90 protein-coding genes, 4 pseudogenes and 1 riboswitch (1 of these 95 running past the window's edge) are annotated in these 115,343 nt (G+C 46.1%); of the genes and pseudogenes, 54 read left to right on the forward strand and 40 right to left on the reverse strand.

Annotated features, from left to right (window positions below; all coding sequences use genetic code 11):
* Positions 1–447: 447 nt before the first annotated feature.
* Positions 448–681, reverse strand: a complete 234-nt coding sequence (locus ACX5J7_RS03870; RefSeq protein ID WP_498706174.1) for a hypothetical protein — start codon at positions 679–681, stop codon at positions 448–450.
* A 1,065-nt stretch (positions 682–1,746) separates the two neighbouring features.
* Between ACX5J7_RS03870 and ACX5J7_RS03875 the strand changes: the two genes are divergently transcribed.
* Positions 1,747–2,715, forward strand: a complete 969-nt coding sequence (locus ACX5J7_RS03875) for an integron integrase (protein ID WP_024015657.1) — start codon at positions 1,747–1,749, stop codon at positions 2,713–2,715.
* Positions 2,716–2,791: 76 nt separating this feature from the next.
* Here the strand turns inward: ACX5J7_RS03875 and fadA are convergent, their stop codons facing one another.
* Both fadA and fadB read right to left on the reverse strand, forming a co-directional pair.
* Complete coding sequence (gene fadA / locus ACX5J7_RS03880; RefSeq protein WP_015066159.1) at positions 2,792–3,955, reverse strand: acetyl-CoA C-acyltransferase FadA; 1,164 nt, start codon at positions 3,953–3,955, stop codon at positions 2,792–2,794.
* An 18-nt stretch (positions 3,956–3,973) separates the two neighbouring features.
* Positions 3,974–6,124 (reverse strand): fatty acid oxidation complex subunit alpha FadB, encoded by a 2,151-nt coding sequence (gene fadB, locus ACX5J7_RS03885; RefSeq protein WP_020744651.1) that lies wholly within the window; start codon positions 6,122–6,124, stop codon positions 3,974–3,976.
* A 496-nt stretch (positions 6,125–6,620) separates the two neighbouring features.
* Between fadB and ACX5J7_RS03890 the strand changes: the two genes are divergently transcribed.
* The 3 genes from ACX5J7_RS03890 (at position 6,621) to ACX5J7_RS03900 (ending at position 11,155) form a co-directional block, all read left to right on the forward strand.
* Entirely contained in the window at positions 6,621–8,675 is a 2,055-nt protein-coding gene (locus tag ACX5J7_RS03890) for a transglycosylase SLT domain-containing protein (RefSeq protein ID WP_278384574.1), read from the forward strand.
* A gap of 131 nt (positions 8,676–8,806) precedes the next feature.
* Positions 8,807–10,138 carry a Xaa-Pro dipeptidase gene (gene pepQ / locus ACX5J7_RS03895; protein ID WP_462835086.1) on the forward strand — a complete coding sequence of 444 codons (1,332 nt, stop codon included), beginning with the start codon at positions 8,807–8,809 and terminating at the stop codon, positions 10,136–10,138.
* 300 nt (positions 10,139–10,438) lie between these two features.
* Positions 10,439–11,155 carry a ZIP family metal transporter gene (locus ACX5J7_RS03900; RefSeq protein ID WP_015066161.1) on the forward strand — a complete coding sequence of 239 codons (717 nt, stop codon included), beginning with the start codon at positions 10,439–10,441 and terminating at the stop codon, positions 11,153–11,155.
* A gap of 204 nt (positions 11,156–11,359) precedes the next feature.
* Here the strand turns inward: ACX5J7_RS03900 and ispB are convergent, their stop codons facing one another.
* Positions 11,360–12,334 carry an octaprenyl diphosphate synthase gene (gene ispB, locus ACX5J7_RS03905; RefSeq protein ID WP_015066162.1) on the reverse strand — a complete coding sequence of 325 codons (975 nt, stop codon included), beginning with the start codon at positions 12,332–12,334 and terminating at the stop codon, positions 11,360–11,362.
* Positions 12,335–13,038: 704 nt separating this feature from the next.
* Between ispB and rplU the strand changes: the two genes are divergently transcribed.
* The 4 genes from rplU (at position 13,039) to folA (ending at position 15,761) form a co-directional block, all read left to right on the forward strand.
* Positions 13,039–13,350 (forward strand): 50S ribosomal protein L21, encoded by a 312-nt coding sequence (gene rplU / locus ACX5J7_RS03910; RefSeq protein ID WP_012517169.1) that lies wholly within the window; start codon positions 13,039–13,041, stop codon positions 13,348–13,350.
* Between the two features lie 15 nt (positions 13,351–13,365).
* Positions 13,366–13,623, forward strand: coding sequence for a 50S ribosomal protein L27 (gene rpmA / locus ACX5J7_RS03915; RefSeq protein WP_012517170.1), 258 nt, complete (start codon positions 13,366–13,368; stop codon positions 13,621–13,623).
* 259 nt (positions 13,624–13,882) lie between these two features.
* Positions 13,883–15,061 carry an Obg family GTPase CgtA gene (gene cgtA / locus ACX5J7_RS03920; RefSeq protein ID WP_015066163.1) on the forward strand — a complete coding sequence of 393 codons (1,179 nt, stop codon included), beginning with the start codon at positions 13,883–13,885 and terminating at the stop codon, positions 15,059–15,061.
* 196 nt (positions 15,062–15,257) lie between these two features.
* On the forward strand, positions 15,258–15,761 hold the full coding sequence (gene folA, locus ACX5J7_RS03925; RefSeq protein ID WP_498706183.1) for a type 3 dihydrofolate reductase: 504 nt from the start codon (positions 15,258–15,260) through the stop codon (positions 15,759–15,761).
* A gap of 178 nt (positions 15,762–15,939) precedes the next feature.
* Here folA and rpoS read toward each other — a convergent pair whose 3' ends face one another.
* The 10 genes and pseudogenes from rpoS to ACX5J7_RS03975 form a co-directional block, all read right to left on the reverse strand.
* Positions 15,940–16,932, reverse strand: a complete 993-nt coding sequence (gene rpoS / locus ACX5J7_RS03930; RefSeq protein WP_012517173.1) for an RNA polymerase sigma factor RpoS — start codon at positions 16,930–16,932, stop codon at positions 15,940–15,942.
* Between the two features lie 72 nt (positions 16,933–17,004).
* Positions 17,005–17,874 (reverse strand): peptidoglycan DD-metalloendopeptidase family protein, encoded by an 870-nt coding sequence (locus ACX5J7_RS03935; protein WP_278383324.1) that lies wholly within the window; start codon positions 17,872–17,874, stop codon positions 17,005–17,007.
* 1 nt (position 17,875) lies between these two features.
* The gene (locus ACX5J7_RS03940; protein WP_012517175.1) at positions 17,876–18,454 is read right to left on the reverse strand and encodes a YqaA family protein; all 579 of its coding nucleotides are present in this window, start codon (positions 18,452–18,454) and stop codon (positions 17,876–17,878) included.
* Complete coding sequence (locus ACX5J7_RS03945; RefSeq protein WP_012517176.1) at positions 18,451–19,086, reverse strand: protein-L-isoaspartate(D-aspartate) O-methyltransferase; 636 nt, start codon at positions 19,084–19,086, stop codon at positions 18,451–18,453. The genes ACX5J7_RS03940 and ACX5J7_RS03945 overlap by 4 nt, the downstream gene beginning before the upstream one ends.
* Before the next feature lie 78 nt (positions 19,087–19,164).
* Positions 19,165–20,249: pseudogene (truD, locus tag ACX5J7_RS03950) on the reverse strand (tRNA pseudouridine(13) synthase TruD).
* Positions 20,246–20,719 (reverse strand): 2-C-methyl-D-erythritol 2,4-cyclodiphosphate synthase, encoded by a 474-nt coding sequence (ispF, locus tag ACX5J7_RS03955; RefSeq protein WP_012517178.1) that lies wholly within the window; start codon positions 20,717–20,719, stop codon positions 20,246–20,248. The pseudogene truD and the gene ispF overlap by 4 nt, the downstream one beginning before the upstream one ends.
* Positions 20,720–20,733: 14 nt before the next feature.
* Positions 20,734–21,450, reverse strand: a complete 717-nt coding sequence (gene ispD / locus ACX5J7_RS03960; protein ID WP_278383325.1) for a 2-C-methyl-D-erythritol 4-phosphate cytidylyltransferase — start codon at positions 21,448–21,450, stop codon at positions 20,734–20,736.
* A 5-nt stretch (positions 21,451–21,455) separates the two neighbouring features.
* The gene (gene ftsB, locus ACX5J7_RS03965; protein WP_012519942.1) at positions 21,456–21,746 is read right to left on the reverse strand and encodes a cell division protein FtsB; all 291 of its coding nucleotides are present in this window, start codon (positions 21,744–21,746) and stop codon (positions 21,456–21,458) included.
* A gap of 99 nt (positions 21,747–21,845) precedes the next feature.
* A complete protein-coding gene (locus tag ACX5J7_RS03970) occupies positions 21,846–23,561 on the reverse strand; it encodes a TIGR03545 family protein (protein ID WP_278383326.1) in 1,716 nt (571 codons plus the stop codon).
* 414 nt (positions 23,562–23,975) lie between these two features.
* The gene (locus ACX5J7_RS03975) at positions 23,976–25,598 is read right to left on the reverse strand and encodes a methyl-accepting chemotaxis protein (protein ID WP_278383327.1); all 1,623 of its coding nucleotides are present in this window, start codon (positions 25,596–25,598) and stop codon (positions 23,976–23,978) included.
* 490 nt (positions 25,599–26,088) lie between these two features.
* Here ACX5J7_RS03975 and putA point away from each other — a divergent pair, with 490 nt between their 5' ends.
* Positions 26,089–29,886 carry a bifunctional proline dehydrogenase/L-glutamate gamma-semialdehyde dehydrogenase PutA gene (putA, locus tag ACX5J7_RS03980; RefSeq protein ID WP_485165493.1) on the forward strand — a complete coding sequence of 1,266 codons (3,798 nt, stop codon included), beginning with the start codon at positions 26,089–26,091 and terminating at the stop codon, positions 29,884–29,886.
* A gap of 559 nt (positions 29,887–30,445) precedes the next feature.
* Here putA and ACX5J7_RS03985 read toward each other — a convergent pair.
* Complete coding sequence (locus tag ACX5J7_RS03985) at positions 30,446–31,048, reverse strand: TIGR04211 family SH3 domain-containing protein (protein ID WP_231125126.1); 603 nt, start codon at positions 31,046–31,048, stop codon at positions 30,446–30,448.
* Between the two features lie 172 nt (positions 31,049–31,220).
* Between ACX5J7_RS03985 and ACX5J7_RS03990 the strand changes: the two genes are divergently transcribed.
* Positions 31,221–32,726 (forward strand): CYTH domain-containing protein, encoded by a 1,506-nt coding sequence (locus tag ACX5J7_RS03990; RefSeq protein WP_020744882.1) that lies wholly within the window; start codon positions 31,221–31,223, stop codon positions 32,724–32,726.
* 60 nt (positions 32,727–32,786) lie between these two features.
* Positions 32,787–33,869: a helix-turn-helix domain-containing protein gene (locus ACX5J7_RS03995; protein ID WP_278383330.1), complete on the forward strand. Its 1,083-nt coding sequence runs from the start codon at positions 32,787–32,789 to the stop codon at positions 33,867–33,869.
* 92 nt (positions 33,870–33,961) lie between these two features.
* Here ACX5J7_RS03995 and mutH read toward each other — a convergent pair whose 3' ends face one another.
* Positions 33,962–34,639, reverse strand: coding sequence for a DNA mismatch repair endonuclease MutH (gene mutH / locus ACX5J7_RS04000; RefSeq protein WP_012517189.1), 678 nt, complete (start codon positions 34,637–34,639; stop codon positions 33,962–33,964).
* Positions 34,640–34,752: 113 nt separating this feature from the next.
* On the opposite strand from mutH, the gene rppH reads away from it, so the two are divergent.
* From rppH to ACX5J7_RS04035, 7 genes are all read left to right on the forward strand, one after another.
* Positions 34,753–35,295, forward strand: coding sequence for an RNA pyrophosphohydrolase (gene rppH, locus ACX5J7_RS04005; RefSeq protein WP_024015674.1), 543 nt, complete (start codon positions 34,753–34,755; stop codon positions 35,293–35,295).
* Positions 35,296–35,547: 252 nt separating this feature from the next.
* Complete coding sequence (gene ptsP, locus ACX5J7_RS04010) at positions 35,548–37,839, forward strand: phosphoenolpyruvate--protein phosphotransferase (protein ID WP_041702999.1); 2,292 nt, start codon at positions 35,548–35,550, stop codon at positions 37,837–37,839.
* 5 nt (positions 37,840–37,844) lie between these two features.
* Complete coding sequence (locus ACX5J7_RS04015; protein ID WP_012517192.1) at positions 37,845–38,651, forward strand: sulfite exporter TauE/SafE family protein; 807 nt, start codon at positions 37,845–37,847, stop codon at positions 38,649–38,651.
* A 4-nt stretch (positions 38,652–38,655) separates the two neighbouring features.
* On the forward strand, positions 38,656–39,459 hold the full coding sequence (gene lgt, locus ACX5J7_RS04020; protein WP_012517193.1) for a prolipoprotein diacylglyceryl transferase: 804 nt from the start codon (positions 38,656–38,658) through the stop codon (positions 39,457–39,459).
* 18 nt (positions 39,460–39,477) lie between these two features.
* Positions 39,478–40,311: a thymidylate synthase gene (locus tag ACX5J7_RS04025; protein WP_015066174.1), complete on the forward strand. Its 834-nt coding sequence runs from the start codon at positions 39,478–39,480 to the stop codon at positions 40,309–40,311.
* A 9-nt stretch (positions 40,312–40,320) separates the two neighbouring features.
* Positions 40,321–41,391, forward strand: coding sequence for a response regulator (locus ACX5J7_RS04030; RefSeq protein WP_498706189.1), 1,071 nt, complete (start codon positions 40,321–40,323; stop codon positions 41,389–41,391).
* Entirely contained in the window at positions 41,388–42,365 is a 978-nt protein-coding gene (locus ACX5J7_RS04035; RefSeq protein ID WP_024015675.1) for a sensor domain-containing diguanylate cyclase, read from the forward strand. The genes ACX5J7_RS04030 and ACX5J7_RS04035 overlap by 4 nt, the downstream gene beginning before the upstream one ends.
* A gap of 28 nt (positions 42,366–42,393) precedes the next feature.
* Here the strand turns inward: ACX5J7_RS04035 and ACX5J7_RS04040 are convergent, their stop codons facing one another.
* The 6 genes and pseudogenes from ACX5J7_RS04040 to ACX5J7_RS04065 all read right to left on the reverse strand — a co-directional run bounded on the left by ACX5J7_RS04040 (position 42,394) and on the right by ACX5J7_RS04065 (position 49,259).
* Positions 42,394–43,740, reverse strand: coding sequence for an AmpG family muropeptide MFS transporter (locus tag ACX5J7_RS04040; protein ID WP_278383333.1), 1,347 nt, complete (start codon positions 43,738–43,740; stop codon positions 42,394–42,396).
* A gap of 97 nt (positions 43,741–43,837) precedes the next feature.
* On the reverse strand, positions 43,838–44,161 hold the full coding sequence (locus tag ACX5J7_RS04045) for a hypothetical protein (protein ID WP_012517198.1): 324 nt from the start codon (positions 44,159–44,161) through the stop codon (positions 43,838–43,840).
* Positions 44,162–44,452: 291 nt separating this feature from the next.
* Entirely contained in the window at positions 44,453–45,190 is a 738-nt protein-coding gene (locus tag ACX5J7_RS04050) for a DUF3530 family protein (RefSeq protein WP_498706192.1), read from the reverse strand.
* A 162-nt stretch (positions 45,191–45,352) separates the two neighbouring features.
* Positions 45,353–46,069 (reverse strand): bifunctional tRNA pseudouridine(32) synthase/23S rRNA pseudouridine(746) synthase RluA, encoded by a 717-nt coding sequence (rluA, locus tag ACX5J7_RS04055; protein ID WP_015066177.1) that lies wholly within the window; start codon positions 46,067–46,069, stop codon positions 45,353–45,355.
* A 39-nt stretch (positions 46,070–46,108) separates the two neighbouring features.
* Positions 46,109–48,953: pseudogene (gene rapA, locus ACX5J7_RS04060) on the reverse strand (RNA polymerase-associated protein RapA).
* Between the two features lie 159 nt (positions 48,954–49,112).
* Entirely contained in the window at positions 49,113–49,259 is a 147-nt protein-coding gene (locus ACX5J7_RS04065; RefSeq protein WP_015066179.1) for a hypothetical protein, read from the reverse strand.
* A 139-nt stretch (positions 49,260–49,398) separates the two neighbouring features.
* Between ACX5J7_RS04065 and ACX5J7_RS04070 the strand changes: the two genes are divergently transcribed.
* The 3 genes from ACX5J7_RS04070 (at position 49,399) to ACX5J7_RS04080 (ending at position 53,175) form a co-directional block, all read left to right on the forward strand.
* Positions 49,399–51,474, forward strand: coding sequence for an extracellular solute-binding protein (locus ACX5J7_RS04070; RefSeq protein WP_015066180.1), 2,076 nt, complete (start codon positions 49,399–49,401; stop codon positions 51,472–51,474).
* Between the two features lie 154 nt (positions 51,475–51,628).
* Positions 51,629–51,751 (forward strand): hypothetical protein, encoded by a 123-nt coding sequence (locus tag ACX5J7_RS04075; RefSeq protein WP_257787471.1) that lies wholly within the window; start codon positions 51,629–51,631, stop codon positions 51,749–51,751.
* Positions 51,752–51,777: 26 nt separating this feature from the next.
* Positions 51,778–53,175, forward strand: coding sequence for a PhoH family protein (locus ACX5J7_RS04080; protein ID WP_015066181.1), 1,398 nt, complete (start codon positions 51,778–51,780; stop codon positions 53,173–53,175).
* Positions 53,176–53,308: 133 nt separating this feature from the next.
* Here the strand turns inward: ACX5J7_RS04080 and ACX5J7_RS04085 are convergent, their stop codons facing one another.
* From ACX5J7_RS04085 to ACX5J7_RS04095, 3 genes are all read right to left on the reverse strand, one after another.
* Positions 53,309–54,304, reverse strand: a complete 996-nt coding sequence (locus ACX5J7_RS04085) for a hypothetical protein (RefSeq protein ID WP_498706199.1) — start codon at positions 54,302–54,304, stop codon at positions 53,309–53,311.
* 97 nt (positions 54,305–54,401) lie between these two features.
* On the reverse strand, positions 54,402–55,787 hold the full coding sequence (cysG, locus tag ACX5J7_RS04090; protein ID WP_012517206.1) for a siroheme synthase CysG: 1,386 nt from the start codon (positions 55,785–55,787) through the stop codon (positions 54,402–54,404).
* Positions 55,788–55,916: 129 nt separating this feature from the next.
* The gene (locus ACX5J7_RS04095; protein ID WP_015066184.1) at positions 55,917–57,677 is read right to left on the reverse strand and encodes a DEAD/DEAH box helicase; all 1,761 of its coding nucleotides are present in this window, start codon (positions 57,675–57,677) and stop codon (positions 55,917–55,919) included.
* A 306-nt stretch (positions 57,678–57,983) separates the two neighbouring features.
* Between ACX5J7_RS04095 and prsT the strand changes: the two genes are divergently transcribed.
* Entirely contained in the window at positions 57,984–60,758 is a 2,775-nt protein-coding gene (gene prsT / locus ACX5J7_RS04100) for an XrtA/PEP-CTERM system TPR-repeat protein PrsT (protein WP_498706202.1), read from the forward strand.
* A 190-nt stretch (positions 60,759–60,948) separates the two neighbouring features.
* Here prsT and ACX5J7_RS04105 read toward each other — a convergent pair whose 3' ends face one another.
* Both ACX5J7_RS04105 and tolC read right to left on the reverse strand, forming a co-directional pair.
* A complete protein-coding gene (locus tag ACX5J7_RS04105; protein WP_278385347.1) occupies positions 60,949–61,803 on the reverse strand; it encodes an ion transporter in 855 nt (284 codons plus the stop codon).
* Between the two features lie 463 nt (positions 61,804–62,266).
* On the reverse strand, positions 62,267–63,664 hold the full coding sequence (gene tolC / locus ACX5J7_RS04110) for an outer membrane channel protein TolC (RefSeq protein ID WP_071950740.1): 1,398 nt from the start codon (positions 63,662–63,664) through the stop codon (positions 62,267–62,269).
* 297 nt (positions 63,665–63,961) lie between these two features.
* On the opposite strand from tolC, the gene nudF reads away from it, so the two are divergent.
* From nudF to parE, 5 genes are all read left to right on the forward strand, one after another.
* Positions 63,962–64,588, forward strand: a complete 627-nt coding sequence (gene nudF / locus ACX5J7_RS04115) for an ADP-ribose diphosphatase (protein ID WP_012517212.1) — start codon at positions 63,962–63,964, stop codon at positions 64,586–64,588.
* Positions 64,585–65,025 (forward strand): DUF1249 domain-containing protein, encoded by a 441-nt coding sequence (locus ACX5J7_RS04120; RefSeq protein WP_023559508.1) that lies wholly within the window; start codon positions 64,585–64,587, stop codon positions 65,023–65,025. Before nudF ends, ACX5J7_RS04120 begins: the two co-directional genes overlap by 4 nt.
* 114 nt (positions 65,026–65,139) lie before the next feature.
* Positions 65,140–65,826: a metallophosphoesterase family protein gene (locus tag ACX5J7_RS04125; RefSeq protein ID WP_498706205.1), complete on the forward strand. Its 687-nt coding sequence runs from the start codon at positions 65,140–65,142 to the stop codon at positions 65,824–65,826.
* Between the two features lie 28 nt (positions 65,827–65,854).
* Entirely contained in the window at positions 65,855–66,436 is a 582-nt protein-coding gene (locus tag ACX5J7_RS04130) for a YqiA/YcfP family alpha/beta fold hydrolase (RefSeq protein WP_015066189.1), read from the forward strand.
* Between the two features lie 118 nt (positions 66,437–66,554).
* A complete protein-coding gene (gene parE / locus ACX5J7_RS04135; protein WP_012517216.1) occupies positions 66,555–68,450 on the forward strand; it encodes a DNA topoisomerase IV subunit B in 1,896 nt (631 codons plus the stop codon).
* 31 nt (positions 68,451–68,481) lie between these two features.
* On the opposite strand, the gene ACX5J7_RS04140 is transcribed toward parE, so the two are convergent.
* Positions 68,482–69,159, reverse strand: coding sequence for a hypothetical protein (locus ACX5J7_RS04140; RefSeq protein ID WP_071968221.1), 678 nt, complete (start codon positions 69,157–69,159; stop codon positions 68,482–68,484).
* Between the two features lie 236 nt (positions 69,160–69,395).
* Between ACX5J7_RS04140 and ACX5J7_RS04145 the strand changes: the two genes are divergently transcribed.
* On the forward strand, positions 69,396–70,100 hold the full coding sequence (locus tag ACX5J7_RS04145; protein WP_278385160.1) for an HAD family hydrolase: 705 nt from the start codon (positions 69,396–69,398) through the stop codon (positions 70,098–70,100).
* 209 nt (positions 70,101–70,309) lie between these two features.
* On the forward strand, positions 70,310–71,518 hold the full coding sequence (locus ACX5J7_RS04150; RefSeq protein ID WP_232363015.1) for a YfiM family lipoprotein: 1,209 nt from the start codon (positions 70,310–70,312) through the stop codon (positions 71,516–71,518).
* Between the two features lie 129 nt (positions 71,519–71,647).
* On the opposite strand, the gene ACX5J7_RS04155 is transcribed toward ACX5J7_RS04150, so the two are convergent.
* Complete coding sequence (locus ACX5J7_RS04155) at positions 71,648–71,980, reverse strand: hypothetical protein (protein ID WP_012517220.1); 333 nt, start codon at positions 71,978–71,980, stop codon at positions 71,648–71,650.
* Between the two features lie 254 nt (positions 71,981–72,234).
* Here ACX5J7_RS04155 and ACX5J7_RS04160 point away from each other — a divergent pair, with 254 nt between their 5' ends.
* A complete protein-coding gene (locus ACX5J7_RS04160) occupies positions 72,235–72,426 on the forward strand; it encodes a hypothetical protein (RefSeq protein WP_012517222.1) in 192 nt (63 codons plus the stop codon).
* 1 nt (position 72,427) lies between these two features.
* Here ACX5J7_RS04160 and epmB read toward each other — a convergent pair whose 3' ends face one another.
* Positions 72,428–73,453: an EF-P beta-lysylation protein EpmB gene (epmB, locus tag ACX5J7_RS04165; protein ID WP_012517223.1), complete on the reverse strand. Its 1,026-nt coding sequence runs from the start codon at positions 73,451–73,453 to the stop codon at positions 72,428–72,430.
* Between the two features lie 36 nt (positions 73,454–73,489).
* On the opposite strand from epmB, the gene efp reads away from it, so the two are divergent.
* From efp to ACX5J7_RS04200, 7 genes are all read left to right on the forward strand, one after another.
* A complete protein-coding gene (efp, locus tag ACX5J7_RS04170) occupies positions 73,490–74,059 on the forward strand; it encodes an elongation factor P (RefSeq protein WP_012517224.1) in 570 nt (189 codons plus the stop codon).
* A gap of 102 nt (positions 74,060–74,161) precedes the next feature.
* Positions 74,162–75,130, forward strand: a complete 969-nt coding sequence (gene epmA / locus ACX5J7_RS04175; protein ID WP_020742860.1) for an elongation factor P--(R)-beta-lysine ligase — start codon at positions 74,162–74,164, stop codon at positions 75,128–75,130.
* 164 nt (positions 75,131–75,294) lie between these two features.
* On the forward strand, positions 75,295–77,754 hold the full coding sequence (locus ACX5J7_RS04180; RefSeq protein ID WP_498706210.1) for a TonB-dependent receptor: 2,460 nt from the start codon (positions 75,295–75,297) through the stop codon (positions 77,752–77,754).
* Between the two features lie 106 nt (positions 77,755–77,860).
* On the forward strand, positions 77,861–78,484 hold the full coding sequence (locus ACX5J7_RS04185; RefSeq protein ID WP_015066192.1) for a hypothetical protein: 624 nt from the start codon (positions 77,861–77,863) through the stop codon (positions 78,482–78,484).
* A gap of 70 nt (positions 78,485–78,554) precedes the next feature.
* Positions 78,555–79,079 carry a GNAT family N-acetyltransferase gene (locus ACX5J7_RS04190; protein WP_012517228.1) on the forward strand — a complete coding sequence of 175 codons (525 nt, stop codon included), beginning with the start codon at positions 78,555–78,557 and terminating at the stop codon, positions 79,077–79,079.
* 429 nt (positions 79,080–79,508) lie between these two features.
* Positions 79,509–81,854 (forward strand): TonB-dependent receptor, encoded by a 2,346-nt coding sequence (locus ACX5J7_RS04195; RefSeq protein ID WP_278385167.1) that lies wholly within the window; start codon positions 79,509–79,511, stop codon positions 81,852–81,854.
* Positions 81,855–83,084, forward strand: coding sequence for a dipeptidase (locus tag ACX5J7_RS04200; RefSeq protein WP_012517230.1), 1,230 nt, complete (start codon positions 81,855–81,857; stop codon positions 83,082–83,084).
* A 98-nt stretch (positions 83,085–83,182) separates the two neighbouring features.
* Here ACX5J7_RS04200 and ACX5J7_RS04205 read toward each other — a convergent pair whose 3' ends face one another.
* Both ACX5J7_RS04205 and ACX5J7_RS04210 read right to left on the reverse strand, forming a co-directional pair.
* Positions 83,183–83,728, reverse strand: a complete 546-nt coding sequence (locus tag ACX5J7_RS04205; protein WP_498706213.1) for a peptidylprolyl isomerase — start codon at positions 83,726–83,728, stop codon at positions 83,183–83,185.
* A gap of 109 nt (positions 83,729–83,837) precedes the next feature.
* Positions 83,838–85,070 carry a methyltransferase gene (locus ACX5J7_RS04210; RefSeq protein ID WP_498706216.1) on the reverse strand — a complete coding sequence of 411 codons (1,233 nt, stop codon included), beginning with the start codon at positions 85,068–85,070 and terminating at the stop codon, positions 83,838–83,840.
* Between the two features lie 334 nt (positions 85,071–85,404).
* On the opposite strand from ACX5J7_RS04210, the gene ACX5J7_RS04215 reads away from it, so the two are divergent.
* The 4 genes from ACX5J7_RS04215 to ACX5J7_RS04230 are packed head-to-tail and all read left to right on the forward strand — an operon-like array spanning position 85,405 to position 87,731.
* Positions 85,405–86,046, forward strand: coding sequence for an alpha-ketoglutarate-dependent dioxygenase AlkB family protein (locus tag ACX5J7_RS04215; RefSeq protein ID WP_012517233.1), 642 nt, complete (start codon positions 85,405–85,407; stop codon positions 86,044–86,046).
* Positions 86,047–86,053: 7 nt separating this feature from the next.
* Complete coding sequence (locus ACX5J7_RS04220) at positions 86,054–86,374, forward strand: BolA/IbaG family iron-sulfur metabolism protein (RefSeq protein WP_012517234.1); 321 nt, start codon at positions 86,054–86,056, stop codon at positions 86,372–86,374.
* Positions 86,375–86,406: 32 nt separating this feature from the next.
* Positions 86,407–87,099, forward strand: coding sequence for a phosphatase PAP2 family protein (locus ACX5J7_RS04225; RefSeq protein WP_012517235.1), 693 nt, complete (start codon positions 86,407–86,409; stop codon positions 87,097–87,099).
* 2 nt (positions 87,100–87,101) lie between these two features.
* Entirely contained in the window at positions 87,102–87,731 is a 630-nt protein-coding gene (locus tag ACX5J7_RS04230) for a nucleotidyltransferase family protein (protein WP_024015696.1), read from the forward strand.
* Between the two features lie 72 nt (positions 87,732–87,803).
* Here the strand turns inward: ACX5J7_RS04230 and ACX5J7_RS04235 are convergent, their stop codons facing one another.
* Both ACX5J7_RS04235 and ACX5J7_RS04240 read right to left on the reverse strand, forming a co-directional pair.
* Complete coding sequence (locus tag ACX5J7_RS04235; RefSeq protein WP_498706220.1) at positions 87,804–89,144, reverse strand: nitrate- and nitrite sensing domain-containing protein; 1,341 nt, start codon at positions 89,142–89,144, stop codon at positions 87,804–87,806.
* Positions 89,145–89,469: 325 nt separating this feature from the next.
* On the reverse strand, positions 89,470–89,757 hold the full coding sequence (locus tag ACX5J7_RS04240) for a hypothetical protein (RefSeq protein ID WP_012517238.1): 288 nt from the start codon (positions 89,755–89,757) through the stop codon (positions 89,470–89,472).
* Between the two features lie 405 nt (positions 89,758–90,162).
* Between ACX5J7_RS04240 and ACX5J7_RS04245 the strand changes: the two genes are divergently transcribed.
* From ACX5J7_RS04245 to ACX5J7_RS04295, 11 genes and pseudogenes are all read left to right on the forward strand, one after another.
* Positions 90,163–91,728, forward strand: a complete 1,566-nt coding sequence (locus tag ACX5J7_RS04245) for a SulP family inorganic anion transporter (RefSeq protein WP_015066196.1) — start codon at positions 90,163–90,165, stop codon at positions 91,726–91,728.
* A 327-nt stretch (positions 91,729–92,055) separates the two neighbouring features.
* Positions 92,056–94,605, forward strand: coding sequence for a nitrite reductase large subunit NirB (gene nirB / locus ACX5J7_RS04250; RefSeq protein ID WP_498706223.1), 2,550 nt, complete (start codon positions 92,056–92,058; stop codon positions 94,603–94,605).
* A gap of 36 nt (positions 94,606–94,641) precedes the next feature.
* Positions 94,642–95,013, forward strand: a complete 372-nt coding sequence (nirD, locus tag ACX5J7_RS04255; RefSeq protein WP_498706224.1) for a nitrite reductase small subunit NirD — start codon at positions 94,642–94,644, stop codon at positions 95,011–95,013.
* Positions 95,014–95,071: 58 nt separating this feature from the next.
* Positions 95,072–97,900, forward strand: a complete 2,829-nt coding sequence (locus ACX5J7_RS04260; protein ID WP_287148823.1) for a nitrate reductase — start codon at positions 95,072–95,074, stop codon at positions 97,898–97,900.
* Positions 97,901–97,936: 36 nt separating this feature from the next.
* Positions 97,937–98,878, forward strand: a complete 942-nt coding sequence (cobA, locus tag ACX5J7_RS04265; protein WP_287148822.1) for a uroporphyrinogen-III C-methyltransferase — start codon at positions 97,937–97,939, stop codon at positions 98,876–98,878.
* Positions 98,862–99,857 carry a glycosyl transferase family protein gene (locus ACX5J7_RS04270; protein ID WP_015066201.1) on the forward strand — a complete coding sequence of 332 codons (996 nt, stop codon included), beginning with the start codon at positions 98,862–98,864 and terminating at the stop codon, positions 99,855–99,857. The genes cobA and ACX5J7_RS04270 overlap by 17 nt, the downstream gene beginning before the upstream one ends.
* 185 nt (positions 99,858–100,042) lie before the next feature.
* On the forward strand, positions 100,043–101,359 hold the full coding sequence (locus ACX5J7_RS04275; protein WP_287148820.1) for a methyl-accepting chemotaxis protein: 1,317 nt from the start codon (positions 100,043–100,045) through the stop codon (positions 101,357–101,359).
* 556 nt (positions 101,360–101,915) lie between these two features.
* On the forward strand, positions 101,916–103,325 hold the full coding sequence (locus ACX5J7_RS04280; protein ID WP_498706226.1) for a CmpA/NrtA family ABC transporter substrate-binding protein: 1,410 nt from the start codon (positions 101,916–101,918) through the stop codon (positions 103,323–103,325).
* An 89-nt stretch (positions 103,326–103,414) separates the two neighbouring features.
* Positions 103,415–104,411: pseudogene (locus ACX5J7_RS04285) on the forward strand (ABC transporter permease).
* Positions 104,412–104,427: 16 nt separating this feature from the next.
* On the forward strand, positions 104,428–105,315 hold the full coding sequence (locus ACX5J7_RS04290) for an ABC transporter ATP-binding protein (protein ID WP_287148818.1): 888 nt from the start codon (positions 104,428–104,430) through the stop codon (positions 105,313–105,315).
* Between the two features lie 130 nt (positions 105,316–105,445).
* On the forward strand, positions 105,446–106,666 hold the full coding sequence (locus tag ACX5J7_RS04295) for an alginate export family protein (RefSeq protein ID WP_287148817.1): 1,221 nt from the start codon (positions 105,446–105,448) through the stop codon (positions 106,664–106,666).
* 89 nt (positions 106,667–106,755) lie between these two features.
* Here the strand turns inward: ACX5J7_RS04295 and ACX5J7_RS04300 are convergent, their stop codons facing one another.
* From ACX5J7_RS04300 to ccoG, 5 genes are all read right to left on the reverse strand, one after another.
* Positions 106,756–107,346: an HD domain-containing protein gene (locus ACX5J7_RS04300; RefSeq protein ID WP_015066206.1), complete on the reverse strand. Its 591-nt coding sequence runs from the start codon at positions 107,344–107,346 to the stop codon at positions 106,756–106,758.
* 76 nt (positions 107,347–107,422) lie between these two features.
* Entirely contained in the window at positions 107,423–108,055 is a 633-nt protein-coding gene (locus ACX5J7_RS04305; RefSeq protein ID WP_012517252.1) for a thiol:disulfide interchange protein DsbA/DsbL, read from the reverse strand.
* 434 nt (positions 108,056–108,489) lie between these two features.
* Positions 108,490–110,412, reverse strand: a complete 1,923-nt coding sequence (locus ACX5J7_RS04310; RefSeq protein ID WP_474375786.1) for a TonB-dependent receptor plug domain-containing protein — start codon at positions 110,410–110,412, stop codon at positions 108,490–108,492.
* Between the two features lie 87 nt (positions 110,413–110,499).
* A riboswitch (cobalamin riboswitch) is annotated at positions 110,500–110,762 on the reverse strand.
* 106 nt (positions 110,763–110,868) lie between these two features.
* Positions 110,869–111,852, reverse strand: coding sequence for a serine/threonine protein kinase (locus ACX5J7_RS04315; protein WP_498706228.1), 984 nt, complete (start codon positions 111,850–111,852; stop codon positions 110,869–110,871).
* Positions 111,849–113,279, reverse strand: coding sequence for a cytochrome c oxidase accessory protein CcoG (gene ccoG, locus ACX5J7_RS04320; protein ID WP_474375784.1), 1,431 nt, complete (start codon positions 113,277–113,279; stop codon positions 111,849–111,851). Before ccoG ends, ACX5J7_RS04315 begins: the two co-directional genes overlap by 4 nt.
* Before the next feature lie 536 nt (positions 113,280–113,815).
* On the opposite strand from ccoG, the gene ACX5J7_RS04325 reads away from it, so the two are divergent.
* Together ACX5J7_RS04325 and ACX5J7_RS04330 are read left to right on the forward strand one after the other, a co-directional pair.
* Positions 113,816–114,088, forward strand: coding sequence for a hypothetical protein (locus ACX5J7_RS04325; protein WP_012518238.1), 273 nt, complete (start codon positions 113,816–113,818; stop codon positions 114,086–114,088).
* 111 nt (positions 114,089–114,199) lie between these two features.
* Positions 114,200–114,746: pseudogene (locus tag ACX5J7_RS04330) on the forward strand (DUF3016 domain-containing protein).
* 123 nt (positions 114,747–114,869) lie between these two features.
* On the opposite strand, the gene ACX5J7_RS04335 reads toward ACX5J7_RS04330, so the two are convergent.
* On the reverse strand, positions 114,870–115,343 hold the 3' end of the coding sequence (locus ACX5J7_RS04335; RefSeq protein ID WP_012518236.1) for an acyl-CoA dehydrogenase family protein. Its footprint extends 1,287 nt past the window's final position; only the last 474 of its 1,761 coding nucleotides appear in the window; the start codon falls outside the window, past its right edge; the stop codon is at positions 114,870–114,872.

Here is a 115,343-nt window from a genome sequence, read left to right on the forward strand (position 1 = left end):
GTGCCAACAGCGTTTTGTTAGGCGTACAAAGGAACGTACGCAGCTTTGCTGCCACCACTAGCCAAAAAGACCGCGTGTTTAAATTATTGAATTTAAGATAAAACAACCCTGTGCGAAAAGCCAGATGTTAAGGATATTGCTGGATAAAAGAGCGGGTTTAGAAGACTGGTGATGCAGAATGTTGGTGTTGCGATGTTTATGAAAAACGCGTTGCTAAAGTTGTTTAAACAACTGGGAAAGCTAGCTGTGAAGACAACCTAGCGAAAAAACCTTGATGCTGGAATGTCACGTCTGAACCTACACTTTAATGCTGTAAGTAAATGACGCCTAACTTTTAAATAAGGGGCGATAACGCGTAGGGCATAATAGCGAAGCGGCCCTGCGTGTTAGCGTCCCAACGAGCGCCAGCGAGTGACTTAATTTTTTTTGTTATGTGACTTTGCTAATTTAATCTTCGAACTCTTCGGGTATTTCTTGCTTGAATATTTGGATAGCTTTCTCAACAAGATCAATCGGTAACTCTTTTTTGTATAAAGTTACTTCTCTTGTTCTTTTGGTATCATCTCTAAAGATTTCCATGATCATTTTTCCATGGCAATAAAACTCTACTCCTATACCATCTCTGTCGCCTACGTCACTTGCGATAGTATAAGATTCAATTTCCAAAAATTCAGTTTCCATATGGTCAACAACCAGTCACATAACATTAAGCTAAGCGGCGCAGTTGCGTGGGGCATAATGGCGAAGCCGCCCCGCGTAAATGCGTCCGAGCGACCGAAGGGAGTGGTCTTAAGCGCCTTGTTATAAGCAAAGCCAGTTCCTTTGGTCTGTTTAAAAACTGTTAAAGCCAGCATACGATTGATTGTTAACCCAGACAAGCAAAACGACTGTGCACTAGTGTTTTTAATTTAGCTTAAGCTAGCCGCCATTTGAACTGTCGAACGCATTGGCGCTTATTGACGTTGAACAATAACTTGGCGATAAAGCGCCTAATGCGCAACCTTTGAATTGAAAGCGGCGGGTTTAAACCTACCACAAGCCAGAGCGATGCTAATGAAAACAGGAGAGGGTAGTTCCACTGGGATTTTCATAAAGCCAAATGCAGTTTAGGCTGACGCCTTATAACTTTCCAATAACGGGCGCAGACATGTGGGGCATAATGGCGAAGCCGCCCCGCGTGTATGCGTCCCAGCGAACGTAGTGAGTGTGTTGATTGGCTTGTTATATGACAATGCTAAAATAACCTAAGACCAATAACCGCGGCACTTTAATTGAGGACTTTTTTTCTGAAAAAAAAGAGTATAGCTAACCGTTAGCCAGTCATAGTTTACAGAAACAAGTTCCCAGCCTTTATTACCCATATTACCGCAGAGTTCTTCTAATTCTTTGAGCTTTGTGGAGCGCAGCTTGAATACCCCACCTACAGTTTTTACTTCGTATTTAAACCTATCCATATTTGAAAGCGAATCTTGTCATATAACAATTTAATCGTTCCCTAAACGGGGCGATTTAACGAACCAGAACGGGGTTTTTGTCCGTTTGGTTATAAATATGATTAAACCATAACCTATCGATAGGATTAGTAAAATACGTTTTTGGTGTATTTTACTCAAAAGCTAAAAACACCAAATCGGGTTGCAGGTGAATTTGGGATATTTCGTGAGTGCCTTTGCAACAAAACAGGCACTAAAGTCAGTTATCTCGTTGCGATTTATCAAATAGACTTCTTTTATTTTGGAGTCGAATATGAAGTCTCAGTTTATTAAATCCCTGTACGAGCACATGATGCTCAAGCGCTATGCAAAGCGTACTATACAAACCTACATAAACTGGATTTCAGATTACATTCGTTTTCACAAATTTCAGCACCCGAAAGATCTCGACGTGTTGCATGTTGAAGCATACCTTACTCATCTATCTACCAAGCGAAAAAATGCGCGGTCTACACAAGCCACAGCACTTAATGCATTGGTCTTCCTGTACAACAAGTATTTAGAACAGCCACTCCCTTCTGACATGAATTTTGTAGGAAGCGGAAGGGAAAGAAAGCTGCCAGTTGTGCTAACCCAGTTAGAAGTAAAAGCATTGCTTGGTAGGGTGCCTACCCATCATTACTTAGCAGTAGCACTTCTTTATGGCAGTGGCCTTCGATTAATGGAGTGCGTGCGTCTTAGAACGGGAGATATAGACTTCGACTACAAGTGTGTGAGAATTTGGTTTGGGAAAGGGGGCAAGCATCGAGTGGTAACGCTGTCAGAATCACTTATCCCACTTTTAAAAAATCATATCAGTGAAAGTGAAAAACTTTTGCAACGAGATTTGATGGTGCCAGACTTTGCTGGTGCTTGGATTCCACATGGGTTGAGGAAAAAGTATCAACAGCGCAATAAAACGCTGGAATGGCAGTATTTGTTCCCTGCATCAAAGTTAAGTATCGATCCAGAAAGCAAGCTATTACGGCGTCATCATATAGATGAAAAACAGATACAGCGTGCGGTAAGTCGTGCTTCAGGTGATGCGGGAATAATCAAGCATGTTACGCCTCACACGCTTCGTCATTCATTTGCTACTCATTTACTGCAATCTGGCGCAGACATCAGAACGGTGCAAGACCAACTAGGTCATGCCGATGTTAGAACCACTCAAATTTATACCCATATACTTCAACAAGGAGCGAATGGTGTCGTCAGCCCACTTTCTAATTTAGCGTTTTAGTTTCTTGTTCACGGAAACAAAAAAGGGCCCGAAGGCCCTTTTCAAAATTTAGCTTTAAAAGCGCTTATTTAAACGCTTATACACGCTCAAATACGGTAGCAATACCTTGGCCTAAACCAATACACATAGTCGCTAAGCCTAGGCTTACGTCTTGTGATTCCATTAGGTTGATAAGCGTACCTGAGATACGTGAACCAGAACAACCTAGTGGGTGACCAAGTGCAATCGCACCACCGTTAAGGTTAATCTTAGTATCTAGGTGGTCCATCCAACCTAGTTGCTTAATGCACGATAGTGCCTGTGCAGCGAACGCTTCGTTAAACTCAGCAAGTTCAATATCGTCCATAGTAAGACCAGCGCGCTTAAGGGCTTTTTGTGTTGCTGGCACTGGGCCATAACCCATAATTGCCGCATCACAACCCGCCACAGCCATCGAGCGAATTTTCGCACGTGGCGTTAGGCCAAGCTCTTTCGCACGGTCTGCTGACATAAGCAGCATGCCTGATGCACCGTCAGACAGCGCAGAAGATGTACCCGCAGTAACAGTACCGTTTACTGGGTCGAACACTGGGCGAAGTGCCGCCATGCTCTCAGCAGTGCTCTCTGGGCGAACTACTTCATCGTAGTCAATTAGCTTTAATACGCCATTTGCATCGTGACCTTCAACAGGCACAATCTCGTTAGCCCAGCGGCCTTCAAGGTGTGCTTTGTGCGCTAGCTGATGCGAACGTGCGCCAAAAGCGTCTTGTTGCTCACGAGTAATACCATTTTGACGGCCAAGTAGCTCGGCTGTCATACCCATCATACCCGACGCTTTCGCTGTGTACTTGGCAAGACCTGGGTGGAAGTCGATGTTGTAGTTCATCGGTACGTGACCCATGTGCTCAACACCACCAATCATGTAAATGTCACCACGACCGCTCATGATGCCGCTTGTTGCATCGTGAAGGGCTTGCATTGATGAACCACATAAACGGTTAACCGTTACCGCGCCCGTTGTGCGTGGAATTTTTGTGAGTAGTTGCGCGTTACGTGCAACGTTGAAGCCTTGTTCTTTAGTTTGCTGAACACAGCCCCAAATGATGTCTTCAATTTCCGCTGGATTTACGCCAGGGTTACGCTCTAGTAGCGCGGTCATTAGTGCTGCAGATAGGTCTTCTGCACGCACATTTCTGAAAACACCGTTTTTTGAACGACCCATTGGGGTACGTACGCAATCGATTACGACCACTTCTTTCATTAGTTTTTCCTCCGGGTCTTATGCGAAATAGGATTTACCAGAAGCGGCCATTTCACGAACGCCATCTGAAATCTGATAAATTGGACCAAGTTCAGCGTACTTGTCTGCCATAGCAACAAAGTTCGCCAAGCCAATGGTTTCAATCCAACGGAAAATACCACCGCGGAATGGAGGGAAACCTAAGCCGTAAAGTAGCGCCATGTCTGCTTCAGCTGCGCTATCTACAATGCCTTCTTCTAGGCAGCGAATTGCTTCGTTTGCCATAGGGATCATAAGGCGTGCAATAATGTCGTCAGCTTCAAAGTCTGTCTTCTCAGCTACGTGGGGCGCCATTAGTGCATATGCTTCTTCAGCAGGTGTTTTCTTAGGCTTACCGCGCTTATCAACACCGTAGTTGTAGAAACCTTTACCGTTTTTCTGACCTAAACGCTCTTCTTTGTAGAACAGGGTTACTGGGTCGTTGTCTAGGCGAGCCATACGCTCTGGAATACCTGCTGCCATTACGTCTGCTGCATGATCGCCTGTGTCGATACCTACAACGTCCATTAGGTAAGCCGGGCCCATTGGCCAGCCGAAGATTTTTTCCATTACTTTATCAACAGCAACAAAGTCAGCGCCGTCGATAAGTAGCTTACTGAAGCCCGCAAAGTATGGGAACAATACGCGGTTTACCAAGAACCCTGGGCAGTCATTAACCACAATAGGGGTTTTGCCCATTTTAAGGGTAGCGGCTACTACTGCATTGATGGTTTCTTCTGACGTTTTTTCGCCACGAATAATTTCAACAAGCGGCATGCGGTGCACTGGGTTGAAGAAGTGCATACCACAGAAGCGCTCTGGCTTGTCTAAGCTTTTAGCTAGCTGATTGATAGAGATAGTAGAAGTGTTTGAAGTGATGATAGCGTCGTCCGCTACATTGTCTTCTACTTCTTTAAGTACAATACCTTTTACTTTCGGGTTTTCTACAACCGCTTCAATAACAAGGTCTGCATCTTTAAGCGTGCTGTACTCAAGGGTAGGTGTAATTGCGTTAAGCGTTTGCGCCATTTTAGTCGCATCAACTTTACCGCGCTTCATACCTTTACCAAGAATTTTGGCCGCTTCTGAAAGACCAAGGTCTAGTGCACCTTGATTAATGTCTTTCATAATTACCGGTGTGCCTTTCACTGCGCTTTGGTATGCAATACCGCCGCCCATGATGCCTGCACCTAGAACAGCGTTAAGCTTAGACTGCTTAGTGGCTGCTTTTGCTTGCTTCTTGCCTTTGCTCTTAACTAGCTGGTCGGCAAGGAAAATGCCGATTTGTGCTTTCGCTGCGTCGGTTTTCGCAAGGGCCACAAAGCCTTCGTTTTCAAGCTTAAGTGCACCGTCACGGTCTAGGCCCGCTGCTTTTTGTACCGTCTCAACCATTTTGTGCGGAGCTGGGTAATGCTTACCAGCTTGCGCGAATACCATGGCTTGAGCAGTACTGAAGCTCATCATAGCTTCGTTTTTGTTTAGCTGTAGTGGGGCTTTCTTAACCGCACGACGAGCTTGCCAGTCAAACTTGCCCTCTGCAGCGTCTTTCACCATTGAAAGTGCGCCTTCAACAAGTGCTTCTGGAGCAACAACGGCATCAACCGCGCCTTCAGCAAGGGCTTTCGCGCCTTTTCTGTCACGGCCAGTAGTCATCCACTCAAGGGCGTTATCTGCACCTATTAAGCGAGGAAGGCGAACCGTGCCACCAAAACCAGGCATAAGGCCTAGCTTAACTTCTGGTAAACCGATTGAAGCTGTTGTGTCTGCAATACGCATGTCACACGCCAATGCCATCTCACAACCACCACCTAGCGCAAAGCCATTAACAGCAGCAATGGTAGGGAAAGGTAGGTCTTCGAAGCGGTCGAATACTTGTGACGTATTGGCAACCCACTGTAGTACTTCAGCATCGTCCATAGTGAAAAGACCAGTGAACTCGGTGATATCTGCACCTACGATAAATGCAGGTTTTGCACTGCGTACTACTAAGCCTTTTACATCGCCTTTAGCAAGTAGGGCTTGGGTTGCTTCGTCAAGTTCGCTCACTGTTTGGCGGTCGAACTTGTTTACTGAACCTTCGGCGTCGAATACCAGCTCAGCAAAGCCGTCATCTAACAGGCTGACGGAAAGACTTTTGCCTGTGTATATCATTATCATCTCCTTCGGCATTGGCCAGGATGTTAGTGAAGTAATCCAACTAATTTGTAGGGTCGTATGCATTCACTAACGCGTTAGGGTGGCTAGATTCTTTACAAAGCCACACAAAATTTCAACAAAAAATCAAACAAGCGTTTCAATTTGTCTAAGGTAGTGGTCCGATGACTTAAATTCAAGTGCAAATATCGAATTCAAGCTTCATTTCGGCATTGGTGGTTGTATAATGAGCGTTATTGGCGCAAAGCGCCAATCCAGCAAAAGAATAATCTACAATCATGTCAACTATGTTTGTAAAGCATAGCTAACGACAGCTGGCACAACATCTTCTTTGGCAAGGAGCCAAGGCTGAAAATTTCCCTTTGTTTGTCAAACAAACCTAGTGGGTCAGTCGCAATGCTGCTTTTTCAGCAACATTTTACAATCAGCTCGATTAGGCAAAGTCGCCAGCGCTCATAAGCGTTCGAGTGTAGAGCAGGGTAGGAATTCTATTGTGTCTGGTTTTTATTTTAGTGCTAAGTTGCGTCAGCGAGCGTTGACAGTCAACGTCAAATTTATCGCCACTGTGGTGGGCGCGATAGTATGTTCGGTGTTGTCTATAGCCGCCAACGCATCACAATCTTTATCCTTGCCCGAAGATATTTACAAGGAAGAAAGAGCGCGATATCTCGAAGTCGAAAAAAAGCTGTTAACTTATTCTAAGCGCAGGGTCCGAAATCTCGACAACGACATATATGAGCTGGCCGAATACCCCCTATACCCCTATTTATTGAGGCTTAAGCTAGACCGCACCATGTCCATTAGGACGAAGCGTGAAGTGAAGCAATTTTTAGCCGATTTTAATGGTCAACCCGTAAGTTATGGCCTGCGTTATAAATGGCTTAACTACTTAGCTAAAAATAACTACCGCAGTACATTTTTAGATAATTACCGCCCGGGCATGGGGGCAAGGCTTACCTGTATTGCGCTGAACTACCGGTTAAAAGAAGGGGAGAGCGAGCAGGTTCTGTTACAAGAAGTCAATGCACTGTGGCTTCATGGTCAGTCTCAGCCTGATGAATGCGACCCGCTTTTTGCAAAGTGGAAGAAAGCGGGCATGATGACGCCAGAAATGGTCATCAAGCGAATTGAAATTGCCGCAAAAGAGGGGAATAGAAGTATTATTTCCTACCTTAAGCGGCAACTTCCGAGCAATAAGCAGTATTTAGCTGATGCGTGGTTGTCAGTAACCCGCGATACCAGCCGAGTAAGTAAAACCGCTTTGTTTCCGCTGAAACATGCTTCGCATGAAGCCAACATTATTGTATGGGCGGTAGAAAAACTTGCGTGGAGAAATCCGGATTTAGCGAGTCAGGTTTATTCGCGCTACAACAATAAGAAGGTCTTTTCACAAGCGCAACAGCATATGATGCGACGAGCTATTGCGCTTAGCTATACATTAGACCGCTTACCTCAAGCCCATCATTGGCTTGAACTCGCTGACGTAAATGGCGCTAGCGATGACGTTAAGTTATGGCACATTTCTCACTTATTGCGCACGAATAAATGGCAGGAAGTGGTAGATGTTATTAACAGCGCACCGGCAAGTTTGCAGCAAGAAGAAAACTACCGTTATTGGAAGGCGAGAGCGTTAGAAGCGCTAGGTCAAAGTATGCAGGCAACGGTGCTATACAAAGAATTAGCTCAAGAGCGTCATTATTATGGTTTTATGGCCAGTGCGCATATAGGTGAAATTCCTTCTCTTGCTCATACGCCAGCACCTAGAGATACCGCTGCCATCGCCAGTGTAGCTAAAACCCCAGCCACCATGCGTGCAGTTGAGTTCTTTAGACTAGACCGAACCACAGAGGCCCGCAGAGAGTGGTATTACTTGCTTTCTCATTTACCTGAAGCGAAAGTGACCGATGCAGGGATTTTAGCCTATGAGTGGGGACTTTACGATCAGGCCATTACCAGTTTTGCACGCAGTGGCTATTGGGATGACGTGGAGCGTCGCTTTCCGTTAGCGTTTAGCGATGTATTTAGCAAAAAATCTCAGGCTTACAGCATTTCAAAATCCTTTGCTATGGCTATTGCTCGTCGAGAAAGTTCGTTTAGAAGTGACGCTATTTCACCTGTAGGTGCAGCAGGGCTTATGCAGCTTATGCCGGGCACAGCGCGCTATGTAGCAAAAGAAAAAGTAAGCCGAAGTGAATTGTTCAAAGTAAACGACAATGTTGAATACGGCGTACAGTACCTGCGTTACTTGATGGATAAGCTTAACAATAACCCCGTATTGGTTTCGGCATCTTATAATGCGGGGTGGCGCAAAGTGTTGGAATGGTTACCCGCTAATGAAGCCTTACCCGTGGACATTTGGATTGAGAACATTCCCTACAAAGAAACCCGAGCCTATGTGAAAGCGGTAATGGCCTATCAGCATATTTATGACCAGCAGTTAGGTGGAAACGAGAATATTTTCCCTCAACTTACCCGCGATATGATCCCTTCTGCAGAAGCGGTAAGTACACATCCGGTAACGGGCACTTTGCAGCTAGCGCCGCGATAGCAACATGCCGTTAGGGCGTGCTTAGGCGCGCCTTAGCGTAAATGAAAGCGTATCGGTCTGAGCCAGTATGCATGTCATGCTGGCCTCGTGTTACACTAGTGGATCTAACGACTAAAAAGATAAGAGGGGCTATGTCGCAACATCAAGCAACCTACCAACAGCATATAGAAGAGCTACAATCGCGTACCCGAGAGGCACTACAGCGAGAAGGGCTAGACGGATTAGTAATTCACTCGGGGCAGGGCAAGCGCCTTTTCTTAGATGACAACCATTATCCGTTTAAGGTAAACCCGCAGTTTAAAGCGTGGCTTCCGGTTATTGATAACCCTAACTGCTGGCTGGTGGTTAACGGTGTAGATAAGCCTACGCTTATTTTCTATCGCCCTGAAGACTTCTGGCACAAAGTGCCACCTGAACCAAACGACTTCTGGACAGACAGTTTCGATATTAAGTTGCTTCAGCAAGCCGATGCGGTGGAAAAGTTTTTACCCTACGACAAGCGTCGCTTTGCTTATGTGGGCGAATATATTGAAGTAGCGAAAGCGTTGGGCTTTGAGAATGTAAACCCAGATCGCGTATTGCACTATTTGCATTATCAACGCGCCTACAAAACCGACTACGAGCTAGATTGCATGCGCGAGGCCAATAAGCTTGCTGTAGCTGGCCACAAAGCTGCTGAACAAGCTTTCCGTGAAGGTAAAAGCGAATTCGATATCAACCTTGCCTATGCAATGGCGAGCCGGCAGGGCGATAACGATGTGCCATATACCAGCATTGTAGCGCTAAATGAACATGCCTCGATTTTGCATTACATGCAGTGTGATACGGTGGCACCAAAAGAGTCTCGTTCATTTTTGATTGATGCGGGAGCTAACTATAACGGCTATGCGGCTGATATTACCCGTACCTACAGTCAAAACGACGTTCAAAATTCAGCGATGTTCCGCGACCTTATACAGGCGGTAGATAAAGTTACGTTAACTTTAGTCGACTCGTTAAAGCCTGGTGTCGCCTACACCGACATTCATCTACTGGCGCATGATGGTATTGCGCAAATTCTTCACGACACAGGCATGGTAAATTTAACGCCGCCTGAAATAGTGGAAATGGGTATAACGCGCACCTTCTTCCCTCATGGCATCGGTCACTTCTTAGGGCTACAAGTGCACGATGTAGGCGGGCTGGTAAATGACGACCGCGGTACGCCTAAGCCTGCGCCTGATGATCATCCGTTCTTGCGCTGCACGCGCATGGTAGAAGCCCGACAGGTGTTCACCATCGAGCCTGGCTTGTATTTCATCGAGAGCTTATTGCGCGACCTAAAAGCAACGCCTGCGTCTAAGTTTATCAACTGGGATACCATTGATGCTTACAAACCATTTGGCGGTATTCGTATTGAAGACAATATTATTGTGCACCGCGATAAAAACGAGGATATGACCCGAGATTTAGATTTAAACTAATAGGTTAATCTGTATCTCGTTGTTAGCGAGTAAAAATAGTCATAGTGTTATTAAAGAGCAGCTTAAAGCTGTTCTTTTTCGTTAAGCTCGTCAGCTTTTAAGTAATAAGAACGAAGTCATCAGGTGATAACCGTTAGCTTGTGACGGCAGTCACTATTTGAATGAAAAGCTGAGATGTGGCGTATTTGTATTAAGCGCATTGGGTTAGCAATTGGTCGTTACCTTTGTTTTTTATGTAAACCATTGATGCTGCAATAAGTAAACAATGTTAGAAAGTTTAAATAGTTGAAAGGAGTCTCTATGCCACAAGGCGACATTGTAGGTTTACTCATCATGGCAACGGTAGCTGGGCTTGCGATGCCCGCTGGCGCCATTTTAGCCACTTATCAAGGTATTCAGCCCAAGTGGCTAGAGAAAGAATTACGCCACGGCATTTTGGCGTTAGGAGCCGGCGCGCTTATCTCAGCGGTAGGGCTGGTGCTTGTGCCCGAGGGCATCAAAGATGTGTCTGTCTTTGCCGCTATCGCGTGTTTTGTTGGCGGTGCGCTCGCATTCATGGCACTAGATATTTATTTGGCCAAGAAGCAAACGGCGGGCAGCCAGCTAGCCGCCATGCTTAGCGATTTTGTGCCCGAATCTATCGCTCTTGGCACCACCGCAGCTTTAGGTGGCGGCACTATGTTGCTAGGGCTTTTGATAGCCGTTCAAAATTTACCCGAAGGCTTTAATGCCTACAGAGAAATGCTGCCTAAAAATAAACAGCGCAGTACAAAGCTTATTTTGCTGTTCATAGGTATGGCCTTACTAGGCCCTCTGTTTAGTCTTGTGGGCTTTTATTACTTGGCGCAGTTTCCTGTGATTATGAGTGGCATTATGCTCTTTGCCGCAGGGGGAATTCTATATTCGGTATTTCAGGATATTGCCCCGCAAATCCGCATGGAAAATCATTGGCTTCCACCCCTTGGCGGTATTCTTGGTTTCTTAGTGGGGATGATAGGTTTTATGCTTGAAGGCTAACTTGTTAAAAGTAGGTTTAGCCTAAACATCGCTGTAATGCTTAGTTAATGCAGAAAAAATGTTTACTGAAACGGCTTGCCAGAGCACAAGAAACATTCTGTGTGCCAATAAGTCTACAAGCCCATGTTTTATATTTTGTTTAGGTCTCCCCAACAAAAAAGGCGTGTTGATTACAACACGCCTTCGTACCTTACTTATCGATAACTAGCTTGTACGCTCAATTGAAATATGCGCCAGCGCAATCAGCGCTTCTTTGTATTTAGAGTCTTCAATAGCGCTTAAGCTATCAATGGCCATCTGCACTTCCTTTTGCGCACATTGGCGTGTGTAGTCTAATGCGCCGGTTTCTTCCATGATGCCTTGAATTCGCGTCAAATGTGGTAGGCCATTGCTTTGCTCAATCGCTTCTTGAATAAGTGCTTTGTCGCCATCATTCGTAGCGTGCCACATGGCGTAAAGCAGCGGAAGGGTAGGTTTACCCTCTGCTAAGTCGTCGCCAGCATTTTTACCCATTTCTTCACTATCAGCCATGTAGTCAAGAATATCATCGGCTAATTGAAAGGCTGTACCTAAATGCTTGCCGTACTCTTGCATCGCACGCTCAATGTGCTCGTTTTGCTCGGTAAGTACTGCGGCTAATTGTGTTGCGGCCTCAAATAATCGAGCAGTTTTTCCGTAAATAACATCAAAATAACGGGCTTCGGTAGTGCCGGCATCGTTACAGTTCATCAACTGTAATACTTCACCTTCAGCAATTTGATTTGTGGCTTCCGATAATATTTCCATAACGCGCATGCGTTTAAGACTTACCATCATTTGGAAAGAACGAGTATATAAAAAGTCGCCTACCAGTACCGATGCTTGATTACCAAAAATCGCGTTAGCGGTTTCACGGCCGCGGCGCATGGTTGACTCGTCCACTACGTCATCGTGAAGTAGCGTGGCAGTGTGAATAAACTCTACTATCGCCGCTAAGGTGTGATGTTCGTTGTTATCAATGCCCATGGCTCGCGCGCTTAATACGGTAAGAAGTGGGCGTAAGCGTTTGCCGCCGCTGTTTACGATGTAAAAACCAAGCTGATTAATAAGGGCGACTTCAGAGTCGACTTGTTGTTGAATCAGCTGATTAACCGCCTGCATATCATCATTAGACAGGGCGCGGATTTGGTCTATATCCATAGGCATGGCAATAAATACTTACTCTTACGTCTTGGGCAATTATTGGAGGCGATTGTACCTTAATCACCCGTACTATCCACCAAATTGTCTTAAAAAATGACGGCTTAACGCATTTACGTGTAATTCCTGAAATACGCTCAATAGATTTATACAATTTCTAGGGTTTTATCTAATAGGCTAATCCGCACCACTTCGATGTGTTCATGCCACATTACCCTCTCATATTTAGAATTATAGGTACTCTCATCAATTTTTCCTGCCAAAGGGTTATTTCAGAACATTTTGGGGTGACGATGTAATGAATAGGCGCCAACTTTTATTATCAAAAACGCAATTGTCAGAAGAACACAAGCGCGGATCGCTTTTGGGATCGTTTTATTTTTCGACCCGATCATAATCCGATCTGTCTCTCAGATCAGGCTTATTTATGGTCTAAAACGTGGGTAAAATGCTGCGCTCAACGTCTTATTCCAACGCATAAGTCGCGTGGTAACATTGTCGTTTATTCAAATTTTTTTCTATTTTTTGCTGGTTTAGGTGCATTTCAAGCTGCATCAAATAGGCAATTGGGGCATAATTCTGCCCATGTTGGAAAAATAATCTATTTTTCTGCGAATCGGGGTTGTGATTTACGGATGTTTCACGTACAATTCGCGCCCTGTTTTTTGAATTGAAGCGTCAGTGGACGCAGAGCGGAGTTAACTATGTACGCGGTTTTCCAAAGTGGCGGTAAACAACACCGTGTGGCCGAAGGCCAAACCGTTCGTCTTGAAAAAATCGAAGTAGCCCCAGGCGAAACGGTTGAATTTGACAAAGTTTTAATGGTAAGCAACGGTGACGACGTAAAAATCGGCACACCAATCGTTGCTGGTGGTAAGGTGACTGCTGAGGTTGTTACACACGGTCGTGGCGATAAAGTAAAAATCGTTAAGTTCCGTCGTCGTAAGCACTCTCGTAAGCAAGCGGGTCACCGTCAGTGGTTCACAGAAGTGAAAATCACTGGTATCAACGCATAATAGGAGCACGAACACATGGCACACAAAAAAGCTGGTGGTAGTACCAAAAACGGTCGTGATTCAGAGAGTAAACGCCTAGGTGTTAAACGCTTTGGTGGCGAATCTGTTCTTGCTGGTAACATCATTGTTCGTCAACGTGGTACTCGTTTCCACGCTGGTGACAACATGGGTATCGGCAAAGACCACACGTTGTTTGCACTAAAAGACGGTAAAGTTCAGTTCGACGTTAAAGGACCGAAAAACCGTAAATTTGTAAGCATCGTAGCTGAGTAAGCGCGAAAGCTTCTCGCCGAACAGGCTTAGAAAAACCCCGCGCAAGCGGGGTTTTTTGTTTTGTGAAACCTTTCTTTCTTTTTCTGTTCATAATTAAGTAGCACTGAAATCTAGTGTATCGTTGATACTGCGTAAGGTTTTACATTTCAATTTTTAGAATTCTGGTTACACATAAAAGCGCCGACGCGCGATTTGGTGTAAACTTAGTATTCGCAGTAAACAAGTTAATAACCCACGGCTTTGAAGCCCGGAGTGATAAATGAAATTTGTAGATGAAGCTGAAATTCGCGTTGAAGCCGGAGATGGCGGCAACGGTGTAATTGGCTTTAGAAGGGAAAAATACGTACCTAAAGGCGGCCCGGATGGAGGCGACGGTGGTGACGGCGGCAGTGTATTTTTACAGGCCGATGAAAACCTAAATACATTGATCGATTATCGCTTTGAGCGCTTTCACCGCGCTGAACGTGGCCAAAATGGTCAAGGTAGCAACTGTATCGGTAAAAAAGGTCAAGACCTTACGGTTATGGTTCCGGTAGGTACACGCGCCACCGACAGCGATACGGGTGAGGTGTTGGGCGACCTTACACGCCACGGTCAGAAGCTTAAAGTAGCCCAAGGTGGTTTCCACGGTTTGGGTAATGCGCGATTTAAAAGCAGTACTAACCGCGCACCTCGTCAAAAGACCAATGGCACACCAGGTGAAATTCGCAACCTTAAGCTAGAGCTTATGCTTCTTGCAGATGTTGGCTTACTGGGCATGCCAAATGCGGGTAAATCTACATTCATTCGCTCTGTCTCTGCCGCTAAGCCCAAAGTGGCTGATTACCCATTCACGACGCTTGTGCCTAACTTAGGTGTGGTACGTCAAGACGCGCAACGAAGCTTTGTTGTCGCTGACATTCCAGGCTTGATAGAAGGCGCAGCAGACGGCGCTGGCTTAGGTATCCGCTTCTTAAAGCACTTAGAACGCTGTCGCATATTACTTCACGTTGTCGATATTTTCCCCGTCGATGAAACAGATCCAGCGGACAATGCCAAGGCGATTATTGAAGAGCTCGAAAAATATAGCCCTAAATTGGCCCAAAAGCCTCGCTGGTTAGTGTTTAACAAAGTTGACTTACTGCTTGAAGAAGAAGTAGAAGAACGCTGTCAGCACGTTATTGATGCGCTAGGTTGGGAAGGGCCGGTGTACCAAATCTCAGCGTTCCAAAAGATGAACCTAGACCCGCTTTGTAACGATGTTATGGACTTCATCGAAACCCTTCCCGCTGAAACTGAGCAGGAAGAAGAGAAGAAAGAAGTCGAATTCAAGTGGGATACGTACCATAAGAATACCCTTGAAGCTCACGATGAGTTTGAAGACGACTTAGGTGATGATCTCGATGATGATGATTGGGATGAAGACGACTACGACGTAGAAGTTGAGTATCGTCGCTAAGCGATCAGCAGAGTCGTTACCTCTTATGTTGCTTAATAGCGCGTAACAATTCGCTTTGAAAATATAAAAGCTCGCACTTTATAGTTGCGAGCTTTTTTTTTGTGTGGAAGCGAAACAATCTACCTTTACACATTTTTTTGCTGAACTTGATATACTGCAGCCGCTTTAAAATAACCGCAGCTTTGAAGGTATAAAAATGAAAATAGCAATGATTGCAGCGATGGCCCAAAATCGAATTATTGGTGCTGATAATGACATGCCGTGGCATTTGCCAGCTGACCTTAAACATTTTAAAGCAATTACTTTGGGCAAAGCAGTAATTATGGGGCGTAAGACGTACCAGTCGATAGGGCGCGCTTTGCCTGGCAGGCCAAATATCGTTATCACTAACAATGCAGACTACAGCTTATCTGATGCGACCGTGGTTGATTCGCCAGAGTCAGCACTAGAAGTGGCGAAAGCACTAAGTGTTGATAGCGACGAAATAATGATCATTGGCGGAGGGACTATCTATCAGGCTTTCCTAGATAAAGCTGATACCCTGTATTTGACCTACATCGACCTTTCGGTAGACGGAGACACTCAGTTTCCAGATTATGAAGCCGTAGGAACATGGCGCGAAGTATCTCGTGAGGAAAACGACCCCGATGAAAAAAAAAAACATGCTTATACGTTTGTCACGCTTAGTCGAGATAAATAGTAGGGCTATAAGCCTATTGTTGTTGGCTTCGTTAAATTAGCAAGCGCACTAAATGCACTCGAGTCGTTAGCTTAACTTTTTTCAGCACAAAATAAAAAATGCCAGCGTTGCGATACCTTAGACTATCGGGTATTGCAACGCTGGCATTTTAGTTTCATTTTTATGAAGCGTTCAGTCGCTACTTCATTTGGTCGAACAGATTCTCTAATGAAAGCCCCTGATGGCCCAGCATATCGCGAAGACGGCGTAGTGCTTCTACTTGAATCTGACGAACACGCTCACGTGTTAGGCCAATTTCTGCACCAACATCTTCCAACGTCGATGGCTCGTATCCCATAAGCCCAAAACGGCGTGCGAGTACTTCGCGTTGTTTAGGGTTAAGTTCTTCAAGCCAGGTAATAATATTACTTTTGATGTCTGAGTCTTGAAGGCTCTCTTCAGGGCTGAACTCTTTTTCATCAGCAATAATGTCGAGCAAAGCTTTGTCATTTTCTCCGCCAATAGGCGTATCAACAGAGGTAATGCGTTCGTTTAGTCGAAGCATCTTTGTGACATCTTCTACAGGCTTGTCTAGTGCCGCTGCAATTTCTTCTGCAGTAGGCTCATGATCTAACTTTTGAGAAAGTTCACGTGAAGCGCGTAAATAAACATTGAGTTCTTTAACCACATGAATGGGCAAACGGATAGTACGCGTTTGATTCATGATGGCGCGTTCGATGGTTTGTCGAATCCACCACGTGGCGTATGTGGAAAAGCGGAACCCGCGTTCAGGGTCGAACTTTTCGACAGCGCGAATAAGCCCTAAATTACCTTCTTCAATTAAATCAAGAAGTGCCAACCCACGATTATTGTAACGGCGTGCAATCTTAACGACTAGGCGCAGGTTACTAACAATCATACGTTTACGAGAGGCCTCGCAGCCTTTCAGTGAGCGGCGCGCAAAATAAACTTCTTCTTCTGCGGTTAGCAGTGGTGAAAATCCAATCTCGCCTAGATAAAGCTGTGTTGCATCTAGGTTTTTAGGTTGGTCGTCCTGACTGAAAATGGCGTCGTCATTTTCTAGTTCAGCGTCGTTGGTCAAGGCTTCGTCAGCTTTCATATCAGCTGGCATGTCGATGACTTCTAAGTCATCTTGAGATTTTGATTCTAAGGCTTTATTTGACTTACCCATTGTGAATCTCCTGCTACAAGGTTTACCCTATGACGTTTCTCCTTTTTCCTTTCTTATTGTTATTTATTTTTATTATTTTAATACTGGCAGGTATTTCATCGGGTCTAAAGATTTCCCTCGATACCTAACTTCAAAGTGAAGTTTGACCGAATTTGTGCCGCTATCACCCATGGTCGCTATTTGCTGCCCCGCTGACACCCACTCTCGTTCTTTAACTAAAATAGTATCGTTGTAGGCATAAGCACTTAGGAAGGTATCTGTGTGTTTAATAATAACCAGATTACCGTAACCTCTAAGTGCGCTCCCTGAATAAACAACTTTTCCATCTGCTGCTGCTACAACTTTACTGCCTTTAGCACCAGCGATATCAATTCCTTTGTTGCCTGACTCTGACTTACTGAAAGTACCGACTAACTTACCTTCTGCAGGCCATATCCACCTTTGAACCTTGTCTGGAAAACTATTTAACACCCGTTTTTTGACGTTTGTCGACGGTTTCTTGACACTGCTAACGTTTTGTGGCTTAACAACTTTTTCACTTTTACGATACGCTTGTGGCGTGGGGCGGTCAACCAAACTTTTATCTACATTCGGTGAGGTCGGACCTGCTGACCTTTTGGTCTGTGGCTTAGATATAATGCGGTCTGTAGCTAAGTTTGCGGGCGGGGTAACCTTTAATATTTGCCCGGGGAAAATAGTATAAGGCGCTGATAATTGGTTGTATTTTGCCAAGTCGCGGTAGTCGTTTCCCGTATACCAAGCCACAGCGTAAAGGGTATCACCGCGCTGCACTTTATAGGTTTTCTTTGTATATTCTTCGCTGCCGTCTGAAACCTGGCTATTTAATAAAATAACAGGGGCCGGTGCAGTTCGCCCTGCACAGCCTCCCAGAAGTACACTTACATATAAGAATAATGTTAAATAAAACCGATGCCTATGCATGTCATCGCAAGATTAAATAGGCAATTACAGCGAGGATAACTACGGCCCAACCGAGAACTTCTACATACTGCCTAAGCTTTTGTTCCATGGCTGTGCCGCCCCATCTCATTAGCGCTGCAACTAAGAAGAAGCGAGCGCCTCGACCTATTGCTGATGCTAAAACAAACGGTAAAAACGCCATTTGCAAAAAGCCTGCACTTACGGTGAATATCTTATAGGGAATAGGCGAGAACCCCGCAAGGAAAACCACCCACACGCCATAATCTTTAAACCATTGCATAGCGGTTTCAATTTTATGGGAGTAGCCCCACTGTTCAATTAAAGGCGCAAGCCACGCATCGAAAGCAAAATAGCCCAACCAGTATCCCGCGATACCGCCGAATATCGACGCAATCGTTGTGATAAATGCAAAGCGCCATGCTTTTTCTGGCTGCGAAAGCGCCATTGGCGCTAGCATTACGTCAGGAGGAATGGGGAAGAATACTGATTCAGAGAAGCTTAACCCACCTAAATATTTAGTTGCGTGGCGATGCCTCGCCCAGCGTAATGCCATGTCATAACATGGCTCAAAAAGCTTCACATTAGCTCTCCTGCTACAAGGGGAACAAATCGTACCGATTCAATGGTAGATGTTTTTAGTTCACCTTCAATCCTGTCTATACACAATAACGATTGTTGCTCGTTACCTACGGGAATAATGAGCCGCCCGCCTTCTTTGAGCTGATCGCACAAATCTTGCGGTAAACTTGCCGCTGCGGCGGTTACGATAATGGCATCGTAGGGGCCTTTCGACGCCCAGCCTTTCCAACCATCGCCGTGTTTCATTGCAATATTGTGAAGGTCAAGTTGATTCATACGACGCTTAGCCTGAAACTGCAATGTTTTAATTCGCTCGACGCTGAACACCTTGGCAAAAAGCTGCGCAAGAATAGCCGTTTGATAGCCAGAACCCGTACCTATTTCCAGTACTTTTTCCGGCTTATTGGGGCTATCTAGCAGCAACTCAGTCATTTTAGCAACAATGTAAGGTTGCGATATCGTTTGACCTTGACCTATCGGTAACGCTGTATTTTGATAAGCTTTGTGCTTCAGCGCATCGGGTAGAAAACTTTCCCGGGGCGTACCAGCAATGGCGTTTAATACTGCTTGTGAACGTATTCCCTCGTTATAAAGCAGTTGTGCTAACGCGTCTCCTTTTCTAGAAGCTCTCATGATGTTGCGTACTTTCCTTTATTCTTATTCACAGCTACGCGAGATATGGATTGTTGCGTGCCACGCTCTCTATAGTTTTTAAACCCTGTTAATGGGAGACAAGGTCTCTACACACTCCCTAAGGACCGAAGTAGCAAAGCAGCCACTAGGAAGTGCAAATGAGATAGTAAATGTATCACCCTTACTCTGCCATTCAAGCTGTGATGGCCAAATTTTTATCGCTCGGCGCTCTTGATCGAAACCGCACTGGCTTAAAAAGTCGATCACTTCACTGTTTGTTCTGCTACCGCTTGTTCTAGCGCTAGTGCGTTGGCTTGGGTCACAAGTGCACCTTTACCCCAAAGCGGTGCTGATGGGCATACGTCTTTAGCGTCAAATCGACGCTGGGCGTCTTGCTGTTCGTCTGTGTTGGTGGCGCCGCCATTAATGAAAAAACTGTTTGATCCAGTCAGTACTAGCGCGTCACCTTCAATAACAGTATCGAACTTGTTTTGCTCAAGGCGAGTGGAGAGCATTTCATTAAACAGCCAGCTGCGCAAAGCCGATAACGCCATAGAGCGCTTGTTTCTGTGCCTAATGGACTCACCGTTCACCATACGCTCAGCCATAACTAAATTACCGCCGCGCTGCACTTCGCCCATGTCGTTTAATCGCATAACGCCAAAGCGTTGTTCGCCGTAATAATTTGGAACTCCATGCTTTTCAATTTCCTGAAGACGCGCTTCAATAGCTTCAGGGTGAAGTACTTGCCTAAGCGTAATTGTGAAGTGGTTACCTTTGAGCTGGCCTGTTCGTAGCTTTTTGTTATGGCGTACTTGCTTGAGTACTTTAACACCTTCAAGTTCAAAGTTGCTGAAGTCGAAATCTGGCTTTCCCGGGGCGTGAATGCCGAACCACTGTTGGGTTACGGCGTATTTATCCTTACGCCCTGCATAGGTAATTTGTCGAAGGGGGAGGTTAACAAAGCGCGCAAGCTGCTCTGCGACAAACGCGGTATTTGTATTCGTTTTTTCAACAAATACAAATTGGTGCTCTCCCTCGCCACATGGTGAATAACCTAAGTCTTCGACTACTTGAAAGTCGTCGGCTTGGAATTTAAAGATGCCGGTCGATACGGGCTTTGCGTAATAGTACTGCCAATGGTCGGTATTTAACGGCTTCATAGTTTTTCCAATAGTACGACGGCGTGAGAGGCAATGCCTTCTTTGCGCCCTGTGTATCCTAGCTTTTCGGTGGTTGTGGCTTTCACGTTTATTGCATCAAGGTTCACGTTACAGTCTTTAGCGATAACCTCACGCATAGCGGTTATGTGCGGTGCCATCTTAGGTGCTTGCGCTACAATAGTCATGTCAGCGTTGCCAAGTTTATAGCCTTTTTCTTCTACCACGCTCACTACGTGGCGCAACAATACGCGACTATCGGCGCCTGCATAGGCATCGTCAGTATCGGGGAAGTGTTTACCAATATCGCCTAGCGCAGCAGCGCCTAACATTGCATCGCATAGTGCGTGAAGCAATACGTCGCCATCTGAATGGGCAACTAAACCTTGCTCGTAATCAATGCTCACGCCACCTATGGTGATGGGGCCTTCGCCGCCAAATTTGTGTACATCAAAACCGTGTCCAATTCGCATTATAATTGTGCCTTTTAATTTTTTGCGCTATCGCCTAGCGCGCTAAATTTTTGCTTAAGATAAAATTCTGCCAAAGGAAGGTCGGCCGGGTGTGTTATTTTTATATTCGCCGGGCTTCCGCTCACCATGGCTACACTGTGACCAGCAAACTCCATGGCCGACGCTTCATCAGTAATGCTAACACCTTGGGCCAACCCCTCTTGAAGCGCCCGTTTGAGCAACATGGCTGGAAACAGCTGGGGCGTAAGGGCATGCCATAGCCCATCCCTGTCTTCGGTATGAGAGATTATATTTGACGAAGGCTTTACCCGCTTCATCGTATCTCTCACCGGCGTCGCTAGTATGCCACCCGTAACGTCTTCGCTGCCTATAAGTGACAGCAGGTTGGAAATGTCGGCATCATCTACACACGGGCGCGCTGCGTCGTGAACCAGTGCCCAGTCATTATCGTCCAACGATAAGATGCCGTTCAATACGCTATCTGCACGTTCTTTGCCACCATCAACCACACGAATAGGCTTCTGCCTAAGCCCTAACTGGTCAAAGTACTCGTCACCTTGGCTTATCGCAACGATCACATCATCAATATGTGGGTGATTGAGTAGCGCATCAATCGTGTGTTCAAGAATGGTTTTACCATTTAGAGAGAGGTATTGCTTCGGGCGGTCGGCCTGCATACGGCTACCAACTCCGGCTGCGGGGATAACTGCAACCACGCGGGGTGATGTCATTTTCTTCACTTAGAGTCTGCGGGCAAAATACGATAGAAAGTTTCCCCTTTTTTAATCAGGCCGAGTTCGTTCCTCGCTCTTTCCTCAATAGCCTCTAAACCAATTTTTAAATCGTTAATATCGGCTTTGAGAAGCGCATTGCGCTGGGCAAGGTTAGCGTTTTGCAGCGCTTGTGTCTGCACTTCCTGCTTTCGGCTAAAGTAGTCGGGGATGCTATTTTTTCCGAACCATAGTCTGTATTGCAGTAGTCCTAATAGTACTAACAACACAATAGGAAGCCATTTACCTTGCAACACAGATTCACCTGACAATGTGGTTAAGCGGAAAAAAGCAGAGGCAATAGGCCTCTGCGTGTAGGCTATTATGCCGCGAAGCGGCGTCGAGTCAAAGGCGCTTTACTCACCTTGACCCAATTTACCTTTCAATTTGTCGAATAGCTTATTTTTTTGCTGTTCAACAACGTTATTTAGCTGGGCTTGAAGAAGCTCTTGCAGCGCGGCACTGTCGCCTTGCGCAGCGCTAAGCATGCTGTTTACATCAACTAATTCGCCTGACAATAGCGACTGCTCGCTACTTATCATGCTATTTAGCTTTGTATTAAGCTCATCAAGTTTATCTTGCTGACTTGCGGTAAGCTGAGATAGTGCAGCCTTTGCCAACTTATTATCAAGATCAGATTTGATATTGAAGTCTGGGTTAGAAAGTGTGCCATCTAGCAGCATGGTCATATTTAAACTCGTCAACGTTTGTAGCGCTTGAGCAATTGCGCTAGTGATATCGCTGGTGCCAGTCGCTTCCATAACAAGCTGCTGTAAATCTACTTCACCGGTACCAGTGAGTAGATTATCAGTGACCTTCATTGAACCGTTGGTTTTCATTAAGGCCGACTTAAGCACTGCGTTTAACGTGTCGTTGCCGCTAAAGGAAACATCAGACATATTTACACCGGCCAGTTCCCATACTTGGCTAGCATCAACACCATCACCATCAATCCAGAATTCGCCACTTGACGTGAACGATTTTAATACATCGCCTGCGGCTTCAATGGTAAATGTAGTAGGGTTACCAAAGACTTCGTGAACATTGGTGATATTGTTCCATTTACTGGTAATCGATTCGTTTTGCCATAGCACAGAAACGTTCGCCTCTCTCACTAAGATAGACGGTACTTCAGCTGGGGCTTCACTTTTTTCTTCCCCTTGAATTAAGGGCATCACAATCTGCATCGCAGACATTAGGTACTCTGTATACTCAGCTGCTTTGTCACCAAAAACAAAATAGGTTACTTGTGAAAGAGCGGCTTGATCGCCAGCTATCACGCCTTTAAGTAACGCATAATCTTCTTGAGGTGCCTGTTTAAGGGCTTCAACGCTATTACTCAGCGCTTCTTTCGCATCGCTTGCTTTGGCTGTAAAATCAGTGATAAGAGCGCGATCAGCCTGCATTTCTTCTTTTAATTTATCAAATGCTGACTTTGCCTGTACCAAGGCTTGAGGGTCTTTGTAATTGGTGTCTTTAAGTTCTGCGACTTGTGTTTTGTAATACGCAATGCGCTCTTTGTTAGGCAATGATTGATAATCTTCTTTCAGACCTTTGCCATAAGTTTCGTATGCAGATTTAGCATTTTCTATAGCAGCCGTCGTTTTCAACGGGTTACGAGCAAGCAATTCGTCAACGGTTGGAACCGCTTCTTGAGCTTTAGCTTTAATTTCGTTAAATGATAGCGAGCGTTCAGGTACACGATACACTTCACCTTCAGAAGGGCGCTCAGTATCGAACTGAACTTCTAATAAATTAAGATTATTTACAATAACTTGGTCGTCAAGAAGAGGCTTCAATGCCACATCTGCGTTGGCTTCACCCACAAAGACTTGGTTGTGAGAAGGTTTAGTGGGGTTGGTTAGCGCTATACCTTTAAGCGTCACCGTCGTTGGGTAAAGGGAATGATCGAAGTCATCTATATTAACTTCAGCGCCATACGATTCGCCAAGTTTTGACTCTAAGATTGACTTGATAATGGTATTGGCGAACAGCACGTACACCAAAAACAGCAATACAAAAAAACCGACAACCCACAATAAAATAGGCTTACCCTTTGAACCACTACTCATTTTCAACTCCTTGATTTTAAACGCATCTAACGGTTATTGCGCTTCATTCTTCTCTACGTGTGATTGTGGTAAAAAATTACACGTAAGCATGCGAAAGACAGCCACTGTTGGTATTAGTTCAGTGTAATGCAGTCCGCTGTAATCTTCCATACGAAGAAAGTATACAGGGCGATTAGCGGGCCGTCTTTGGCTTATTTCATTGATCACCATACTGCGTTTACTTTTCAAACAAACGGTGAGTGCCGGCGTTGGCTAGTGTTAAATAAAAACGCCTACAACGTAGGCGTTCGGTATAGGGAGGGAGGCGAAAGGCTCTGGACATTGCCAGAGCTTATTCGCCGGTATCATCGCTAATGGATAAGCGGTGTGTAACGAAAGCGCCAGGCTTAATTTGACCGACGCCTCGCAATGAATTTACAGTTTAAATCGATTAGCTATTTCCATAATGGCTAAACAGCTACTGCGCAACGCTTGGCTAGCCGCTGCTAGCTCATCAGCCGTACGAAGGCTGCTATCCGCTGCACCTGACAGCGCATTAATTCTCATGTTGGCTTCGGTCGCCGCTTCCGCTTGCTGCTCAGTCGCTCTTGCTATTTCACTGCTTTTGTCTGCGATTTCTGTCATTAGACGGTCGGCTTCTTGTAGGTTTTGGTTTGCTTGTATGGCGTTATCTACGGTTTTAGACGACGCAGCTTGACTCACTTTTACTGCATCCACGGCATTTTTCGCATTGCTCTGCAGTTTCTCAATCATGGCCTGTATTTCATCGGTACTTTGTCCCGTTCTGCTTGCTAGCGTTCGCACTTCATCGGCAACGACTGCGAAACCTCGGCCTTGCTCCCCGGCCCGCGCAGCTTCAATGGCGGCATTAAGTGCAAGCAAGTTGGTTTGTTCTGCAATACCGCGGATAACGTCAAGTACAGCGCCAATACTGTCTGTCTGTGCGGCAAGCTCGGTCACCACGTTACTCACACTTTCAATATCAGATGTTAATGAGCGAATATCTTGAACTGTACTGTCTACCACAGACGTACCGTGCTGCACGTTACTTCTTGCACTACTGGTGCCTTTTTCAGCAGAGTCAGCGTTATTGCTTACCTCGTTAATTTGCGTGGTCATTTCTTCCATCGCTGCGGCAACTTGAAGCATGTTCTCATTTTGCGTTTGCGCTTGCGCGTTACTGTTTTTACTGGAAGTTTCTACCAGCTCAGCCTGTTGGGTAAGGGAATTAATATTTTCCCGAATACCCAATAAAGATTGACGCATCTTCTCGGTGTACTCGTTGAAATAGCGCGCCAAGCGCGTCACTTCATCTTGCCCTGTTTCCGGTAATGAGCGGGTAAGATCGCCCTCACCTTGGGAAATATCTTTCATGCGCTCACTGACTTCCTGAACCGGCTTAACGATACTGCCGCCAATTACGTAGATAAGCAGAATGACTAAAACTACGCTTACCACGCAAAACACCACGATAACATTGCGCAGGTGGGCATATTCTTCTTCAAGATTGGTAAGGTAAATACCTGAGCCTACTGTCCACCCCCATGGTTTAAATGCTTTTACATAAGAAATCTTATCGGTTGGGGCTTCTTCGCCAGGAAGAGGCCAAACATAGTCGACAAAGCCTTCTCCTTTAGCTTTTACTTTTTGCGCCATTTCAATAAAAAACGCTTTGCCATTACCATCTTTAAAGGTTCTAAGGTCTTTGCCATCAAGAGCAGGCTTCATCGGATGCATTACCATGGAAGGGGTTTCATCCTGAATCCAAAAATAGTTGTTGCCGTCGTATCTAAGCGCTTTAACCGCCTCAAGTGCTAACTGTTTGGCCGTAGCTTCGTCTACATCCTCGCGCTTAGCAAAACTCCCTAATAAGGTATGCACAACTTCAACAAGGTGCTGATTTTCATCGTAAGACTTTTGTTTTAATGCCTCGTAGTGCCTGTTCAAAACAAGTGCAGTAAGCAAGACAAATAGCAGGGTAATAAGAGCAGCTATAATGCCCAAACGTTGAATCAAACTAAATTTTCTTAACCACATAAGACAAACCTATTTTTGGATTTTTTGTTTTTTGTAAGTGTAGACGTTATTCTCACTTCTACTCATTGTATTGATTTAAAATTGAGCAAAAAAGAATCATTGTTGGCATGGCCGCTTATAGCGCCAAGCAGCTTGTCACTTAAACTTTATCGGCAATCTTGTTGTTGACTTAATGTCTTTAAAATTAAGTTCAAAAATGAAGGGGATATACAGCGTGATAAATGTCATCTAACGCAGTGAATATGTAGCTTGACACGGTATCTGAAAAACTTTTTGTGTGGGGGCTTGGCAGGGCTTTTTTGTGTGCTAACATCCGCGCAAATTTGGCGCTGTCGTGATCTTCATTCAAAAGTATAAAGTTTAAAGAAAAACGACACGTTAAAGCACGGTTTCGACTTTGCTTGTTTTTTTGGCCGCTTCCATGTAACCGTGAGCAGAAGTACACGGCGGGAACGCTTTTTGTTACAGCTATTTCTATGAAAGGGTTGCAATGCTCATAAACGATACACTTCATACTACTTCACCGCTACGCCAGCGTATAAGAGACTACTATCGCATTAGCGAGTCTGTGGCTGTAGACCAAATTCTTCCCATTGCCGAGGTAAACCCTCGAGCACGAAGCCGTGCGTGGGAACGTGCACGTAAGATGGTGCTTCAAATTCGCCGTGAACAAGAAGGCCACGGTGGCGTAGATGCGTTATTAAACGAATACTCGCTATCTACTGCAGAAGGCGTAGTGTTGATGTGTTTGGCTGAAGCCTTACTGCGTGTACCAGATCGCGCGACACAAGATGAACTCATCCGAGACAAACTTTCAAAAGGGCAGTGGACACCACATTTGGGGAATTCTGACTCTCTGTTTGTGAACGCGTCAGCATGGGGCCTGTTGTTCACTGGCAACATGGTCAATTATGCCGACAAGCGTAAAAAAGAGCAGTTTGGCTTATTGAAGCAAACGATTGGCCGTTTAGGTGAGCCTGTTATTCGCCGAGCAATGAATATTGCAATGCGCGTTATGGGCCGTCAATTCGTCATGGGTGAAACTATCGAGGATGCGGTAGACCGCGCCAAAGAGAAAGAAACGAAAGGTTATGTGTACTCTTACGATATGCTAGGTGAAGGCGCGCGTACCATGCGTGATGCTGACCGCTATTATGACGCATACGTAAAGGCTATCAAGGTTATCGGTAAAGCGGCAAATGGCCGTGGTCCGAAACGCTCTCCGGGTATTTCCGTTAAGCTTTCTGCTATTCATCCGCGCTTTGAATTCTCTCATCGCGAGCGTGCCATGGTCGACATTCCACCGCGCTTAAAAGCCCTTTGTATGATGGCAAAAGAGTATGATATCGGCCTAACAGTAGATGCTGAAGAAGCCGACCGCTTAGAGCTTTCTTTAGACATTATTGAAGCGGTGTTCCGCGATGACGATCTCAACGGCTGGACTGGCTTTGGTTTGGCGGTGCAAGCTTATCAAAAGCGCGCAATTCACGTTATCGAACATTTACGTGACCTAACGTTAGAAGTGGGCCGACCATTGATGGTGCGCTTAGTTAAGGGTGCATATTGGGATACCGAAATTAAGCTTACCCAGCAGGCGGGTCTTGAAGAGTTTCCTGTATTTACCCGTAAGTCGTCAACAGATGTGTCGTATCACGCCTGTGCGAATCGCTTGCTTGAGTACCGCGATACTATCTATCCGCAGTTTGCTACGCACAACGCCTACACCGCTTCTGTTATCGTAGAGCTTGCTGGCGACGATAAAGAGGGGTTTGAATTTCAATGCCTGCACGGCATGGGCGATACCCTCTACGATCAAGTCGTGACAGAAGATAAGATTCAGTGCCGTGTTTATGCGCCGGTGGGAGAGCATGAAGACTTATTGGCTTATCTTGTTCGTCGTCTTCTTGAAAATGGAGCGAACTCGTCGTTTGTAAACGCTATTGTTGATGATGAAAAGCCTGTTGAGTCACTACTTGAAGACCCAGTAGAGAAAACGCAGCGCCTCAAAGTTCGCTACAATAAGCTTATTAAAACTCCTCGTGGTTTATACGCGCCAGAGCGTGATAACTCACGTGGTTTAGACCTTACTGACACCAACGCGGTTACTGCACTTAAGCATGAACTAGAGCGTTGGCAGGATTACTACAAAGTCACCGATGAGGTGCCGGAAGGGGCAACACCTGTACTTAGCCCAACCGACCATACTGACATTGTTGGCTATCATTACTACGCTACGCCAGACGATATGCGTAAGGCGCTAGACGACACAGATGCAGGTTTTGAAGCATGGTCGAAGCGAGACGTCAGCGAAAGGGCAGAAATTCTTAATCGTACGGCAGATGCGCTCGAGCGTCACATGGCCGAGCTTATTGCTATTTGTATGCGTGAAGCGGGTAAAGTAGCGCAAGATAGCATCGACGAAGTCCGTGAAGCGGTAGATTTTTGTCGTTATTATGCAGTACGCGCCGAAGAGCTTGCTGAAGATCAGCGTTTACTTCCCCGTGGTGTGGTGCTGTGTATTAGCCCTTGGAACTTCCCACTGGCAATTTTCCTGGGACAAGTTGCCGCCGCGCTTGTTACGGGTAACACGGTAGTGGCTAAGCCAGCGGAACAAACCAGTATCGTTGCGCAGCGCGCAGTCGATATTATGCACTCGGTAGGTTTACCCGAAGATGCATTGAAGCTGATTGTATCGCCAGGTAAAGAAGTCGGTGAAACGTTGCTGCCTGATGAGCGTATTAAAGCCGTCATGTTCACGGGCTCAACGCAAACCGGTACGCTAATTTCGCAAGTATTGGCAGAGCGAGGTGGTGAGCAGGTACCGCTTATTGCAGAAACCGGCGGTCAAAACTGTATGATTGTAGACTCAACGGCCTTGCCAGAGCAGGTGGTTGACGATGTAATCCATTCTGGGTTCCAAAGTGCGGGCCAGCGATGTTCAGCACTGCGCGTGTTGTTTGTTCAAGACGACATTGCCGATGAACTAACCGAAATGTTAATCGGCGCACTTAAAGAGCTAACGGTGGGAGACCCCACGCAGCTAGCTACCGACGTCGGCCCGGTTATTGACGAAAAAGCACTGAAAAGCCTGACAGACCACCAAGACTATATGGAAGGTAAAGGTAAGTTGCTCTATCGCAGTGAAATGCCAAAAGGGTTTGAAAACGGTACGTTCTTCGCGCCTACGCTTTATGAAATTGAAAATATCGATGTTCTTGAGCGAGAAGTATTTGGACCGGTTGTTCATATTGTTCGCTTTAAGGCAAAAGAGCTCGATAACGTGCTTGAGCAAATCAATGGTACAGGTTACGGCCTAACGATGGGGATTCACTCGCGCATTGAAGAGCGTGCTAACGAGTTAGCAGCGAAGAGTCGTGCGGGCAACGTTTATATCAACCGCAACATGATTGGGGCAATTGTTGGCGTTCAGCCCTTTGGTGGGCGTGGTCTTTCTGGTACTGGTCCTAAAGCCGGTGGTCCAAATTACCTGCCTCGTCTAATGATGGAACGCGCCACACCCAAGCCGTCTCATATCGATGATGTAGATAGTACCGATGCAGCGCTTATCGGGGATGAGAAAATTGCCGAGCGTGCCCACGTAATGATGGACAAGGCTAAAGCCGTTGAAATCCAATGGCGTCACACGCCTATCAACGATCGCATCTCAATGGTACGCCAGCTACTAGCAAAAATTGCCAAGGTAGATATTGTCGATGACTTGGCCGACGACTTGAACCGCACGTTGGCAACGGCCCGTCAGCAATTAACCAGTGTAGAGCGTAAATTGGCCAAGCCTCAGACTTTGCCTGGCCCAACGGGTGAATCCAACAAGCTTTACTTAGAGCCGCGCGGTATCCTGGTATGTTTCGCCGATAAAGAAGTAACGTTTGAATACTGGTTGCTGTCTATTGTCACTGCGCTTTCTACCGGTAACCCCGTAGTGTCAGTCGTCTCTGAAATCTTCTATGAAGAAGCTGTAGAAATTCAGAACAAGTTTGAGTCAACGGGTGCCCCGAAGGGATTATTCCAAGTCGCTCGTCTTGCGCATTTAGATACGCTATTAATGGATGAAGACTTATCAGGTGTGGTTGTTGACTCAAGTACTGAGCGTACGGCGCGTATCACGGCAATGCTGTCATCGCGCGAAGGGGCTATCTTGCCGGTTATTACCGCCGAGTATAACGATAACCTTATTCAACGCTTGATGACTGAGAAAACCATCAGTATCGATACTACGGCATCCGGTGGCAACACCTCATTGATGACCTTAGTAGAAGATGATGAATAAGCGATAATCCTTATCATGTAAATTCATAAGTAAGGGCCGGCGATTATGCTGGCCCTTTTCTTTAGCGCACTTTACGTATTCTTTACGCCTACTTTTCCCACCTTAACCCCGTCTTAACCCTGCTTTTGGGACACTAGCTGCCAATAGTTAACTGAAATCACACGTTCGGTGCATCATTCGCTCTTTTCATGTTTTAGTAAACAGAAGGTAGGGATGCGCCGTGCGTCAAGTTATAGGCACACCTAATGCGCAATTCGCTTAACCGAGAGCGAAATTTTGTTAACCATGCTCGTCATGAATTAAGAACGCCTATTGCCGTCACTCGAAGCAGTTCAGCTTTGCTTCATCGGGTTATAGATAGTGAAAATAAAAAAGTGAATAACCTTGTCTCGCGTAGACCATGGCCGCTCTAACAGAGACCCTTTTGTGGCTGGGGCGCGATGAAAATGCCTCGTTGCCCGAATCGAGAGTGGATGTGACAGCAATTACTCACACCCTAAACAACAACGCCGATGATTGTCATCGGCGTTGTTGTGTTGTTTCTTAAAAGCATTAACGCTTACATCCATTCACTGCTTCGGCGCTTGCGCTTTGGCAGATAGGTTAGCATTACGCCTAGCAAAATACCGATGCCAGCCACTAGTCCGCCGCGGGTAAACCACATTACTAGCTCATCTTTATTCGCGCTTTCAACCTTCGCCGTTAAACGAATAATTTGCGAGGCTTGCTCGTCATTCGTTGTGGTAAGTTTCGATACTTGCTGACGAGCATCGTTTAACTGCTGACGGAGCTTTGCGTTGTCAGACTGTAAGGTCTGCAGACTGTTCTGGCTCTCTGCCAGTTTCTCGCTGATGATAGGAAGCTGCTCTGCCTGTGACATAGTATTCGACACAAATTTACTTTCTACCCAGCCTTTACGACCTTCCGGATCGGTAATCTGTGTGAACTCGGCATCGTTATCTCTGGCAAGTACCGTAATGGGGGTACCCGCTTCAATTGACCCTAAAATACGGTAATTACGGCCAGGCCCAGTATGCACGAAGATAAATAAGTCATCTCGAATGTAATGTGAAGAAGACGCTTCTAAATCAGCGATATCTTGTAGCGAAAATGCTTGAAAAGAGCACGCAATAAGGGCTGCTGCTAACCACTTTCGAATCATATGAAGTCCAATTTTAGAATTTAAAACGTGAAGATGGTATTGGTTGACCGCGATAAAGGCAAGTTTGTTCCACTTTTGTCTAAATTTAGCACCTAAGAAAGGTGTTGTAGCATTGCGAAAACTAAGTGACAAAGGTAAGGTGTCAGCATCATCAGCTGTGCTTAGCGCAACCATGTCAGAAATAGAATTAAAATTTGTTACAGGTGACGACGCGCACCAAGCGTTTACGCAACGGGTCCTTCCTCTTTTTGAAAAACACCGTATCCAAGTTAACTCGCATCGCGAAATGCGCTTGGAAAACGACTATTACGATACCGAAAAGCTCGATTTTCAAAATCAAAAAATGGGCTTTAGAGTGCGTGGGAATAATGGTGAGTACGAACAAACCCTAAAAACGAACGGCGTGGTTAGCGGCGGCCTGCACAAACGTATGGAATATAATGTCAGCCTTGAAAAATCACAGCCCGACCTTGCCCTGTTTGATGAAAGCGTATGGCCACAAGGCTGGGATGTATCGGCTAAAAACGCAAGTCTCTCAAAGCAGTTTAGCACCCACTTTACGCGCAATGCTTATGTAGTTGCACTTGATGACAGCGAGGTTGAAATCGTGCTGGATTGCGGCAAAGCCAGCACTGAAAAAGCCAGCTCACCTATCAATGAAATTGAACTAGAGCTAATGTCGGGTGATATTAATACCCTGTTTACTCTAGCGGTATTGATAAATGACAACATGCCGGTAAGGCTGAGCGATGTGTCGAAAGCGGCCCAGGGTTATCAACTGCTGCATGGCTTTAATGCGAAAATTCGCCACTTCCCTGATTTTCTCGCGCTAGAAGATACCACCACGACAGAAGAAGCATTTAGCCGAGCGGTGCAAACTGCGCTTGCACATTGGCAGCACCACGAGCACGTATTCTGTGAAAGCGGGTCGATAAAAATGCTCGCGGAAGTCGCCAAAAGTGTACGTCTGTTGCTGCAAAGCGTTTCACTGTATCTTCCTGTCCTTCAATGCCCCGAATTATTGGCACTGCACAAAAAACTCGTCGCTCATGCGCAGAAATGGGGATGGCAGGACGACCTTCAAAGCCTGCGTTACTTGCTGTCTAAAAAGAGCATGTTTAGTAAAACACTAAGTAAGCACCCCGCGGTGGTAAGTTATTTACAAGGCAGACAAACGGGGCTTATGCAGGCCCACGAACCTGAAAAGCTGTTTTTCGATAACGACGCTACCGACATTAAGCTGCATGCAATTAGCCTTATTCAAAACAAACCTTGGCAGAAAGAAGCGACAGGCTATGACCACCCCGTGCTCGACCACGCTAAAGGTTGGCTTTCACAAGGTTGGCAGACGGTACAGCAGAGCATGCCGTTAAGTAAAACCATGGGGCCAGTGAATTATAGTGCGGTGGAAATCATGTTGCGCCAAACCTTGTGGAGCGGCTTCTTACTTGGTGACTTGTTTGTTGAAGAACGCGGCAATTTCCGCGCGCCCTGGCTCGATTTGCTAACCGGCATTGATGAGCTTAACGCACTTTTGATGCTTAAGCAGTCGATAGATGATGCCGAGGTAGACTCGCATGACGAGGTTCGTAAATGGACCGCAGAAAAGCTCAGTACGCTAATACGTATTATGGAACGTACACGCACCGTCGCTATGCAACGTGATGTTTACTGGTAGTCAATTTTTACCAGGCGAGGGCTGTGTTAGTACGTTGTTTCTCAAGGATGGAGGGCGCTGATGACCTCAGCTATCTTTAGTTATTGCCTTTACGCACTATTGGGTGTGTATGCCGTAGGGTTTGTGCGTCTGTTCGTGCAAAAAGTTAATTTAAGCAGTACGTGTTGGCTTATTGGCGCTTTTGTGTGCTGGCCACTTTTCATGTTAGACGAATGGCTCCGTCTCGCTCATGCTACTGATCTAGCGGTTATTTACGGGCTGTCAGACGTTTTTGCTGTTTTAGCCATTACCTGCTGTTACCGTGCGATAAAGCCAATGTTACTGGCCTACCCAACGGCAAGAAAACGTCTGTGGTGGCCTGTTGTGGTCACTGCACTTTTTCAATGCACCGTATTGCTGATCCCCGTAGAGGATAAACAGCAGTGGCTGTTGTCGTCACCTCACGGCGAGCCCTTTGTTTTGTGGCCAGCGTATATCGCCTCACTGCTTACAGGGTTTAGCGTACTGTTAATTGGTATTCTTATTACCGAACATATTCAAATGTATCACAGGCACCTTCCTGAGCAGGCAGTAGATATTAAAAATTTAAAAATGCCAAAGCTAGCTGGGGTGATGGGCAGCTTGGTCGGTGTCGCGTTTATGAGTATTTTACTAGTAACGGCGGCGACCTTTGGTTTTTTTCCCGTTCCGTTTTGGGAAAGCTTTCATCACCTAATGTTAGGTACTGCAATATTAATCGTGTTGTTTTCATTAACCTTTATTCGCCGTACGTCGCCATCCCCCCTTGATTACGAGCGCCTAGATGAAGGTAAAGCGACGCCCTATGAAATTAGCAGTATTATTTCAAAAGCCGAGCGCTATACGTTGGAATCGAAAGCGTATAAAACCCGCTTTCTTACGCTGAGCGCGTTTTGCAAAGGGGCTGATATCGACCCTACGTCGTTAGCCCTGGCTCTACAGCTTTCAGAGAGAAAGAACTTTAGGCGGTTTATTTTTCATTATCGTCTTGAGTATGCGAAAAATGTGCTGCTGCGCAGTGATGCTAAACTTGAAGCGGTGGCAAAACGTATAGGAGTGAATTCAGAAAAGTTCTTAAGCGAGTATCTGGTCAAGCACTTACACACTCGCTCTCAAAAGAAGTAGAGCGACAACCGTGTTGAGTGCACCAACAGGTTTATCCTCCAATAGATGGCATTAGTTGCTGCATGCTTTGCTTAGTCGCTACGCGGGCTTTTTTATCCGCCAAAGGCATTCATTAAAATCTGTTGCGTAAAGGTTTTACGCAAATAGAACCCTCGCGGGCGGGTTTTAATGCGCTGCCCTTCTGGCCCTAATGCATCGGTCAGCACTTTTCCGTTAGCCGCTTTTGGACGTATGTGAAGGGCTTCACCTTGCCGGGAAGTGATTGACTCGACTTGCCCGGTTGCAATGTACTCAACCAGTTCCTCCCAGTCATGCCTGAGTAGGGCGTCTTCGTGTTCATTAGGGCGCCAATAAAAACCCGTCGCCACACGCCGCTCGGCAAGAGGGATAGCTCTGTCACCTTCAATGGGCAACCACAGCACCTGCTGAAGCTTATTGCGAACGTTTGAGGTTTCCCATGTGATACCTGGCGACATCAACAGTGGCGCAAAGCATACATAGGTGGTTTCTAAGGGCGAGAAGTTAGCGTCGATAGGAATAGTTTTAAGCTCGATACCGAGCTCTGGAAAATCCTGCTGTGGCTTTGAACCTGCGCTAGCCCCTAACCACTTCTCAATTAGCATGCCTGGCCACCCTTTGTGGCGCTGCAGGTTTGCCGGTATAGCAACATGGGCCATTTCAGCTAATTCTCCAAGCGTCAGCCCGGCAATCGCGTGACAACGCTTTAAAAGACTATCTGGCGAAGAGGGGGGAGAGGCTGGTGGTTGCATAAATGACGTTAATTTCCTGTTTGAAAAGCAAGAGCGAACATTAAGACTATGATTGGAGCATAGTTTGTGGAAGAATGAAAACATATAACAGTATAGTGTGCCCGGGAGTCTATGTGATAGATGCCGATGGATTCCGTGCGAATGTGGGCATAGTGATTTGCAACAAAATGGGTCAAGTATTTTGGGCAAGACGTTATGGTCAACATTCATGGCAGTTCCCTCAAGGCGGAATTGATGAAGGGGAATCTGCTGAACAAGCTATGTACCGGGAGCTTCACGAAGAAGTAGGGCTGACACCGAAAGATGTCACCATTTTAAGTGTTACCCGTAACTGGCTTAGATATAAGCTGCCAAAGCGATTAATTCGACAAGGTAGTAACCCTGTTTGTATAGGGCAAAAACAAAAATGGTTCTTGTTGCAGCTAGATTGCAACGAGCGCGATGTTAATGTGCTTAAGACAGGTCATCCTGAATTTGATGACTGGAGGTGGGTAAGTTACTGGTATCCTATTAGGAACGTTGTATCGTTTAAGCGGGATGTTTACAGGCGGGTAATGAAGGAGTTTTCACCTGTTGTTATGTCTGCCCAGCAGCGCCCTTTGCAGCGTCAAAGCGCAGCGCCACACAAGCGTGGAAAAAAGCGAAGGCGTGGCTAACGGTACAACGCCAGGGCTGAAGATGCATCGCGTGAAACAGCCCTGAGCGAGTATGCAGCCCTGAGCGAGTCGCGAGCAAAAAGCCCTGAGCGAGTATTCAGCCCGGAGCGAAAAAAAGGCGATGAGCGAAAAAAAAGGCGATGAGCGAAAGAGTAGGCCATGAGCGAAAAGCGATGTATGAAAAAGTAAGCGGCGAGCGAACTTCGAGTAGATAAGGAAGAATCGGTGAGTCCTCAAAGTCAACAAGGCGCAATGTTAACAACGTTAAAACGTATCGTGCAGGAAATGAATCAAATTCCTGCTCTCGATACCGCATTGTTTAGGCTGGCCTCTCGTGTAAAGCACACCCTTAACGTAGACTCTTGTTCCATATATCTTGCCGATTATGAAGCGCAAGAATTCATACTTAAAGCCACTGACGGCCTTCATCCAGATGCCGTTGAGCAAGTACGCATAGGTTTTTCAGAGGGGCTTATTGGTCTTGTAGGGCAAAGAGAAGAGCCGCTTAACATCGTTAATGCCCATAGCCACCCTCGATTCAAGCATTACCCCGAAGTAAAAGAAGAAAAATACAACGCCTTTTTAGGTACACCGATTATCAATCAAAGGCGAGTGTTGGGGGTGATCACACTTCAGCAAGCAGAAATGCGACGCTTCAGTGAAGATGAAGAGGCGTTTCTCGTTACCCTTGCAGCGCAATTAGCCTTAGAAATCACCAATGCCGATATTCGCGGTGCGTTAACGCTCTCAAACTCCCCAGATAACATTGCGCAACAGAAGCACGTGCACGGTATCGCGGGCTCACCGGGGTTAGCAATTGGTAAAGGGGTGTCGCCCGATAAGTCCATTAACCTCAAAAACTGGGTCGTAAAGCGCTCCAAATCCCCGCAAGATCAGATCAAGCTTTACCGCAAAGGGGTCGAAGTGACGCGGGGCCATGTCGATACATTGTCCAACCGCCTTGATGACGCTATTCCCGATGACGTAAAGTCTATCTTCCAGCTTTATCATCACTTACTTGATGCAAATAGCTTAGGCCGGGAAGTTGAAGAAAAGATTCGACAGGGGTGGGATGCGGCGTCGTCACTGAAAATGGTGGTAGAAAGTTACGCTGCCCGCTTTCGGGCCATGGACGACCCTTACATGCAGGAGCGTGCCATTGATATCGTTGACCTGTCAGACCGCATTCTTGCAAATATTTTATACGAGGCTAACGGCCAGAAAGTTACCGAAAAGGTAATTACAGAAGCCAGCATTTTAGTGGCTGACGAAGTTTCGGCGCCCATGCTTGCTGAGTTTCCGAAAGATAAGCTCAAGGGTATTATTTCCATTCGCGGTTCGAACAACTCCCACGCTGCCATTTTAGCAAGAGCGATGGGCGTGCCTGCCGTTATGGGCTGTCAGAACGTCACCCCAGCATTGCTTGAAGATAAAGAGATATTGCTTGATGGCTATTCCGGTGAAGTTATCGTTTCGCCCGAGCGCAACATTAAGTCTGAGTTTATTCAGCTGATTGAAGAAGAATCGGCCATTGCAGAGAAGATTGATGCAGAAGCCGATAAACCTTGCGAGAGCGTGGACGGCTGCAGAATGTCGCTTTACATCAATGCGGGCCTTTCTGCTGAAGTTGAACTAAATGCAGAGCAAATCGGCGCAGGGGTCGGCCTGTATCGTACCGAAATACCCTTTATGCTTCGCGAGCGTTTTCCTTCAGAGCAAGAGCAGGTGAAACTCTACCGCCAAGTACTTGAGGCCGCGCCTGAGTTACCTATCACTATGCGTACTCTCGATGTGGGAGGGGATAAACCTTTACCGTACTTCCCGATTAATGAAGAGAACCCGTTTTTGGGATGGCGAGGTATTCGTCTTACACTCGATCATCCTGAAATCTTCTTAGTTCAAGTGCGCGCTATGCTGCGCGCAAGTGTAGGGCTTAGCAACTTGCAAATCATGCTACCCATGATTTCTACGGTGTCTGAGGTACAAGAATCAAAGCGATTAATTAATCAGGCGTTTTACGAAATTTCTGATGAGATTGCGGAGTCGGGGCAAACGCTAAATAAGCCTAAACTCGGTATTATGCTTGAAGTGCCTTCAGTGCTTTATCAATTGCCACAATTGGCAAAACACGTCGACTTTTTCTCAGTGGGTAGCAACGATTTAACGCAGTACTTATTAGCGGTAGATAGAAACAATACACGGGTTGCCGATCTGTACAACAGCTATCATCCTGCGGTATTGGGGGCGCTATACGATGTGGTGCAAAAAGCCAATCAAAATCAGGTCCCTGTTACTATCTGTGGTGAGATTGCCGGTGAACCTGCTGGCGCATTGCTACTAATGGGGATGGGCTATCGTCGCCTTAGTATGAACGGGTTTAACTTAAGAAAAATAAACTGGCTTATCAGAAAAGTAACGCTGGATGAATGTAAGCAGCTACTTTCGCTGGCACTGACGTCTGTCAGCCATGAAGAAGTCTTTGTGCACTTGAACCAGTATCTTGAAACCAAGGGCCTAGGAGGCCTTATCCGAGCAGGTGCTTAGGACATATGGACCCATTTGTTGTTATTATCGTCAGCTGTCTGATTTTAGGCTCTGTCGTTGGAATTCTTGCGGGTATGCTGGGCATTGGCGGAGGGCTTATTATTGTCCCTGCACTTAGCTATTTACTTGTTCACTTTATGGGCATGACCACTGAAACCGTTATGCCGGTTGCTATCGCAACGTCTTTATCAACCATTATCTTTACCGGCACGTCGTCGGCATTAGCGCACTATAAACTCGGTAATATTCAGCGCTATATCGTGCTTTATACTGGTTTGGGAATTGCGTTTGGTGCTATCGCCGGCGCCCAGGTGGCCAGCCACATGTCTGGGGAGCTGCTCAAAGATGTGTTTGCGGTGTTGGTAATATTAATTGCGCTGCAAATGATTTTTGGTAAGCAAAAAGCATCAGATAATGAAGCCTCCAAAGGTACATTAGCAGCCGTTGGCGGCACAGCAGGTATACTAAGCGCGCTAATGGGCATTGGCGGTGGTGCGTTACTGGTTCCTGCGCTAGTGTGGTTTCGTGTGAATATTAGGGCGGCTATTGGCTGCGCCGCTTTTTGCGGGCTCGTTATTGCTGTTTTTGGTACTACGAGTTTCGTGATTGCTGGGTGGAATGCGATAGATGTACCAGAACATAGTTTAGGTTATGTGTATTTGCCCGCCACAGCTGGTATTGTTGCCACCTCTATGTTTACCGCAAACATAGGGGCGAAGCTCGGACAGCGAGTAAATGTGCGGGTGTTAAAAGCAATGTTGGCGTGCTTACTCGTGTTGGTAAGCATTAGAATGATTTTAGGAATTGAATAAAGTAATGGAACAGAGCAGTTATCTGGTATTTCCCAGTATCGACCCCGTTATCTTCAGTATGGGCCCGCTAAGCGTACGTTGGTATGGTTTAATGTATCTCGTTGGCTTTATTGCCGCGTATTTATTAGCACAAAAGCGCCTGTCGCAAACCAGCTGGAGCCGTGAGCAGTTAAGCGATTTGCTTTTCTGGAGCTTTGTGGGAGTGATATTAGGCGGCCGTATTGGCTATGTATTTTTCTATCAGTTTGGCATGTTCCTCGACGACCCCTTGTATTTATTTAAAATTTGGGCCGGCGGTATGTCCTTCCACGGCGGGCTGCTGGGGGTTTTAGCTGCGCTATTTTGGCGCGCTAAGTGTATGAATACAACGTTCTTACGATTAGGCGATTTTGTAGCGCCTCTTGTCCCAATTGGTTTAGGCGCGGGGCGAATAGGTAACTTTCTTAATGCGGAATTGTGGGGGCGAAGTACGGATGTACCATGGGCAGTGATCTTCCCTAATGCGGGCAATATTCCTCGCCACCCGTCGCAGCTTTATGAATTTGCCCTTGAAGGTGTTCTGCTCTTTATTATTCTATGGCTATATTCAGCTAAAAAGCGTCCGGTAGGGGCGGTAAGTGGTTTGTTCTTGCTTGGGTATGGTAGCTTTAGATTTATCGTTGAGTATTTCAGAGAGCCCGATGCTCATATTGGCCTATACCAAATGGGCCTCAGTCAGGGGCAACTTCTTTGTTTACCTATGATAGCTTTAGGAATAGGATTAATAGTCCGTGCGTATACGCGCGGCAAAGACCGTGTTGAACAGTAAAAAAATATAAGAATAACGATGAAAGAATATCTCGCTCTAATGCGCCATGTACGTGATACAGGTGTGAAAAAGGAAGATCGAACTGGTACAGGTACGTTAAGTGTGTTCGGGTATCAGATGCGCTTTAATCTGCAGGAAGGGTTCCCCTTGGTGACAACGAAAAAGTGTCACCTTAAATCAATCATTCATGAACTTCTTTGGTTCCTTAAAGGCGAAACCAATATTGCCTATTTGAAGGAGCATGGCGTGAAGATTTGGGATGAGTGGGCCACAGATGAAGGCGAACTTGGCCCTGTTTACGGTCATCAGTGGCGTAGCTGGGATCGCGGTGACGGTACGTCAGTCGACCAAATTGCCGAGGTTGTAGAGCAAATTAAAAACAACCCTGATTCACGTCGCCTTATTGTGAGTGGCTGGAATCCAGCGGTATTGCCAGATACTAACTATTCGCCAAAAGAAAATGCCGCCATGGGTAAACAGGCGTTGCCACCTTGTCATACGCTTTTTCAATTCTATGTTCTAGATGGAAAGCTAAGCTGCCAACTTTATCAGCGAAGCGGTGATATCTTCCTAGGTATTCCGTTCAATATTGCAAGCTATGCGCTACTTACTATGATGATTGCACAGGTGTGCGATTTAGAGCCTGGTGACTTTATCCATACGTTGGGCGATGCTCACTTGTATTCAAACCATCTTGAGCAGGTAGAGCTACAGCTCAGTCGCGAACCGTTCGAACGTCCAACAATGGAAATTAACCCAGAAGTAAAAGATATTTTTGGGTTTACATTCGACGACTTTACGCTCAAAAATTATCAATCTCACCCACATATTAAAGCCCCTGTTGCCATATAAGGAGTATCCATGAGTACTCCAATATTGATTTGCGACGATTCAGGTTTCGCTAGGCGTCAAATGGCGCGTAGCTTGCCCGATAGATGGGATGTGGATATTTCTTTTGCTGAAAATGGCGAGCAAGCTTTGACGCTTATTCGAGAAGGCAAAGGCGATGTAGTTTTTCTAGACCTTAACATGCCGGTAATGGACGGCTACCAAACGATGGAAGAAATTCGCAAGCACGACCTTCCGTGTTTAGTGATTGTGGTTTCTGGTGACGTTCAGGCGCAAGCGAGAGAAAAGATGCTCGCCTTGGGTGCGTTGGACTTTATTCGAAAGCCTATCGACAACGATAAGCTCAGCCATATTTTATCGTCTTATGGTATTTACAGTGGAGAAACGCACTCTTCTGGTGCCAAATTACAAAAAGTAGAAGAAGCTAGCCAAACTAAGGCTACCGCAAGTCAACGTGTTACAAGCACCGAAGAAAAGTTAGACGCCTGTCGCGAAATGGTGAACATTGCCATGGGGCGGGCAGGCGAGAGCTTAGCAGAGCTACTTGGTGAGTTTATTGACCTGCCCATTCCCAATGTTAATCTGATTGAAAGCAACGAACTTTCCATGGCGGTAGCCGAGATTAACCGCAACGAGAGTGTGTCTGCGGTTTCAAAAGGGTTCATTAGTGAGGGGGTTAGTGGGGAAGCACTGGTAATCTTTAACGATACGAACTCTCAAAACATTGTTGAGCTGCTTAAGTACCCGCCGTCGGCGTCATCTGACAAACTAGCGCTAGAAGCCCTTATGGACGTGTCTAATATTCTAATAGGGGCGTGTTTAAACGGGTTATCAGAACAGCTAAAGGTGGCGTTTAGTCACACACACCCTGTGTTATTGGGGCAGCATCAAGGCCTATCAGCGCTGCTAAGCGATAACGTACAACGTTGGGGGAAACTTATGGCTATTGAAATAGGCTATGCAATCAAAGCGCGAGATATTTCCTTTGATTTACTGCTGCTATTTCCCGGCGATGCCATGAGTCAGGTCTATTCGCGCCTACTTGACGATAGCTACGATACAGATGACAAGGAAGGTCTATGAATGCATCCATTGATACTTTGAATCGCAGTGCGGTATCTCAAGTTCCCTTGGAATTATTAGATTCTATTGAGGTTGGTATTGCCGTGCTCGATAGAAACTTCACCGTACAAGTATGGAACAAATTTTTAGAAAACCACAGTGCTAAAAAAGTCGATTTTATAATCGGGCATAGCCTGTTTGACCACTTTCCTGAAATAGAAGAAAAGTGGCTTAGAACCAAGGTCGACCCGGTTTTTAATTTGAAAAGCCCCGTGTTTATTATTTGGGAGCAGCGCCCTTACCTATTCAAATTTGCCTGTAATCGCCCCGTTACCTGTGCTGCTGAGTATATGTATCAGAACGTGACCATGTTTCCCATCGTTGATAAAGATGGCAATGTGGAGCGTTTTTGTATGCTTGTATACGATGTGACAGAGCAAGCGCTAGGTAAGCTAGGTATGGAGCACCTCAATCAAGAGCTTAAAACAGCGAGCCGTGTAGATGGCCTAACCGGGCTATTCAACCGTCGCTACTGGCAAGAACGTTTTGACGAAATGTATAAGCTTTGCGTTAGAAGAGACAAGCCTAGCACGGCAGTTATGCTAGATATTGACCACTTTAAACGCATTAATGACACCTACGGTCATCAGGCGGGCGACAAGGTCATAAAAATGCTAGCGGCTTTGATAAAACGCTGTGTGCGCGAAACCGATTTAGCCGGGCGCTATGGTGGAGAAGAGTTCGCGATTATCCTCAATGACTCTACCGTTGAAGATGCGCGTATTGTCGCTGAGCGAATTCGTCAGCTCGCACAGCGTTTGGTGGTCGAGCACGAAGGCGAGTCGATAAATTTCACCGTCAGCCTTGGTCTTGCCCAATTTTGTTCAGCGTTTAAAGGCCCTCTGGCATGGTTAGAATGCGCAGATAAGGCGCTTTATGACGCAAAAGAAAGCGGTCGAAATCAATATCGCATTTATGATACAAGCCAACGCTAGCTTGCTAACAGGCAAGCTAGTTAGAGTGTTAAGCCGTTTCCACGCGCTTTATATGGTGACGAATTGAATACAAAAAGCAAAGGCTTGGAATAACCATTACGGCAGTAATGATGAAAAATAAACTCCAGTTGCCGTTTAAGCTATCAACAACAATACCGCTGCTAGAGGCAACCAATGTCCTGCCGGCTACACTTAATGACGCCATCAGCGCATACTGAGTGGCGCTAAAGGCTCTGTTGCACAGCAGCGAGATAAAAGCGACCATCGCTACCGTACTCCATGCGCCGGTAAACCCATCAACGATCACCGTGACGGCGAGTAACGAGGTGGATGGGCCCGTTTGCGCAATCAGCGCAAAAAGAAGATTCGACGCCGCCATGGCGACGCCCGCAATCATCAGCCCTCGATATATGCCGTAGCGAATATTAACTAAGCCTCCTAACAAAGAAAAAACAATGGTCACCCACCAGTTGAGTAATTTCGAATAGGTGGCAATGTCACTGTTGGAGAACCCTACCTCTTTATAAAAAACGATACTCATGCGCCCTAAAAATGCTTCGCCAATTTTAAATAGAAAGATGAAAAGCAGAAACGACGCTGCTAGTTTCACACCATTGCGGTTAAAAAACTCGGCAAAAGGCGTGATAAGCGTGGTTCTAATCCAATAGACAAGTGGCGAGCTCGTAGCGTTGGCGTCTGTTATCTTTTCAAGCAAAGCCTCTCTATCAATCTGAGGTTCATCTGCTATGCACGTAGCGTACATTAAAAGTACCATTATTACGCTTAGCAAAAGATAAATGTTGGGCCATGACCACGTCGTTAAGTCGGCCAAGAAAAACGGTATGGCACCAAGCCCACCATACCCTGTCCACCAGCCAGCCGTCGCCACAGAGGACGCTGCTGACATACCGTCTTTATCCTCTTTTTCCACACAATCGATGCGAAAGCCATCAATGGCGATGTCCTGTGTAGCTGACGCTACAGCAATGAGCAGACCAATTAACGCTACGTAATACAAGTCGTAAGTTGCACTTAGCTGCGACATACCAAGACAGAGTAAAACGATGCAGCCTTGCATAGCGAAAATCCACCCTTTACGCTGACCTAATAGTGGTGGCTTGAGCTTATCTACAAGGGGCGACCATAAAAAGTTGAATGAGTAAGTGGCAAAGATAATTCCGAAAAGGCCGATTGCAGAGCGGGACAAGCCTTCGTCTTTTAGCCACGCTGATAGCACTGAGCCAATCATTATCCAAGGGAAACCGCTGGAAATACCAAACAGAAAAATACTTAAATAGCGTTTGTCGTTGAACGTTTTTAAAGCGGTAAGCAAAACTTCAGCCTTTGGCAATAACTCAAAAGCATATTGAGCCACGAAGTACGAGGTTTAGCAATAACCCATTGAGCGGCAATAGGTAAGTATCGACATCCTGTGACGTTGTTGGTCACTTATTTTTGCCGTAGACGGGAGCCTAAGGGCGTATCCCCACGCAGTCCAAAGGGCAATGACCTAATCCTTCGAGAAAATTGACGCAGTTATTAAGTTCATCAATGAGAAACTGATCTTTTGTCAGTTTCTCTTCGTTCCAGTAATGCACTTGATGAAGTACATGCCAAAACACCCGTTCTTTTTGTGTATAGGGCTGGGTTAACGTGTATTCAATTTGGCCCCACTCTTCCATACTATCCCAGAAAAATAGCTCGATCTCCTCGATAGGAAGCTCTCCTTGCCAAAATGCTCTCAAATAGAAACACAGCTGCTTTGCTTTGTTGTCTACAAAATCTTGAACATTCACAAGTAATTCAACCGTCTCTGTTTGCTATGAAATATTATAGTCTATAACGCAGTTACCACGTGCCAGGGCAGGGTATTATTTTGTCTGAAATACTTAGGTAACTGTTTTGGGTGCTAATTTAGCCTAATCGGTAGGTGAATAAATTACCAGCCCAAGTGGCGAGTCCAGCCTATGGCGCTATTTGCAACCATCTGAATTTGTGGGGGTTTGTGAATATCTCTTATACTAAAGGTTAAAGAATTATTTGGAATATTTATTTGCCGGTAGTGCAACTTTAGTGCGTTTTTTGCTCTAATTTTCCTTTTTTAATGTGGTATTGCTCTCCCAATCATTAAAGTTGTTAAGAGAAACATCTAGGACAGGGTAGTTGGCCTGAGCCATGGTTTCTATTACTAAGTTATTGGTTGACTCTTCGGGCCAAAAGGGCGATATGGCAATGAATGTATCTGGGTCTAAGGCGGGCTGTTGTTCTGTGGCAGACAAAAATGTGGTGGCAAGCATGCCTTGGGCTATTACCATGCGATAGCCGCCTCGGTCCTGTAAATAATTATTCAACGCGCTGAGTTGAAGCGTGAGCGAAGTAACGGTCATTTCGAAGCTAAGGTATTGTGTGAGTTGATTGCTACGAGGGTGTATCTCATTGGGTTGTGATGAAGGCGCGCTATCACCCTCATTCGAAGAACCAGGAATCGTATCTTCGTTTATTGGCTCACTGGGTGTTACGGGTAAATGAAAAGGGCTAATGACTACGTTCCAGCCTTTTTCTGCGAGCAAATCGGCAAGGCTATTGCCTTGTGAAAGTGTGAGGCTAGATGGGAAAGGTTCGGTAAGAACTATGGCTGTACCAAGAGGCAGTGGTGTTTTGGCCCCTATTTCAATGATCGGTGCTTCGCCTTCACCCACCATGATTGTTCTTACTTCACCAGGTAAGTAAGCATTACTCACGTCTTTCAGAAAGTTGCTGTGCGCCGTCATAGGTAAGAGGGATACGATGACAGCAAATAACAGAAGGATAGTTTGCCTTTTCATAGAAGAGAGATTTACCTTTTAGTTCTACCCATTAACTGGTGCTTTACCCGTTGCTTCGTTTGTACCAATAACTGAAACAGTTATCGGCACTCTAAGTAAAAACTATAGCAATGGTTAAAAAGAATAACGGGGGGGCACGTCATAGTAAAAGGCAAATTAACGCTAGTCTCTATCAATAGAAAGGGCGCTCGGGCGATAATGGCTAAACGGGATAGGGGTTTTAAAATGTAACCACTTTTCCAATGTTGGGTGAGTCAAGCTTAAACTTTCAGCGTGAAGTTGAAGGCGAGGGGCCATACTAAGCGCCTCGTCATGAGCATACAACCGGTCACCTAAGATTGGGTGGCCCAAGGCTAGCATGTGTACCCGTAGTTGGTGTGAGCGCCCTGTAATGGGATATAACGCCACTAAGGTATAGCGGCGCGCTGCATCGTCAGTGGCACGCTCAATGACTTCAAACCGCGTAATGGCTTTTTTGCCCCGTTCGAAGTCCACCATTTGTTTTGGTCTATTAGGCCAGTCGCAGATAAGGGGTAAGTCTACTTCGCCCGAATCTTCCTCTATATGGCCGTGAACCCGCGCGAAATAGCGTTTTTGGGTTAGCCGAAGCTCGAACTGCTTAGAGATATGGCGATGACTGTCTTTGTTAAGTGCCAGTACTAAAATACCCGAAGTGGCCATATCTAACCGGTGTACCACGGTAGCAGTGGGGTACACAGTGTTAACACGGCTAATCAGAGAGTCGCGGTGTTCTAGTGCTTTACCGGGAACACTCAATAGCCCGCTGGGTTTGTGTGCTACCACCATATCCTCATCCTGATACAAAATATCAAGATAAGGCGTCATTGGTGGGTTATAAACAAAGCTCGGGTTAGCCATTGCGTTGTGTCACTTATAAGTAGCCGTTAAGGAGGAGCGTTACGGATTGTTTACCACAATTCGCAACGCATCTAGCTGAACATCAGCTTCCTGAATTACCTTATCAAGGGCATTCATTTGAGTTTCAATGAACTCAATTTCACTGTCTCGCACCGCTGGATTGCGCTTTTGTAAGTCGCGTAAACGTTGAATTTCTTCGCCCAAGGTCAAGTGCATGGTATTCAACGCGTCGTGCTGCTTTTGATTGGCCTGCTGGTGGGCAAGCTTACGCGCCTTCTCAATAGCCAACTCAAGTGGCTGTTGCAGGGCTTTCAATAGCTGCGCTGAAATTTTACGTCCAATCTTACGTTTCACATCGAAGCTTAGGTCAGACGCATTTCCTTGGGCATCTAAGCATACGCGTACCGGCGTCTGCGGTAAGAAACGGCTAAGCTGCAGCGCTTTTGGCGCTTGAGCATGAAGAACAAATAACGCCTCTATCCAGTATGCGCCTTTTGGCAGCGACGGCTCAGCAATAAAGCCCATGCTACTCTTGCCGTGAACATCCGTAAGGATAACGTCAATGGCGGTATGAACAAGAGGGTGGTCCCAGCTAAGAAACTGCACGTTCTCTAAGGTTGTTGCCACACGGCGCTTGTAGGTGACTGTCATTCCCTCAGGGTTAAGGCCAGGAAGCTGACTCACCATAGACTCGGTAGGCATAAGAATAAAGCAGTCGTTGCCTTTCTCTTCTTGCTGTACACCGATAGCGTCGAACACGCGGCCCATGAAGCGCGATAGATCTTGTTCGCTATCAAGGGTAACAATGTCTTCGAGTAACTGCTCTACGCGCCCTTCACCAGAGGCATTTAACTCTAGTAAGCGATCTCGTCCGGCCTCCAACTGCGCTACAAGCTGGCTGTTCAGCGTTACGCTCATATTGATAAGTTCATCACAAGCGCTTATATCATCGGGATGTAAGCATGCACCAACAAGCAACGGTTTAACGTCATCGAACACGCCAGAGCCTGTCGGGCAGGTTTTCTCAAATGCGTTTAGTCCTTCATGGTACCAATCTAACAACACATGCTGCGCGGTCTTAGCAAGATACGGTACGTGAATTTGTACTGTTTGCGTTTGGCCAATTCGATCGAGTCGACCAATGCGCTGTTCCAGTAAATCAGGTGTAATGGGTAAATCGAACAACACCAAATGGTGGGCAAACTGGAAGTTACGGCCTTCACTGCCAATTTCGCTACACAGTAGAATTTGTGCACCTTCTTCCTCGTCGGCAAAGTAGTGAGCAGCCTTGTCGCGCTCTACAATGCTCATACCTTCGTGGAATACGCTGTGTCGAATGCCTGATTGAGTGCGAATGACTTCACCTAGCTCTTGCGCAGTACGAGCACTGGCGCAAATAAGCAGTATTTTTTTCAGGCTTAACGCTCTGCATGAAGTCAAGCAGCCATTCAACACGAGGGTCGTGTTTAGTCCAGCTATTTACCACGCTGGCCATTCGCTCGGGGTAAAGCGAGTAAGTCAGGTCGCCGCCGCTTACCGCATCTGCGTAGACTTCAGGCAGCGCTAGTTCATAAGCACTCAGTTTACGTTCAGGAAAGCCTTCAATATTAGCGCGACGGTTTCTAAACAGCATGCGGCCAGTGCCGTGACAGTCAATTAACTGGTGTAACAGCGCATGGCGGTTTTCTGGTGTGCCCAAATCGCCAGCGTGCTCCATGACATCAGGGGCGAACTCTGCCAATTTGGTACGTTGTTTGTCGTTAGGCTCTGCATCTGAAAGCAGTGGCGCGACGGCGTCGGCCAGCTGGCTATATTTCGACTCTTCTTCTAAAAAAGCGTTGTAACTATGAAAACGAGCAGGGTCAAGAAGACGCAGGCGAGCAAAGTGACTTTCGTGACCAAGCTGATCTGGGGTTGCAGTAAGCAGCAACACACCAGGCGTTAGGTTAGCTAAAGCTTCAACGCACTTATACTCAGCTGATGGCGCCTCGCTTGACCACGCCAGGTGATGAGCTTCATCCACAACCATCAAATCCCAGCTTGCGGCTTGAACTTGCTTTTGGCGCTTTTCACTTTGGCTTAAAAAGTCGATGCTACAAAGTACTAGCTGATCGTTTTCAAACGGATTCACTTCGCCAGCATCAGACGCTTCGCTTTCTTCTATCGCGTCGCAACGACTTTCATCGTAAATGGCAAAGGGTAGGTTTACTCTACGAAGCATCTCAACCAGCCATTGGTGTACTAATGAGTCAGGCACCAAAATAAGCACGCGGTCAGCGCGGCCCGTTTTAAGCTGCTGATGGATAATTAGCGCAGCTTCAATGGTTTTACCTAACCCTACTTCATCGGCAAGGAGTACGCGCGGCGCGTGTCTACCGCCGACTTCTGAAGCAATGTGAAGCTGATGAGGAATAAGAGAAATACGCGCGCCAGCCAGGCCGATAGTGCTAGAGCGAAGGTAGTCGTATTGATAGTCTAAAGCACGCTCTCGTAAATCGAACCACTTTGGGTTGTCGAGCTGCTGGCTGAACAAACGTCTTTCAGGTTGGTTTAGTTGAATATGGCTGTCTAGCATCGTCTCGGGCAAACGCACTTGCGCTTTGGTGTCTTCACGAAGCCCGTGATAAATACACACCCCTTGGCTTTCTTCTTTTTCTGTAATGGTCATTTCCCAACCATCTTGGCTTTTTACTGTTTCGCCAATTTCAAAGATGAGTCGCGTTAGTGGAGCGTCTTGTTTGGTATATTTACGTGCTTCGCCAGTTGCGGGGTACAATACTTCAACTGAACGGAAATCGGTGCCCATAATCACACCTAAACCTAGCTCTGTTTCCGTGTTGCTTAACCAACGTTGACCAACTGAAAATTGACTATCTGAACTCATAAATCACCAACCTGTTTTTCGGGGGGCGGTATTGTACGCATTGCGCTGTGATAAGTCATTAATACTAGACTATTGGTTGTCGTTTTTACTACATAGGCGTAGAGGGGGCGAATTTGCAACACGCATAAACACATCCATGTGGTTCTCAAATGGTCGTGTCTACTGCCAATGCATTTTATACAGGGCTTGTATGCCTTGTATCGCCTTTTTATCATCGTTGCTGGTTGCATTCTTTATGGCGTTAATAAGTTCGGGGGCGTTGTAAGGCTCAAGTAATGTTAAGAAAGTCGCTGTGCCAGGCGGCATGCCTATACTCGATAAGTAGAGTTGAGGTGATGTTAACAAGTGTCGGTTGATTGAATGGTAAATTATTTGACGATAGTAACGCACTTTTTGTTTTTATCTGCTATTTATCTAACACTTACTCCACAAAAGGAATTGCATAGTGTCGCAGACAAGACGTTTTGTCTCTAGCTTTCGAGTCCCGCCGTTAATGCTACATTTAGCGACTGCCGCTCGCTGCCTATTTGTCACTGCCCTCATTATTAGCGAGCTGGCCTATGCTCGTCCTATCGTGCTTGCAACCTCGGAAGTTAGCCCCTTTAGTGACAGCAAAGACGTGTCGAAAGGATACGTAAATGAAGTGGTGGTAAAAGCTTTTGAAGAACTAGATGAGCAGCTTATCGTTGAGCGTTATCCTCATGCTAGGGCTGTGATGTTGGCAAAGAAGGGAGCACTCGATGGCGTATTTCCTGTTCACCATCATGAGCGCTTCACAGACGCATTCCTTTTATCTGATGCGATCCCTGCAGGAGCAAGTGGGTTCCTAATTAGGACGAAAGATTTCAAGGATAACAGTAGCCCCGACAACCTTGTTGAATGGCTTAAACGACAAAATTTACGAGGAATCGGGTATCTGAGGGGGACGACAGCCCCCAAATTCTTATCAAATGAAACGTTTTTCAACCTGTATCCGGGAGCATCTACCGTTAACCTATTGGATTTACTTGGTAAAGGACGAATTGATGTACTGTTTATTGATAAATACAGCGCAAAGGAGGCGTTAGTAAATGAACGGCCCAATTTAATTGGGAAGTTTAATTTTATCCCTGGAGCGGAGGTAGCTAGCACTTATCATCTCGCACTGTCTAAGCAGACACCTGGAGCCTCTCAGTTAATTGAGAAATTTAACTTAGCGTTACAGAAACAAAAACAAAGCGGATTATTAACGCTCACACTCGAGAAATATGGCGTCTATGACGCTTCACAGGGGGAAGAGGCATTAGTTGTCGGGGCGCCAGATATTAATGCCGTTTTTCAAGCTAAAGCATACTTAGATAAACACGATTCGCCTTTGCTGCACTCCAATATTCAATGGCGAATAATGGATGAAACCGTTTTGCGCCGTAGACTGCTAGGTGACTTTTCTGTTAACGAAAACAGCTTCGACTTGGTGTTAATCGGCAGCTATGGTCTTCCCATATGGGCTAAACGAGGCGTTCTACTTCCTTTCAAATCGCATCCCGCCGATTACGATATCGACGATATTATTCCTGCCGCTCTGCATGCAAACATTGTCGATGGCCAGCTTTATGGATTGCCTTTTGTCGCTGAAACTACGCTTACTTTTTACCGAAAAGACCTGCTAGAAAAGTTTAGATTAAGTCTACCCACTGTACTCACCTATAACGATATTAAGTCTCTTGCTAAACAAGTGCATATACCTGAAAAAGAAGTCTATGGTATAGGGCTTAGAACGCGAGTGGGCTGGGGGCAGAATATGGCATTAGTGAGCACCATGGCCAACACCTATGGCGGTGCGTGGTTAGACAACAACATGCAGCCCACACTGGATAGTAAGGCATGGTTTGATGCAGTCGGTATGTATGCTGAGCTTGTTAGGCAATATGGGCCGCCTGATAATCATGATATGGGTTGGCAAGAGAATCAAGAGCTCTTTGCCCAAGGGAAATTAGCCTTTTTCGTTGACGCTTCTTCATTAGGCGGGGCTTTATTTGATGATCGCTTTTCTAAAGTGACTCAATTTACCGGAGTAACCTATGCGCCGCTGGGTAAGCAACAGAAAGGGGCGCAATGGTTTTGGTCATGGAATTTTGCAATACCGAAAAAATCTCGCTATGTAGAAGAGGCGCAGTTACTTGCGCATTTTTTAACGTCTAAAACCTTTATTAATTTACTTAAGAAAGCCCACGGAGAATACGCGGCCCCTTCTGGTACTCGACACTCAACATATTCTAGCGATTATCTGCAAGCCGTACCTTATGCGGCTTTTGAACATCAAGCATTGAAGTTACTTTCAAGCGATAAACCAGGTAATGCCATGGTAGGCAAACAGTTTATCCCTATCCCAGAATTTACCGCTATCGGTTACGCCGTAGGGGCACAAATTAATGATGTGGTTACTGGGGAAAAAAGCGTAAAAGCGGCGCTAGAAGGAGCGCAAAGCCAGACTCAGATTATTTTGGAACGGGCAGGGTACTTCGCTGATAAAGAAGAATAGCGTGTTAGCAAAGTAGTTAGTATTACGAATGTGCGAGAAGTGCAAAGGCGAGTCACTCCACAAAATAAATATCAAAAAACAGTGCTAATTCTCAAAAACTGGATTATGGTGGAATTAAGGGTTCGCTATTTTACTAACGAACTCGCGAGGCAGAATGAGTAGTACTGCTTCTCAGTCGACGCGAGTAGGGGAAGAGGTCCTGTTTCGAGCGGCATTCTCCTACAACCGTAACTGCAGCTTGTTAGCGCGTGCGTTCATTAAAGAGCATAACGGCTAACCTGGCTTTATTTACCGGAGTGAAGGATGCCAAGAAAAAATTCTACCGAAACTAAGATTTACGTCCTCGATACTAATATTCTGCTTCACGAACCCCACGCTTTTCTCTCCTTTAAAGAACACGACGTTGTAATTCCAATGACTGTATTGGAAGAGCTCGACTACATCAAAGACAGCAAAAAAGACGTGGCGCGTGACGCACGGGTATCCATTCGCGCAATGGAGGACTTACTCCACGATGCAACGCCAGAAGATATGCTGGCTGGCGTATCTATAGATGGGTTAGGCGCGGGACAAACGGCACCCTCAGGCAGTTTATCTATTTTCGCCGACCTTAACATGGTTGAGTCTCAGCAGGTCTTTACCAGCAATGAGAATGACAATCGCATTATTAACGTAGCGCTGCATTTACAAAAGACGTTTGCGCCGCAAAAAGTGGTATTGGTGACCAAAGACTTAAACATGCGGCTTAAGGCGAAAGGGGCAGGCCTTGCTCATGTTGAAGATTATCGCACCGACCAACTCATTACCGACATCAAGTATCTATCCCGAGGCTTCCATACATTTGAAGGCAACTTTTGGGAAAGCGTAAAAAGTGTGGATAGTCGCACCGAAGGGCGAGACACCATTCATACTATTCCCAAATCTATGCTGCCAGAAGCGTATGTAAATGAGTTCTTGTTAGATGAAACCAAACAGTTCGCAGGCTTGGTGGAAGAAATTACCGACGATCATTTAGAGGTACTGGATTTAGGTTACGAACGCTTAATGGGCCGTCATGCGTGGGGAATTACGCCTAAAAATATCGGCCAGGCTATGGCGCTTCATGCGCTACTCGACCCGCACATTGATATGGTTATCCTTACCGGGCCTGCCGGTAGTGGTAAAACTCTCCTTGCGCTAGCTGCTGCCCTTGAAATGGTGGTAGAGCGAAACATGTACGATAAGATCATCGTAACGCGAAGCACGCCTGAAATTGCCGAATCTATTGGCTTTTTACCGGGAACCGAAGAGGAAAAAATGTTGCCCTGGTTGGCGGCTATTACTGACTCGCTTGAAGTGCTTCACAAACACGATGAGAATACCAAAGGCTCTATGAATTACATCATGGAAAAAGCCAACATTCAGTACAAGTCGGTGAACTTTATGCGAGGGCGAAGCATTCAAAACGCTATCGTGATTTTGGATGAGTCGCAAAACTTAACGGCGTCACAGCTTAAAACCATTATCACGCGCTGTGGTGAAGGCACTAAGCTCATTGTTGGGGGCAACCTAGCGCAGATAGACAGCAATTACCTAAGTGCTGTGACCTCGGGTTTGACCTATCTAGTTGAGAAGTTTAAAGACTTCTCTGGCAGTGCCACCATTAACTTAGATGGGGTGGTAAGAAGCCGCTTGGCGAGTTTTGCCGAAGAAAACCTATAGCTTAAACGCGTACCAACAATTCATAGGTTTATACCAAAAGCGCCTTGACTCATTTGAAGGCGCTTTTTCCCACTAAATTTCAATTAAAGGTATGACTTGCCCGCCTTTTGTGTAGGGCGTGAGTAAGCCGCTTTTAGTCCACCGCTTCTACTTGATAGCGACCTGTCACTATATAACGCTCAGTGTCTTCAGAGACTTGTCCAAATGGAATAAGGGCTGGGCCAGTGGGGTCGTAGAGGACGTAAGTCTCGCCGTCGTGGACTATGGTTCTATCATCTACCATAGGGGTGAGCGCTATGCCTAACAACGCGTGATTGGGCAGAAATACCATTATCATTTTCGTGGACGGTAAAAATGCGCGAACCATCGACGATGCCAGTACAGCCTTACTGTCACAGTCTCCGACATTTTGCATAAGTACGTTAATGGGTGGAGCATAGCCTGAACCATTACTTACCACTCTGTCTTCAAGTGTGTCATACGGAATACTTTGCAGCCAGCTTAGAATCAGCGAAAAGTACGCCCGTGAATCAGACTGTGCGTTGACCTTTTCGTAAAACGCTTGCGAGGCGGCGACCAGCGGTTTCACCGACTCGGCGGCATAGCGGGTATGGTCGGGTTTTATCGCCTTTTGATTGAACAACGTGGTGAAGCGCGTAAAGTAATGCTCATCTAAGTACGCGTTATACGCCTCTCGCTGGACGGCTTTAAGGTTGCTGAGTATGGCCTCGACCTTATCTTCATTCGCCCCTTTAACCTGTATATCAATAGAGTCGCGCTTTGGTATTATCTTAACGCGGGCCTCTTTGGGGTTAACTTTTTTGGCCGCTTCCATCAGCGCAACCGTTACGTAACGCTGGGCTATTTTGGGCCGATAGTTGGCTTGTTGAGTTGGTGCTGCTTTAATTGCGGTGTGAGGTAATTCGAAGGAAATAGATTGTCGAGTGCTATCCATATCTAGCCATTCATAGCTAAATAGTACGCCCGATTCACTCTGCGCCTTTTTGAATTTGAGTTGCTCGGCCCCTGCGGTGGTTGAGAAGAAAAGCCCAACCGATAGCCAATACAAGCCCACTAATAACACCCTATTGATGGCGCTTAATGGTGGGGAAGTAATTTTTCTAAACACTGTGCAGTACGCCTACTCATAACCAACGTCGTGTTACTGAGTATGCGTACCTTAGTAGAAAATACAAGGCTATCTGAAAAGCGGCTATCTCATTGGCCTACTCTTGAAACCAGTTTAGCTCATCGTGAAGGCCAACTACGCTACCTACAATTATAAGGGTAGGAGGCTGAAGCTGGGCTTTTTCTTGCTTAGCGACAATGTCTTCAAGCGTACCCGTTAACACCTGCTGCTTTTCAGTGGTGGCAGATTGCACAAGTGCGATTGGGGTAGAGGCATCTAGCCCTTGCTCTATCATCTTTTCGCAGATGATAGGCAAACCTGTTAAACCCATGTAAAACACTGCGGTTTGGTTTTTCTGTGCAAGAGCAGGCCAATTAAGGTCAATAGTGCCATTTCTTAAGTGGCCGGTGGCAAATACCACAGACTGTGCGTGATCTCTATGGGTAAGGGGAATGCCCGCATAGCTTGATGCACCGCTTGCTGCGGTAATTCCGGGTACAACTTGAAACTCAATGCCGTGCTGAATAAGGGTTTGAATTTCTTCACCACCGCGGCCGAAAATGAACGGATCGCCGCCTTTTAAACGCACCACGCGGTTACCTTTTTTCGCTTCGTCAACCATAAGTTGGTTAATATCATCTTGTGGGAGCGTGTGATTGCTTTTGGCTTTACCCACGTAAATTTTCTCGGCATCACGGCGCACCAGCTCAAGGATTTGTGGTGAAACCAGACGGTCGTAAACTACCACGTCGGCTTTCTGCATTAAGCGTAAGGCACGAAAGGTAAGCAAGTCTGGGTCGCCAGGGCCTGCACCCACAAGATAAACCTGACCTTCCACCTTTTTATCTTCGGCGGCCGCTTGCAGTGCCACATCAAACGCCTCATCGGCTTTCTTGTCTTGGCCCTTTTCAACCATTTCAGCAATGTCGCCGTCAAGCACGTCTTCCCAGAAGTAGCGTCTTGCGGTTACCCCGTTAAGGGTTTGCTTTACTTTTTCGCGAAATTTCTCAGAAAACGCACCTAGTCGACTTAAATTAGCGGGAAGTACCGTCTCTAACTTTTGACGTAAATAACGCAGTAAAACAGGCGCAACGCCACCACTGCTCATGGCTATAATAATGGGCGAGCGGTCGACAATAGAGGGGGTGATAAACTGGCAAAGTGGCGTATTATCTACCACGTTCACCAGCACTTTGTTAGCGCGTGCAAGGTCGTGGATATACTGATTCACATCGCCTTTATCGGTGGCAATGAAGACCATGTCCTTGTCTGACAGGTCAGTGTCTTGAAACTCACGTTCAATGAGCGTTACTTTCTCGTTGTTAGCAAGCAGCTTAACCGTATCGCAAACCCAAGGTGCCACCACGGTAACGGTGGCTGGGGTCTTCATAATAAGCTCTAGCTTACGGGCTGCAACTTCACCCGCCCCTACAATAAGGACGTTGAGTTTTCTGGCATCAAGGAATAACGGAAAGTAATCCATAGCGGTTTTCTTAGCTTCAAATACAAAAAAAGAACTGACACTATTTTGCGCCAATTCTTTTTAATTAGAAAACAACGAAAACAGCCTTCATATTGCAATTAGTTATATAAAGGCTGGAAGTGTTGCTATTTAGTTCTTACGTTTACGGTTTTCACGGTTGCCTCTAGGTGCACGATCACCTTTGTCACCGCGGCTTCCACGACCGTCGCGCTTAGGTGGCGTGTCTGACCATTCACGAATGTTCAATCGCTGACCTGCTACGCGTGTGCCCGAAAGGGTGTCACGGGTTTCTTTTGGCATACCGTCAGGTAAATCAACAGTACTGAAGTTATCATAAATCTCGATAGCACCAATGTGCTTAGAGTTGATATTCGCTTCATTCGCAATCGCGCCGACGATATTACCAGGCTTAGCACCGTGAACATGGCCCACTTCGATGCGGAAGCGCTGCATGCCTTCTTCAGGCTTGCGGTTTCCACGTGGTACCTTCGGCTTTCTCTCACGACCATCACGACTGTTTCTTTCGCGGCTATCGCGCGGAGGCTTGCTGTTAATGTCTGGTCGGTCGGTTTCTTTAAGAATTAAAGGTTCGTCGCCTTGCGCAATTTTAAGCAATGCCGCCATTAACACTTCAGGTGATGCTTCGTTTTCTTCTTTAATCATCTCAACAATAGGCATTAAAGATTCAATGCTATCGTGTTGCGTTGCTTCAGCAACCGATTGCTTAAAGCGGCTTAAACGCGTTTCGTTAATTTCACTAATTGAAGGAATTGGCATGGCTTCAATTGGCTGCTTAGTTGTCTTCTCGATAGAGAACAACAAGCGCTTTTCGCGATGTGAAATAAATAGAATCGCATCACCTTGACGTCCAGCACGACCGGTACGGCCAATACGGTGTACGTAAGACTCGCTGTCGTAAGGGATATCATAGTTGATTACGTGGCTAACACGCTCTACGTCGAGACCACGTGCTACAACGTCTGTAGCAACAAGTATGTCAATTTGACCTTGCTTAAGCTTCTCAACGGTACGCTCTCGCGCAGATTGAGGAATGTCACCGTTTAGCGGTTCTACATCGTAACCACGGGCAGATAGCTTATCGGCAAGTTCCACGGTAGCGGTTTTCGTGCGTACGAAAATAATCATACCGTCAAACGCTTCCACTTCCATGATGCGGGTTAACGCTTCAAGTTTGTGATGCGGCGCAATTTGACAGTAGCGCTGGCGAATGGTGCTGGCAGTGCTTACCTTAGACGCAATTTTGACGTGCTTAGGGTCTTTCAAATAGCGCTGGGTAATCTTCTTGATTGGGCCAGGCATGGTTGCCGAGAACAGCGCAGTTTGGCGCTCTTCTGGCGCGTGGCTAAGAATTAGCTCAACGTCATCGATAAAGCCCATGCGAAGCATTTCATCTGCTTCATCTAGCACTAAATACTTAAGTTCGCTTAAGTCTAGTGTTTTGCGCTTGATATGGTCGATGATACGCCCTGGTGTACCAACAACCACTTGCACGCCGCGCTTAAGCTGGCGAATTTGGTTGTCGTACGACTGGCCGCCGTATACGGGAAGTACTTTAATTTTTTGACTAAAGCTCGCATAAACCTGAAACGCCTCTGCAACCTGAATTGCTAATTCACGGGTTGGGGCCAATACCAGTAATTGCGGCTTACGTTGCTCAGGATCGATATTTGCCAACATGGGCAGGGCAAACGCAGCGGTTTTTCCTGTCCCTGTCTGTGCCTGACCGAGTAAATCGTGTCCTTCAAGTAAAAGAGGAATACTCTCAGCTTGAATAGGAGACGGTTTCTCGTAGCCAACTTTTTCAAGGGCTTGTAAGATTGGTTCTGGTAAATTGAGGTCTTTAAATGTCATGTCGACAGTTGTTGTCATTAAGGGTCCTGGTGCATTAAGTAAGGAGGGTGCGGCATACGACTAAACCGTACTTTTTCGGTTTATTATCGCAAGACGCTATACAGCGTTGAACTGGCCTGTCCGGCGAGTTAATGAAGCGTATTCTTAGCGTATTTCGCGATATGCTTGCCAGCAGTGTTGCAAAAAACAGTATTATATTCGAATAATGGACAGGTTGCCACGAAATTGCACAAATTTGACGAAATAATAAGCAGTGCGGTGAGCGTTTTTTTACAATGTGCAGCAATGTGACAATAAAAATTTGAGGAAGGGCAAGGAATTACGATGACAAAGCATAAAACAAATAAATTAATTAAACGTACAACGTTAGCGGTTATGTTGACCAGTGCGCTTTTGTCAGGGTGTAGCGAAAAGTCGATGGAAAGCCACTTGGCAGATGCGAGAAACTATGTTTCTCAGCAGCAAATTGATGCAGCCATTGTTGAGTACAAAAATGCAATTCAAAAAGGGCCTAATGCTGCTGAGCCACGCTTCGAGTTAGGCAAGCTTTATTTACAAAAGAACAACTTTGCCGCGGCAGAAAAAGAATTAAACAAAGCCATGGAGCTTGGTTATCCCGTAAGTCAGGTTATCCCTCTTTTATCTGTCGCTTATCAGCAATCAGGAGCAGAAAATGCTCTTGCTGAAGTGGATTACCGCGCAGAAGGTATGACTGCGGTAGAGTCAGCGGAAGTCGGGTTTTACAAGCTTCAGGCGCTTATGCAATTAGGTAAGACCGAAGAGGCAAAAACGTTAATAGCCGATCTTTCTACGCTAGATACAAGCTCGGTATACAAGGGGCTAATCGATAGCTATACGTTTGTTTTAGACAATGACATGGAAGGCGCGTTAGCAGCAACTGAAGCGCTGCGCGAACAAGCACCAACTAATAAAGACGTACTTCAGCAGTTAGCAAAAATCTATCTGCAAAGTGGTGAGCCGGCAAAAGCCGCTGAAGTCTATGGCGTTTACGTGAGTCATTACCCTGATGATGTTACCAGTAAGTTTGCCTATGCTTCGCTGCTCATTGAAATAAGAGAACTCGATAAAGCAGAGCCCATTGTAGATGATTTGCTAACGCTTAATGAGAATCATCCTTTACTCAATACGTTTAAAGGCATTATTGCGTCGGCCAATGAAAACTATGCCAATGCTTTAGAGTACTTGGAAATTGCGGTGCAAAACGGCAGAAGCGACCAAGTTGTTAGATTGGTCGCTGGGTTTAGTGCATATCAAATTCAAGATTTTGAGGCAGCTCAGCGTCACTTAACCATGGTGGCATCTAGCTTACCTGATAATCATCCCGGCCTGCGTATGTTAGCAGACAGCATGCTTCAGCTTGGTGAAAATGATGAAGCGCTAGAAGTATTGGCGCGGGTGGAAGGGGAGCAAGGCGTAGACGCGGCACTTTTCTCAAAGGCGAGCTATCAGTTACTTAAAGATGGTAACGTGGTAGGTGCTAAGCAAATGGTAGCAAAGTCTGAGGCGGTAAGTACTACGGCTGATGATTTATCTCGTTTAGGTGTGCTTCAGCTTTCACTTAACGACATTGATGGTCTGGTTAATTTGGAAGAAGCGGTAGAAAAAGCGCCTGAGTCAGTGACATCTCAAGCGACCTTGCTACGCGCTTACATTGCCACCAATCAACTTGATAAAGCCAAGACTGCGGCAAAAGACTGGCACGAACAATCGCCAGAAACTGCTGCGCCACTTATCTACCTAGGTAATATTGCTACTGCTGAAGGTGCGTATCAAGATGCCGCCCAATACCTCGACAAAGCAAGTGAACTTAGTGATGCGGGCAATGAAGTAACGTATTCACGGGCTAAGCTATTGGTAGCAGAAGGCAAAAAAGATAATGCCATGGCGTTCATTCGCGCATTTGTTGATAAGAACCCTGCCGACGTACAAGCGCTAGCGCTGTGGTTTGCATTAGCCGTTGAAAAAGGCAATGGCGATGAGGTTATCGCGCATGCCCAAACGCAGTTTAATAGCAACAAAGATCAGCTTAATTTACGGCTTTTACTCGCAAGGATGTATTCCCTTAACAATCAGCTTGATAAAACAGTCTCGCTTTTAGCCGACGTAAAAGGCGACGAGTCATCACCGCAGGCGCTTTGGAATTTAAAAGGGCAGTCGCTTATTGCGACTAATAATGTAAAAGAAGCGACCGCATTTTTCGATCATTGGTTATCCCTTTACCCTCAGGATAAAAACGCGGTACTGGGCAAACTGCTTATCGTTGATTCACAAAAGCAGTTTAAGCAAGGGCTAGCGTTAACCAACAAGGTGCTAGCAAAACGCCCAGACGCACAATTAACGCTTTTAAAAGCGTATTTCCATAGCCGTTTGGGTCAGGCAAAGCCTGCGTGGGAGATCATTAACAACACAGCGGATGATGTTAAAACGCTGCCGTTTGTTAGAGGGGTTATTGCTCGTTTACACCTTATCGAGAAAGCGCCAGAGCAGGCGGTAGACCATGCTAAAGCGGCTTATGATGCCACGCCTAATTCAGACAATGCCTTACTTCTTGTGGCTGCACTAGAAATGTCTGGGGAAAAAGAGCAGGCCTTTAGTTTTCTACAAAAGCATGTAAAGGCGCATAATAACGATGTTCAAAGCGCTATGCTGTTAGCTGAGCGACAAATTCGCAACGACAGAGACAGCGCAATTGAAACCTATGAGCAGGTGTTAACACAAACGCCAGACAACTTTGTTGTGCTCAATAACTTAGCTTATTTGGCGTTTGAAGATAACGACTTAGCCCGTGCGGAAACACTTGCCAAAAAAGCGGTATCACTACAGCGCGAGAATGCCGATGCGGTCGATACACTGGCCCAAATACATATTGCGAAAGGTGAAAAAGAGGCAGCACTGGCACTCTATGAGCAAATTTCTGCGGGGCCGATTGCAAACGATGAAGTCTATCTTAATCACGTAGCCTTGCTGCTTGAATTAGACAAAGACGCTTTGGCTAAACGCAGGCTAGCAAGTAGAGAGTTTACAACTGAGGCTGCAAAACAAAGGGTGGAAGCGCTTAAAACGCAGTACGGCTTGTAAGGCGTACCTGCCAGCACCGGGTGCTAAACAGGTTTAGCCGAGGTTAAGTGAATTAGCAGAGCAATGCTGCTTTGCCGCTTACTCCAAACTTTATAAAACAAAGGCCACTCACAGTGGCCTTTGTTATTTTTGGGGCGTTTCTAGAAGCGCGCGAGAGTGCCGTTTGAGTTATCAAAAACGGTGTAGAGGTTTAATCAGAGGTGTTTGTTTCACCTTTTACCGCTTGCGCTGACACCTGGGCCTTAAGCTCGCGTAATTCCTTCATAACGTCGTGCAACGTTGGCTCAACATGCCCTTGTGCTATTTGCTCCTCTAGCAGCGCTGCTTCTTTCTCTGCGCGGGCTTTTTCGTTTTCCCTTTCCATTACGTTTACTACAATGCCAATCACCATATTTAAGAACGCAAACGCCGTGAAAAAGATAAAGGTGAGGTAGAAGATCCAGCTTAGTGAATACACTTCCTGGGTTTCATACATCACGTCTGTCCAATCCTCGAATGTCATTATTCTAAAGAGCGTTAACATTGAGATGGTAATGTCGCCCCACAGCACGGGATTAATGTTTTCAAATAACGTACTGCCTACCGCTGCGTATATGTAAAAAATGATAAACATCAGCAGCATGACATAAGCCAACTGAGGCAAAGCTTTTACCAAAGAAACAAGCAATATTCTAAGCTCTGGAATAATTGAAATCATACGAAGTACGCGGAATACACGTACCAAACGGGCTATCAATGCCAATTCCGTATCGTCAGCTGGAATAAGACTTATAACCACAATAAGCGTATCGAACCAGTTCCAAAAGCTTCTGAAAAAAAAGCGTTTTTGCTTTTCAGCTAAAAAACGAATAGTGAGTTCAGTTAAAAAGAACGCGCTAATGAACCAGTCTAAGAACAACGTGACTGAAGCCATCCCTGAAGGCAGTTCGTAAGTTTTAGCCCCCACCAGCAGTGCCGAAATAACGATGACACTGATGACAAAGGCTTCAAACCATTTATTGGCGCGGATTCGTTCAAATTTATTTTGAAGTTCAGAGGCTTGCATTTTTAATTATCACTCAAGGAAAAATCAATAAACCAATTGGCTTGTGGTAAACCTTATTGGCGTTATACTAAAGTTGCTATGCGCACATTTATTGCGACATAAATGTAGGGGCAGTCAGCGCGATTTAAAACCTGTATCCCTACATAAAAAGTAAAACTGTAACGTAAAAAGCAAGGTCATTTACTATATAGGTAAGAAACAAAGGGCATAATCATGGATGATGAGTTAAGACTGTTGCAAGCAAAATTACACGTCGTGTCCGTACGTTTATCTAATTTTGTATTGACGAAGCAAAACGCTCAAGCCTTGTGTAATGAGTATCGACAGCTTCTAGGTGCCCTGCAAAAGTTCACGCCGGCCAAATAACCCTCACGCTTTTCTTTACTACAAACTAGGCGGCGCACAAAAAAGGGCAGCGCTGCGCTACCCTTCTAATTCATCATCGAATGAACGACGATACAATTTAGCCGTTGTCATTGTTCGTAACGGGCTTAAGGCCGCGATTTATCATCGCTACGTCTTCACCTGTCAACGTACCTGCTGCTTGTTTAAGCGTAATTACAGACTGAATAAAGTCGTATCGAGCACCGGCTAGGTTACGGCGTGCGTCGAATAGGTTACGCGTGCTGTCGAGTACGTCAACGATAGTACGTGTGCCTACATCGAACCCTGCTTCAGTTGCTTTTAGTGCACTGTCTGCCGACACAACGGATTGTTCTAGCGCACGAATAGTCGAGATAGACGCTTTTACGTTATTAAACGAGCTACGTACTGACTGTACGGTTTGGCGGTAAGTTTGTTCTGCCGCTTGGCTCGCCGCCACGTAGTTGTATTTAGCTTGTGAAGTTTGCGCGCTAACACTGCCGCCTTGGTAAATAGGTACGTTTAGTGAAATCCCTATTGACTGGCTGTCTAGGTAAGGCGTTTCGTAACCAAACGGGGTGGTCGAGCCGTCGTCATTTAATACTTCAGCATCAACGTCGTCTTTTGAACGACCGTAACTACCCGATAGTGACAATGTAGGCAAGTGACCCGAGCGCGCAATGGCGATGTCTTCTTTAGCTACGTCCATCGCTAATCTATCCACCAGTAGCGCGAGGTTTTTATCCTGCGCCGTTTCTAACCAGCTATCTACCGTTTCTGGCACCGGCATAGTCGCTGAGAAGTTTTCAGTGTTTAGGCCGAACAAACGGTCGTGGTATTTACCGGTAATCACACGCAGTGCTTCAAGGGCAAACTCAAGCTGGTTTTTGGCTTGGATTTCTTGCGCAACCGTACTGTCGTAGTTAGCTTGTGCCTCGTGAACATCGGTAATGGCGGTTAAACCGACTTCAAAACGCTGACGTGTTTGTTCAAGCTGTCGTTCAATCGCACGTTTTTCTGAACCTACAAACTCTACGTTGTCACGGGCGCGCAACACGTCAAAATAAGCAGTAACAGTACGTACAATAACGTCCTGCATGCTAGCGGCAAGCTGCGCATCGCTTTGTTCAGCAATTTTTTCTGCGCGGTCTAGGCCCAGCCAGTTAGCGTGGTCGTAAAGCGACATGGAAAGTGATACGCCGTAGTCGATGGTATCTACTTCTGTATCTGTCGTGAATACTTGAAGGCCGTTGTCACCCGCCGCTTGTTGAAAGCGTTCAGATTCAGACATGGTGTAGCCCACAGAGCCTGAAATTTGGGGTAGTAGGCTTGCGCGGCTCAGACTAATTCCTTCAAACGCAGCATCACGTTGCGCTTTCGCTTGGTTTACCAATGGATCGTTTGCTAGTGCTTGTTGATATACCTGCATTAGGTCATCGGCTAGCGCACCAGTTGTCATCGATACTCCGATAACCAGCGACAGAAGTGTTCGTTTCATGCTTACGTCTTCCTGTTGTGTTCAAGTTGCGTCGTCATTGTGTTTGTTGAGACGACTAATTAAAACCAAGTGTATGAAAATTCAACCACAAACCGAAAGTCCAAACTCGTAACAGTATTCGATTAACTGTAACAGAATATGTGATCTACCCACGCAATTATTATAGTAATAGACGACTTGTAATATGAGTTTTCTGTTATTCGTTCACACCTAATGCCGCGTTTTTAACGCGTATACATGGTTGGTGTGTAAATGTACTATGTATGATAAATCTATTTGAACCATAAGTGTCAGCAAATGAGCAAGGAATTCCTTTCATTTACCTCAAATGACGTCGAAATCACCGACATAAAGCCAGTGTATCGTGGTTTCTTTACCATGAATCAGTATCAATTTAAGCACAAGTGTTTTAACGGAGAGTGGAGCGATACCGTTACTCGCGAAATATTTGAACGCGGTCATGCGGTAGGTGTATTGCCTTACGACCCCGTTCTCCAAGAGTTCGTGCTAATCGAGCAAGTAAGAATTGGGGCATTAGCGACTTCTTCAAGTCCTTGGTTAATAGAAATTATTGCAGGCATGATAGATAAAGGTGAAACGGCAGAAGCGGTTTGCCATCGAGAGTCGATGGAAGAAGCGGGTATCGAGCTTGAAAACCTAACTAAAGCGCTGAGCTATTTGTCGAGTCCTGGCGGTACAACAGAAAGATTACATATTTTTATAGCGAAGGCCGACGCCAGTAAGGCGCACGGCATACACGGCTTAGACAGTGAGTCAGAAGACATTAAAGTTCATCGAGTAAAAGAGAATACCGCCCTTGAATGGTTGGAAAATGGCCATATTGACAACGCCGCAGCGGTAATTGCGCTACAATGGTTTTTTATGCACAAAACACAACTTCTGGAGCAGTGGCAGACATCGTGACTCAACGCAATCAACGAAAATACGTACCTAACCTTCCGTCCATGCAGGCGTTATGCGAACTGAACTATTCCCATGTTCTGAGAATTTTGCCTGACTGTGACACAGAAGACCTGAGGTATGAGTTTTCAGTAGGCGTTGGGCTTTCTTACGAAATTCGCATTGTTGAATCGGCCCGATACACCAGTACACTTAGTATCAAGCAGACCACCAAAGACATGCCTTCTTATTTGACCCCGGCGATGACCGTGAGACTTTATCACGATGCGCGTATGGCCGAAGTGATAAACAGTCAAAATACAGGGGCACTGCAGCCATCTTACGACTACCCCAATATTAAAATGCGCCAACGCAACGAAAAGCATATGGTAAACATTTTTTTGGCGGAGTGGCTGAATTTCTGTCTTCAACATACCTCTAGCGTTACCTCCGAAGCGTGATAAAGCTTATTCAGCTAAGTGACTGTCACTTACTTAAAGATAAAAACAAAACCGGCTATGCGGGCATAGCACCTTACGACTCATTAGAGCGCACCCTGCTTCATGCTGTGAACCATGCTGAACAGTTTCGAAGCTAATAATTCATCGATGGCCCCATCATGCTTTATGCTTATTACCGGCGATATCAGTGGTGATAATACGCCTGAAAGCTATCAGCATTTCATCGCCTTAATGGATAAGTATGTGGACAGAGCGAACATTGCTTGGTTTGTGCTTGCTGGTAATCACGATAACAATGCGCACTTTGAAACGTACCTGGGTGATAAGCAGTTAAACAGCGATAACCCGTTGACGTTTCAAAACTGGCACATACACGGTATGGACACCCGCGCGTTAGATAGCACTTATACCGCTGCAGGCGAAGTAAAGGGTGGCGAGATCCATGACCTAACCCAGGCTGTCGCCCAATTACCCGACAATAATCATTTAATTGCGCTTCACCACCATATACTGCCGTCAAACAGTTGGATGGATAAGCATTTTTTAGCAAATGCCGAGGCGTTAGTTTCGCTAACTGAGCAATACGCTCAAATTAAAGCGTTAATCCATGGCCATGTTCATTCGCCTCTTCGCCAGTTAATAGGGGAAAATAGCACGCCGTCGTATGGGTGCCCTTCGACCTGTTGGCAGTGGGAAATGCAGTTGGGATTTGGGGTAAGCAATGACGCCCCAGGCTATCAGGTAATTGAGCTGCACGAAGACGGGGTTGTGGACGTAAGTATTGAACGGGTTGAGCACTAGCCCATAGTAAAAAAGAAAAGAGACATCTATGCAGCACATTTTATACCTACACGGCTTCTTGAGCTCCCCTAAATCGGTAAAGGCGCAGGCCACTAAAGCGTATTTCGAGCAAAACCATTCGGATGTCAGGCTACATATTCCCGAGTTATCTAACTTTCCCAGCAAAGTAGAAGGTCAACTGCTCGACCTGATAGAAAGTACGCCAGCACTATTAGATGACGGGCTTAAGCTAATTGGCAGTTCCATGGGCGGCTATCTTTCAACGTTTTTGCTAGAGCAATTTGGTGGCAAGGCCGTGCTAATCAACCCAGCAGTGCGCCCTTATGAACTGCTGCAAAGCTTTATTGGCACGCATGAAAACCCGTACAGCAAAGAACAGTTTGAAATAGTTGAGGGTGACATAGGAGTAATAAAAGCATTAGAGGCTGAATCGATAAGCGATCAGGCGCGGTATAAAGTGCTACTACAAACCGAAGATGAGACCTTAGATTATCGCTTAGCGGCTGAAAAATATGCGCAAAGTCACCTTGTGATAGAAGAAGGCGGTGATCACAGCTTCGTTGGCTACGAAAATCACTTGCCAGCCATTGCTGAGTTTTTGCTGAAATAAGCGCATTGCCAGCCTTAACCAGCCCTGATAACATCAAATATACTTTGTGCAGTACTGTGGTTAATAACAGTATTGCGTATTCCTTATTCTATTGCTGGCTTAAATAACAACCATAACTATGTCAAATCAATACAATTCAGATGCCATCGAGGTCTTAAATGGCCTTGACCCCGTTAAGCGCCGCCCTGGTATGTATACCGATACCACTCGTCCTAATCACTTAGGGCAAGAGGTGATTGATAACAGTGTGGATGAAGCGCTTGCGGGTCACGCCTCGAGCATCAAAGTAATTTTGCATGAAGATCAATCGCTAGAAGTCATTGATGACGGTCGTGGTATGCCAGTAGATATTCACCCTGAAGAGGGGATATCGGGCGTAGAACTTATCTTATGCAAACTGCACGCTGGTGGTAAGTTTTCCAATAAAAACTATGCGTTCTCAGGTGGCTTGCACGGGGTAGGTATCTCGGTAGTCAACGCCCTTTCAAATCGCGTTGAAGTAACTATTCGAAGAGACAGCAGCGTTTATCAAATTGCATTTGAAAATGGCGACAAAGTAGAAGACTTGCAGGTCATTGATACCTGTGGCAAACGCAATACCGGTACGCGAGTCCACTTTTGGCCGGACCCACAATACTTCGATTCGGCCAAGTTTTCGGTAAGTCGCTTGAAACACAACTTGCGCGCAAAAGCGGTGTTAAGCCCTGGCCTACGTATTCGCTTTGACAACAAAATCGCTAAAGAAAGCCAAGAATGGTTTTACGAAGACGGCTTAAAAGATTACCTCTACCAAGCCGTTGAAGAATTTGAAACACTGCCGTCAGACACGCCGTTTGTGGGCAACTTCACCGGCAATACGGAAGCCGCTGACTGGGCAGTAATGTGGCTGCCCGAGGGCGGCGACTTAGTAACAGAAAGTTACGTTAACCTTATTCCTACAGCCCAAGGCGGTACACACGTTAACGGGCTGCGCCAAGGCCTGCTTGAGTCGATGCGCGAATTCTGTGAGTTTAGAAACTTAATGCCGCGGGGCGTAAAGCTATCACCCGACGATATTTGGGACCGATGCGCCTATATCCTGTCGACGAAAATGCAAGATCCACAGTTTGCAGGACAAACCAAAGAGCGCTTGTCATCACGCCAAGCCAGTGCGTTCGTATCTGGTGTGGTTAAAGATGCATTCAGTCTATGGCTAAATCAGCACACGGAAATTGCCGAAGCGTTGGCAGAAATGTGTATCAACAACGCGCAGCGCCGCTTACGCCAAACCAAGAAAGTCGCGCGTAAGAAGGTAACGCAAGGGCCAGCGTTACCAGGAAAGCTCACTGACTGCTCTTCACAAGATATCTCTTACTCTGAGCTGTTTCTAGTAGAGGGTGACTCGGCAGGAGGCTCGGCTAAACAGGCTCGAGACAGAGAGTTTCAGGCGATCATGCCGCTGCGCGGTAAAATCCTGAATAGCTGGGAAGTCGACTCTTCTCAGGTACTGGCATCACAAGAAATTCACGATATTTCAGTGGCGCTAGGTATTGACCCTGATTCAACAGACCTGTCTGGTTTGCGCTACGGCAAAATTTGTATTCTTGCCGATGCTGACTCTGATGGGCTTCATATTGCAACCCTATTATGCGCGTTGTTCGTACGCCACTTTAGAACCCTTGTCGAGCAAGGTCATGTGTACGTCGCTATGCCGCCGCTATTTAGAATAGACGTAGGCAAAGAGGTGTATTACGCGCTAGATGAAGGCGAAAAGCAGGGCATTCTAGATCGTATTGAAGCAGAAAAGAAACGGGGTAAAGTGAACGTACAGCGCTTTAAAGGCCTAGGTGAAATGAACCCGCTGCAGCTTCGCGAAACCACCATGGACCCTAACACTCGCCGCCTTGTTCAGCTGACGATTGAAGATGCTGAAGAAATGATGGAGCTTATGGACATGTTGCTTGCTAAGAAGCGTTCTGGCGATCGCAAGACTTGGCTAGAAAGCAAAGGAAATATGGCAGAAGTCGTGTTGTAAAACAGGGCGTTATGCAAAAAAGCCCGAATAACTAAACGCCAAGACGTTGTTCTTGGCGTTTTAGTGTGTGCATCTTCAACAAAATACTGCCACGCATTATAACGCTGGTGCCGTTTAAAATAAGCAGCGGCCAGCTTTGGCTTAACGGCATAGTTAGGCCAAATAGTAAGGTGCTCACATCTTTAATAAGAATATTTCTAAATAGTGCAAAAGACAGAGAACCCACTTTTTTTCTTCGCTGAAGCACGAGCCACTGGTGTAACGAACCTTGAAATAATACGACGGTAACGACCAGCATTAGCGTATTGGCACCCAGCTGTGCTAGCCCCGGGAAAGGGCGAAAGGCTATAGAAATGGTACCGACAACAAAAGCTAACAAAGCAACCGCGGTCACCCAACCTGATACTTTAGTGCGTCTGTGTTGCCAGATTTTCCAGATGATAACGAGGGTAAGAATAAGTGCGCCAAAGCGCGTCCATACTAAGTAATGATTAAAGGGCTCTACCGATATACCAAATAGGTATATAGAGAAAAAGGCAAAGTAGCTAGAGCCAAATTGGTTGAGAGAAAGGCTTTGGTTGGCATCGAGACTGCTGCTGCGAGTAATCGCATTTTGATAACGCGACATGGCTTGTATTTGCGACCATAACCCTAACCAAGTCAGTAAAAACAGCGCTGCGCTCACAAAGCCTAATACATGGTACAGCACTCAATTTGCTCCGTTATTACTAATACGTAGTAGTAAAAAGGTAAGCATTGTATCACAAGCTTGAAAAAGGTAAGGGCAGTAGTGGGTTAATTAGTGGGGCTATAAACCTTGGCCCGCTACCTGCATCGCCCTACTTAACCAGTTAATTACGCTGGTCATCTTAATTAACTATCGGCATCGATAGTACCCCATGTACTTTTAGTCTTTATTTCAACTACACAGCAAGGAGGTTTACTTTGACATTGCATTTTGCGTCTTCAACTTCAGGCCAATTAGCAGTTAGCGAAAAAACCACAACGCTATTGTTTGACCACGACGGTACGTTAATCGACTCAGAAACCGTACATTACGATTTATGGAAAGCCATACTGCTTGGATATCATGTTGATTTAAGTGAAACATTTTATTGTGAGGTGATGGCAGGCATTCCCGTTAAGCAAAACGCCATCGACTTGGTAGCGCATTTTAAATTAGACGTAGCGCCTGAGGTTTTAGCCGAACAGAAACACAAAAGTATTAGCGACTATTTAGATAAACACGCTTTTCCTCTCATGCCTTATGCTAAAGAGACCATAAAGACATGCTTCGATAAAGGCTACCGCATTGGTATTGTTACAGGCGGAAGTAAAAAGTCGGTGGAAAAAACCTTATCTCAGTATGCTTTGGCAAACTACATATCTTGTGTGGTGGCCGTAGAGGATGTGGTAACAAGCAAACCCGCTCCAGATTGTTACGAACTTGCCATGCGACAACTCAACAAAACCCCTGAAGAATGCGTGGCCATTGAAGATACTCAAACTGGGATGAGGGCCGCCCTTGCCGCTAACTTAGCCTGTGTGGTGATCCCCACGCCGCTATCGCAGCACCATGACTTATCTCGAGCAACCGTGCGCTACGGCAACCTTCAAACGTGGGTGGAAAGCGAACTTAATTCGCAATAACCCCTTGGAAAGCTGACTCGTCGTGCCACTTGAAACTGGTGGCGGGTAAATAGATAACGTAGTATAACCATCGTTTTAACCACACAGTGTCTCAATGGCATCACGGGTAAAGTTGCTGTCACATGATTTTGCGTAGCGTCAAATGGCTGTTAATAAGTATAGCCTTCATAGTATTTCTTCTTGTGGCCACCGTCGTTACGGTAACGGTTATGGCTGTACAGCAAACTCCGTTGGTGGCCTCTACCGCGCCAACTCAGCTTGATGGTGCTGACAGTGTTAACGAGCTTTTAGGGCAGTTGCAGCGGGCGTTCTCGCGTCGCGAAGAAGGCCACCAAGTTACCCTAACTGAAACGCAAGTGGAAAGTTTGGTAGGCGTTTTACAACGGGCGCTACCTGACTTTAAGGGCGTGGTGAATATTACCCCTATTGGCGGCACCATTAATGTTACTTATGCCATTACCGATATGGGGTACTTCGTTAATGCTTCAGCACTTGTGCTGCCCGGCGACAGTTTGCGAATAGAGCAAGTGCAGATTGGCGATTTAACCATTCCCGGTCGGTTCTTACTGCGCTTTCTTGAACGTACCGTTAATTCTTACACCCAGTCAGAAATCGCCACCATTGCGTTATCGCGCGTTGAGCGTGTGACTATGCGAAGCGGTGAGCTCACCTTAGATGTTGGGCGTTTAGATGAACTGTTGAGTGAACTAAATGTGGTAGCGTCTAATATGTCGGTAACCGAAGAGACTGAACTTCAGCGTTTAGCGGCGTACTACCTGCGCTATATTTCGGGAAGAGAAATTGCGCTTTCAGATAAGCCTGTCTCGCTTATCGAGTACCTGCGAGAGGGCATGGCAAGGGCGCGAGAACAAAGTAGAACATCAGAAGATGCACTGCTTCACAATAAGGCGGTAATTCTGGCGCTTGCTGTGTATGTGGGTCATCATCGCGTTGGAAACTTGGTTGGTGATATTCAACCTGATCCCAACAAGGCGTTGAAACCGCGCCGAGGCGCCGTACTTCACAACCGCAATGACTTGGCGCGCCACTTTATTATCTCCGCCGCTTTAGAGCTTTTATCTGAGCAAGGCATGTCGCTGGCAATAGGCGAATTCAAAGAGCTTATGGACCGTGGAAAGGGCGGTTCAGGCTATAGTTTTGTGGATTTAGCCGCAGACATGTCGGGCACAGAGTTTGCTCGGGTTGCCACCGAGCCTAGTACAGCATTACGTGTGCAAAATGCTGTGGCGCGTATTCAAAGTGAACTTGAAATTATTCCGCCCATTGATGGTCTGCCTGAAGGGTTAAGTAAGCAAGCGTTTACTGAACAATACCAAAGGGTAGATAGCGAAGCTTACCTGAAAGAAGTTAAAGAAATTAAACGCAGAATGGGTTTACTGCCGCTTTATCAACCCTAAAAAGCGCGGGCAGTAATTGGCTGAAGCGCGACATTATCGAACCCCACTTTAGGCCAAAAAGAACATTTAAACGTAAAGAAGCCCAGTAACCGTCGGCGTTAAAGGGCTTCCCGATATTCGTTTTTCGCGTTACTTTTTAGCAAGTGATTGTTGAAATTGCGCTATGGTCACAAGTGCCAACTCTATCTTTTTCACCAGCGGTGCCAAGGCTTGTTTCGCTGCATCGTCATCTAATGCTTTTAGAGACTGCCAATCGTTAGCAATTTCTTGCACGTACGGGCCAAAGCGTTTGGCCGACGTAGTAAAGCCGCTGTCTTCAGCAAATACGGCTGCAAATTTACCTTTTTGATCTCGCTGCAAATTATCTAAAATTAGATCGGCATCAACAGCTTTGCGGTGTAGCGTTTGAAGTGTTTCTTGAAGTTGTTGATGGACAGCTTGCATCTCTTGGCTTTGTTGCATTGGTAACGCCTTTTGGTTCTAAGTGTCTAAAGTTTATGTATTAAGCTAACGTTTAAATGTTTTATGGCTGTCAGTACAGCCCGCTTAATTGCTTTACGGTAAATATTGATTAAAGTTTCGACTTTCAAGGCCGATACACTAACGTCTGTTGTCTTTTTTGTGCCTCTTAAACAGGGCGCAACATGCAACATACCGTAAGGGTGGGCAATTCTGCCCATTTTTTTACTTTGCTACAAGCAACAAAGGAAAATGGTATGGATCTACAAGGTACTAGTGCCTCTGGAACGTCCGGTGCGTCACTTGAGTTGGCCTCTCTAAAGTTGGCAAAAAGCCAGCAGGAACAAGAGGGACAAGCGTCGCTTCAGCTGCTGGAATCAGCATCTGACGTACCAAAAGCATCATCGTCAAACCCCGCGTTAGGCGCCAACGTCGATACCTACGCGTAAGTTACGGATGCAAATGTAAGTCGATAGGCGTTTTGCCGGGCTGTCCACCAATTTCTCTTACGAGTTTGGGGACTAAAAAGCCTGGCAGGCGCTTTATCGCTTCTTCCATAATGTGGCGCCCTTCATCATCACTCACGTAAAAGTGACTTGCGCCCTGAACTTTGTCCAACACGTGTAAATAGTAAGGCAACACGCTAGCCTCAAATAGTGCTTCGCTTAAATCACTTATTGCTTCACCTGAATCATTCACACCTTTTAAAAGTACCGACTGATTAAGCAAAGTTACCCCTTTTTCTCGCAGCGTAATTAACCGTGATTTAAGCGCCTCTGACATCTCGTTAGCGTGGTTGGCATGCAGTACCAATACTTTTTGAATAGGTAGCGCGGTAAACCAATTTACAAACGCATTATTGATTCTCTCAGGTAGTACCACGGGCAAACGGGTATGAATCCGCAAGCGTTTGACATGGTTGATAGAAGCAATTTCGTTAGCTAACCACGCGAGATGATCGTCTTTAGCCATAAGCGGGTCGCCACCAGAAAAGATGACTTCGTTAATATTGTCGTGAGCTTGAATGTACTGCAGCACCTCTTCCCACTGATGTTTGCTTACGGCGTTATCAGCATAAGGGAAATGGCGGCGAAAGCAGTAGCGGCAGTTAACCGCACACCCGGTACGCACCATAAGCAGCACACGAGAGTCATATTTATGCAAAATACCTTTGCCCGCCGTATCGTGCTCTTCTAGTGGGTCTTCACTGTACCCGGGCGAGGTTAAAAACTCGTCGCTCAGCGGCATGACTTGCAGAAACAGCGGGTCATTGGGGTTGCCTTTTTCCATTAAATCAGCGAAATGCCGTGGAACACGCATGGGGAACAGTCGCCGCGCTTTAATATGTTGTGCGTACTTTTCTTCGTCTAAACCCAAGTGCTGCAGCAGTTTTGCGGGATCAGTAAAACTGCCAGCTAATTCTTTTTGCCAGTTATGCTCTACAGAAATCGGTTTTTTAGGTATTATTTGTTCCACGAAACTTTTTGTACCTTATGTTTAGACAGAGGAATTATGGCTAATTACAGCACTAACGAGTTCAAAGGCGGCCTGAAAATCATGCTGGACGGCGAACCTTGCAACATTCTAGAAAACGAATACGTAAAGCCGGGTAAGGGCCAAGCGTTTAACCGCGTTAAAATCCGTAAGCTTATTTCAGGTAAAGTTTTAGAAAAAACTTTCCGCTCGGGTGAATCAGTAGAAGGCGCTGACGTAATGGATACGGAGCTTGCCTACTTGTACACCGACGGCGAATTCTACCACTTTATGAACAACGATACATTCGAACAAATTGCTGCAGATGAAAAAGCGGTAGGTGAGAATCAAAAGTGGCTAGTAGAAAACGATGTTTGCACCATTACCCTGTGGAATGGTTCACCTATCACAGTAACGCCACCTAACTTTGTTGAGTTAGAAATTACCGAAACCGACCCAGGCCTTAAAGGTGATACGGCGGGTACAGGCGGTAAGCCAGCGACGCTTAGCACTGGCGCGGTAGTTCGTGTTCCACTATTTGTTCAAACCGGTGAAGTTATTCGCGTAGATACTCGCTCTGGCGAGTATGTGTCACGTGTACAAAAGTAAACACTAATATAACTATGTGCCTAGGCACGTAGTGTTTCAGGTTAAAGCCGGTGCCCTTGCGTACCGGCTTTTTATTTTAGCTTCTGAATTTGGGCCGATAATATGCAAAATTGGCAGCCTACCGCGACACATGAAGCACGGGTGGCCCGTGCTGAAATACTTCGCACTATTCGCGAGTTTTTTCACAGAAAAAATGTTTTAGAGGTGGAAACGCCGCTACTTTCAAAGGGAACGGTGACCGACGAACACTTAGATGCATTTGATACCGCGTTTAATTTTGATAGGTCGGGAAAGCCGACGAGGCTTTACCTTCAAACTTCACCTGAATATGCCATGAAGCGTTTGTTGTGTGCCGAAAGTGGCTCGATATATCAAATCTGTAAAGCGTTTCGTCACGAAGGGGAAGGCCGCTGGCACAACCCAGAATTCACTATGCTTGAATGGTATAGAGTGGGCTTCGATCATTTCGCATTAATGGATGAAGTGGATGCTCTGCTGCAAGAAACCCTTTCCACGCTTCCGGCAGATACAATGACTTATCAGGATGCATTTCTTACCTATCTCAACATTGACCCGTTAAGTGCTAGCAATGACGAATTGCTAACGGCCATGAAACAACAAGGAATAGACATTCATGAGCCAGAAAATCTAAGCTTTGATAGCAAACTGCAGCTTCTATTTAGCTATGTTATCGAACCTCAAATTGGTAGTGATAAGCCGTGTTTTATTTACAATTTTCCCGCATCGCAGGCAGCACTGGCCAAGCTTAGCGCTACAGACCCTCGTGTGGCCGAACGCTTTGAAGTGTATTTTAAAGGGGCAGAGCTTGCTAATGGCTTTAACGAACTAAGCGCAGCAAAAGAGCAGCGGGTGCGCTTTGAAAGCGACAATGATAAGCGCCGTGCCAGCGGGCTTGTTACAAAACCCATAGACGAAAACTTTTTAAACGCGTTAGAAGTAGGTTTGCCTTTGTGCGCCGGCGTTGCATTAGGGGTGGATAGATTACTGATGCTAAAAACAGGAGCTAATCATATTAACGAAGTAATTAACTTTACCGTTAGCCGCGCTTAAACAGATAGGGAGCGGTGGCGAATTTCCGCTGAAATAATCTCAAAACATGAAAATAAGGCAAACTTATTGTCACTAGCGACTACTGGCGGTTGACATAAGGGCTCACTTCCTTAAAATGTTATAACATCACTAAATGATGTTATAACATCCACCAAGGAATACCCATGAAAATGCGTTCGCTGCTAAGTTTGTCCATAGCAGGGCTATTAAGTGCGCCTGTGTATGCCACAACAGTTACCGGAAAGGTTACCGATACCGCAGGTCAGCCCGTTGCTGGCGCCGAAGTAAAAATAGAAGGTAGCCGCCGCGTGGCTTTCACAGATGAAAATGGTGTTTATCGCTTCGACGATGTGAAGCAGCCTCATATTCATTTACACGTCTATTCTTCTAACTTCATACACGGTGATAACGACTTAGGTGATGTAGACACCGATCAAAACGTCGACTTCGTATTAAAGCCAGCATCGGTCGAAAACATTGTTGTTACCGCTAATGCATTACAGTCTTCAGTGCTTGAATCAGTGACCCCTGTTACCGTCATTGGCGCTGAAAAGCTACGCAAAATAGAAGCGCCTACCCTTGGTGAAACTCTAAAAAATGCGCCGGGTGTTCACAGTACCTATTTTGGCCCGGTTTCGAGTAGCCCGGTGATCCGCGGTAACGATGGCCCGCGCGTCAAGATTGTTCAAAACGGACTCGATGTGTCTGACGTATCCCGCGTCGGCCCCGATCATAACGTAGCAACATCTCTTGCCAGTGCTACGCAAGTAGAGGTGCTTCGCGGGCCGGCTACGTTACAGTACGGAAGCGGCGCCATTGGGGGCGTGGTAAACGTAGTCGACAAGCGCATTCCTCAGTATCAATTAGACGGTGTTGAAGGGGAAGCTGAAACCAGCTACAGCACGGTCAATAACGGTTCGTACACCCGTGCTGACGTGACGGGGGGCAGCGGCAACATTGTATGGCATGTTGATGGTTTTTATCGCGATACAGATAATGCCGATATTCCAGGCTTTGCCTCTATCGACCCAAGCGAAGATGAACCAAACGGTGAACTTGAAAGCAGTGCCATGGAAACCCGCAATGTTGTTGCCGGTTTATCTTACGTGGCTGAAGAAGGTTACTTTGGCTTTGCCGTAGAACAGCTTGATAATGAGTACGGCGTGCCTGGTCATGGGCACGAAGACGAACATGACGAACACGATGAAGAGCATGACGAGCTTGATGGCAATCATGAAGATGAAGAGCATGAAGGCGGAGAAGGCGTGCTACTTGATGTAGACATGACCCGTTATCAAGCTGCAGGTGAATGGCATTCACCTATCCAAGGTTTAACTAACCTTAAATTTGCCGCTGCCTACACAGATTATCAGCATGCTGAAATAGAAGACGGTGAGCCAGGTACTGTATTTACGAATGAGTCGAGTGATATTCGCTTGTCTGCTTATCACGAAGAGGTTAACGGCTGGCACGGTGTATTCGGTGTGCAGTTTAACCACAGTGATTATAACGCTGTAGGCGAAGAAGCGTTTACGCCGGGTAATACAACATCAAGCTATGCACTCTATGTGATTGAGCAGAAAAATGTGGGTGATGTAACCTTCGAGCTAGGCGGCCGTTTAGAGCGCACAACGCTAGACGCTGATGCCAGTGAAATTGAGTTGGAAGTGCTTCAAGAAGCGCATGAAGGGGAAGAGCACGACGAAGATCACGAGGGCGAAGAACATGAGGAGCATGCTGTAGCCTTTACCTTCCTAGATTACGACTTTACCAGCGTGTCGCTTTCCGCAGGGGCTAACTGGGAATATCAAGAAGGTCACTCAATTGCAGTTACGCTTTCACGCAGCGAACGCGCCCCAAGTCAGCAAGAGCTTTTCTCTGCTGGTCAGCATTTGGCTACCCAAAGCTATGAAGTGGGTTTAGTCTTCGATATGGACGATGAAGGGCATATTGCAGAAACCCTCAAAGGCGTAAAGGAAGAAGTGAGTACGAATCTAGATCTAACCTTCCGCAAGTTTACGGGCGATTGGGGTTACAGCGTGTCGTTCTTCTACAATCAAGCAGACGACTACATTTATCAAACCAGTACAGGGCTAATCGCGCTAACCGAGCATGAAGAGCACGACGAAGATGAAGCTGTAGAAGAAGAGCATGATGAGCACGGCAATGAAGAAGGTTTGCCGGTATATTACTTCCAACAGGCTGATGCTGATATCTGGGGTTTTGAAGCAGAAACCTATGTAGATTTAAGCGATTCGTTGCGCCTTACCGTGTTCGGTGACTACATTCGCGCAGAAGTGGAAGACGATAACCTTCCGCGTACACCACCTATGCGTTTTGGTAGTGAATTAAGCTACGTAAACGACGGGATAAGCGCCGATGTAGGTTTCACATGGTATGACGAGCAAAATAACGTTGCGTCGTTTGAAACGACCACCGACGGCTACACCTTAGTAAACGCTAGCGTGCAATACGAATTTGCCACACAAAACATAGACTGGGTAGTATTCGCCCGTGGTGATAACCTAACCGATGAGGAAGCGCGAGTGCATACGTCTTTCTTAAAAGACCAAGCACCGCTTCCGGGTAGAAACTTTACTATGGGTGTGAGAGCGTTGTTTTAATTAAACAACGTTCACAGAAGTAAACGAAGGCGGTGTATTGCACACCGCCTTTTGCGTTTCTACAATAGGGAGAATGTAACCCCGCGGCTGTGACACAGAGGTGACAATGAATGAACTAACCCAGTGGCTAAACGTTCAAACTGAAAAGCACATGGTTTTAGGTTACGGAAGCTTACTAAGCAAATGCAGCAGAGAGCGCTATTCCAATATTTTCACCGAAGGTGTGCCGGTCACGGTAGCCGGGTTTGAACGAGCGTGGGTTACGCGCAGCTTGCAAGAGCAGCAAACCTATGTGGGCGCGGTAGCTAATGCGCATAGCAAGCTCAATGCACAGCTAATACCCACCCAAATAAATCCAGCCTTGCAAGAGAGGGAAAAGGACTACCGGTTTGTAGAAGTAAGCCCGCAAGATCTCGACTTTCACTTACATAACCAAAGCGCATACGTACCACCTAGTGAGCGCTTATCTCAATTCACTTTTTGGATTTGTGAAACCCTTGCCTGTGAGCCTGCAAATGAAACGTTTCCTGTTCACCAAACGTATATCGATACCTGTATGGCTGGTTGCTTAGAGCACGGAGGGCAAGCGGAGGCCGAGCGTTTTGTAACCCACACTTCCCTTTGGGAGCACCCTAGAGTGAATGACAGAGCCAGCCCTAAGTATCCCCGGGCGGCGTTAGTAAATAGTGAAGATACAGCTCATATAGACCGTTTGCTCGCGAAGCGGTAGCGCCTGCGCTATTGTTCTAAAGGCTTTATATTAAAGCATAACTCGACCCACATGTAATAACAGGATTAGCGTGAACACAGCCCTTCCAATATTTACCACCGACAGAATTACCTTGCGCCCGCTTACCTTTGACGACCAGCACTGGGTACTTGCACTTCAGCAAGATGCGTTATGGCTTAAATATATTGGCAGCAAGAACGTAAATAGCCTTGATGATGCATGCGACTATATTGGTAAGACGAATGCTCAGCGAGAAGAGTGGGGCTACGGACTGTTAGCCGTGGAAGATAACGACGCTAGACGGCCGCTTGGCGTATGCGGTCTTTTTAACCGCTTCTCTTTTGAATGCCCTGATTTGGGTTTTGCCATGTTACCGGATGCTCGAGGCAAGGGAGTGTGCTTAGAGGCATGTGAGCGCGTAATTGCCTGGTCTGCCTTACAAGGCTACAGCTTTTTAACTGCGATGACGCACCCCGAAAATAGGGCATCACAGAACCTGCTGTTGCGCTTAGGGTTTGAAAAGCAGGGGTTGTACTTTGACAAAGCGTTTCCTCATCAATACCTGTATAGGTTAGAAATAACTTCACATATCTAGCGCTATTATGTTCAGCGCTTACCTGCATTACGGTTCAAAGCTTAAACCTTAAACCTAGTCTTTAATCGCTAAAGGGCCTCACCGTTTCAACATTCCTTTAATGATTCGTTTGTCTTAACCAGAACGCTATTGCTTATTTATACTTTCGTCTAATTTGGTGCATTGCTGTCAAAATGGGTGCTTTTCAACGATCTCTTTGCCATTTAAATGTTACTTGTACGTTAACAGTTCAGCCTCTTCTACTACGGTATTTCCCCTGGTTGAGTCATTCGTCTCTGATTAAAGGTAATTCGTCAAAATTTCTCGCCCCTCTTTGCGCAATGGTATGCCTGTTGAACAACAGGTAGTAAACGCACCGCAAATGGAAATGCGCAGAATAAAAAACAGGGGCGCCAAGTCGATATAAAACCTAATAAGAAGACCGCAGCTATGACAATAAAAAGTACACATACAACATTCAAATGCACATTGTTAGCAGGAATAATAAGCCAAGCGCTTATCCCTACCTACGCTAATTCTCAAGAGAGGACTAGTGAACAGCAAGTCGAAACAGAAGAAAAAATAGTTGTCACAGGACGTCGTGTAACCCAAACCGATATTGCAATTGGAACTGACGAAGCCACCAATACACTTGCGGTGAGTCGCGAGGAGTTGCTTTCAGCACCTTCGGGCATTTCCGGCCTGAAAATGCTAGAGAGTTTACCTGGCTTTAACGTTCAAACTGATGGTGCACTTGGCCTTTATGAGTTTGGTAACTCGGTACAAGTGCGAGCTTTCCAGCTCAGTCAAATGGGATTTGTTCTTGATGGTATTCCAATGGGACGCTCTGATGCATTTGGAGGAAGCCCTATATTCCGATACGTTGATAATGAGAATTTAGGGGCTGTCATTGCCTCACCTGGCGCGGGAGATGTCTCTGCACCAACTTACGCATCGCTCGGTCCAATTGCGCAATACAATACGGTGCGGCCTTCGGATGAAATGGGAGGCATGGTCGCAGTTACTGCAGGCGATTTTGATTTACAGCGTACCTTCGTCAAGCTGGAAACCGGCGACATCGATGGTTTTAAAGCGTATGTAAGTCGCTCGAAAACCGATTCTGACTTATGGCGGGGTCCAGGTACTATCGACAGAGAGCATATTGAAGCAAAAGCGCTTTATGAATTTGGCAGTAGCTATATTCAAGCTACTTACGTAGCAAATGACTTTTTCGACTACGATTCACCTTCTGCACCAGCCTCTGTTTTTGAAGATGACTATTACTACAGCTACCTAGACAGTATTCCCGAAGGATGTATCGAACCTCAACCTGAAGTTTATGACTTCAATGGTGACGGTACTATTGATGACACTGACTTTACGCCGGTATTTACAGGTTCTAATTGTACAAGCTATTACGAAGATAGAATTAATATACGAGACGATAAACTTTATTCTCTTGGGTTTGGCACCTACTTAACCGACGATATTCAACTTGAAGCTACGGCGTATTATGAAGATAAAAATGGTTACGGTGTATCGCCTGATAGCTATTCTAATACGTTGAGTATTTATACTGACCAAGCGGCAGCGGGGTTAGATGTGGTTCACCCTAGGGGCGTGCAATACGGCCTATCTACTGTAGGTGGTGAGCGAGAGGGTCTCGTGGGAAGCGTCACGTGGTTTATTGGTGAGCATAAATTCGAGGCGGGTGGCTGGGTAGAAGAAGACACCTACAATAGAACACAGGCGCGTTTAAATAAAACCGGCGGCAGTGCGGACGGTGACGTTATTTACGACGAAGTTGCTTATTACCGAAGGAATTACACTGCCGTTCGTGATACTACACAGTTATTTATTAAAGATAACTTTGCCATGATGAACGATGACCTGTTGCTTGAAGTCGGGTTTAAGTCACTGTCTATTGACTATTCACTAGACGGGTACAGAGACTATAACGATTACGAAATAGATGGCGAACTTGGTTATGGACCGCAGTCTATTGAGGCTGAATACACCGATAACTTTCTGCCAATGGTTGGCGCGGTTTATCGTTTAAATGAATCGGATCAGTTATTCGCTTCGTTCGCGCAAAACTTTGCACTGCCGGCAGGAACGGACGATATCTTTGACAATGCTGTTGGGTTTGACGTTGAAGCTCCGCAAGGAGAGGAAGCCGACAACTATGAGCTCGGATTTAGAACCAACCGAGAGCATTACAACGGTGCGGTCGCGCTATTTTATACCCAGTTTGATAATCGACTAATTGCCAGTAGCGTGATTAATCCAGCAACAGGCCAACCAGAAACCTTTTATGTTAACGCCGGTGCATCTAAAGCCTACGGCATCGAATTTAGCGGAGTTTTCCAACCCGAAATGTTCGACAGAAAGCTCTATTTCAATGCAAATATATCGTATAAGAAAGCCGAACTAGAAGACGGGTTTGCAGGTAATCCAGCCGGCAGCCAATTACCCGATAGCCCTGAATGGTTAATGACCGGCGGTATTACCTATGAACCTACCGAATGGCTAGTTGCGAATTTCTCTGCCAAATATACAGACATTCGATATACAGACTTTAACGAGACCTATGAGTTAGAGAGCTACCTGGTTGCTCAGGCTTACGTAGATATTGGTGGTCCTAACAATTTTGGTATGCCCGAGAATATTCGATTGCGGTTTAACGTTGATAATGTATTCGATAAAGAAGTTATGTCTTTCGGCTTCACCGGTTCCTCGTTTGGTCGCCCACTTAGCCCACGTACTTTCCAAGCAACATTAACGGTGGATTTCTAAATGCGGTACGTAAATGGTAAAACAGTAAGCGCTTTAGCACTCTCTTTAGCTTTAACAAGTGCCTATTCTAATGCGGAGTCAGTAAAGGCAAGCGATATTCATGACTCTATGGTCGTCATGGATACGCACCTAGATACGCCAGCGCTGCTCGTACAGCCCGGTTTTAATATTATGCATGCGCATAATGTTGAGGATGACTTTTCCCAAGTGGATGTTCCAAGAATGGAAAGCGGCGGATTAGACGGCGGGTTCTGGGTTATTTACACGCCACAGGGCCCAGTTACAGTAGAGGGGTTTAAATCTGCACGCGACACAGCGATTCTTCGTGCTATGGCTATTCATAAAATGGTCGAAGCCAACCCGGATACATTTACTCTTGCCACTGATCCAAAAGACGCCAAAGCTATCGCTGATAATGATAAGAAAATTGTTTATATCAGTATGGAAAATGCTTACCCGCTGGGGGAAGACCTCAGCTTGTTAGATACTTTCTATAAAATGGGGCTTAGGATGGTTGGTCCCGTTCATTTTAAGAATAACCAATTTGGCGATAGTTCCACTGATCCTAATGGCCAGCAATACGGAGGGCTTTCTCCACTTGGAGAAAAGCTTGTAAAGAAAGCTAACGAACTGGGTATAATTTTGGATGGCTCGCATGCTCACGACGACTTACTCGAAGACATGATACGGCTGTCGAAAACGCCTGTCATCCTGTCGCATTCGGGCACGAAAGCCGTCTATGATCATCCAAGAAACATCAATGATGAACTACTAAAAAAGTTGGTCGCAAGTGGCGGTGTTATCCATGTCAACGCCTATGGCTCTTACTTAACAGAATTGCCAAGCGACCCCAAACGCAAGAAAGCGTATGGGGAATTATTTAAGCAAATGGGGAACATTGCTGAAATGACGCCAGAGCAAGTGGCTGCGCTAAAGCAAAAACGTAAGCAAATTGATATGGAGCACCCTGCTGTTCGTGCAACCTTTGACGATTATATGGCTCACTTTCTTCATATTTTAAAAGTTGCTGGGCCTAAACATACTGGGGTGGGTGCAGATTGGGATGGCGGCGGCGGTGTGGAGCGCATGATGGATGTTGCCGCTTTACCGCTGATAACAGAGAGGCTTCTAGCCGAAGGCTACACCAAAGAAGACTTGCAAGATATTTGGGGTAACAACGTGTTGCGGTTGTTAACTCAGGCACAAGAATACGCCCAGTCGCTAAAATGACATCTACCTAAACCTTGAAGCAATGTGTCCGTTTTCGCCAGAAAAGGACACATTGATATCTAAATCGAAAAAGGGTGGTTAAATCGAAGAAAGATGTACTAAAGCGGCGGCAGAACCGTCATTTTTTTAATGACAATAGGTTCAATAGGCACATTATTCGCGTTCAAGCGAAGTGAGTACTCAGTTTCCACCTCTGACATGGCATCTACAATATCTTCGCCTTCCACAATCACGCCAAATACCGCGTAGCCCCAGTCTCTGCCCGGGTTTAAGCTGCTGTTGTCGTTCACATTAAAGAAAAACTGTCGGTTTGCGGTATGTGGGTCACCTTGTCGTGCCATCGCAATGGTGTGTAGATCGTTAGTTAAACCGTTACCTGACTCATTAAAGATATCGGGGAAGTTTGATTTGCCGTCGAAGTCTGCGGTATAGCCGCCGCCCTGTACAACAAAGCCGGGCACAATGCGATGGAAAATAGTGTCTTCATAGGCGCGTTTATCTACGTAGCGAAGAAAGTTATTTACCGTAATAGGCGCACGTCTTCTGTCGAGTTCAACCACAATATCACCCATGGTAGTTTCAATTTTTACCCGAGGATAGTAGTTATCTGGCTGAACCTGTGAACCGTCATCTTTCTTTGCCAAAACCGCTGAACTGCTGCCTAGCAGCGCGATGGCGGTAAGAAGTGGTAAAAGTATTTTTTTATAAAAATGCCTTTAAATATATTCCGTATTACGCGTTTTTTTAGCGTGCTTATCGTTTAGCAGTGCCTAAGATAACGAACTTTTTGTCACTCGCAAGTACCTTTGCGCCACCAAACAGTTTTTTAAGCTTAATGTGATACTCAAGGTGTCTATTCCCAACCACAACCAAATGCCCGCTTTTGACAAGCAGGTCGCGAGAGTCGGTAAACATCTGCCACGCGATATGATCGGTAATCGCGTTTTGCTGATGAAACGGTGGGTTACACAAAATTTTAGTAACAGCAGGTTTATTTTCACGGTTTAAGAGTGTTTCTAAGCAATTACTTGCGACAAACTCACACTGTTCGATTTTATCGGGGAAGTTGTTAAGTACATTAAGTCTGGCACTTTCTAACGCCATATATGACTCATCTACAAAAATCACCTTGGCATCTGGGGCAAGAGAGAGTGCGTTAACACCCAGTACGCCGTTGCCGCACCCTAAGTCTACCACTACGTCGTTGGCACTGACCGTCATGTGCTCCAGCATAATGCGTGCACCGATATCTAGCGACTGGCGTGCAAACGTATTGGCAAGGTTGTCTATAATAAGCGCAGCGCCCATGGTGCTTTTACACTGCCACCGCGTTGGATAGGGCGATGTCGCCTGCTTTAACGAGTCTCTTGGCGTGGCAAAAATAAGTCGTGACTTTTTCTTCGCCAGAGATGTCGTCGTCGGGCCAATGTATTTTTCGAAAAGGTTAAATACCGATTTTGTGATCGCCTTGACCTTGCCCGTCGCGATAACCTGGGTTTCAGGCGTAATATAGGCTTGTAAATCAATAAGCTGTTGTTCAAGTAAAGCAAGCGCTCGAGGCACTTTTATGACTACCACGGCCGGTGCACATGCAGGCTTAAAACTAGCGCTCTCAACGCTGGTTAATGTTTTAACCGGTGACGTTTTTAGTTCTTGTGTACACGAGCCTTCAGAAGCGCTTAGCAAGGAATTTGCTTTTAAATTCTCGTGCAACGAACGCAAAGATATATAGGAATCGGATACCCAATAAGGGGCTAAATGTGAAAACCAACAGCCTAATGCGCCGAAATCGTCGTTAAAGATCATTAGCGACGGCGTACTTTCATTATCGCCGATAGACAGCTTATTCTCACTCAAAAGAGACTCTAGATGCTCTATCACCAGTTCATCAGCACTGTCCCATGCTTGAAGGCTCACATGCTGGTGCTTTTCAGGGTAGCGAATAAGCGAGAGTTGACGGTCGGCAAATATAAATTCTGTATTCATTGGGGTCTGTTGCAAAGGAAAGGCTCACGACATTCGTTATTGACGAATGCGCCATTGGGTTAGAGATTTACTGTCTATCTTACCATACCCAAAATAAGGCTCTACTTAATAACGCCTTATAATGAAATATCCTGGCCGTCTTTTTTAATTCCGCTTTGTAGACCGAGTATTTAACTGGCCACTAAATCAAACCACAATGTCACGCTGCCCGTAATGAAGACTACGCTAAGAAATAGCGAAAAATAAATTATCACCGCGGCGGCCAATATTGGAGTTTGTATAATAAGCGGGAGCAACCCCTCACAATTACCACAATGGAATTAAACGAATAGACATGCAATTTTCTCTCTTTGAGACACCTGATGAAGAAAGTGTGCCTTACCAGCTTCCGCTGACTGAGGCAGATGTTCGGTATTTTCCTAACGCATTGTCGAAGAATGATGCTGACGCTTTCTTCGAACGGCTAAAAACCGAATTACCCTGGAGACAAGATACTCTTCGGTTGTTTGGTAAACAGGTGAAAATTCCCCGTCTTCAAAGCTGGCATGGCGACCCTGAGTGCACCTATACCTATTCAAACCTTACTATGCCACCTAACCCATGGACATCAAGCCTCGCGTTAATTAAAGCCCGTTGTGAAGCGTTATGCTCGCCCAACTACGGTACAAAATTTAACAGTGTACTCGCTAACTGGTATCGCGACGGGCAAGATAGCATGAGTTTTCACTCTGATAATGAACCAGAGTTAGGTACGAACCCAGTGATTGCTTCGGTAACGCTAGGTGAGGCTAGGCCTTTTGTTTTAAAACACAAAGAAACAAAAGAAAAATATACCCAAATACTCGAACACGGTAGTGTGTTGATTATGGCTGGGGCAACGCAAAGTCATTATGTGCACGGGATTGCGAAGACGGCTAAGCCTATCGGTGGTAGAATTAATCTTACTTTTCGACACCTTATTCAAAGAGCAAGGTAAGCCAACCATGCAAGTAAAAACGTTTCTTGAATCAACGATTAAAGCAGCACTAAACCCGAGCTACCTCGAAGTGGTGGATGAGAGCTTCATGCACAATGTGCCCGACGGCGCGCAGAGCCACTTTAAAGTAACCGTAGTAAGCGACGCGTTCGAAGGCAAACGCCTTATTGCTCGTCACAGAGAAATAAATGGTCTTGCCGCAGAAGCGTTACAGGGGCCTGTACATGCTCTTGCACTGCATACTTATACACCCGCAGAGTGGGAAGCCCGTGGCGGAGAGTCTTTGGCTTCTCCTAATTGTTTAGGCGGCAGTAAACACGACAAGTAACGCTTTTTATCGTAATAAATGGAAGTAAATAAATGAAAAGCAGCGATACAAAAAACAATGGGGCGCTCGCCTCTTACGTGAACATTATTAAAGCCCCAGCAATTCAAGTACTGCTAATGGGCACCGGCTTTTTACTTATGATGTTATTTGTTTATATGGGCGTAATGACCTCATTCGACAATACATTATTTACGACACTGAGCGCGCTTGGCGATGTACATGGATGGAAGAACGATGTGTTAAGAGATGTTACCGCCCTTGGCAGTAACACCGTGCTTATATTTGTTGCTGCAGCGGTAGCAGGGGCATTGGCCTTGGCGGGGGAAAAGAAAAAATCACTGACTTTTATTCTCGCGGTAGCGGCAGGCATAGCGATGACTTTTTTACTTAAAGCGGGAATTGATAGGCCACGTCCGTCATTAACCATGCAACACGTTGATGTGTATACCCAAAGCTTTCCTTCGGCCCACGCTACGCTGTCGACGTTGGTTTATTTCTATATTGCGCACTTGCTTACATACTTCACACAAAACACATCAGTGCGGACATGGATTTACTTCACCGCCGCTTTTTTGGTGTTTTGCATTGGCTTAAGCCGCGTTTTGTTGGGTGTGCATTGGCCTAGTGACATCATCGCGGGGTGGTTTGCAGGGGGCAGCATGGCGTCGTTTTGTTTTTACGTAATAAAGTGGAAACGCAAGCTGCGTATTAAAAAAGAAGGCTAAGTGTGGTGCTAAACCAGGCGCTTAGTAAAATAATACACCGCGACCCTTTCAGAATGGATTGCCTTCGCGCACTAAGCGCACTTAATTTACCACAAGGCTATTTGGGTGCGGGGTTTGTGCGAAATGCCATTTGGGATGATTTACACAATAAGGCTAGACCTACGCCACTTAATGATATTGATGTGGTTTACTTTAGCGATGAAATTACCGTGCCGCAGAGCAAGGTTAGCGTTGAGAACACCATCGAATCGCTTTCTCAGCCAGGCGTCCAGGCCGGCGTCTTATCTGAAGCTAAGGCACAGGAGAAAGCGTTTGAACATGAGCTTGCCCGTTTTGTGCCGAATGCCAACTGGCAGGTAAAAAACCAAGCGCGTATGCATTTGGCTCACGGGCACGCGCCCTATAAAAGCTGCAGTGAGGCCATTTCATATTGGATAGAGCGGGAGACCTGTGTAGCGGTGCGCCTTTTAGCAAATGACGATGTAGATATACTGGCGCCATTTGGCTTGGAAGCAAACTTCGCCGGCACGATAAGTATTAACCCCAAATACCCTAGACCTGATGTTTTTGAGCAACGCGTTGTGTCTAAAAATTGGCGTAAGGTTTGGCCTTTGTTGAAGGTCGTGTTATAGCAACAGAAGTGCAGCAAATGGCATGTATATTCAGCTATTTTGGCTAATCACTAAAGCAAAAATGGGCTTAAGCTACTTTCTCACTGCACTTTTTGTAGCAATACTAACTATCTTAGCGGCAATGGCCGCTATGGTGGTATTTTCGCTCATGGCTTGTTTTTGCAATCGTCGGTAGGCGTTATTCTCACTTAAGCCAAACTGCTCCATTACTACCAGTTTTGCTCGACTTATCAGCTTTTGATCTTGTATTGCCCGCTTGGCTTCTTCAAGTTCGCGGCCCATGTCTTCGATATGTTGTGCTTGTGAACGCAGTAAATCATAAAAAGAGCGGTGGGCAGATAAGGTTTTGGTTTGCTCATTAAGTGGCAGCGTTTTAAGCTCGTCGTCTTTACTATCTTCCGCTAAGCCCGGCATGCTGGGGTCGAACAATAGGGTGAGTGGCGAGCCATCGGTGGCGTGTTCATCGTTGAAGCGTTTAAGCAACTGTTGATGATTGGCCATTTCATTTTTTGCGTCGGCCACTTTAGTATTGGCTTGATGCAAAAGGGCTTCCGTGAGCGCGACTTCAATGGCCTGCATGGCATCCATGCGACGTGTCGCTACATCAAACCAAACTTCTGATATCTCACCAGCAATTGGGCTGCCGTCACCAAGTTGCGCAATCATGTTTCTAAGCTGCGCGATATCGATAGCGGCAGGGCTTTTATTTAACGTATCCAAGGCGTCTTTGTGTGCTTTACAGCTAAACTCACAGAAAATATTGAAGTGATGTTCTTGGGCTTGCTGAAGGGCAGCAAGCTTTTCGCATAAACGCGCATCAAAATGGGTTTCTGCAAAACCAATCGCCCCCCAAGCCCGTTCTTGCCCTGCGTATTCCTTCGCCTGCATAAAGTTGAATAACGCCACTAGCAATCTAGTAATAGTAGGGTCGCTTGCAATATCCGCCGCTTCAAAAATAACGGTAAGTAAACTGGCGACTAAACGGCTGTACGCGCGTGTCGATTCCAGTGGCGTTAGCTTCTGCTTACTCACTTGTTCTCTTAATCGAGGTAGGTAGTCCGTGGCCTGCATTGCAAGCGTAATGCTACTCAATAAACGCGGGTTGCCCGTGGTGATCTCATCAGTCAGGTAGAGGGATTTTAACTGGCTTTTTAGCGTTGACTCTGTGTGTTCACTAGCAGCAACATATTGCATCCGCTCTGAGCTGTATCGCTCGGCGTTTGACGCGAGAAAGATATTGCTGGCACCCCGTTCCTTTTGAAGTTCATGAATAAGTTCTCGCACTGCAATAACAATGCGGCAGTTACTCGATAACTGTTCAAGTACCGTAATCTCAGCGTGTTTAGCTGCAAGTAAAAAGCGCTTAGTCGCGTCGCTACACAGTGTAATGGTCGGTTCGGATTCATGAAGCATAAGGAAACTACTTTAGCTAAAAATAGAGATAACGCGTTAAGCCAAGCAACACTTATGCCCTGTTTATAATGCAGGGATACCATGAAGGTTCAGTGGCGTTAAGTTCTTTCAGCGCCAATAAGAATAAAGGGCTGGGAGCCACGAAGGGTTTGACCATGGTTCGACATAAAGGGGGCGAGGGTGTGGCTGTTGCCTTATTTGTGTAGCGAGAAGTGAAAGGTTGCGCCAAATTGGTGCAACCTGGTGTTGGCGTTTTCGGGGCTGTTTATACGTACAACACAGCAAAACGCTGAAACTTTGGGATTTTTCTTAATGTGGTTGTCTCTTAGTTTCTTACTACCCGAAGAAACCACCCTACAAATAAGGAAATGAGAAAGCCAAAGAACGCAATCATGGTTGTGATAGTAAGCATTTGCCCTGAGAAGTCAGCGTTTTCTCCGGTGTGCTCGCTCACTAGCATGCCCGACGCTTGGAAGATAAACAGGGCGGCAACGGAAAACAATAAAATAACGGCGGTCGACATAATGGTCGCTTTCCAATAAGCCTTTGGTGACATCCAATGAATAGCGCCTGCCACCAACACGCACAAAATAGTAAGAATATAAGGTACCACTTTAACTCCTCGTTGAATAAGGCACTAGCCTTAAAGCGATGTCTCATCACCATGCTCGACTTAGTTCCAACCGTGAGCGCTGACGGACAACATGAATAAAATACCGTAATACGATGCCATGGACGGCGTCATTTGTCAGCAAAGGCGAGAAAATTAAGCGATATGAAAACGCTCAAAAACAGGGTTCTATCAACATAAAAAATTTGGGCAGCAACAAACTGGTGGCGGAAAGCGGAAAGACTTTACGGATTAAGGTTTGTCTTAGTAACAATCTATTAAAAGATTTTAAGCCCTAATGGTGATAGAATCGCCGAAAAATTCTCCTACTTGCATGGTGTGCTGCTCAATCTAGCGGTTTACGCCACGGTGGGTTGTTGTGTTTAACATCTTAGCTTCTGAGAGAACATGTTCGATTTAATTACCAGTAAAGACAGCAACGTTAAAAACGACGTGCTATCGGGTATTACCGTGGCGCTTGCCTTGGTACCTGAGGCCGTAGCATTTGCATTTGTAGCCGGCGTAGAACCAATGATTGGTCTTTATGCGGCTTTCATGATGGGCTTGATCACTTCTGCTATTGGCGGTCGCCCGGGTATGATTTCTGGCGCTACCGGCGCTATGGCCGTGGTGATGGTGGCACTGGTTGCCCAGCACGGCGTACAGTACTTGTTCGCTGCGGTTATCTTGGCCGGTTTGCTGCAAATAATGTGCGGTATATTCAAGCTCGGCAAGTTTATTCGACTGGTGCCATACCCAGTAATGCTGGGCTTCGTAAACGGTTTGGCCATCGTTATTTTCTTGGCCCAGCTAGGTCAATTTAAAGTGACCAATGCGGCAGGTGAACTTCAGTGGATGGAAGGTACGCTGCTATATTGGATGCTAGGGCTTGTGGCGTTAACCATGGCCATTATTTACTTGCTTCCTAAGCTAACTAAAGCTGTACCTGCTTCACTTGTAGCCATTGTTACGGTAACGGCATTAGTGCACGGTCTTGACCTAGAAGCCCGTACGGTTATCGACTTTGTTCGTGACCTGCTGCCAGCAGACCAGCGCGATGCCGCTACGCTAGCCGGCGAATTGCCAAGCTTTGCTATTCCTATGGTGCCCTTTACTTGGGAAACCGTGATGATTGTTCTACCTACGTCTGTGATCCTTTGCTTAGTAGGGCTTATTGAATCGCTACTCACGCTTTCTTTGATTGATGAAATGACCGATACCCGTGGTCGCGGTAACAAAGAATGCGTGGGCCAAGGTGTTGCGAATACCGTTAACGGTTTCTTCGGCGGTATGGGCGGTTGCGCCATGATTGGTCAAAGCATGATTAATATTAACTCTGGTGGTCGTGGTCGCCTGTCAGGCATCACCGCGGCGTTAGTACTGTTGGGCTTTATTTTATTCGCCGCACCGCTTATTGAAATGATCCCGCTAGCCGCCCTTGTTGGGGTTATGTTTGTGGTAGTAATCGCTACTTTTGAATGGGCGTCATTTAGAATTGTTCGCGGCGTTAACAAAGAAGATGCCTTTGTATTATTCCTGGTCACCGGCGTTACGGTTATTGCTGACCTTGCTATTGCGGTTGTGGTAGGGGTTATCGTTTCCGCGCTGGTGTTTGCATGGAAACACGCCCGTCATATTGAAGCGAAATCGCATATCGATAACGACGGCTGGAAAGTGTATGAGCTAGACGGCCCACTGTTCTTTGGTTCGGTATCTCACTTTAAAGATTTGTTTGATATTGCCAACGATCCTAACGATATCGTTATTGATTTTAAAGATTCTCGCATTTGGGATTCGTCAGGTATTGATGCGCTGGACACCCTTGCTGACAAGTATGAAGAGCAAGGTAAGAAGCTGCACATTCGCCACATTAGCGATGAGTGTCGTTCACTACTTCGCAAGGCAGACAAGTTTGTTGAGATAAACGTGGTAGAAGACCCTCGCTATCGCGTAGCGACAGACAAACTGGCGTAAATCTTTAACATTAAGCAATGCACCAAGTGAACACAGGTTTGCGTTTGTTTGGTGCAGCTTAGAAATAAAAATATTGCCTTTTTTATCTTAAGTCTAATAAAAACAGTGTGTTACACGGTTGGCACTGAATTTGGATAGTATTAAACGTAAAGTGTGTTTTAGTGATTTGTGTCAATCGCTGAAAATTGTGTGATTTATAACACTCCGTAAAATGTGTTAGCTAGAATATGCTGAACCTAAGTGTCAGTACTAGCAAAATAGGCAACGAAGCCCGCATCAACGAAAGTTGAAGCGGGCTTTTTTTTGTCCCGAAAAAAGGGGAATACCATGACTTCATTGGACTCAAAAACGCAAATTGTCGTCGTAGGCAACGGCATGGTGGGGCACCATTTTGTTGAGCAGCTTCATCAAAGCGACGCCAATGTAGAAATAACCGTCTTATGCGGCGAGTCTCGCCTCGCGTACGACCGCGTTTACTTATCTTCGTTTTTTAGTGGCGCAAGTGCTGATGATTTAGCGCTTACCACCCCAGCACAGTATGCCCAGTGGGGCGTAAGTGTAGTGACCAATGCGTTGGTGACCGATATAGACCGTGACAACAAAAAAGTGACGACGTCAGAGGGGCAGGTATTTAGTTACGATAAACTTGTGCTTGCTACCGGCTCATATCCTTTCGTGCCGCCTATTCCCGGTAACGAGCAAGAGCACTGTTTGGTCTACCGTACCATCGATGACTTACTTGCCATTGAGGCCTCGGCGGCGGTAAGTAGCGTAGGGGTGGTTGTCGGCGGCGGCCTGTTAGGCTTAGAAGCGGCGAACGCACTTAAGCAAGCCGGCCTTGATACTCATGTCGTCGAGTTCGCGCCACAGCTAATGGCGGTTCAGCTTGACCAAGCCGGTGGTAAAGTCCTTAAAGATAAAATTGAAGATTTGGGCGTGACTGTTCACACCCAAAAAGCGACACAAAGCATTGAAGCGGGAAATACCTGTCGCTATAAAATGGTGTTCGCCGATGGCACCGAACTTGAAACCGACATGATCCTTTTTTCCGCGGGTATTCGCCCTTCGGATCAGCTTGGTAGGAAGTCAGCACTAAAACTTGGCGAGCGCGGCGGTATTGTTATTGATAACCATTGCGTGACGTCTGATCCGAACATATATGCCGTAGGCGAGTGCGCGCTATGGAACAACAAAATTTTTGGCCTTGTTGCCCCCGGCTATACTATGGCTCGCACTGCGGTAAATCATCTAACCGGTGGTGATGCTGAGTTTTCAGGTGCGGATATGAGCACCAAGTTGAAGCTTATGGGGGTTGAGGTAGGCTCCATTGGTGATGCGCACGAACGTACAGAAGGGGCATTAAGTTATACCTACTTAAACCAGCCTGAAGGCGTTTACAAAAAGCTTGTTGTTGATAGTAAACAAAAGAAAGTGCTGGGCGCGGTACTGGTAGGTGACACAAGCGATTACGATACGTTATTGCAGTATGCGCTTAATGCTATCGACCTTCCTGAGCATCCTGAAAGCCTTATTCTTCCGTCGTCGGATGCCGCTCCTGCTCTTGGCGCCGATGCGTTACCCGACACCGCGTCTATTTGTTCCTGCTTGAATGTAACAAAAGGCGATATTGTTTCAGCCATTGAAGGTGGCTGCTGTAGCGTAGCGGATGTGAAAGGTGAAACCAAAGCCAGTACAGGCTGTGGTGGCTGTGCAGCGCTACTTAAAAACGTGGTGGACAGCGAGCTTGAAAAACGCGGCGTTGAAGTTTCAAAAGCCATTTGTGAGCACTTTAACTATACACGTCAAGAGCTCTTTCACATTGTAAAAGTAAACGATATTCGCACGTTTGATGACCTGCTAGAGCAGCGTGGTGAAGGTTTAGGTTGCGAGATTTGTAAGCCCGCAGTGGGCTCTATTTTGGCATCAGTTTATAACGACTACATTCTAAAATCGGCCCACCTACCGTTACAAGATACTAACGATATCTACCTTGGCAACATGCAAAAAGACGGGACTTATTCCGTTGTGCCACGGGTTCCGGGCGGAGAAATCACGCCAGAGAAATTGATTTTGTTAGGTGAAGTGGCGAAAGAGTACAACCTGTACACCAAAATAACCGGTGGGCAGCGAATCGATTTATTCGGCGCGCGTGTTGAACACCTTCCTGACATCTGGGAGAAGCTAGTAGCGGGGGGATTTGAAACCGGTCATGCGTATGCGAAAGCGCTGCGCACTGTAAAGTCGTGCGTGGGTAGTACTTGGTGTCGCTATGGCGTACAAGACTCAGTTGGTACCGCTATCGATTTAGAAAATCGCTATAAAGGCTTACGTGCACCGCACAAAATCAAATTTGCTGTATCAGGCTGTACCCGTGAATGTGCTGAGGCCCAAAGTAAAGACATTGGTGTTATTGCCACTGAGCAGGGCTGGAACTTGTATGTATGCGGTAACGGCGGTATGAAGCCCCGCCATGCCGACTTGTTTGCCACCGACTTAGATACCGAAACCCTTATCAAATATATCGACCGCGTGTTGATGTTCTATGTGAAGACTGCCGATCGCCTACAGCGTACTTCAGTGTGGATGGATAACCTAGAAGGCGGCTTAGCTTATCTTCAAGATGTGGTGATAAACGACGCCTTGGGCATTAACGACGAGCTAGAAGCGCAAATGGATACCGTGGTTGACGCGTATCAATGTGAGTGGAAAACCACTATCGAAGACCCTGAAGCGCGCAAGCGTTTCCGTCAGTTTGTAAACAGTAATGCAGGCGATACCAATATTCAGTTTGTTTCAGAGCGCGGCCAGGTTCGCCCTGCAACAGAAGCTGAAAAAGTGGCAGGGAAAGACCAGTTTATTCCAGTCGCTATGGTATAGCGATTTAGTTATTAAAGAGCTTAGGAGGAACATTTGATGTCAGCAGCGCCAAATCTTTTAGCTTCAGGACAAGATATTCAGCAATGGCACCTAGTGTGCGAAACACGGGACTTAGTAAAAAATAGCGGCGTTTGCGCCCTGGTAGAGTCTCGGCAAATCGCGATTTTTTGTTTATGTATCAAAGGGGAAACCCAGGTTTTTGCGATAAGTAATTACGACCCCATTGGCAAGGCCAACGTGCTATATCGCGGGCTTTTGGGGTCAATTGGCGGCGCCCCGGTAGTTGCGTCTCCTTTATACAAGGAGCATTACTTTTTAGAAAGCGGGCTATGTAAGGAACACGATGATATATTGGTTACCACTTACCCAGTAAAAGTAGAAGGTGAAAAGGTTTTCATTGGCATTTAAGCGGTACGCTGCACACAGAAGGCGTTGACAAAGCAGAGAAAACGAAAAAGGTAATGATATGAATATGGCTACTCCACAACCCGATATTATGTCTGAACAGTTAAGACAAACAACATGCCCTTATTGCGGCGTGGGTTGTGGCGTAGATATCAGTTGCAACGCAAGTAAGCGTGCCGTAACCCTGGACACTGTTAAGGGCACGCCCGAGCATCCCGCCAATTTTGGTAGATTGTGCGTTAAAGGAACAAACCTGCTTGAAACGAACGGCCTTAATGGGCGTTTGCTTCACCCAACCATGGCAGGTAAATCGGTGGATTGGGACACGGCCACCGATGTGATTGCGGATAAGATCGCCTCTACTATTGCGCAGTATGGCGCGGATGCCGTTGCTTTTTACGTGTCAGGTCAACTACTGACCGAAGACTATTACATTGCCAACAAATTAATGAAAGGCTACATCGGCAGTGCCAATATTGATACTAACTCACGCCTTTGCATGTCGTCAGCCGTGGCTGCCTACAAGCGTGCATTTGGCGAAGACGTGGTGCCATGCGATTACGCAGATTTAGAAAGCACTGACTTACTTGTTATAACAGGGAGTAACACGGCGTGGGCACATCCTGTACTCTTTCAGCGTATTCAAAGTGCAAAGCTTAAAAACCCGCACATGAAGGTGGTGGTCATAGACCCACGCAAAACCGAAACCTGTACCATTGCCGACCTTCACCTAGCAATAAAACCCGGCAGTGATGTGGCACTCTTTAATGGCCTGCTACGCTTTGCTAATAAGCAGGAAAGGATAGACAAGGCAAGCGTTGGAAGGTTTGCCGACGGTTTAGATGAAGCCTTAGAAAGTGCGAGCGCGTCGACGCTTAGCGAAGTCGCCAAGATTTGCGATGTCGACGCTAGCAGCGTGAAAACCTTTTATGAGATTTTTTGTGAAGCGACTCGGGCTATTACCTTCTATTCAATGGGGGTGAACCAATCGTCAGCAGGCGTAGATAAAGCGCAAGCCATTATAAACTGCCATTTAGCCACCGATTTAATTGCAAAAGAAGGCTGCGGGCCTTTCTCAATTACGGGCCAGCCGAATGCCATGGGAGGCCGTGAAGTAGGCGGGTTAGCAAATATGCTTGCCGCACATATGGACCTTGAAAACCCTGAGCATATCAACGCAGTAAAAACGTATTGGAACGCGCCAGTTATGCCTAAAGGGCAGGGGCTTAAAGCTGTTGACCTCTTTAACGCCATTGAAAGGGGGGAAGTAAAATTCGTTTGGATAATGGGCACTAACCCTGTAGTAAGTATGCCCAACCGCGGTCAAGTCGAGCGCGCACTATCAAAGTGCGACATGGTGGTGGTGTCTGACATCGTTGAATCTAACGACACATTGAAATACGCCCACATTGCCCTTCCGGCAACGGGATGGTCTGAAAAGGATGGAACGGTGACCAATTCAGAGCGCCGTATATCACGTCAGCGGGGTATCTTGCCTCCGCCAGGCTGTGCAAAACACGATTGGCAAATTATGTGTGACGTAGCGGCTAAAATGGGCTTTGCTGAGGCATTTAATTTTACCCATCCATCGCAAATTTTTTGCGAATACGCAGGGTTAACCGGTTATCAAAATAATGGGCAACGCCAGCTGGACCTATCGCCTTTACAAAATATTACTCAGGCGCAATATGATGCCATGTCGCCTTTACAGTGGCCATTTACAACATCTGATGAGTTGCAAGGTATGCAAGGGCTTAACAGCAAGCGACCCTTTGCCGATAAACAGTTCTCTACGCCTAACGGTAAAGCCAAGCTTATTCCTGTTGTATTTAAAGCACCACAGCAACAAACGTCGAAGCTGTTCCCGTTTGTGGTAAACAGCGGGCGCGCCAGAGATCAATGGCATACCATGACTCGTACCGGCAAAGCAGCAAAGTTGCTAGCCCATACGCCTAATGCCAGCGTGCATGTAAGCCCTCATGATGCTAAAACGCTAGGCGCGAGGAATAAAGACTACGTGGCTTTGCATAGTGCGGCATGTGTAGATGCACCGGTTATCTACCCCGTTAAAATCGATGAAGACATGCGTAAAGGAGAAGTCTTCATTCCTATCCATTGGTCTGCGCAGTACGGCTCACACTGCAAGTTGGGGGCACTTTACGCCAGTGCGGTAGACCCTATTTCAGGTCAGCCCGAGTTAAAGCACGCAGCCGTTGCTATAGAAACTGTACGCTTTACCACCTACGGCAAAGTTTTCGTTGCATCAATGGCGCAAAATGCGCAGCTCGGTGAATTTAACTTTCTCGATGAAGTCGCGCTGCAGCATGCTTGCGACTATTGGACGAAAACACCCATTGAAGGTGCAGTATTGCCAGCGAATACAAACCTGTCTGGTGATGCGTCAACGGTATTTAATATTGCATCGAACAAGGGCCGCCGAGCATTCACACAAGACGTGTTACCTCTTTTACCACAAAACACTGTGTTATTGCAGTTTCATCATCACACCTACTCAGTATGTATAGCCCTTGTAGACGATAAGCTTTGCTTTGCGGCGTTTTTAGGTGATGAGCCAGAGCAGGAAGCCGCAGTAGACGCTAACGTTGGATGGTCAGTGCCTAATGCTTGGGTTGCCAGTCTGCTGAATACCTCTATTAGCCTTGAAACCCAGCGCAAGTTATTACGCACTCAAGTAGACGAGGCGTTTTTAAATGGCGATGTAGTGTGTAGTTGCTTCGAGGTGCGCGAGAAAACAATTAGTGACGCTATAGAAGGCGGTTGCTCCTCGGTAACGGAACTTGGCAAAAAGCTAAAATGCGGTACGAACTGTGGCTCGTGTAAGCCTGCACTATCACAACGAATTAATCAGCACACATTGATAGGTGCTTAAGTTATCTACATTCAAATTATTTAGGAGCGTTTATTCATGTCATTAGCATCTAGCTGGTCGTTACCTTTTTTACGCACCTTTTTTAAAGCCCGCGGAGCCAACCTTAGCGTAGCTAAACGCAATACCCAGCACATAACCAAGAACAATTCGACGGCGTCGCGTTTTTTGAGCAAATTTTCAACGCCTTCTCAGTGTAACGCTGAAAAGCGCGGCCAAGTATTTATTGTAGGCGCAGGCCCAGGAGATGCCGAGTTACTTACATTAAAGGCGCTTCGCCTCTTACAACAGGCAGACATAGTGCTGTTCGATGCCTTAGTGAGCGAAGATATACTGGCGTTAATCCCTCAAGCAGTGGCGAAAGAATATGTGGGTAAACGCTGTAAAAAGCACAGCTTCACCCAAGATGCTATTTGTAAGCGCGTAGTTGAACTCGCAGGCATGGGGCGCACCGTCGTGCGTTTAAAAGGGGGCGACCCAGCGCTATTTGCAAGAACCTGCGAAGAAACTGATGCATTAACCAAAGCGGAAATTCCTTTCGCTATCGTGCCTGGTATTACCGCTGCATCGGGCGTATCTGCCTATACCGGAATACCCCTTACCGACAGGCGCTGCGCCCAATCGGTAAGCTTTATGACGGCCCACTTTAAAGATGCAGACCAATGGCCAGAAATGGCGTCAATGGCACAAAGCGTATTGAAACACACCATGGTGGTTTACATGGGGCTAAGTCGCCTAGAAGGGCTTTGCCGTGGGCTGGTTAATCACAACGTGCCACTCGCATGGCCTGTAGCAGCCATAGAAAATGCGACCACCCCTGGGCAGCGCATGATTACAGGAACGCTGGCTGATATACATAGTAAAGTAAACGCAGCGAATTTAACGGGCCCGACGTTACTTATATTTGGAAAAGTGGTAGAGTCTCGTCAACAGGTTAATACACTTCTACTACATTCATCCGAGCATGCAGCAACCATTTAGCGAATACATAAAAATAATTGGTAAGGGTCAGAAAGGGGGGCGCAGCCTAACCCGAGAAGAGGCCTACCATGCCATGAAAATGGTGTTGGCTAATGAAGTGACAGGCGATCAGCGCGGCGCTTTTCTCATGCTGCTGCGCACGCGAGAAGAAACCCCAGAAGAAGTCATTGGTTTTGTCGATGCCTGTAGAGAGTTAATCGAGCCCGAGGTGAAAACACTTACGCCTACCTTAGATATAGGGTGTTATGCAGGTAAACGCCGTCAACTACCTTGGTATTTATTGGCCGTGGCCATATTGGCAAGAAACGGGTATTCAGTTATGCTTCACGGTGCCCACGAGCCAGGTTCTGGTCGCCTTTACGCGAGTATCGCTTTACCCAAACTTGGCTTACCCGAAGTTAATAGTATTGCTCAGGCAAAACAGCAGTTGACTGAAAAGGGTGTCACTTACCTTGATTTGTCTTATCTTCTTCCCGCTTTGGACACTATTATTAAATTACGAGACGTCTTTGGATTACGATCGTGTGCTAATACTCTCGCTAGACTATTGAACCCTACAGCTGCCAAATTTTGTGTTCAAGGGGTTTATCACATGCACCTTGACCATAAACACTGCCGCGTAAACGAAAACTATCCTTCGATTGATGCGCTCTGCTTTCGCGGTGATGGAGGTGATCCAGAAGTTAACGGTGAAAGAGAAACTGAGCTTTTTATTACCCGAAACGGGAAAACCGAAGAAGTTATAATGCCTGTGCTCGCTGATAAATGGGCGCTCAAAGACAAAGATATGAAGGTTGACGACATGCTTGACGTCTGGGCAGGTAAAGCAAATAGCCTTTATGGTGAGCAGGCTATCCTAAGTACATTAGCTAGCTATCTAGTACTTCTTAAAAATTGTGCCGTTACCGATGCCCTTACCCAAGCAAGGCAGCTTTGGGCTGAGCGCGATAAACAATCCCTGCCTTTTTTATTTTCTTAAATTTTTAATGCTCTTCAAATCCTCTGCTATCTTTAATCAAGACCAAAAAAAAATTAGCCTATTGTTTCAAAATGACTGCGCTTACCGAGGCATGCTACGGGCATGCCTGTAGTGGTGATTTGCCTTTAGTGTAAATAGATGCAGACGTTAAAAATGCGTGAAACGAGGTCCATTAGGAGCGCAGAATGTTTTTCAAAAATAAAGAGTTGATAGCCGAGAAGCAACGTTTGGAAAAGGAAATCGAGGCATATCATACCGTTCAGGAAGAATTACGGGAAGAAATGTTGTATGTCGAATTAAGTGCAGAAGGCCGAATTCGCGCAGTGAATGACCTCTATTCCCAAGCTACTGGCTATTCACTCAGCGAATTAGAAGGCAAGAGTCTAGACAGCCTAATGAGTCAAAATGCGTTAAGAAAGCCAGCTGCACAGGATTTACTTGGCGCCATCAAAACTCACCGCCACTGGCATGGCGCGATAAGCTTTTTCGATGCTAAAGGCCAAGAGGTTTGGGTGAGGGGGGTTATTCAGCCTATTGATGATGCCTTTGGAAATGTGAAGTACATCGCCTTTTATATGGCAGAGCAAACGCGAAATATCACTCACAGCAATGAATTGAGAGACATGATTGCTGCGCTTCATCGTTCTTCTGCTGTTATCGAATTTAAATTAGACGGCACTATCATCACGGCGAACGAGAACTTTTTAAAAGGGACCGGCTATACCTTAGAACAAGTTCAAGGTAAGCATCACCGCATCTTCTGTACCGAAGAAGAAGCAAATTCTGAGGAATATAAACAGTTTTGGCGGGGTTTAGCAAAAGGACAGTTAGAATCGGGGCGTTACAAGCGTATAGATAGTGCTGGCAATGAAGTGTGGTTAGAAGCGTCATACAACCCAATTAGAAATGAAGACGGAGAACTGTATAAAGTGGTGAAATTTGCCACTGTGATTACAGAGCAAATGCAGCGCGAATTTGCTATTTCTGAAGCCGCGAATGTCGCTTTTAATATTTCACAGGAAACAGGTGAACAGGCGCGCGAAGGTAATGAAGTACTCGATTCCACAGTGAATGCGATGAACGAACTTACCGCTCAAATGGGTAATGCTAGCGCAGGTATTAAGGATCTTGACGAGCAATCACAAAAAGTCGCCGACCTTGTAAAAAGCATTAGCGGTATTGCCGATCAGACTAACTTATTAGCATTAAACGCCGCTATTGAAGCGGCACGGGCCGGCGACCAAGGTCGTGGGTTTGCCGTGGTGGCTGATGAGGTTAGGCAACTTGCCTCGCGAACAAGCAGTGCTACAGAAGAAATTGTCAATGTGGTAGTAGAAAATAGAAAGCTAACTGAAAATGCAGTGCAGTTGATTGAAGCTGGGCAAGAAAAAGCCCGAGAAGCGTTAGAGTATTCAACTCAGTCTGGTCAAGCGATGGGCGAAATACAAAGTGGCGCGAACGAGGTGGTAAACGCCATAGGCCAATTCACTAAGCGTTTGTAAGGTAGTCTCCCTTTAACAAGGCCAACACATGATTCAGCGGTGGACGCGTATCACACGCACCACCGTTGAACAGTACCCCCTTTTTTGGTGCACTTAGCTCCCCGTAATTCTTGAATGTCCTTCCTTGTTTTTTGCTAAATATCATATAAATCAGATGTTTATATTTGTGGCACAAAGGCTGCTATTAATCTGGTGCAATAACGATGCTGCTATTAAAGAGTAGTGTTTGCATACACAGTGCAACGACATTGTGGAATGCACAACATTTGCCATAGGGTAAATAAACAGGATTCAGCGGAGAACGGTAGGGAAGCGATATCATCTCCGGTAACTATGGCAAGTGAATAATAATAAGAACAGAGTGGTTTTATAAGCTAAAGCTTTTGATAAACCTCCCTTAAAGATGAGGTGTGTGAGCGGGAATTCCTGACTTACCATTAACAACTTGATGCGTTTGTAAGAACTCCGATATTACAAACACGGCAACGAAGCCCACCATGCTCGACGGTATTACGTCGATAGCTGGTGGGTTTTTTTTTGGTTACGAGGAACACGTATGACTGGGTTAAAAACAACATCACTACTTAAACGCTTGCGAACGGCGAGTGCTGGCGTATGCGCTGCTCTCGCTGTCTCCGTAGCGAGCTTCTCCACTTCTGTTACCGCACAGGAGCCAGCGTTGGGCTGGCCTGAAAAAGAAGAGTTAAAGTTTGGCTTTATCAAGTTAACTGACATGGCACCCCTAGCGGTAGCCTACGAGAAAGGCTTTTTCGAAGAAGAAGGGCTTTACGTTACCCTTGAAGCACAAGCAAACTGGAAAGTGTTGCTAGATAGGGTTATTGATGGGCAGTTGGACGGAGCGCACATGCTCGCGGGGCAACCGCTCGGTGCGACTATCGGTTTTGGTACCGAGTCTCACGTGGTTACGGCCTTCAGTATGGATCTCAACGGTAACGGTATAACGGTATCCAATGAGGTTTGGGAAAAAATGAAAGCCCATATCCCTCAGGAAAATGGCAAACCAGTACATCCTATTAAAGCCGACTACCTGAAACCTGTTGTTGACGAATACCGCAACGCCGGTAGGCCGTTTAATATGGGTATGGTTTTTCCAGTTTCTACCCATAACTATGAACTTCGTTACTGGCTAGCCGCGGGGGGGATTCATCCGGGGTACTACGCGCCACACAAAGGTGATACAGCGGGGCAAATAGACGCACAGGCATTGCTTTCTGTAACCCCTCCTCCTCAAATGCCAGCAACCATGGAAGCGGGCACGATTTACGGATATTGCGTAGGCGAGCCGTGGAACCAACAGGCTGTATTTAAAGGCATTGGTGTTCCGGTTATCACTGACTACGAGATTTGGAAAAACAACCCCGAGAAAGTGTTCGGCGTTAGCCAAGGTTGGGCTGAAAAGTACCCCAATACGCATATTCGCGTGGTTAAAGCCCTTATTCGAGCAGCAATGTGGCTTGATGAAAACGACAATGCGAATCGTCCTGAAGCGGTGAAAATTCTAGCGAAAAGTAACTATGTAGGCGCGGATGAAGATGTCCTTGCCAACAGCATGACCGGAACGTTTGAATACGAAAAAGGCGATAAACGCGATGTGCCAGACTTCAACGTATTCTTCCGTTATAACGCAACCTACCCTTACTACAGCGATGCGATTTGGTACCTCACGCAAATGCGTCGCTGGGGGCAAATATCTGAAGCAAAGTCTGACGGCTGGTACAAAGAAACCGCGAAGAAGGTGTATAAGCCTGAAGTGTATGCTAAGGCCGCTAAAGCACTTATCGCAGAAGGAAAAGCGAAGGCGTCAGACTTCCCAGAGTTTTCGACAGAAACAGGTTACAAGCCTGCACAAAGCGAATTTATTGACGGCGTCACCTTTGATGGAAGCAAGCCAAATGCTTATTTAGAGCAATTTAAAATTGGCCTTAAAGGCGACACGGTTCTTTAAGTGTCGAGTTTAATCGCCCCGCAAGCTCCCTTTGGGTGCAGCGGGGCAGACACAGTGCACCAGCGCTTAATCAATGTCAGGAGCAAGCAATGAGCAAGATGACTACCATACTTCGTCTTCCAACATCGCCGTCTAATGCTAATTCAATGGCGAGTCGGCTATACCAATCCACCCCTGCCTTGTTGCTGCCTGTTATCGGTTTGCTAATGTTTTTGGCTATTTGGAATGGCGTCGCGAAAAGTATTGATACCTCGCTAGGGCAATTTCCTGGCCCGATACAGGTTTTTGAACAGACGGGGGCATTAATTGATGAACATATTGCACAGCGTGAAAAGGCCGCGGCATTTTATGAACGTCAAGAGGCGAGAAACGCAGCTCGCGTAGCTCAAGACCCCACTTATGAGCCAAAAATAAGAGATTTTACCGGTGCGCCGACCTTTTTTGACCAAATATGGACAAGTCTATACACCGTAATGGTGGGCGTTTTTTATTGCATCAGTGGTAGCGGTACCGGTGGGAATACTGTGCGGGTTGAGCAAGTCTGCCTATACGGCGATTAACCCCTTAATTCAATTATTCAAACCTGTGTCGCCATTAGCGTGGTTGCCCTTAGTGACTATGGTAGTGAGTGCGCTTTACGTTAGCGACGATCCCGCGTTTTCAAAGTCTTTCGTCACTTCGGCTTTTACCGTGTCGCTTTGTTGCTTGTGGCCCACGCTTATTAACACGGCGGTAGGCGTATCAAACATTGATAAAGACCTCATCAACGTGAGTAAAGTATTGCGACTAACGCCTTTAGCGCACCTAACTAAAATTGTTCTGCCATCGTCAATACCTATGATCTTTACTGGCCTTCGCCTGTCCCTTGGCATTGGCTGGATGGTGCTTATTGCCGCTGAAATGCTCGCTCAAAACCCAGGGTTAGGCAAGTTTGTATGGGATGAGTTTCAAAACGGCAGTTCAGAATCGTTAGCCAGAATTATGGTGGCAGTGCTGACCATTGGCGTAATAGGCTTTGTATTAGACCGCTTAATGTTATCAATTCAGCGCGCTGTAAGCTGGGACAAGTCGAGTGTACTACGCTAATTTTGAGGAGATATTTATGCACACTAAACACTTAGAGTTAGAACAGGTAGGTATCGATTTCCCTACGCCTAAAGGCCCGTTTACCGCGCTACAAGACGTGAATTTAAAAATTGCCAAAGGTGAGTTTGTTTCATTAATCGGGCACTCGGGTTGTGGTAAGTCAACGGTTCTTAATATCGTGGCTGGTCTACACCAAGCCACTACCGGCGGTGTAATTTTAGATGGCGCTGAAGTTAAACAACCTGGCCCAGAGCGTGCGGTAGTATTCCAAAACCACTCTTTATTACCCTGGCTGTCGGTGTATAAAAACGTAGAACTTGCGGTTAAATCTACCATGCGAGGTAAAAGCAAAGGCGAAATGCGCGACTGGATCATGCACAATTTAGAACTTGTACACATGACCCACGCCTTAGACAAGCTTCCCAATGAGATATCTGGGGGAATGAAGCAGCGAGTAGGTATTGCCAGAGCGTTAGCGATGGAGCCAAAAGTATTGCTGATGGATGAACCGTTTGGCGCACTTGATGCTCTCACTCGCGCACACCTGCAAGATTCACTTATGGAAATTCACGCTGACCTCGGCAATACGGTGATCATGATTACCCATGATGTAGATGAAGCGGTACTGCTGTCTGATCGTATTGTTATGATGAATAACGGGCCAGCGGCGACGATAGGTGAAATTCTAGATATTGAGTTACCTCGTCCTCGAAACAGGTTAGCGCTCGCTGATAATAAGCAATACAACCACTATCGACATGAAGTGCTGACTTTCCTTTACGATAAGCAGAAGAAAGTAGAAACCGTGCCTTCACGGGCTAATCACTCTGCTTCACAGAAAAACATTAAATCCAATGAGGTGTCATCTGAAAAAAAAGACGCTAAAAAATCAGATGCCGCCTAGCACTGCCGGCATCTGAATAAGGCGGTATACCTTACCGCCCACGCATTTTAACTATCGCTTTTCACCCGGCGTTTTCTGTCGGGCGGGAAAGTACTGACCAACAAAAATAAAGAACCGGTAGGTAAAACACATGAACTCGTCACGAAACTTTGGAATGAAAATACTCGCTACCTCTGTCATTACGCTGATAGGTACAAGCGCCATGGCCGATGATATTCACACTGCGCTAAGCGACGCAACTGCGTGGGCCGATTTGAACTTGCGTTATGAGTCTGTAGAGCAAGATAATGCACTAGAAGATGCCAGCGCATTAACGCTGCGCACGCGATTAGGCTTTAGTTCGGGCAGCATTAACGGCTTTTCCTTTACCGCAGAGGTTGAAGATAGTCGTATCGTATTAGGCCAAGATGAATTTACTGTGGGCCCAACGGGCTTTAACGTGGGCGAATACTCGGTTATTGCTGACCCCGAAACAACTGAAGTCGACCAAGCGTTTATTCAATATAAAGCGGATAACTTCACTGCAAAGGTAGGTCGTCAAGTTATTACCTTAGACGACCATCGCTTTGTGGGCCACGTTGGCTGGCGACAAGACCGCCAAACCTTTGATGCAGTGAGTGCAAAGTATGCTGCATCAGAGAATTTATCGCTTTTCTACAGCTACCTTTACAAACGCAATCGCATCTTTGCCGAAGCGGCAGATTTAGACTCTAAAGACCATATCTTACACGCCACCTACACCTCTAAAATAGGTAAGTTCGTGGGTTATGCGTACTTACTCGAAATCGATAGTGATACTGATAATGCACTCGATACTTATGGCGTCAGTTACGACGGGAAAACGAAAGGTGAAAAGGTTAATTGGGCGTATGGGGCTGAGTTTGCCACTCAGTCAAGTGAATCGGGCGCTGGTGAAACCGCGACGGATTTTGATGCGTCATATCTTAATGCCTATTTAGCTGCCAGCTTTTCTGGCGTAACGGCTAAAGTTGATTACGAGATTCTGGGTTCAGATGACGGCCAATATGGGTTCTCGACACCGCTGGCCACGTTGCATAAATTCAATGGTTGGACCGATCAATTCCTAGGTACACCTGCGCAGGGGCTAAAAGACCTCAAGTTTTCCCTATCAGGTGGCCTTGCTGGTGGTAAGTGGCTATTGGCCTACCACGACTTCACTGCCGATGACAGTAGCAACGGGGTAGACGATTTAGGTAGCGAAATTAATGTTCAATATACGAAGAAATTTGCAGGTAAATATAACTTTGGCATCAAGTACGGTACTTATGATGCAGGCGATATTAAAGTAGACGCGAACCGCTTCTGGATGTGGGTGGGGACACGTTTTTAAGATTATCCCCCCGTGCTAACAACGCTGTTTGTGTTAGCTCTCCACACCATGAATAAATACGCTGGCTATAGTGATATTAACATTGCTTGTTAATTGCTTAGCCAGCCGTTTTCAACCGCGATATCAAGCTGCTGTAAAACATAATCCCATAGGGCGGGGGCGCAGGTTTTAAGATGCGCGTTTCGCTTTTCTATTTTCTCTCTTGCAATATTATGCCGCTTCCAGCTACCGCCATTGTCTTTCATATTTTGAAACACGGGAAGTACACGGTCCATCGCTTTAGCAAACTCAGCATCGGCGGTTTCCGCTGCTTCAAATTCAAGCCAAAGGGAAAGCATTTCGCTATCTAGTGGGCTTGGAAGCAAGCCAAAGATTCGTTTAGCCGCTGCTAGTTCTTTTTCTGCTTGTTCATCGTGGTCGGCTTGGTGATTGAAAGCGAACATATCACCGGCGTCTATTTCAACGATATCGTGAATAAGGATCATGCGAATAACCCGACTGACATCAATGGGCTTAGCGGCGTACTGGCTTAACATGTTTGCCATTAGTGCCACGTGCCAACTGTGCTCGGCTGAGTTTTCCTGGCGATAGTTATCACAAGGTAGCGTTATTTGCCTTTTAACGGCTTTTAAATGGTCTAGCTCACATATGAAATCAGCAAAGTCACTTACTGCGTGCATTGGGTTCTCCAAGACATAAAAATGGGCGCTTAAGCGCCCATAATGTGTTTAATTGATGTAGATACGAATGGCGTAATTACTTTTGCTCTGATAGCCACACGATTAAATCAGCAATGTCATCAAATGACATGTCAGCGGTGAATGTTGGCTGATATTTACCGTTAATGATGAAGCTTGGCACACCCGTTAAGTGCTCACGGTATTCGTCAATCTGCTGCTGATTTTTACGCAGCATGCTGTTTACGCCAAAACTTTTTGCCATTTTATCAAACTCTTCACCGTCTACGCCATTTACAACGAAGATGTTACGAAGGTCTTTTAGGCCGGTAATTGACGCGCGCTGTTTGTGAATGTAGTTAAAGATGGCTTTGTTCATGGCATCTTCTTGCTTCATAGCGCGGGCAATAAGCATGGCTTTCGTTGCATCGTCCTGCACTTCAGGGCCAGTAAAACGCATAAAGTTTACGTGCACTTTGTTGAACTTGGTTCCGTCGCTTTTCTTTTCTTTAATTTGCGCAACGATAGGCTCAAACTGGAAACAGTGTGGGCACCAAAACGAGAAGTACTCAGTAATTACTGGCTTATCTGTGGCTTCTTTATCAAGTACTTTGTAGTGCGTACCTTCTTTCCATTTAGACGCTGGCTCTTGTGCACAGGCCGTTAATGGCAAAAGCATTGCCATGACAAACATTACTGCAAACTTTTTCATGGAATATGATCCTATGTTCAAAAATATTATCGGTGATGAGATTATCACAGCATTGTTCGCTTAACTAGGTTCTGTTGTTCTTCAAAACCTTATACGCGATAAGCTCACCAAAAAACGAGATTCAAAGCCCAGCGTGCCACGCGAATGGCTGCCGTTTCATACAAACTCTTGTAATAACCGGTACGGTGCGAACGCAGATTTCAACGTGTGAGTTAGGTTTTACAGGATGTAAGTGTAAAAGTACCAAACTGAACAAAAGATGAATTAAGGCGGGTATCGAGGTTTTTTGGGTACTCACGTGGCAACATGACACGTGGCTTACGTGTTTTCAATCGCGCTTGGCTTGTGTGTTTTCAATCGCAATCTAGCCTAGCAAAAAATAAAAGGCTATACCGCTGGATATAGCCTTTGTGATTGTGGAAAAGTGGAGTTTCCTACATGCTGTAGTTAACTGACAGGAGCGCCCGGCGCTCTTGACCGGCGTAGCCCACAATATCTTCATAGTCGGTATCAAAGGCATTATCGACCTTTAGTGAAACCTGCCATTTAGCATCAATCTGATAACTAAGGTTGACCGTTGCCAGCGTGTAGGCCGACAGCGCTAGTGTCTGCGATGGCTCAGGGAACGGCGGGAAGAAGGTATCATAGTGGCTACCCGTATAAGCCAGCTTCGTGTACAAGCTGAATGCATCTGTTCCAAAGTCTGTGGTATAGGTGAGTGAGCCTTGATGACGCGCACGGCGAAGTTCTGTGGTGGTAACGCCATTATCTGTTTGCTCTGCGTCTAAATAGCTGTAAGCAGCAGTAATGTCACCATAGCCACTGTTCCAGTTAAGCTCTACGTCTACCCCTTCACGAGCGCTTTCGCCGTCAATGTTGTCGGCGCTAAATGCGCCAGCGTCTGTGACGAAAACGAAACCGTTTATCTCATCCTCTAAGTCGGCAGTATAGACGCTAATCTGACCCGTAACCTTCTTCCAATTAGCTTTAACACCTACTTCCCACTCTTCACTAGTTTCAGGTTCTAGGTTGGGGTTGCCAACGAAGCTGGCTGGGAAAAAGCCAAAGCGCTCTGTAAAAGTAGGCGTTTTAACCGCGCTTCCATAGCTGGTAAACAGCGTGTAGTGGTTATTTAATTGCCAGCTTAACCCGCCGCGATAGCTAAGTGCATTATCAAACTCGCTGTTGTTGTCATAACGGGCGCTTAACGTAGCCGTTAAAGACTCGGTTAATTGACCGTTAGATTCTGCAAAAACGCTGTACGTATTGTCGTGCTGCTTTTGATTAGGATCGCCAAAATTGATGGGGCCGCGTTGGTCGAACAGTCGCTGTAGGTATTCAACGCCGCCAGCAAAATCCCACTTTTTAATGGTGTAAAAGCTTGTCCAATTTAACTCAATACGCTCCCCAGTTGTACCGCCGGCGTCAACGCCTGATTCGGTATTGTCATTCTCGTCTTTTCGGTAGTGTGCACATAATGCAGAACGATATTGCGTATTGTTTGGGGCAAACTCCCAGCGTAATTTAGCGCTAAGTTGTGCGCCGTCGGTCACATTATCGGTGTCAGTTGGTAAGCCGGTAACAGCAAAGTCAGTGCCGTCGTAGTCGTTTTCATAGTGCACGGTACGCAAATTAGCAATTAGCGTATGCTCATTAGACACAGCGTAGTTAAGGTTAAGACCAGCGGTCATGTTATCGTAACCGTCATCTTCATTGCCTACGCGCGAAACATTATCGCCATCGGTACGGATATAGCTAGCATAGGCAGACACACCCACATTATCGCTTTGAGAGCGGGCATTCATACTGCCTTGTAGCGTGCCTTGTGTCCCTGCTGCTGCAGAGAAATCAACGTGTGACTCATTGGCTGCAAATTGGCCCGACTTTGTTGTAATGCTCAGCACGCCACCAATTGCACCACTGCCCCAGCGGGCGCTTTGAGGGCCGCGAAGCAGTTCAATACGCACCACATTGGCACTGGTTAGGTGGGCCAAGTCAACGAGGCTGCCTTGACCTATATCGTTAGATACAACGCCATCAATTAAAATAAGTAAATGGTTGGTTTCGCTTCCGCGAACGCGCACTTCAGTTAAGCCGCCTGGGCTACCAGATTGAGCTAGGCTAACGCCCGGCAAACCGCGAATAAGATCGGTTAGTTGCAGTGCACCTGAAGCTTGTATATCGCTTTCGGTGAGTACTGAAACAGAGCCGGGAAGTTTCGTTAACGATATGGGCAAACGCGTTCCGGTTACGGTAAGCGTTTCAATATCTTGGTTGAGCGTTTGAGAGTAAGCAGGTGTGCTTAAGCACGAGAGAACCGCAGCACTTAGCGCTGCTTTATTAAAATATATATGCATGGTTTTTTATATTTTCTTTGATGCACTCCGCCCGAGCACATGTTTAAGGGAAGCGTTCTATTTGCTAATTTTGAGGCTACAAGCAAACGACACCGTGAGGCACAGGCCGGTATCCGGGCTTACTCACCGTCACATTTAAAGTGATAGCTCTTTTGCCTTCCCATCTAATAGTGTTTGCTAGCGCAAAAGCGCGCTCACTTACAAAAGACAGTGGCGTATGAAAAGAAAACGACATAGCGTTGAGTTTACCGTTGCGGGGGCAGCATCAGTTTTCCACTGATTTCCCGTTTAACCCTAGTTATCGTCGTCATCGGTTGATAAACAAGGGCACCTACGCGTGGGCGATTATATAGAAGTTAAAAATTGATAGCGAATACAGTTTTTTATACCTTACGCCTTTTCGTTGTCTTTAATACACTGCGAAAAGGCGTAGTGAAAAAGCACGTGTTAAATGGGCTAATAGCCCAATTTTAATGAAGGCTCTTGAAGCGCAGATAGCTGCTCTTTTAATGCAAGAATTTGTCCTTCCCAATATTTATCTTCTGCAAACCAAGGGAACGCACGGGGAAACGCGGGGTCTTCCCAGCGTCTTGATAGCCACGCCATATAGTGCACCATACGCATGGCGCGAAGGGGCTCGATAAGCGGAAGTTGCGACGTGTCGAAGGTGTGAAACTCCTCGTAAGCTTCAACTAAGGTATCAAGCTGCAAAAGCTGCTGTTGACGGTCGCCGCTTAGCATCATCCATAAATCCTGAATGGCTGGGCCCATACGACAGTCGTCAAGATCGACAAATGTCGGGCCGTCTCGCCATAAAATATTACCCGGGTGACAGTCGCCGTGTAAGCGAATGGAAGTGGTGGGCTTATACGCTTCTTTGGTGGCAGAAATGACGGGATTTAATATGGCAAAAAATGCGGTTTTTAAATGATCAGGTAGCAAAGTACTTTGCTCGAGCACTTGTTTTGGCTCGTTGAGATAGCTTTCAACATCAATGGAAGGGCGAGAAGTAAATGCTTTGGAATGAGCGACACGATGAATGCGACCTATAAAGCGGCCCATCCACTCGAGTTGGTCAAGGTTATCATTTTCAAATTGTCTGCCGCCAACAGAGGGAAACAGCGCAAAGCGGTAGTCGGTCTCACCTACTTTGTGATGGTGCAACGTACTGCCGTTTATGGCAGTAGGCGCGGCCAAGGGAATTTCATTCTCTATAAGTTCTTGAGCAAACTCATGCTCTTCGCTGATTTGAGTGTCGCTCCAGCGGCCTGGGCGATAGAACTTGGCAACGTAACGCTTGCCATCTTCGGCAAGAAATTGGTAAACCCGGTTTTCATAGCTGTTAAGCGCTAACAAGCCGCTTTGAAGAAAAATGCCCTGGCTTTCCAGGGCATCTAATATGGTATCTGGGCTAAGCCCAGAGAAAGAAAAATCTGTCATCGATAAAGGAACTTCGTTGGTTCATCAACCGTAACCGTTTCTCCATCAATTGTGGTGGTTACACTGATAAAAATATCGGTAACCGTATCTTCCAGATTATAGGCGTCGGTTGCAACTGAAATCGGTGTACTGTAAACCGTACCACCGACAACCGTAACCGTTTGCTCACCTATGTATTCGTAATCAGGTAGCCCTTTCACTGCAATAGTGTAGGTTTGGGTTTGCTGAGTTTTATTTAAAACCTTAATGGTATATACGTTTTCTATCAGGCCTTCATTGGTTTCACGGTATAGCGAGTTTCTGTCGCGAATAATGTCCACCTCGGTGGGGCTTCGCGTCCAAATGTTGGCAAATAGTAAGCCTGTCATAACGATAAGCACTACAAAATAGCCAATCAGCTTAGGGCGTAAAACGTGCGTTTTACCGCCAGCCAGTTCTTCTTCTGACGTAAAACTAATCAGGCCTTTGGGGTAACCCATTTTATCCATAACGCCGTTACAGGCATCGACACAGGCACCACAGTTAATGCACTCGTATTGAAGGCCGTTACGAATATCAATGCCAGTGGGGCACACTTGTACGCACAGGTTGCAATCAATGCAATCGCCTAAGCCTTTCTCTTTTACCTGCTCGTGACTAAGTTTCCGGGGGCGCGGCCCGCGCTGCTCACCTCGAGTTGCGTCGTAAGATACAGTGAAGGTATCTTTGTCGAACATGGCTGACTGGAAGCGGGCATAAGGGCAGATATGAGTACACATGATTTCTCGCATATAACCCGCGTTACCATAGGTACAGACTGCAAAGAAAATAACCGAAAAGCCCGCCCAAAAGCTTGTGTCAAAGGTAGCAAAGTCAATAAATAAGGCACCAATGGGGGTAAAGTAACCCACAAAAGTTAAGGCAGTAAGCAAGGCAACTATTACCCACGCTGTGTGTTTGGCTGTTTTCCTTAGAAATTTATCTACGTCCATTTTACGCGCATCAAGCGCTATGCGCTTATTGCGTGGGCCTTCGAATTTCTCTTCAAACCACGTGTAGATATAAACCCACGTGGTTTGTGGGCACATAAAGCCACACCACACTCTCCCTGCAAAGGTTGTCACAAAGAAAAGTGCAAAGGCCGAAACAATGAATATATAGGCTAATAAAGTAAGGTCTTGAGGCCACAAAGTAAGCGAGAAAATAGTAAACCGCTGCTCACCAATATCTAGTAGAACCGCCTGGTGGCCGTTGTATTGAATCCATGGAATAACGGCAAACAAGGCCAAAAAGAAAAGGCCAAAGAAACGTCTGAAGGTTTCAAGAGGCCCCTGAACGGCGCGCACATAAATACGGCTGCGTGAATCATGGCGCTTACCCTCTGCACTACCTTTCGGCTTATGCACTTTTACCGGCGTAACGGTCTTTACCGGTATTTTTTCATTCATAGCTTAACCTTATGTAGATGTAGCGAACTGCCTGCGCAGTATAACTGCGATCTCAACATCGTATTTAATATAGATCAATAATGGGGCGTATGATCTAACTTTTAGGACTTTCAGTCAATACTGAAAGTTTAGAAATTTCACGAATGACATAGCGTAACGCGTTGATTTCTCGTTTAACCGTAAACACTTTTATACAGCTCGTGAAAATCGTTCTAGATGCGTACTACTATACATGAGTATAGATTGTCGTATTTACAGATAAACCCGTAAGCCATTAATATCGGCGACAATATTATGGTCAAATACTGTCTAAATCATGTACATTAGACTTACTCTAAAATGGAATTTGGCAAAAAGAAGTTAGGTGATCTGTTTTTAAGTTGTGTGTAACTTGAAGCTATTTGTTTAAAACGTGCGTCAACGTTAACTGGGAAGTTATGTTAAGGTTCTTTATTATCGCGGCTGAAATAATCGTTCTGGTTTTGGTACTGCGATCCCCGTTTGTTCAGTACCTCTTTGAGGATATCCAACACTCAGTGTCAGATTGGCTTGTGGCTTTTTCTACCTTGCCAGAACGCAAAGAGTTAGGAAGCCTGCAGGATAAAATTAATATTGAGTTAAGCCCGCTGAAGCCCTATCAGCAAACCTACGTGAAGCAAATAACGGTTAGCAGTGCCAGTGTGAAGCGCTTCTACCTTACCTATTGTGAAAATGACGACATAAACCCAAATTTTACGGGAACTAAACGCGCTCAACTTTGCCTAATCATCAAGCAGTCACCGGTTATGCAGGTCGCCAAGCAAAACTAACCTAAGTTTAACTCTGTAGGTGTGTAGTGCGCAGGGCGATTATAGTTCGGACAAACTATTTTTAAAGCTTGCTAACTTATGGTCGAATCGACTGAATTTAGGAGCATAAAAGTGAATAAACTACGTACTTTTTCTTGTTTGAGTTGCGCCGCAGCAGTAGGTTTACTAGCGGCTCTTGCTCCCTCCCAGGCAGCGGAAGTCAACATTACGTGGGAAGAGCCTGAATCTTACAGCGATGTAAGGCCAACCAATGAATCGCGCAAACGTTTTCGCGAACGCACGTTAGAAGAGCTTGAGTCCCATATTGCAGAGCTAGCGAGTAGCTTACCGGAATCACAAGTGCTCTCTATGACAGTGACTAATGTAGACCTTGCCGGACAGGTATGGCCGAGCCAGTTTGTCGGCTTTGGCTCAGGTGCGGGAAGCGACGTTCGCATTATCAAACGCATCGATATACCGCGCATGACCTTTAGCTACACGTTAGCCAGCGAAGATGGCAAGGTGATTTTTAAGTGCAAAAGGTGTGAAGCTTAAAGATATGGATTTTATGGAGTCGAATATTCGTCGCAACCGAACAGAGTCCTTATCTTATGAGAAAGCCATGTTGAATGACTGGTTTTCCGATACTTTTTCTACGCAAGTTGCCGCAACGAATTAGGGCAGCTGCAGAGCATATTGCAAGCAGAGACTTAAGGCAATAAAAAAGGTCACTTCAATGAAGTGACCTTTTTTGTGCCTTCGGCTTATCAGAAGTAGATAAGCCGAGCTTAGCTGTTATATTTTAAAGGTAATCAAACTCATTACCTGAAACGGCGAGGGTACTTTCTGGGCCTGCTTTATATGCGGCTTTGTGAGCATCGCGACGTACAAGAATTCTCTCCATGTAGAAATCACGAGTTTTCATCTTCGATGCCGCGAGCACTGCATTGCCGACATGCTGAGCTTTGTCAGCCATACTGTACCAAAGTACGCCAATGAGTGAATACGCGCTGTAAGCTAGATAATCGCAGGCTGCTGAAGCTGCCGTAGTCGCATCCATACCTAAGCAATCAGCAGAAGAGGCGCGCCAATCATCAAGGATGCCTTGCGCAAGATTTTTCGCTTCGCTGTCTTGTATATCGCCAACTAAAGCAGAGAATGCCTTATAGGTCGCTTCCATCATTTGACCACCGTCGCGGGTTAGCTTTCGGCCTATTAGGTCAAGCGCTTGAATGCCGTTAGTTCCTTCATAAAGCATAGCAATGCGCACATCACG

It is taken from the genome of Alteromonas infernus (assembly GCF_902705815.1).

Bases quoted from the DNA above. Each gene is read 5' to 3' on its own strand.
- ACX5J7_RS04300 (WP_015066206.1), bottom strand. From the start codon at position 107,346: ATGCACGCAGTAAGTGACTTTGCTGATTTCATATGTGAGCTAGACCAT.
- ACX5J7_RS04310 (WP_474375786.1), bottom strand. From the start codon at position 110,412: ATGCATATATATTTTAATAAAGCAGCGCTAAGTGCTGCGGTTCTCTCG.
- prsT (WP_498706202.1), top strand. From the start codon at position 57,984: ATGACAAAGCATAAAACAAATAAATTAATTAAACGTACAACGTTAGCG.
- ACX5J7_RS04280 (WP_498706226.1), top strand. From the start codon at position 101,916: ATGACTGGGTTAAAAACAACATCACTACTTAAACGCTTGCGAACGGCG.
- ACX5J7_RS04155 (WP_012517220.1), bottom strand. From the start codon at position 71,980: ATGCAACAAAGCCAAGAGATGCAAGCTGTCCATCAACAACTTCAAGAA.
- ACX5J7_RS04210 (WP_498706216.1), bottom strand. From the start codon at position 85,070: ATGAATACAGAATTTATATTTGCCGACCGTCAACTCTCGCTTATTCGC.
- ACX5J7_RS04080 (WP_015066181.1), top strand. From the start codon at position 51,778: ATGCCAAGAAAAAATTCTACCGAAACTAAGATTTACGTCCTCGATACT.
- ACX5J7_RS03935 (WP_278383324.1), bottom strand. From the start codon at position 17,874: ATGCATAGGCATCGGTTTTATTTAACATTATTCTTATATGTAAGTGTA.
- ACX5J7_RS04130 (WP_015066189.1), top strand. From the start codon at position 65,855: ATGCAGCACATTTTATACCTACACGGCTTCTTGAGCTCCCCTAAATCG.
- ACX5J7_RS04035 (WP_024015675.1), top strand. From the start codon at position 41,388: ATGAATGCATCCATTGATACTTTGAATCGCAGTGCGGTATCTCAAGTT.
- ACX5J7_RS03985 (WP_231125126.1), bottom strand. From the start codon at position 31,048: ATGATTCGAAAGTGGTTAGCAGCAGCCCTTATTGCGTGCTCTTTTCAA.
- ACX5J7_RS04185 (WP_015066192.1), top strand. From the start codon at position 77,861: ATGAATGAACTAACCCAGTGGCTAAACGTTCAAACTGAAAAGCACATG.
- ACX5J7_RS04215 (WP_012517233.1), top strand. From the start codon at position 85,405: ATGCAATTTTCTCTCTTTGAGACACCTGATGAAGAAAGTGTGCCTTAC.
- ACX5J7_RS04025 (WP_015066174.1), top strand. From the start codon at position 39,478: ATGAAAGAATATCTCGCTCTAATGCGCCATGTACGTGATACAGGTGTG.
- ACX5J7_RS04075 (WP_257787471.1), top strand. From the start codon at position 51,629: ATGAGTAGTACTGCTTCTCAGTCGACGCGAGTAGGGGAAGAGGTCCTG.
- ACX5J7_RS04150 (WP_232363015.1), top strand. From the start codon at position 70,310: ATGGCTGTACAGCAAACTCCGTTGGTGGCCTCTACCGCGCCAACTCAG.
- rpmA (WP_012517170.1), top strand. From the start codon at position 13,366: ATGGCACACAAAAAAGCTGGTGGTAGTACCAAAAACGGTCGTGATTCA.
- ACX5J7_RS04295 (WP_287148817.1), top strand. From the start codon at position 105,446: ATGAACTCGTCACGAAACTTTGGAATGAAAATACTCGCTACCTCTGTC.
- ACX5J7_RS04095 (WP_015066184.1), bottom strand. From the start codon at position 57,677: ATGACAACAACTGTCGACATGACATTTAAAGACCTCAATTTACCAGAA.
- ACX5J7_RS04105 (WP_278385347.1), bottom strand. From the start codon at position 61,803: ATGCAAGCCTCTGAACTTCAAAATAAATTTGAACGAATCCGCGCCAAT.
- ACX5J7_RS04180 (WP_498706210.1), top strand. From the start codon at position 75,295: ATGAAAATGCGTTCGCTGCTAAGTTTGTCCATAGCAGGGCTATTAAGT.
- folA (WP_498706183.1), top strand. From the start codon at position 15,258: ATGAAAATAGCAATGATTGCAGCGATGGCCCAAAATCGAATTATTGGT.
- ACX5J7_RS03995 (WP_278383330.1), top strand. From the start codon at position 32,787: ATGACCTCAGCTATCTTTAGTTATTGCCTTTACGCACTATTGGGTGTG.
- ACX5J7_RS04260 (WP_287148823.1), top strand. From the start codon at position 95,072: ATGAATATGGCTACTCCACAACCCGATATTATGTCTGAACAGTTAAGA.
- ACX5J7_RS04160 (WP_012517222.1), top strand. From the start codon at position 72,235: ATGGATCTACAAGGTACTAGTGCCTCTGGAACGTCCGGTGCGTCACTT.
- cysG (WP_012517206.1), bottom strand. From the start codon at position 55,787: ATGGATTACTTTCCGTTATTCCTTGATGCCAGAAAACTCAACGTCCTT.
- ACX5J7_RS04220 (WP_012517234.1), top strand. From the start codon at position 86,054: ATGCAAGTAAAAACGTTTCTTGAATCAACGATTAAAGCAGCACTAAAC.
- ptsP (WP_041702999.1), top strand. From the start codon at position 35,548: ATGTTAACAACGTTAAAACGTATCGTGCAGGAAATGAATCAAATTCCT.
- ispF (WP_012517178.1), bottom strand. From the start codon at position 20,719: ATGCGAATTGGACACGGTTTTGATGTACACAAATTTGGCGGCGAAGGC.
- cgtA (WP_015066163.1), top strand. From the start codon at position 13,883: ATGAAATTTGTAGATGAAGCTGAAATTCGCGTTGAAGCCGGAGATGGC.
- nudF (WP_012517212.1), top strand. From the start codon at position 63,962: ATGAGCAAGGAATTCCTTTCATTTACCTCAAATGACGTCGAAATCACC.
- pepQ (WP_462835086.1), top strand. From the start codon at position 8,807: ATGTCGCAACATCAAGCAACCTACCAACAGCATATAGAAGAGCTACAA.
- ccoG (WP_474375784.1), bottom strand. From the start codon at position 113,279: ATGAATGAAAAAATACCGGTAAAGACCGTTACGCCGGTAAAAGTGCAT.
- ACX5J7_RS04050 (WP_498706192.1), bottom strand. From the start codon at position 45,190: ATGAAAAGGCAAACTATCCTTCTGTTATTTGCTGTCATCGTATCCCTC.
- ACX5J7_RS03870 (WP_498706174.1), bottom strand. From the start codon at position 681: ATGGAAACTGAATTTTTGGAAATTGAATCTTATACTATCGCAAGTGAC.
- ACX5J7_RS03900 (WP_015066161.1), top strand. From the start codon at position 10,439: ATGCCACAAGGCGACATTGTAGGTTTACTCATCATGGCAACGGTAGCT.
- rpoS (WP_012517173.1), bottom strand. From the start codon at position 16,932: ATGGGTAAGTCAAATAAAGCCTTAGAATCAAAATCTCAAGATGACTTA.
- mutH (WP_012517189.1), bottom strand. From the start codon at position 34,639: ATGCAACCACCAGCCTCTCCCCCCTCTTCGCCAGATAGTCTTTTAAAG.
- fadB (WP_020744651.1), bottom strand. From the start codon at position 6,124: ATGATATACACAGGCAAAAGTCTTTCCGTCAGCCTGTTAGATGACGGC.
- ACX5J7_RS04275 (WP_287148820.1), top strand. From the start codon at position 100,043: ATGTTTTTCAAAAATAAAGAGTTGATAGCCGAGAAGCAACGTTTGGAA.
- ACX5J7_RS04015 (WP_012517192.1), top strand. From the start codon at position 37,845: ATGGACCCATTTGTTGTTATTATCGTCAGCTGTCTGATTTTAGGCTCT.
- rplU (WP_012517169.1), top strand. From the start codon at position 13,039: ATGTACGCGGTTTTCCAAAGTGGCGGTAAACAACACCGTGTGGCCGAA.
- ACX5J7_RS04245 (WP_015066196.1), top strand. From the start codon at position 90,163: ATGTTCGATTTAATTACCAGTAAAGACAGCAACGTTAAAAACGACGTG.
- fadA (WP_015066159.1), bottom strand. From the start codon at position 3,955: ATGAAAGAAGTGGTCGTAATCGATTGCGTACGTACCCCAATGGGTCGT.
- ACX5J7_RS04305 (WP_012517252.1), bottom strand. From the start codon at position 108,055: ATGAAAAAGTTTGCAGTAATGTTTGTCATGGCAATGCTTTTGCCATTA.
- ACX5J7_RS03945 (WP_012517176.1), bottom strand. From the start codon at position 19,086: ATGAGAGCTTCTAGAAAAGGAGACGCGTTAGCACAACTGCTTTATAAC.
- ispD (WP_278383325.1), bottom strand. From the start codon at position 21,450: ATGACATCACCCCGCGTGGTTGCAGTTATCCCCGCAGCCGGAGTTGGT.
- ispB (WP_015066162.1), bottom strand. From the start codon at position 12,334: ATGGATATAGACCAAATCCGCGCCCTGTCTAATGATGATATGCAGGCG.
- ACX5J7_RS03990 (WP_020744882.1), top strand. From the start codon at position 31,221: ATGTCAGAAATAGAATTAAAATTTGTTACAGGTGACGACGCGCACCAA.
- ACX5J7_RS04270 (WP_015066201.1), top strand. From the start codon at position 98,862: ATGCAGCAACCATTTAGCGAATACATAAAAATAATTGGTAAGGGTCAG.
- ACX5J7_RS04065 (WP_015066179.1), bottom strand. From the start codon at position 49,259: ATGCCGCCTGGCACAGCGACTTTCTTAACATTACTTGAGCCTTACAAC.
- parE (WP_012517216.1), top strand. From the start codon at position 66,555: ATGTCAAATCAATACAATTCAGATGCCATCGAGGTCTTAAATGGCCTT.
- putA (WP_485165493.1), top strand. From the start codon at position 26,089: ATGCTCATAAACGATACACTTCATACTACTTCACCGCTACGCCAGCGT.
- tolC (WP_071950740.1), bottom strand. From the start codon at position 63,664: ATGAAACGAACACTTCTGTCGCTGGTTATCGGAGTATCGATGACAACT.
- ACX5J7_RS03875 (WP_024015657.1), top strand. From the start codon at position 1,747: ATGAAGTCTCAGTTTATTAAATCCCTGTACGAGCACATGATGCTCAAG.
- epmA (WP_020742860.1), top strand. From the start codon at position 74,162: ATGCAAAATTGGCAGCCTACCGCGACACATGAAGCACGGGTGGCCCGT.
- cobA (WP_287148822.1), top strand. From the start codon at position 97,937: ATGTCATTAGCATCTAGCTGGTCGTTACCTTTTTTACGCACCTTTTTT.
- ACX5J7_RS04315 (WP_498706228.1), bottom strand. From the start codon at position 111,852: ATGACAGATTTTTCTTTCTCTGGGCTTAGCCCAGATACCATATTAGAT.
- ACX5J7_RS04125 (WP_498706205.1), top strand. From the start codon at position 65,140: ATGCTGAACAGTTTCGAAGCTAATAATTCATCGATGGCCCCATCATGC.
- ACX5J7_RS03970 (WP_278383326.1), bottom strand. From the start codon at position 23,561: ATGAGTAGTGGTTCAAAGGGTAAGCCTATTTTATTGTGGGTTGTCGGT.
- nirD (WP_498706224.1), top strand. From the start codon at position 94,642: ATGTCAGCAGCGCCAAATCTTTTAGCTTCAGGACAAGATATTCAGCAA.
- ACX5J7_RS04235 (WP_498706220.1), bottom strand. From the start codon at position 89,144: ATGCTTCATGAATCCGAACCGACCATTACACTGTGTAGCGACGCGACT.
- ACX5J7_RS03975 (WP_278383327.1), bottom strand. From the start codon at position 25,598: ATGTGGTTAAGAAAATTTAGTTTGATTCAACGTTTGGGCATTATAGCT.
- ACX5J7_RS04195 (WP_278385167.1), top strand. From the start codon at position 79,509: ATGACAATAAAAAGTACACATACAACATTCAAATGCACATTGTTAGCA.
- ACX5J7_RS04200 (WP_012517230.1), top strand. From the start codon at position 81,855: ATGCGGTACGTAAATGGTAAAACAGTAAGCGCTTTAGCACTCTCTTTA.
- ACX5J7_RS04290 (WP_287148818.1), top strand. From the start codon at position 104,428: ATGCACACTAAACACTTAGAGTTAGAACAGGTAGGTATCGATTTCCCT.
- ACX5J7_RS04030 (WP_498706189.1), top strand. From the start codon at position 40,321: ATGAGTACTCCAATATTGATTTGCGACGATTCAGGTTTCGCTAGGCGT.
- ACX5J7_RS04225 (WP_012517235.1), top strand. From the start codon at position 86,407: ATGAAAAGCAGCGATACAAAAAACAATGGGGCGCTCGCCTCTTACGTG.
- rluA (WP_015066177.1), bottom strand. From the start codon at position 46,069: ATGGCTAACCCGAGCTTTGTTTATAACCCACCAATGACGCCTTATCTT.
- lgt (WP_012517193.1), top strand. From the start codon at position 38,656: ATGGAACAGAGCAGTTATCTGGTATTTCCCAGTATCGACCCCGTTATC.
- efp (WP_012517224.1), top strand. From the start codon at position 73,490: ATGGCTAATTACAGCACTAACGAGTTCAAAGGCGGCCTGAAAATCATG.
- nirB (WP_498706223.1), top strand. From the start codon at position 92,056: ATGACTTCATTGGACTCAAAAACGCAAATTGTCGTCGTAGGCAACGGC.